Origin of the sequence: Sabulibacter ruber (assembly GCF_017355955.1) — a bacterium.
GTDB classification, from domain to species: domain Bacteria; phylum Bacteroidota; class Bacteroidia; order Cytophagales; family Hymenobacteraceae; genus Nibribacter; species Nibribacter ruber_A.
In genome coordinates this window covers 57,026-172,368 of sequence record NZ_JAFFID010000007.1, presented here as the reverse complement: position 1 = coordinate 172,368, position 115,343 = coordinate 57,026, and the positions used below count along the sequence as shown (strand labels likewise).

The window sequence follows — 115,343 nt, the reverse complement described above, 5'->3', positions numbered from 1 at the left end:
GTACTCGCCGCTCAGTTGGCGGGCTTCCTCGTCGTTGATGCTCAATACATCCACCATTCCAATGGTCTGGATCAAATCATCCAGCGCGATGTCCATCCAGAAGTTCATGGTGTCCATCACGATCAGTTTAGGACGGTTTTTCAGGCGCTCAATCACCTGGCGCTGTACCTGCGGAGCCAGGTTGCCCAGCATCAGGTATTTGCAGTCCTGGTAGCTCTCAGGGATAATCGGGTCGAAATCAGCCAGCACGTTCAGTTCCGTAGCCAGCGTCTCGCGGCTGTTCATGTCGTTGAAGTAGCGGCCCGACCAGAAGAACGATTTCTCGTTTTCTTTGATCTGCAGCCCGTCTGTGTTGATGCCTTTGCGCTGCATCATTTCAATATCTGACTTCAGGAAATCGCCTCCCACCACTGACACTAGGTTTACCGGCTGCACAAAGTTGGAAGCTGACAAGGCAATGAACGTTCCGGCTCCGCCGATGATTTTGTCCCGTTTCCCGAACGGAGTTTCCAGCGCATCAAATGCCACCGACCCGATTACTAATAGACTCATGTGTTTTCTTTTAGAGTTCCTTAGATTGAAGAAGGAGGCTGTGTTGCACCTCACCTCTGCACAAAATTAATAGTTCTGCGTTTTACAGGCCTTTTCAGAAAAACAGCCCGAAAACAAAAAAAGCCCCTGACGAATCAGGAGCTTTTTGGGGTGGCCGATGGGGTTCGAACCCACGACTTCCAGAATCACAATCTGGTGCTCTAACCAGCTGAACTACGGCCACCGTGTAATTGGATAGCAAAAGTAGCGGCTTTGGATATTCAACGCAAGTTTCTACCGCTAATTTTCTTTAAAAATTTATCGCAACAAGAATTCATCAAGTATATCTCTCAGTTGTACAGCAACTTCCCTGCTTATCTGAATATTCTGTTTTACACCTTCCGAACGGGTCTCGTCTCCTTCCTTGTAGGTCCTAAGCTGAACAAACAGATCACTAATCGTATAATCTCCGTTTGTGTACGATTGAGGAGCAATTGTAGCATCTACTCGTTCTAAGCTTCTTATAATTGCCATATGTGGTATAATTGATTATTTACCGGCTAAATAGCACCCGCTCCCCTTTCTTACTCTCATCAAACTGTCCGTTCTGGTAAGCCAAATGCCCGGAAACAATGGTGTGCGTCACTACGCCCGGCAGTGTTTCGCCTTCCAGCGGAGACCAACCGCACTTGTACAACACGCTCTCTCTGGTCACGGTGTGGCTTTGCTCAAGGTCTACCAACACCAGATCGGCCCAGTAGCCTTCTCTAATGAAGCCGCGCTTTTCTACCTGGAAGCAGATGGCCGGGGCGTGACTCATTTTCTCCACCACCCGCTCCAGAGAAATCTTGCCTTGTTTGTAGAAGGCCAGCATCACCTGCAGGGAGTGTTGCACCAACGGCAAGCCAGACGGTGCTCCTTTATAGGTGGCAGACTGCTTTTCTTCCCAGGTATGCGGCGCATGGTCGGTGGCGATGATGTCTAATTTATTATCCAGCAAACCCTGGAACAGCGCCTGCTTGTGGCGGGCTTCTTTAATGGCGGGATTGCATTTGATCTGCGCACCCAAGGTCTCGTACTGAGCAGCATCGAACCAAAGATGATGCACGCACACCTCGGCGGTGATGCGTTTCTGCTCCAACGGAATGTCATTACGGAACAAGGCGAGTTCTTCTTCCGTGGAAATGTGCAGGATGTGCAGGCGCGTGTTGTGCTTTTTGGCCAGCTCAATGGCCATGCTGGAAGATTTGTAGCAGGCCTCTACGCTCCTGATCACCGGGTGAGCGCTTACGGGAATGTTCTCTTCGCCGTACTGTTCTATAGCCCGTTGCATGTTGGCTCTGATGGTGGCCTCATCTTCGCAGTGCGTGGCAATAAGCATAGGCGATTTCCGGAAGATTTCTTCCAGCGTCTGTACATTGTCCACCAGCATATTACCGGTGCTGGAGCCCATGAACAGCTTAATGCCGCAAACCGTCCGCGGATCGGTCTTCAAGATCTCCTCCAGGTTGTCGTTGGTGCCGCCCATGAAGAAGGAGTAGTTGGCCAGTGATTTCTGCGCCGCCGTGTCATATTTCTCCTGCAACAGCTCCTGCGTGGTAGCATTGGGCACCGTGTTGGGCATCTCCATGAAGGTGGTCACGCCACCCGCCACAGCCGCACGTGGCTCAGAATACAGATCTGCTTTGTAGGTGAGGCCCGGGTCGCGGAAGTGGACCTGGTCGTCAATGACGCCGGGCAGCAGGTACTGGCCTTTTGCATCAATTACAGTGTCGGCAATTGCGTTGAGGTTTTGCCCGATGGTGTGGATGTATCCGTCTTTCACCAGCACATCGGCCGCTTGGATTTGCCCTTCGTTTACCAGTTGGGCGTTTTTGATCAGGATGCTGTTCATGCCGCTAAGATAAAGCCACGGGTCATAAGTCATGCGCTTTAAGCCTGTTTTTCTGAGAACAGGATAGAAACGCAGTTAGCATAGACACTCTCAGAACCTGGCGGACGCTACGAGGTCTTTTGAGCATGGCTGGCGCGAGCGTCCGGCTCGTGTCCGCACGCATTCCAGGTTCTACCTTGCCAAGCACTAGTAGAAATCAGCAAAAGAAGGCACGAGCCGGATGCTTGCTTCAGCGATGACCTTGTAGTGCCTGGAGGACCTGCGAGCGTCTTCCGCCCGTTTTCACAAAATCTGCCCAGAAACGTAATCTAAAAGAGAACCCGTACCTTTGCGCTGATGATAGACGAAGAAAACGAAAACCTGACACCTGAGCAGGACGAGCATATACCCGCCGAACCAACGGCAGAAAACGAGGCAGACGAGGCAGAAGAAGCTGAAGAAAGCACTTCTACCCTTACGTTTGAGGACTTCAAACTGAACCGTCAGCTCCTGAATGCCATTGCCGAGCTGGGCTACGAGAAACCTACGCCCGTGCAGCAGCAGACCATTCCGCTGGCCCTGGCCGGGCATGATGTAATGGGCATTGCGCAAACCGGTACCGGCAAAACGGCTGCCTATGTATTGCCGCTGCTCATGAAAGTGAAGTACGCCCAGGGCAAACACCCGCGGGCGCTGATCCTGGCGCCTACCCGTGAGCTGGTGCTGCAGATAGAAGAGAACATCCAGAAGTTCAGCGCTTACCTTGATCTGCGCACCGTGGGCATTTACGGCGGCGTGGGGCCAAAATCGCAGATTGAGCGCATACAGGCCGGTATTGATATTCTGGTAGCCACGCCGGGTCGGCTCATGGACATCTACCGCAAAGGCGAGTTGGTGTTGAAAGAGCTGAAGACGTTGGTGCTGGACGAGGCCGACAAGATGATGGACATGGGCTTTATGCCGCAGATTCGGCAGATTCTGGAGATTATACCCCGTAAACGGCAGAACCTGCTGTTCTCGGCTACCATGCACGAGCGGGTGCACACGTTGTCTGAGGAGTTCCTGGAGTTTCCCATGGTAGTGGAGGTTACCCCACAGGCCACGCCGGTAGAAACCGTGAGCCAGGTGCTGTACCAGGTGCCCAACCTGCGCACTAAGATCGCGTTGCTGGAGTACCTGTTCCAGGACAAAGAGACGTTTAACCGCGTCATGATCTTTACCCGCAGCAAAACCAACGCCGATAACGTGAGCTCTTTCCTGGACCGTAAAGGCGAAGGCGGCGTGCGCGTTGTGCACGGCAACAAGGGCCAGAACACCCGCATCAATGCCGTAGATGCCTTCAGAGAAGGTGAAGTGCGGTACCTAGTGGCCACTGATGTAGCCTCGCGCGGAATAGATATTGTAGACGTAAGCCACGTGATCAACTTTGACGTGCCCATCATTTACGAAGACTACGTGCACCGCATCGGGCGGACGGGACGAGCCGAGAAAACCGGCGCTTCCATCACCTTCGCCAATGAGGCCGAGATGCACCACATCCACCGCATTGAGAAGCTCATCAAAATGCAGATTCCGCAGGAGCCACTGCCCGCCGAAGTACACGTCTATGACACTCCTTTTGACGAGCAGCAAGCCATTGCCCGGGAACTAGACGATCAGAAACGGAGAGAAAACCCTGATTTCAAAGGCGCGTTCCACGAGAAAAAAGCCCGTCCGCCCAAGGAGAACATCGGCAAAGGCGCCAAGGTAAGAGACGCCAAAAAGGCCGGCTGGAAGAAGACCAAATCAGGCGGTGCCAGTAAACGCAAAAGCGGCAGAAGGTAATAGTTGGATTGTTGATTATTGGTTGTTGATTGCTTGATCTCCAACCTCGTTTTTTGCCTTATTTCTCGAAATTAGCCCAAAAACAAAAGAGCCGCATGTTAGATCATGCGGCTCTTTTGTTTTATCTGAAAAGCAATCAACAAGCAGTGATGACTACCGGTGCAGGAACTGCAAAAGCGGCAGATGGCTTAGTTTGAATAGGGTAAGCGTTACGGCAAATCCCCAGAAAACGGCGCTCCAGAGCATGTGCAGCATGATTCTGCTTTTAGAAACGCCTAACACGGTAGCCAGCACGGTGCCTACAATGGGCGTGAACAGCACCGGCGTGAGAAAGGCAATGCCAGACATCCCGAATCTTTGCCACACCGACACAATGCGCCGGTTCTTCTTGCTGAACACGGGCTTGTTCTTGGCCCGTTGCCGGGCTACGTACCGGTCATGCACCGCTGAGCCAATCAGTGAGAACAGGCAAACGCTGGTCATCATTCCGGCAATGGTCAAAGCTAACGTAGCCCAGAAGGATACTCCCATGGTAAAGCCCACTAATGGGCCGCCAAAGAACTTTACTGAGCTTAACAGATAAACAGAAATATATTTAAGAACTGCAGATACCATACAGTTTCACACGTATTTAGCAGCTATACAACATGACCAGATTTATACCAGACAGGCCTAAACTTGACCTAATATAGACCCGGCACTCTAAATATACAATATCAATAACGAGCTCCCGGCAAAATATTATTGCCTGAAAACAAGCACCTTATTGCACTTTTTCTACTTCTTAGAACCAAAGGCCAGATCGCCGGCATCGCCTAAACCAGGCACTATATACGCCTGCTCATTCAGCCGTTCATCCAGGGCTCCCACCCACAAATCGGCTTCCGGGATCTGCTCCTGCACATGGTTCACCCCCTCGGGGCTGGCAATCACGGCGGCAATGATGATTTTCTTTGGTTGCCCAAAGCGCAGCATGTCTTTATAGGTCAGCACCAGGGATTTACCAGTGGCCAGCATGGGGTCTACCAGAATCAGGATTTTATCCTCCAGGTGCGGGGTGGCCATGTAATCTAAATGCACAGACAGCTGGCGGGCCCCTTCTACCCTATAGGCCCCCACAAAAGCGCAGGTAGAGCGGTCAAAATAATTGAGAAAGCCCTGGTGGAAAGGCAAGCCTGCCCGCAACACGGTAGCCAGCACCGGAAACTCCGCCAACAGGGTTTGCTGCGTCTGGGCCAGCGGCGTCTGGATGGTCTGCTCCGCAAAGGGAAGCGTCTCAGAAATCTTGTACGCCATTACCTCGCCCAAACGCTCCAGGTTGCGGCGGAACCGAAGGCTGTCTTTCTGCACCGTCACGTCCCGTAACTCGGCAATGAAGTGGTTGGCTAACGAAGGCGTTTGGCTAAGGATATGAAGACGGTTGGAATCCATTTGGGGAGTAGGCTTTGAGATTTGATGCTTAAAGATACGTAGGGGACCGGCTGTGCGCCAAAACTGGCGTAAAAATTAGCCACGCCCGGCACCTGGCTCCCTTCAAAGTCAAAGGTCTTCCCGGAGCCGGCCTCCCGCTGAATCATGTGGTCTAACAGAAACGCCATGGCACTTACCTTTCGGCCCTCCGCGGAACTGGCGCCAAACAAAAATGTGGTCCTGCTGGCGGTACTGAGCAGAAACGCTGCGCACAACAAGGTGTTTTGCTGCCGTACTTCCCACACCTGCCCTGCTCCTGCCTGCCTTGCCTGGTGGTAAAGGTTCTCCAGGGTTTGGTAATTCCGTGGCTTCAGTTCGGGTAATTCCTGGCCTTTGGTGCTGCGGAACAAGTTGATCAATGGCTCAATGGACGTGGCAAGCCTCACCTCCAACTGCGTTTTAGCGGTCTTTTTCAGATTTCGCTTCAGATTGGTGGAATACTTCTGCTGAAGCTGGGGATACGCCGGCTCCAGAGACAATTCATAATTAGGCTTGTGTTGGTGCTGCCAGGGGCCAAGCAGAGGTCCATTGCCCGGCCAGGGCATCTGGTACTGCACCTGCCCGTACAGATTAGGGAGCAACGCCAGGTAGGCCTGCGGCGAGGTTTGTGTACTCAGCGGCGTTACCACCAGCCCTAATTGTTGCGTGAACAGCGGTTGGTACACCTTCTTCTGTCCCAAAAGTCTGCGCACTGGCAGCGGGAACAAGGAAACATAGTCCTCTCCCTGAACCTCCACCAGAGCATCCCAGTCACCGGCACAAACCACGTCCAAATACCAGGCATGCACATACACCAGGGGTTGGTGGGCTCGGGTCAAACAAGCTTCCCACCGCTCCAGATCAATCTCCTGATGGCGCAGCAACTTTATCATCTGAGAGGCAAGATACGGGTTTCAGGGAAGAATGAAGGCAGCGGCCCTGCTCAGTTCAGAGCAAGGAAACGTTTTAGGCCTGCTTTCAGGAAAGGAGACCTAAACCGCCCCTGCCGTTTACGCTAAGGCAACCCGCAAGCCACGGGAAGAGTACACGGTCAAAATTCTAGTATCTTCGGGTTCACAAAATCACTTATGAGAAAAATATACCGTCTGCTGTTGGGTCTTTTAGTTGTGGCGGGACCGGCAACGGCGCAGGATGCCACTGTGCCTCTTAACCAGGATGTGTACCGTGTTATTGACCGTTACCACATCAAATACAACCCCGAAAACCTGCATACTTCCTTTAAACCCTACGGCAGGGCCCGGGTGGCTTCTTTAGCCGAGGAAGCCCGCCAGGAAACCATCAATGGCTCCCGCACCGATGAGTACAACGTTAACTACCTGCTCAGCGACAACTGGAACTATACCCGCTACTCCCGCGAGAACGAAAGCCAGCGTTCCTTAGGCCCTTTCTTCCGCAACAAAACCGACTTTTACCATTACGAAAGCCCTGAGTTTACCTTGCGGGTGAATCCGGTCATAGGGCTGCAGGCCGGTAAAGACTCAGAAGAAGACGGTCTGCGCTACATTAACACCCGTGGCGTGCAGGTGGAAGGCTCCCTGGACGAAAAACTGGGTTTCTACACCTTCTTAGCCGATAACCAAGCCAAATTCCCCAGCTGGGTGAACAACCGCATTGCCCGCGATACCATTGTGCCGCACGAGGCGTACTTTAAACCGTTCAAGAACGGCGGTTATGATTTCTTCTCGGCCCGCGGCTATATCAACTACGCGGCTACCAAACACATCAGCGTGATGCTGGGGCATGACCGCCACTTCATTGGCAACGGATTTCGCTCTTTGATTCTCTCAGACTACTCGGCTCCCTATTTCTTCCTGAAACTGCAGACCCAGGTCTGGAAACTGCAATACACCAACCTGTACGCTGAGCTCAATGCCAACCATGAGTTCAGGGATCAACTATACCCAAAGAAGTACATGGCCATGCACCACCTCAGCGTCAACATCTTGCCAAACCTGAACGTGGGGGTGTTTGAGTCTACCATCTTCGGGCGCAGCAAAGGCCGCTTTGAGCTGCAGTACCTGAACCCGCTCATCTTCTACCGCGCCATTGAACAAGGCCTAGGATCCTCAGACAATGCTTTACTGGGAGCCGATTTCAAGTGGAACATCTTCAACCGGGTGCAGTTGTACGGCCAGTTCATGCTGGATGAATTCCTGCTGAGCGAAGTGCGGGCCGGTAATGGCTGGTGGGGAAACAAATTTGCTGTGCAGGGCGGCGCCAAGTACATTGATGCCTTTGGAGTACCCAACCTGGATCTGCAAGGTGAAATCAATGTGGTTCGTCCGTTCACGTACCAGCACGAGGCTCCTTACAACAACTACCAGCACTACCAGCAACCGTTGGCCCACCCACTGGGAGCCAACCTAGCCGAAGCCATTGCCATTGTGCGCTACCAACCCTTGCCTAAGTTCACGCTTACCGCCAAAGCCATTGCCACCCGCTACGGACAGGACCCCGAGCCACGGAACCCCAATAGCAACTTTGGCGGCAACGTCCTGAAACCTTACACTACCCGCGCCAGTAACTACGGCTATTCCATTGGCGACGGGGTTACCACAGACCAGTTGTATGGCGAGGTAAATCTATCTTACCAGATCCTTTACAACATGCACGTAGACCTCACCCAGATTGTGCGCCGCGCCAATGCTGAGATAGATGCCTTTGATCAAAACTCAGCCTTCACCGCCATTTCTTTCCGGTGGAACATTCCGCAACGCACGCATGAGTTTTAAAGGTCTTTTCCTGAATTCTCTATAAAACCACAGTGCCTCCTTCTCTACCAGAGGGAGGCGCTGCTGTTTTGAGCCTCTTTCTCAGAAACTAAGCAGAAAACAGGCAATCTCTACGGTATGCTGATTTAGAAAGCAAAGCCGTACCTTTGCGGCAATGAAAACTTATTTCCGCATTCTAAATTTTGCGAGGCCGTTTAGCCAGTACGTTCCTTTGTACGCCATAGCCACGCTGCTGGCTACCGTTTTTGGGGTGATGAACTTTGGCTTACTATCCCCTTTGCTGAAGGTGCTCTTCAGCCAGGACGAAACCCTGAAAGCCACTCCCACTGTACCTCCTCCCTTTCAACTGAACCTGAGCTGGGCCAGCGATTTCTTTTACTACCACGTAGGCCAGATCATTCAGGCCGAGGGGGCCATTGGCGCGCTGCGTTTCATCTGTATCATGCTCATCATCTCGGTGTTTCTGGCCAATGTATTCCGTTACATTGGTTTACGCATAGAGGGTGTAGTACGCGCCAGAGTAGTGAAAAACCTTAGAATGCAGGTTTTTGAGCGCCTTACCCAATTGCAACTGGGCTATTTCTCCAATCAGCGCAAAGGCAACATCATGTCTACGCTCACCAATGACGTGCAGGAAGTGGAAAACTCGGTGGTAAGCACCCTCAATGTGCTATTCAGAGAGCCTTTTCTCCTCATTGGCTACTTTGTAGTATTATTCTACATCTCGCCCAGGCTCACTTTTTTCAGTTTGATCGTTCTGCCGGTCTCGGGGTTGGTAATCTCTACCATCTCCAAAAAACTAAAGCGGCAGTCATCGCAGGGGCAAGATGCACTGGGCTCTATCCTGAGCATCATTGACGAAACCTTGACCGGTCTGCGCGTAGTCAAGGGCTTTAACGCACAACCGTACGTGTTAAATAAGTTTGGCCAAAGCAACAGCCTGTACGCGCGCATCATCACGTCTATGAACAACAAACGCAGCCTGGCCTCGCCATTCTCTGAGTTTATGGGGGTTTCTGTGGTGGCGGGTATTCTGTTCTACGGTGGTTCTTTGGTGCTGCGCGGCGAGTCTGACCTGGGCGGCGAAGATCTGATTGCGTTTCTGGCCTTGTTCTCGCAGGTTCTGGTGCCGGTGAAAGCCATCTCTAATGCGTTCAGCAACATTCAGCGCGGGCTGGTTTCGGGGGAGCGGGTGCTTACCTTGATTGATACCCAACCGCAGATCAGAGACAAAGCCGATGCGAAGACGTTACCAACCTTCACCCACCAGATTGAGTTCAAAAACGTAGGTTTCCGCTACGCCGATGACCCCATCCTGCAAAACATCAACCTGACTATTCCCAAAGGCAAGACCATCGCGCTGGTGGGCCCATCCGGTGGCGGAAAATCTACCCTGGCCGATCTGCTGCCGCGTTTCTATGACCCCACCGAAGGCTCCATCAGCATAGACGGGCAAGACCTGCGCGATTGCTCCCTGCACTCCATAAGAGAGCAGATGGGCATTGTAACGCAGGAATCCATTCTGTTCAATGACACCATCTTCAACAACATCGCCTTCAATAAAACCGATGCCACCGAGGCAGAGGTAATGGCCGCCGCCAAAATCGCGAACGCGCATGACTTCATCATGCAGAGCCCAGACGGCTACCAGACCGTAATTGGCGACAGAGGCAGCAAGCTCTCTGGGGGGCAGCGCCAACGCTTGAGCATTGCCCGGGCCATCCTCAAGAACCCACCTATTCTCATCATGGACGAGGCTACCTCTGCCCTGGATACTGAGTCTGAGAAACTGGTGCAGGAAGCCCTCACCAACCTCATGAAGAACCGTACCTCTTTGGTCATTGCCCACCGCCTGAGCACCATTCAGCACGCCGATGAAATCATTGTGCTGCAGAAAGGCCGCATTGCGGAGAGAGGCACCCACAGCGAGCTGGTACAGCACGGCGGCGTGTATTATAAACTCACCCAGATGCAGCACACCCAGCCAGTGTAAAAATCCTAACTTCCAATAACCGCCGTTTAGAGCCTGTATTAGCAAAAGCAGGCTCTAAACGGCGGTCTGCATTTTGGGGTGGCTCCGTATAAACACAGCTATTTCCACTCATTTGCGTACAGAAGAATATTAGGCATTCTTAATGTTTCTGAACCTGTACCGCTATGGAGACTTTGAAAAAAGCTGTCAATATCCTGGTGATGGTGTACCTGCTCATCACCTTTCTGTTTCTGCTGCGCATCCTGAGCGTCTCTAAGTTTGTAATGCTCTTTGACTTAGCCACCCACGCCGACTTCTACAACCGGTTGCTTTGGGCCGGGGCCGTTTTGCTGCTGGCAGAACTCTTGGTAGAAAACGCGTATATTGCCCTCCTGAAACGAGATCTGGACCGCGAGCGCCGGCAACACACCGATCTGAAAGCGAAACACACCGAGTGGAAAGCGCGGCATTATGACCAGCAGATAAAAGCCTCTGGTTCCCCGCTCATCCCAACGTCTGACCCGGCTTCGCCTACAATCTCGCAGACCAATCCTCGTTCAGGTTCAAGTGACCGCCAGGACCAGGCCCCTATTATTGTGCCCGCTCCTATTCCGCCCACCTTGGACCCAAACGAAAACCCCAATTTACCGCCGGCAGACCACCGGCCTTTATGAGAACATGAACACCTCACCCGCTGCCCTTATTCTGCAGGAACTGCAACAAGCCCAACAAGTCCTTTCTGATTTTCTGGCCCAGCCTGCCACCATTGCCTCTATTGAAGAAGCAGCGCAGCTGATGGCCAACAGCCTGAAAAACGGCGGCAAGATTCTTTCCTGCGGCAACGGAGGTTCCATGTGTGACGCCATGCACTTTGCCGAGGAACTCACCGGCCGCTACCGCGATGACCGTGCGCCCATGGCCGCCATTGCCATTGCAGACGCCAGCCACATGAGCTGCGTCTCCAATGATTACGGCTATGACCACGTGTTCTCCCGCTACGTGCAGGCCCTGGTACGGCCCGGCGATGTGTTGTTGGGCATCAGCACCAGCGGGAACTCGGCCAACGTGCTCAAAGCCGCCGAAGCCACCAAAGCCAACGGCGGTCTGGTAGTCACGCTCACCGGCAAAGACGGCGGCAAACTGGCTCCCCTGAGCGATGTGGAAATCAGGGTTCCGCACTTCGGCTACGCCGATCGTATTCAGGAAATCCACATCAAAGTCATCCACATCCTTATTCTGCTCCTGGAGAAGCACATGGCGTAAATCAATCTCTTTCAGAACTCAAGGGCCGCCGGAGAAGTACACAACCAGAAACAGAATCTCCATGCGGCCCTTTTTGCTTCCCTTCCTGCTTATCTGCTTTTGCTTCGCCTGCGAAAATCCAGGGCAGAAACCAGCATCTTCCCCCGACTCCAAAGAGCTCCCAACTGCGGCCCCGAAAACCTCCACCACTAATTCTGACTCCTTGGATACTGTTGCAAACGCTGCGTACCAAATCATTCCCGGCCAACGGATTGGGCAGATCAGCCTGGGAGACGCTCCGAAAAAAGTGCAGGCAATACTAGGCGCACCCGACGCCGGAGATGCCGCTATGGGCAAAGCGCTGGCCACGTGGTACAGTAAAGCAACCCATCCTGAGCGGCATGAAGTGAACGTGTACACCGTGCGGGAGAACACCGGCCTGCCAACCGAGACTGTGGGAGTGCAGCAAATACGTGTCACATCGCCTAGGTTCACGGTAACGGGCAGCCAACTTTCCTGCGGCAGTTCGCTCTCACAAATCAGAAAGCAATTTTATGGGCTCACGTATATCGCGCATTATCGGGCTAATGGGCACAATGTCTTTCTCTATGATGCCGTGGAGCAAGGCATTGCTTTTGAGATCAGGGGGCAGGACAGTACTTGCGTAGGAATTGCCATTCACCCTAAACACAGCCCCCTTGCCGCCAGGTATTTGCCAGTCCATCAAAACCTGGAGTACTTAAAGCAATAGCAAAAGTTTACAGCCGATTTGCTTGGCGCCTGTTTACGAGAAAACAGCCCTAAAACAGAAGCTAAAACAGAAGCTAAAACAGATTAGACGCACCTTCCGCTATTTGCCTGTAAGCAAGAGCCTTTCAGGTAACCGGAGGTTTTTATCTGCGGCAGGCTGATGAAGCCCTCAGTACCTGCATTATCAAAACAGATGTGGCAGAGGATTCTGCATGTAGCCCAACATCGGCCCTGATTCCTTTAAAACAGATCCTCTGCAACAAAAATTAAGGGTTTGAAAAAAGATGTTACTACCCATTGGAGCAAGCGTTCTGCTACTTTTGCGCTGTTTTCACAGAAAGAGCTCAGAAACGAGACCTGAAGCCAAGGAATTTATTTCGCCTGATTTCTGTTAGCCTCCTCAAGAAAATATAATATTGTATTAGAATCATCTATGCTTGTAAAAACCTATGGGAGCGCGGTACAGGGAGTAAACGCCTTTACCATCACCATTGAAGTAAATGTGTCGCCGGGCACCAAGTATTATCTGGTAGGTCTGCCAGACAATGCCATCAAAGAAAGTGAGCAACGGATTGAATCTGCGTTGAAACACCACGGTTACCGCATGCCGCGGCAGAAAGTAGTTATCAACATGGCTCCCGCCGATGTCCGCAAAGAAGGTTCGGCCTACGATTTGCCTATCGCCATCGGGATCCTGGCCGCCTCTGACCAACTGGTCACTGATCAACTGGACCGCTACCTGATCATGGGTGAGCTGGCGCTGGACGGGGAACTGAGGCCCATCAAAGGCGTGCTGCCCATTGCTATTCAGGCCCGCAAGGAAGGCTACAAAGGCTTTATCCTCCCCAAACAGAACGCCCAGGAAGCCGCCATTGTAAACAAGCTGGATGTGATTGGCGTCTCTAACCTGAAAGAAGCCATTGATTTCCTGAGCGGCGATATTCACGTTGATCCTCTGGAAATAGATACCCGCGATGTGTTCCAGGCATCGGTGCACCAATACTCCGCCGATTTTGCCGATGTGCAAGGCCAGGAGAACATCAAAAGAGCGCTGGAAATAGCTGCTGCCGGTGGCCATAACGTGATAATGATTGGTCCGCCCGGTGCCGGTAAGACCATGCTGGCCAAACGCTTGCCTTCCATTCTGCCGCCGCTCACCCTGCATGAAGCGCTGGAGACCACCAAAATCCATTCTGTAGCGGGAAAACTAGGCGTTCAGAGTTCTTTGCTGGCGCAGCGGCCTTTCAGGGCTCCGCACCATACCATTTCAGACGTGGCTCTGGTGGGCGGTGGCGGAAATCCGCAGCCCGGCGAGATCTCCCTGGCTCACAACGGTGTCCTGTTCCTGGATGAATTACCTGAGTTCAAACGCACGGTGCTGGAGGTAATGCGGCAGCCCCTGGAGGAGCGCAGAGTCACTATTTCCCGCGCAAGGCTCACCATAGATTTCCCGGCCAACTTTATGCTGGTGGCCAGCATGAACCCGTGCCCTTGCGGATTCTACAATGATCCCAACAAAGACTGCGTGTGCGGCCCCGGCGTGGTGCAGCGTTATCTGAACAAAGTAAGCGGTCCGCTCCTGGACCGTATTGACCTGCACGTGGAAGTAACGCCGGTTTCCTTTGACCAGATGACCGAAATCCGTAAAAGCGAGACCAGCGGCGATATCCGTGATCGGGTGGAGCGCGCGCGCCAATGGCAAGCCGACCGTTTCAAAGACTTCCCCGAGATCCATTCCAACGCCATGATGCCCTCCCAGATGGTGAAAGATATCTGCCGCATCAACGAGGCGGGCAGATTACTCCTAAAAGCCGCCATGGAGCGCTTAGGCCTCTCTGCCCGGGCGTATGACCGCATCTTAAAGGTAAGCCGTACCATTGCCGATCTGGCCGGCTCAGAAGACATCAAAATAGAGCACTTGGCCGAAGCCATCCAGTACCGCAGCCTGGACCGCGAAGGCTGGGCAGGCTAGCCACTCCAGACATCAAGGATTTTCATTTCTGTAACCTCCTCCTAAGCAGCTTCTTACCCATAGAGCCGAGCTTAGGGGGAGGTTTTTTTAACTTTTTCAACTTTAAGGATAGGGGTTCCTTAATATACCCCTGTCTAGTACATGAAGGTTGGTAAAACCGGCACTTCAAGGTTCCTGATCATAGCTCTATAGAATGGTTGGCTGGGCTGAAAGCAGGAAAGGAAATGATTATCAACTATACTCTTTACCGCTATGTTCACTAAAGTCAAATCAATTTTATCTAATCAGATCAAGGGTCTTCTACTCACTTTTTGGTATAGACCGGCACCTATATTCTTACTAACTAGCACCAATGCAAATCAATAATTTAAAAACAATTCAACCCAAAAAATCCAACTTCATGAAAAAACTAGTTTTTCTTTTTGCCGCACTATTCGTCACCTATTTTGCCCAAGCTCAGGAAGGCATCAAATTAGGTATAAAGGCTGGAGGTAACTTCTCTAACTTTTCGGGCAAAGACGTAGGTGATGAATCTGAATACGTTTTCGGATTCCATGCTGGTGCCTTTGTGGACTATGGAATTTCGGATATGGTTTCAATCAGACCCGAGCTTCTGTACACCTTGAAAGGAGCTAAAGGAGAAATAGATGAAGATGACTTAAACTACACAGAGAAAATAAGACTGCATTATCTTGAGCTTCCTTTATTGGTTAGAATCAACACAGGTGCAAGCGGATTGTTCTTTGAAGCTGGCCCAACGGTATCTTATTTGTTAACAGCAAAGGACAATGTTGAAGGAGAAATTGATGGAGAAGATGTCGATGAGAGCACAACGGTAACTGATGCATTTAAGAAACTAGATATTGGCTATGCAGCTGGCCTGGGTTACCAATTAGGTAATGGTTTAGGATTAGGCTTACGGTATGTAGGTGGATTAAGTAAAATTGCTGAACCAGATGATGACGAAGAAAGTCCTAAGGTCAACAATTCAGTTTTCCAGCTTTCTCTAAGCTACACTTTTGGTGGAAGATAATCCACACCAACACATTCACATTCATTATGAAAAGGGCTCCTATGGGAGCCCTTTTTAGTTTCTGAACAGGCGATGACGTAGATGACATCATCTTAGGTAAAGATCCGGGTTCAAATTTCTGTTTTTATCTGGGGCTTTTCAGACTATTACATTACAGATGTAACGGTTGGCTAGCCAGCTCCTTAATAATTAACTACGTTAGTTAATCTTCTTATAACTAAGTACCAGCAATTTACATTACCAAGCTCTGCTCCAGCTATATCAACCCACATTAGAGATAAAGGGAAATTAAAAAAAATTCATTAACTAGCAGCACTTTTATACTTATTTACAACCCCTTATCAATTCTTATGAAAAGAATATTACTATTTGTAGCAGTTTTATTTACTACCTACGCTGCCCAAGCGCAAGATGGCATTAAACTGGGTCTCAAAGCTGGTGCTAACCTGAGCAATGTCTCTGGAGAAGATGCTGATGGCTCAAAGAATAAATTCGGTTTCCATGTAGGAGCCTTTGCCGACTTTGGTATTTCCGAAATGGTTTCCATTCGACCTGAAGTTTTATTTTCTACTAAAGGAGCAAAAGCCGAAGAAGACGGTATGGAAGGCCAGTTAAACCTTGGCTATATTGATGTTCCGGTTTTAGCCCGCATCAATGCAGACAAGTTATTCTTTGAATTTGGACCTACCGTTTCGTTTTTGGTTAAATCTGAAGTAGAATCAGAAGGCATTTCTGTAGATATCAAGGATTATACTAATAAAGTTGATTTCGGCTATGCAGCTGGGCTAGGCTACCAATTAACTGAAGCGTTAGGATTAGGCTTGAGATACAATGGAGGTATAAGCAAAATTTACAAGGACGATTCTGAAGATGTAGAGATGGGCACGATCAGAAACTCTGTTTTCCAGCTTTCTCTAAGCTATACTTTTGGCGGAAGATAATCTACCAATACACTCATTCTGAAAAGGGCTCCCAAAGGAGCCCTTTTTTATGCTTACAAGTGAAGCCTTGGTCACTTAAAAGCTTGAAATAAGATGCTTAGCATGCTTTTTTGTTCTGGCAACCTTGACCATGAAGGTTGTTTTCTGACAAAGCCTAATTATTTGAAAGCCAAACGCAAACCATCTAAAATTTAATTTTTTTTATTTCATTCATTTTACCACTACGGGTTTAAACTTAAGATACAGTAGAAAAACACCCAACATTTTCTTTCATACGCGTATACAGGAGGGTTTTAGACGAAGTGGTCTTAAAATAATTTATTACCCTCACTTATTTACAACTATGAAAAAGATTGTATTATTTGTAGCAGCAGTGCTTTCATTCAGTTTTGCACAGGCACAAAATGGTCCTAGAATTGGTATCAGAGCCGGTGCAGTTTACTCCAACATTTCCGGAGACTTGGACAACGAGGACATCTACCAGAACAAGTTCGGCTTTGTGGGTGGTATTACCTCTAACTTTGACCTGACCGGCGATGGCTTCCTTTCTTTACAACCAGAACTTCTTTACTCTCAACGGGGCTATCAGTACCGCGATGACGAATATAGAGTAGGCAATGAAACGTTCAGAAGCGAAGGAAATGTGAATTTCAATTACCTTGACTTACCCGTGCTGCTAAGAATCAATGCAGGAGGTTTTGTAGTTGAAGGCGGTCCTCAGGCATCTTACCTGTTAGGCATCAAAGACAAGAGCGAAACGTTTCTGGGAGATGACCGCACCACCACGTCCAGAACAATAGAAAAAGACGATCTCTCTGAACTGGAAATAGGCTATGTAGCTGGGGTAGGCTACCAGGCACAGAATGGCATTAGCCTTAACCTGCGGTACAACGGCAGCATTAACGCGCTCGCAAAAGAAGACAATGATGAGCTGACAAATGCCCGTCACTCTGCCTTCCAATTAACAGTGGGCTACTTGTTTGGCGGCAGATAAGAAAGCAAGCTTTAAAGTAAATTCACTTAAAAGAGGAGTTGGCGCTTTGTCGGCTCCTCTTTTTTTATCCTTCATTTTCAACTATTTACCCGTAAAACGCTTCTTTCTAAAGACCAGTTGAGGGCCAAAAGCAAAATTTAGGCACAGTGTTTGCAAAATCACCTACAAACAACAGAACTAACCTAAAAATTCAAGATCATGAAAAAACTTTTCATTTTGGCCTTTGCAGTGATCGCTTCATATGCAGCTCAAGCACAATCAACTTTCGGGATTAAAGGTGGTTTAAACTACTCAAACCTTTCCGGAGACTTAAAAGACGAAGAACGCTTCAACAACAAAGTTGGCTTTAACGCCGGGGTTTACTTCAATGCTCCTGTTATTGGTGATTTCTTCTCCATACAGCCAGAAGTGCTGTACTCAAACAAAGGGTACAAGTTTGATGACAAAGTAGAAACCACTTTACTGGGCGAAGAATATCGTTATGAAGGTTCAGCTAACTTCAACTACATTGATGTGCCGGTGCTGGCCCGCATAAAAGCCGGAGGATTGTTCTTTGAGGCCGGTCCGCAGGTATCTTATCTGTTAAGCGTGAATGACAAAACCAAAACCTTCCGCAACGGCGAAGAAGTAGACCGCAACGTAAGCGAGAAAAGTAAATCTGGTTACTCAGACTTTGAAGTTGGCTACGCTGCCGGTCTTGGTTTTGCCACCGCCAACGGCTTTAGCTTAGGGCTTCGTTACAACGGTGCCTTCACTGACCTAACCGATGACACCCCAGCCCGTGGCGATTTCAAAGATGCCCGTCACTCCCTGTTTCAGTTGCAACTGGGCTTCCCGCTGAGCAGATAAGCTGACACGCGGCGGAACCCGTAACCAAGTAAAACAGAAAGCCCCGCTATTATGGCGGGGCTTTCTGTTTTTAAGCTCTTTTCTAAAAAGTAGCCCTGAAATAACTAAGCTTGTTGCTGATGCAAGGCAGCAAAATGCTTGTAAAACAACGGAATGGTTTCAATGCCTTTCAGGAAGTTGAACACGCCAAAATGCTCATTAGGCGAGTGGATGGCATCTGAGTCCAGCCCGAGGCCCATGAGCACGGTGTCAATACCCAACTCAGATTTGAACATGGCCACAATAGGAATGCTTCCTCCGCTGCGCACCGGCACCGGCTTCTTGCCAAAGGTATCTTCCATGGCTTTGGCGGCCGCCTGGTACCCCGCCGAGGTAGTGGGCATTACCACTGGTTCGCCGCCGTGGTGCGGTTTCACCACCACTTTCACGCTGGGCGGCGCAATAGACTCAAAGTGTTTCTGGAACAACTCACTGATTTCTTCTGAGCTTTGGTGCGGCACCAAACGCATAGAGATCTTCGCGAAGGCCTTGGACGGAATCACCGTCTTGGCTCCCTCGCCGGTATAGCCGCCCCAAATGCCGTTTACATCCAGGGTAGGTCTGATGGAGTTGCGTTCCATGGTGCTGTAACCCGCCTCGCCGTGCACGTCAGATAAGTCCAGGGCTTGCTTATAGGCATCCAGGCTGAAGGGAGCGCGGGCCATCTCGGCACGTTCTTCCTGGCTCAGTTCCTCTACCTTATCATAGAACCCGGGAATGGTGATGTGGTTGTTCTCATCGTGCAAAGAAGCGATCATCTTACACAGGATGTTGATAGGGTTAGCCACCGCACCACCGTACAACCCGGAGTGCAGATCGCGGTTAGGTCCGGTTACTTCTACCTCGTGGTAGCTGAGCCCGCGCAAGCCGGTCGTCACCGATGGTACATCGTTGGCCAGCATGCCGGTATCAGAGATCACAATGATATCGGCTTTCAGGCGCTCCTTGTTTTCCTTCACAAAGGTTGCCAGGTTCACAGAGCCTACTTCTTCTTCGCCCTCAATCATGAATTTCACGTTGCAGGGCAAGGCCTGCTGCTGCATCATGATCTCAAACGCCTTCACGTGCATGTAGGTCTGGCCTTTGTCATCGCAGGCGCCACGGGCGTAGATTTTCTCGTCTTTGATCACGGGCTCAAACGGAGGGGAATTCCAAAGTTCATACGGATCAGCGGGCTGCACATCATAGTGGCCGTACACCAGCACCGTAGGCAAAGCCGGATCTACAATCTTCTCGGCGTACACAATGGGGTTGCCCGCCGTCTGAAACAACTGGGCGTTCTCTGCTCCGGCTTCGGCCAATCTTTCGCGCAGGTATTCGGCGGCGCGCTCCACGTCTCCTTTGAAAGAAGGATCTGCACTCACAGACGGAATCCGCAGCAACTCCAGCAACTCCTGCAGGAACCGATCTTTATTTTCTTCTATATAGGTTTTCATAGCATTGTTTGTGATGGGTGAAATTAAAACAAAAAGCGCCATTCTCCTTGAAGAATGACGCTTTGCAAAGGAATTCGCTCCCAAAAGGAATGGTTTGCTACTTCGGTTAAGCCTTTTTCAGGTTACTTCTCTGAGTTTTTCACCTGTTTTCCTGAAATCAGACTGGAAACAGATTTCAGTGTCTGTCGCTTATAAGCAGGTTACCGGCGCCGGAAGAACCCGATGTTGGCTTTGCTCTCCACGCCTTGCAGCAATCGGTTGATGTTCTTTTTATGGGTGAGCACCACCATGACCGCAATGAACACGCCAAAGATGAGCAAAAGCGTATCATCTGTTTTGAACATAGGCAACAGCAAAAACAGCGGAAACGCAATAGCGGCCAGCATTGAACTTAAAGAAACGTAACTGGTGAACATGAGCACGGTAATGAACACGCCCAGACACAACAACGCCACGGGTAAATGAACGGCCAGCACCATGCCCATGAGCGTAGCCACCCCTTTGCCTCCTTTAAAGCCTACGTACACCGGAAAAATATGCCCAATTACGGCCACCACGCCCAGAATCAGTTTGAACATAATCAGCTGGTCTTCGTCTATGGCCCCCCACAGCACCAGCAGATTGGCCAGCGAGGTAGCGGCCCAGCCTTTGAAAATATCTACCGCCATGACAATGGAGCCCGGTTTCTTGCCTAGTACCCTGAAGGTATTGGTGGCCCCCGCATTACCGCTGCCATGCTGCCGCACGTCTATGCCATAAAACCGTTTACCCACCCATACCGCGGTGGGAATGGCTCCAATCAAATAAGCCAACAGAATAATTCCGCCAATAATGACTACCTCCATGCGCGTGCCTTGTTATGTAGAGGATGCTCTCTTTTGTGCTGCGAGAACACCCTGCCCTTCTATAGATATATTTGGTCAAATATAGGAAAAACCCATCACCCAAGAACCAGCGTGTGTGTCTGCCAGAAAAGCAACATCCCGTTTCCAAGCTAATTCCTGAGTTTTAGCCTGAAAACGGGATGTTACCCCCAAGGGTTAGAGTTTAGACAAATGGAGAATTAGTTGCCTACCGGATCAATGTCTGGCGGGGCTTCACCGCTTTTCTTTTTCTTGTCTTTTTTCTTTTTATCGGTTGGCTCCTCAGTTACCGGGGTTTCAAAACCAGAAGGAACCGCGTCTGTCACCTCGGCCTTTTTCTTGTCCTTTTTCTTTTTGTCGTTTTTGTCTCCCAGTTCTTCTTCGCCGTAAACCGGCACATCAAACCCGGCAGGCACCGCATCGGTCACCGTCTCAGACTTTTTCTTCTTTTTGCCTTTTTTATCAGACTCGGCGTCTTCCGGGGCAGTGTCAAAGGTGTTGTATACGGGTTGCGGCGCTGCTTTCAGCGGCTCTTTGCCCAGGTACGTTTTCCGGAAGTAATTCACGAACTCCATCTTATCAATGTCCTCGATAGGATAGAACGAGTACTCGCCGGCAATCCCTTTTCCTCTGGACTTGGAAGCCACCGCGGCATTGAAGTTAGGATCTGATGAAGTTACCCCTAAAGCTCCCTCGTAGAAGTTGAAGTAGTACCATACATACGGGTTCACCTCCAAGTACATAGAAACCACATCGCCGGCGGCACCTTGCTTAATCTCCATGTGCCCGTTGATTTTGGCGTTCACATCGGTTTTGCCAATACCAGCCAACCCGATAGGGCCAACGCTGTACCAGGCATTCTGCTTAGGCGACCACTTCAGTTGCACCTGGCTCAGCACCAGGCTGTGAATCAATTTAGGCGAGATCTTGGAGAACGGCACGTAGCCTTTGGCGGTCATGGCGGTGAAATCTGCCACGCCTTTGTCGCCAATGAAGGCTGCCAGTTGGTACGGCAGGTGCGGGCTGCTGAGGTTCACTCCTTCGGGCAGGCCTGCCACATCTTTGGCTACTTTCAGCCCCATGCTCTCAATGGCCTTTTCAGGAACGTCAAAATCAAAAGCCATGAAGGTATCCAGTTCATACAAGCTGCTGTCTGTACGGCCGGTACCACTTCCTACAGTCTGTAGCCTGAACTCCTTGATAGGCTTGATCAGCTTGAACTCTCCTTCATAGGTGGCTTGTTTGGTGGCATCATTGTACTGCAGCACATTGCCGGTGTAAGAGTTGCCGTAAGCACGACCTTCACTGCCTATCTTGTACTGCTTGGTTTCCTTGTCAAAAGACAGCAGACCTTCTACCTCAAACACATCCAGATCATCGTCAAACTGCTTTTTAGACACAAACGTGTTGTAAAGCTTGCCCGAGCTGGTGTTCACGTGAATACCCGTTTTCAGCGGTGTACCGTCTGGCAGTGTTGGTTTATTGATTTCCAGGCGCACATTCTCGGGGTCCACATCGTTCCGGACATACGGGAACCAGTCGGCGCTCTCACTTCCGCTGAAGAGCAGCTTGGCGTGGCCGTCAAAGTTGAAGGTCTTTTTGTTAGAGGCCAGGGCTACATTACCGTGGTAGCGCACTTTAGGAATGATAAAGAGCGTGTCTTTCTCCTTTACCGTACCCTCTGCCAGGAAGAACGGCACGGCAGGCTTCTCCTCCTTCTTGTCTGACTCAGGTCTCTGCCACGCAAATTTGTCAAACTTGATGTTGTAAGAATCACCGCTGGAGTTCTTGAAAGCATAGACCGCATTACCCGTAATCCCGAAGCGGTTGTCTATGTGCACCTCACCTCTGGACATCTGGTGGAACTTCTGCACAGAGTCCATTGCCAGGCTAGCTCTGCGCAGGGTTCTCAGTTCGGCATCTTTCAGGAGCTGCACCCGGTTACTGTCCGGGATGATGTAGCTATCCCCGATTGGAATGTACGGCACCCCTGAAGCCACCAACGAGTAGTTGCTGAAGTCATACGTAGCACTTTTGGCTCTGAAGCTCAGAGAATCATCGCCAGACTTCATGGAGTAGAAGTAAGCGTGGTCCTCGCCGTCGTTGCCGGTGGTAAGCGTCAGTTTCTTGGCTTTGAAATCCCATTTACCCGCGCCCAGAGAAGATTTGTACTGCGCAAACGGGAACACCGTAGTGGCATTTCCTTTCCGTTCTGCATTGTACACGGCATATCCTTCATCCATGTGGAAGTCCAGGAAAACGTCATGCGTGGAAAGGGCTGGTTTCTTCTTGTCTGCCGAGGCTACTTCCATTGAGGCATTGTTCCCGTGGATAAGGCCTTTCTTGAATACAAACAAAGGAGACCTGATGGCTACCTCAGGGTTCTCTGCTACCCCGCTACCGAAGAGTGAAGACGGAGTAAAGCCTAACATTCCCTTGTAGGTAAACCGGTCATTGAACATGCTCATCAGCTCTCTGTTTACCGTGTGGATCTGCAGGGTGTCTTTGTACGGCTTCCAGTTCATTTTAAAGGATTTGAACGTTCCGCTGGGGTAAGATCCCTGGGCCACGGTTCCCTCTCTGAAGTTTCCTTTCACCCCGGCGTTGGTAATAGCAGAATCCAGGAAGAACACGAAGCCAGGCGAGTGCATGGTGGCAGTCTGGTAGCTCAACACCCCTTTCCCTCTAAGTCCTTTGGTGTCCATAGTGAGGGTATCGGTGAACTTCCCTTTGCCGCCGTACACACTAAAGCCGCCTTTTGGTACCGGGTACTTGAACCCAAGCGCCCCATCGGGCTGAATGGCCAGTTTGGTTTCAAACGGTGGGAAGATGCCCCCCGAGTTGAACGTTCCCTTAAACCCGATCACGTTCCCCTTAGAACTGGCCATGCTGTCTACCTTGAACGGCGGGATGAAGAAGTACACGCTGGTGTCATACACTCCGCCCAAAATCTCGGGCTTATTGAAATACACCGTAGCCCCGGAAACCGCATCCAGAGAAGGATAGCCCGGGTATTTCTTGCGGCCCGATTTATTGTCTGGGCGGTTAAGATACAGTTTGGCTTGGCCCTTGCCTCCGCGGTTTACCAGGGTAAAGGGCGTTTCTTTCTCCTTGCCATCTTTCCCTTTGGTTTTGGTGGTCAGAACGGTGGAGTCAATCTTGGCCAGGTCAATAAAGAAGCCATCGTAGTCAAACAGGAATTCCTTACCCTTGAACGTGAAATTGGAAGACTTCACTTTTCCGTTGAACAAGATGTTCCGGTTCTTCTGAATGCGCACAATCTGGCTGTCTGGCTCTGCAATCACCGAGGAGTCTGAGTGGAACGCAAATTTCTCCACTCCCCGCAGCACCAACTCCCCAGAAGCAAGGTTTAAGGTAGCGTTGCGCCCCGCCGGAGACAAGGAGTTCAGGTGAATGTAGTCATAGTCTTTCTTGTCTCGGGATGCCGCGGCGTAGTGGAATGCTTTTTCCCGCAGGCGCACGTACCCAGTCTTAGGGTCATAATCCAGGAAGCTGTTTTGGGCCAGTGTGGTAAGGGCCGGATGCAGCATCTCCTTTTTGATCTTGGTGTCTTCCACCATCTCGTTCAGGTAGAAAGAATGGGTGCCTCTCTTCTGGCTGTAGCCCACCACGGTGTACAGTGGGTGGAAATTAGAGATGGTCTTGATCTGCTGAAAACGCGTTTGGGTAAAGTATTCCTTGGAGCTTACCTCTACCGGAACCTCATTTTTAGCCGTAAGAATGGCGAAATCTATTGCTGGGTTTTTCAAATCCCACACCGCCATATCAGTGGTTAATTCTACCTGGTTGTAAGAATGGTAGTAAGGCGTTTGTTTGTAAAGGCCATCTGGGTTGATAAGCACCAACCGCTTCTGCTCTCTGTTATACTTGAACTTCACTCCAGGGTGCGTTACCGAGTCCTGACCCTGGAAGATAGCGATGCCGGCTTCTGGGGCAGTCAACAAACTGTCACCGATGGTGTAGTTGCGGGAAGTGGCTCTGAATTTACGTTCTCCGTTATCAGAAACCCAGATAGTGGAAGGACTGCCATCCAGGGCCGCACTCATAAGCGTACCACCCGCCAGGGAAAGACCTCCCAGGTATTGGATATCGGCCCCGAAGCGTTTGATCTTGGCATTGTTGGTATGAGAGATAAACTTAGGGAACCCGTTGTCTCCATTGGCCTTAGGTTTGGTGAGTTTGTACTCCAGGTTACCACGGATGCTGTTCTCCAACACCGCCGGATACGTAAGCGTCACGTCCTCGGCCTTGAACGTAGGCTTAGCTACTTCAAAAGAAAGACCTTTGAACTCAGCGGTAGCGTCACTGCCCAAGCGGTTCCAGACCAGCTTTCCGCCCTGACCTACATACAGGCCGTTGGCTAAGGAGATGGCACCGTTGGCTTCTTTGATGGTGACGGAGTCATACGCGGAGGAGAAAAGCAGATCTGTTTTCTGCAGCACTACCACCGGGCCAGCCAGCACAGGCAACGGGCTTGCCACGTATTCTGGCTGCAAAGGCGCCGCAGGTTCTTCTTTTACCGGAGCCGGAGTCTCTTTTTTGGTTGCAGTACTGGTCTTTTTGCCCGTAGAAGTTTTAGACTTGGCAGCCGTTGCTTTAGGCTTGGTTACTTTCTTAGGGGTTTCCCAGGCAGCCCAAGGGTCTTCCTCTACCTGCTTCACTTCTTTTTTGGGAGCAGGAGCGGGTTTCTTTGGTGCCGCGGCCGGTGCAGTAGCTTTAGCAGCCGGGGCCGGGGCGGCCGGAGCAGGCTCGTTATCCCAGCCCGAATCTACAGCGGGTGCCGGGGTGCCCTCGCGGTACTCAAACGCGAACACACCGTTGATGGCCTGCAAGCGGTTGGTAGGGCCTTTGTACAGCGCCTTGGTGGAAAGGAACTGGTGCGTGTTGGCCAGGAACTTCTCAAAAACCTTTACATCCTGCTTCTGTAGCGTCTGGTCTACCACGTTCAGGAACTGGTCCAGGTTGGCGCCGGTGTACTGGTGGGCGTTCACACTGGTAGCCACAGAACCCAGGAAATTCTCAAAGTGCGGCCTTGATTTGAACTTCTTCTTCAGCATCTGCTGGGCCAGGTCCATGACTTTGGCTTGCTGCTTGGGGCTCACCTTGCCGCTGTTCCAGGCAGTTTCTATGCCGGTAGCCACCTGAATGGCCGCTTCGTTCTTGGTGCCGGCCATCATGGCCTTCACATCCGCAAGAAACTGTTGCGGATCATCGGCAGAAAGCTTATAGGTCTGTCCGTAGCCAGCCAGACCGGTCAGAAAAAGAATCAGGAAAAGATAAAAGTGCTTCATAAAAAGAAGGTATACTGCCTGTTTATTAGCCGTTTTTCCGGAAAATAGCCGAAACCCAGTTGTTCTTGGTTCTGGAGGATTCAAACGTGAGGCCCAGTTCCTGCGCACGCTCCTGCAGAATGGGAAGGTCTTCGGTATAGAAACCGCTCAACACCAATGGACCGCCCGGCACCAGCAACTGCACGTAAACCGGCATGTCTTCCAGCAATACGTTGCGGTTAATGTTGGCCAGTATCAGGTCAAAAGGAGCTTCGCCGTTCAGGACAGAGGCATCGCCCAGGCGCACCTCTAGCGTTTTGCAATTGTTACGTTCAGCGTTCTCGCGGGCGTTTTCTACGGTCCAGTCTTCAATGTCTACGCCCAGTACCTGAGTTGCGTCCAGCTGCTCGGCCATAATAGCTAGGATGCCGGTGCCGCAGCCCATGTCCAAAACGCGCTTACCAACGTGATCCAGGGTCAATTGGTTTTCGATCATGAGGGTGGTGGTCTCGTGGTGCCCCGTACCGAACGACATTTTAGGCGTGATCACAATGTCATAGTCCACGCCCTCGGGCTTAGGGTGAAAATCGGCACGCACGGATACTTTCCCGGCGATCAGCAGCGGTTCAAAGTTCTTCTCCCATTCCTCGTTCCAGTTCTGCTTGGCAATACTTTGCGTCTGGTACGGGAACTCGCCGGCAAAACGGTACCGCTCCAGCACTTCCTGCAGGTCTTCTTCAGAAAAGCGCTCTTCTTCAATGTAGGCCTGAAAACCGTTCTCGGTATCCTGAAAGGTATCAAACCCCAGTTCCCCCAATTCTGCGATTAGGATTTCTGAATACTCCGGCGAGGCGGTAACCGTAACTTCAATAAAACTCATAGGTGTTCTTCTAAAATTTCTGCCATTTGGCAGAGGATGCGGTAAATATTGGAACGAAAATAAGAGGAAAATCTTGCGTTTTAGACTTATTTCTAGAAAACAAGGTTAAAACTCCCGAATGAAGTTACGCCTTAGATTTGGCTCTGGCAAAGAGTAGAGAGGGCTATAACGCATTTCGGGCCTGTTTTCTGCAAAACAGGCCCGAAACATAGAATTAGAACTATATAAATACTTCCGTTGACTTCAGCGCGATTTCACGTGGAAACGGTTAGAAAGATTTGATGATGTCTGTGAAATCTCTTGATTTAAGCGAAGCCCCGCCAATAAGACCGCCGTCTACGTCTGGCTGCGCGAACAGCTCTTTGGCATTGCCCGGGTTGGCGCTGCCGCCGTACAGGATGGTTTTGTTGTAAGCCGCCTCTGCATCAAAAATGCGCGACAGTTCTTCTCTGATGCTGGCGTGCATCTCCTGCGCCTGCTGGCTGCTGGCGGTACGGCCCGTGCCAATGGCCCAGATAGGCTCATAGGCAATCACAATCTGATCAAACTCTTCGTTGCTCAGGTGCGCTACTGTTTCACGCAGCTGTTGGTTCACGTATTGGAAGTGGTCTTCGGCCTCGCGTACCTCCAACGGCTCGCCGCAGCAGAAGATCGGCTTGATGCCTTCTTTCAGGGCAGCTCTCATTTTTTTCAGGAGCAGATCAGCATCTTCATGGTGGTACTGCCGACGCTCTGAGTGGCCTACCAGCACGTACTCCACACCTACTGATTTCAACATAGCCGCTGATACCTCGCCGGTGTAGGCGCCGCTCTCATGCGCACTCACGTCCTGCGCTGCCAAATGCATGCGTGGGTTGCCCTGGATTAACTTACTGATGGACTGCAAGAAGGGGAAAGGCGGCGTCACAATTACCTCTACGTTGTCATTGGTGACCTCGTCTTTCACCATGTTATCAATCTCGCTTACCAGCGCTTGGGCATCCTGGTAGGTTTTGTTCATTTTCCAGTTACCGGCAACAATGTTTTTTCTCATAGCCATGAATAGATATTTAAGGAAGGTGACGGTCTCTCAGGCCGTCACGTTTTAAGATTATTTTTCAGGAAACAGGGCAAAAACAGCCTCCCCTGCCGCCGCTAAGTTAAGAATTTGTGGTTGATCTACGCGCCGACCTCTGGATTTGTGCTACACGTGCAGGCTTTCTTTGAGAGCCGCCGGCAGAAAGATACTTTTCTCCACGGCGTTCATGATCCGGAAGTCTTCCCAGAAAGAGGTCTCTTCGTTCAGAAACTTCAGGATGAGCGGGGCAGGCAGTTTGCTGAACAGGTCATGAAACACCTGCCGCGGCTCCTGTTTCTTCTCCAGCAACACCCGCAGGAAAATACTGTCATACAGGCCAAACTTATTGAACCCGGCTCCCTGGCCCGCCAGCGGTTCTTTGCCTTGCACCAGATTGCGGGCAATAGCAGAGCACTGCCGCTGAATAAAGCTGAAGGTATAGCCGGTAGAAGCCTTGGTGGCTCCCCCTGCCGTCCCGATGTTGATAACCCGTTCGCTCAGCTTCTTAGGAAAAGGCGCATCGGTCATGGGAATGATCCCGGATTCCTCGTGCGTAATCTGATACTCGGTAAGGTGCAGGAAGTCCCGGAGGTAGGCTTTTAATTCCTGATCATACGCTTCCTGGGGCAACTCCGTCTCCGAGAAACCGGTGTATTCCACCAGCGCTTCGTGTGCGTTGGTGGGCAGCACGTACATAAAGCGGCAATCATGATGCTGCTCCACCCGGAAATCCATCAAGGTAGGCTCCGAAGGGTTGAAGACGAGTTGGGGAGTTTTGATGAAAATACCCTTGAAATGCTGCACCATGTAATGCTTCTTAGGCAGTTTCTTGATTTGGAAGAACGCACTGTTGAAGACGTACTGCGCCTGGTACACACCTTGTTTGCCGTGCACCACGCCGTTTGGCTCTACCCGCACAATGTCTTCCTGCCTGAACTCCACGTTGGGATGCTTTTTTAACAACCCAAGGCAGTGCTGGTAAAAGGCGAGACTGTCTAGCATTTTATATTGGTACGGCCTTATGTCCAGCAGCTTGGAAAACGTGGGCGAATGGAAATACAAAGCAGACCACTTGCTTTTGAGGCAGCTCTCAAACGGACTATCTTCGGTTTGCCAGAAGCACCAGGTGCGGTCATTGCTTTGTTTGGCATCGCGGTCCAGCAGTAGAATACGCTTGTTTCGCAGGGGCTCCTGCTCCAGCAGATAGCACAGCAGGCTCAAACCCGCCGCTCCGGCCCCGGCAATGATGTAGTCATAGGTGCGTGGGTTATCCGGCATAGAAGAGCTCTACAAGGTTCAGCAGCAAGAAAAAAACGAATTGTATCAGCAGGAAATAAGGCGCCAGTCGGTTCTGCGAGTTTCTGAGCAGCGGGATGAGCACCAGCGCAAACAAGAAACTGAAGACGTACCAGCTTATGTAATTCTGCAGGGGAGCGGCCTGCGCTTCCCAGTACCAAAAATCGAATTTCTCGCAGACTTGCTCAATCAGAAAATCGATGCTCACAGGCATGGCAGCTGCCACCGCTGCTTTTACCAGAAAAGGCTTTTGCCAGGTGTTCACCACCGTAGCCGCCGCAAAACACAGCGCGGCCCAGTTCATGCCAATAAGCCAAGGCACTCCCATGAACTTCGGACCGAACGCATCGCCGTAGAAATAAGCTCCAAACACGTTCCCCGTGGCTACGCCGATGACCTCGGCGGTAAACCCTACCAGGAACACGCCTATCACCCCAGCCACCATCTTCCACGTTAGTCCCTGGTGGTTCCAGAACAACAGCGCAGTGGCTAAAATCAGGTTGAGCGGGGTATTGCTTAGAAACCAATCCCGGTACGGCGTGTAGAACCCAATGAGTCCGCACCCGTGGAACAGGCACAGCACCCCCACCGACAGGAAAAGCTTGTTAACAGGCAAAGGCACAGAAAGGTCTTTCATTCCCAAAATTGATTTCCAACTAGGCGTACGCGCGAGATGGCAATATAGTGAACCGGTTTGAGAAAGATTTGTTCACAGCGTTTGCGATGCTCAACGCAACCGCGGCTCTCTGGAAAATCTGCGTTCAAAACCCAACTTGGTAAAACAAAAAGACCTGTGAGGTTTTGAAAACCTCACAGGTCTAAAAAGTAACTTCCGTATTCGGTCTGTTTTTATAGAAATAGGGCCAAAACGAAATTATCTTCTTTGGCTGCTCTGATGAGTCTGAATCGCTCTGCAGGAAGGATTTGATTGTCCTCCTAAAGATTACCTATTTCTCCACCACTGTCTTCAGCAACTCAGAGGCAAACATGCTGGCGGGCGAAATCACCTGTTCCTCATACGGAATCTTATTGCCGTACCGCTCACGCATTTTGGCTTGCACCGGTTTTGCGCTCAGGTCAAAGTCTTTCAGTTTCTCCAGCTTACCTACTTCTAACCCTGTGGCTCGCTGGTACACTTTCCAGATGAGTTCTGAACAGTAGATTTTGTCATCTGACCATTCAAAGGTGAGGTCATAGTCTTTGCCGGTGAACTCCTCACCTACTGCTTTCATTTTGGCCAGCGCCGAGGATGTCAACACTTGATCTGCGTTTTTCAGGCGCTTTACTACAAAATGACCGCCTTCACCCCGGTCAATCCACTTGGCTAGTGGCGTACTGGAAACCGGCTGTACCGCCTCAAAGACAAAGTACTGCCCCTTGTCTTCATAAATAATGCCACAGTGGCTGTACTTAGATTTAGTAGCCAGTTGAATGGCCTGGCTTTGGGCGGATCTGGAAGTATGAAAAATCAGGTCTCCGTTCTGGAAGGTCTTTTGCGCGGCAAGTTGCTGCACCTGTTCCTGGGTTTGCGGTAAGCCAGATTTACTATTCCATTTTTTGATACCCAACCCAGCAGATACAATAAGAATAAGCCCTAACAGCAGGAGAAGAAACTTAGATTTCAGCATAGCCTAAGGTAAAGAAATACTGTGCCAAAACAATGCCCTGGCTCAACAGTGAACCACGCAATAGTGCCTCTCATGAATGAATCTGCGGTAAAACAAAAAGCCCTGTGAGGTTTTGAAAACCTCACAGGGCTAAAGAATATGTTTCCGTATTCGGTCTGATTTTCTAAAAATAGCCCCTAAACGGGTTTACGCCTCTAACTTAGGCTTCAGGTACTTGGCGGTGTGGTTGTCTTCCAGTTTCACCATGTCTTCCGGGGTGCCTTCAAACAGCAGGTGACCGCCGTTGGTACCGCCTTCAGGACCCAGGTCAATGATCCAGTCGGCGCATTTCACGATGTCCATGTTGTGTTCAATCACCAGCACGGTATTGCCGTTTTCCACCAGGGCATTCAGGGCTTTCAAAAGCTTGCTGATGTCGTGGAAGTGCAGACCGGTGCTGGGCTCGTCAAAAATGAACAGGATGTTGTCGTTGTGCGGCGTGGCGCCTTTGGTCAGGAACGATGCCAGTTTCACGCGCTGCGCCTCGCCACCAGACAAAGTGTTGCTGCTCTGCCCTAACCGGATGTAGCCCAAGCCCACATCCTGTAGCGGCTTCAATTTTTCCAGGATCTTAGGCTGGTCTTTGAAGAAAAGGAGGCTATCGTCAATGGTCATGTCCAGCACCTCAGAGATGTTCTTCTCATGGTACTGAATGTCCAGGATGTCTTGCTTGAACTTCTGTCCGCCGCAACCTTCACAGGTCAGGTAGATATCGGCCATGAACTGCATCTCAATCTTCACCTGCCCTTCGCCCTGGCACACCTCGCACCGACCACCTTCAATGTTGAAGGAAAAGTGCGACGGCTTAAACCCACGCGCTTTGGCCAACGGCTGATCGGCGTAGAGCGAGCGGATGGCGTCATAGGCTTTCACGTAGGTCACCGGGTTAGAGCGCGATGATTTCCCGATGGGGTTCTGGTCCACAAACTCCACGTGCGCTACTTTGTTGATATCACCGGTGAGTTTATCAAATTTACCCGTGGCATCGGCGTGGCCGCCCAAGGCTTTGATAAGCGATGGAGCCAGAATCTTCTTGATGAGGGTTGATTTACCGGAGCCGCTCACGCCCGTGACCACCGTCATGACGTTGAGCGGGAATTTCACGCTTACGTTCTTGAGGTTGTTTTCGCGCGCGCCATGCACTTCCACGCAGTTGCGCCACGGCCGGCGGGTAGCCGGAACCGACACTTCCATGCGGCCGCTCAGGTAACGCCCGGTGTAGGTATCGCTCTTGAGCAATTCCTGGAACGTACCCTGGAACTGGAGATTTCCGCCGCCAGAACCAGCCTCCGGACCGATGTCCAGGACCTGATCGGCGACTTCCATCATGCCTTCCTCGTGCTCCACCACAATCACGGTGTTACCCATCTGCTGCAGTGAGCGCAACACGCCAATGAGCTGATCCGCGTCTTTGGGGTGCAGCCCGATGCTGGGTTCGTCCAGAATGTACATGGAACCCACCAGCGCACTCCCCAACGAGGTAGCCAGGTTAATGCGTTGGCTCTCGCCCCCGGAAAGCGTGTTAGATAGTCTGTTAAGGGTCAGATAGCCTAAGCCCACGCGCACCAGATAACTCAGGCGGTTGGTGATCTCGGTTACCAGACGCTCGGCCACGGCCATGTCATGCTCGCTCAGGCTCAGGTTCTGGAAGAACTCCAGCGCCTTGGTCACGGGCATGAGTACCAGATCGGTGATGCTTTTGCCGTCTACTTTCACGTAGCTGGCGTCTTTGCGCAACCTGCTGCCTTTGCAGTCGGGGCAGGTGGTGCGGCCGCGGTAACGGCTTAGCAGCACGCGGTACTGAATCTTATGCGTCTGCGCCTGTACGTGCTTGAAGAAATCGTTAAGACCACCGAAGTACTTGTTACCGGTCCAGAGCAGTTCCTGCTGTTCCTCGGTGAGTTCATTGTACGGACGGTGGATAGGAAAATCGAAGCGCACGCCATTCTTGAGCAAGGGCTGCAGCCATTCGTTCTGTTTCTCGGTGCGCCAGGGGGCCACGGCTCCCTCGTACACGGTAAGGCTTTTGTCTGGGATGACCAGGTCAGGATCTATGCCCAACACGCTGCCCCAGCCTTCGCAGGTCTGGCAAGCGCCGTACGGGTTGTTGAAGCTGAAGAAGTTCACGCTGGGCTCTTCAAACACCATTCCGTCCAGCTCAAAGCGGTTGGAGAACACGCGTTTCTCGTCGCCAATCTGTACGTGGCATTCGTCGTGGCCCTCGTAGAAAGCGGTCTGCACCGAGTCTGAGAGACGCATCTGCAGGTTTTCGGCTTCCTCGTCTTTCCGGACCACGGCGCGGTCAATCAGCACGAACACTTCGCCCTTGGGCTCTGGTTTACCTTCGGCGATGAGCTCTTCAATGAAGAAGGGTTCGCCGTTCAGGATCACGCGGGAATAGCCTTTCTGCAAGAGCAGATCCAGTTCTTTGCTGAGCTTGCGGTCTTTGCTCTGCTGCAGCGGAGCCAGGATCATGAGGCGGGTACCGTCTTCCAGGCCCATCAAGAAGTCCACCACGCTGGTGACGGTGTCTTTCTTCACTTCCTGCCCCGAAACCGGCGAAATGGTTTTCCCGATGCGGGCATAAAGCAGCTTGAGGTAGTCGTAAATCTCGGTACTGGTGCCCACGGTGGAGCGGTTGTTCCGGATGCTCACCTTCTGCTCAATGGCAATGGCCGGGCTGATGCCGCGGATGTAGTCTACATCGGGTTTGTCCATGCGGCCCAGGAACTGACGGGCGTAGGAGCTCAAGCTCTCCACGTACATGCGCTGCCCCTCGGCATACAAAGTGTCAAACGCCAGGGAAGATTTGCCCGAGCCGGAAAGCCCGGTGACTACGATGAACTGATTGCGCGGCAGGGCCACGCTCAGGTTCTTCAGGTTATGGACGCGGGCCCGTTTGATGATGATGTGCTCGCGGGCGTCCAGCGCGTCTAGTTCGGTATCTTGAATGAGATCTTCTGTCATAAGGAATTATAGCCTCTCTAGAACATAAACCGCGGCAGAATAATTCTGTTACACAGCCACAAAACGGCGGGAGGCTAAACCGCAAAGGTAGGCATACGCAACGGCATTTAGAAGGAAGCGCCTGAGGTTCTGTTTTATGGCTAGTTTTAGGAAAGTAGGACCTAAACGCCGGTAAAAACTTGCGCTAATTTGCCGGAGTTTGTAACTTTCTCTTCTTAGGTCTCGGAAGAGAGTACTCTGTTTTAATGTTTCACTTACAAACCACAACCGTTATGGGAAAAGGAGATAAAAAGAGTAGAAAAGGCAAAATCAGCAAAGGCTCTTTTGGCAACAGCCGCCCAAAGAAAGTCCAGAACAAGGCCGCCAAGGCAGCAAAGCTTGCGCCGGCCAAAGCCTCGGCTTAGTCACTTCGGTGAAACGGAGAGCCCCGCCAGAAATTGTTTTGGCGGGGCTCTCCGTTTTTAGCCTGTTTCCGGGGAAATAGCTTTGAAACAGAAGGTTACCATAAGTGATGTGGATAGTCGTATAGACGCTCGTAGGAGCTGCGCACACTACGAGGTCTTTTAAACCGGCGACAAACGTAAGTTTCACACTTTCACCTTTTACTTCCATCTTTCTCCCATTACCGCTATCTTTGCCAACAGAACCTCTTCCCCCTGTTGTGAAAGTCAGAGTTATCTTTTTTGCGGTATACCTTTTCCTGGGCTCTCTGCTGCCCAACTCTGATCTGCACGAACTGTCCAAAATCTCTGATCTGCTGCAGCATTACCAGACCCACGTAGCCCTGAACGGACAGCTGAGTTTCCGTGAGTTTCTGGACATGCACTACCAGGGCTCAGAAAACACCCCCTCTGAAAAACACGACCGGCTCCCGCTCAAACAGATGGGCAACTCGGCGTACGATTATTTTGTAGCCATGCCGCTGCTGCAGCCTTCTTTCCAGGTGCAGGAAGCGCAGGAGCCACAGCAATTCACTTCTCATCCCCAATCCCGGGTTCCCGAGGCCTTTACCGGCAGCATCTGGCAACCTCCGCAGGTGGCGTAACACTTCTCCTTTTCTGGCATTTGGCTGATTTCCATTCCTGAACATCAGCCCTTCTTTTCATTCAACTCAGCAGCATCTGATGGTGCAATAACCACGCGTAACACTTTCGCTGTTGCCGTTTGCCCACAAGATGCTTCCAGCATGACAAAAGGAGAAAAGTAGTTCTGTTCTAAAGCCGTTTCTCAGAAAACAGCCTGAAAACAGAAAAGCGCCCGCTCAAAAGACCTCGTAGCGTCCGGAGGACCTGCGAGCGTCTGTGCCAACAACCCATCCAACCTCAACCTCCTTCTCCCAGAAACCGCTGCGCTGCCACAAGCCGGAAGGTTCTCTCATCCTGCTGCTATCCGCCTAAACCGGCGATTGCAGCTTCATCACAACGCAAGAACATGTTACAGAAGATTATAGAGTTTTCCATCAAGAACAAGCTGGTGATTGGCTTGCTCACGGTGGCGCTGGTGGCGTGGGGCGTGTACAACGTGCAGCGCCTGCCCATTGATGCCGTGCCAGACATTACCAACAACCAGGTGCAGGTCATCACGGTGTCGCCGTCGTTGGGCGCGCAGGAGGTGGAGCGGCTCATCTCGTTCCCCGTGGAGCAGTCAGTGGCCAGCGTGCCGGGCGTGACCGAAATCAGGTCGTTCTCCCGTTTCGGGCTGTCGTTGGTGACGGTGGTCTTTGACGAGGACCGCGACATTTACTGGGCCCGCCAGCAAATCACCGAGAAACTGAAAGAAGCCGAGGAGCAGATTCCCGAAGGCATGGGTTCACCCACGCTGGCGCCAATTTCCAGCGGTTTGGGCGAGATTTACCAGTATGAACTTCGGCCAGCGGCCGGATATGAAAGCAAGTATAACGCCACCGAACTGCGTACCATTCAGGACTGGATTGTGCGGCGGCAGCTGTTGGGCACGCCCGGCGTGGCCGAGGTCAGCAGTTTCGGGGGTAAGCTAAAGCAGTACGAGGTGGCTATCAACCCTGAGAAGCTCCGCAGTTTCAACCTCACCATCACCCATATTTTCAACGCGCTGGAGAAAAACAACGCCAACGCGGGCGGCGCTTACATTGAGAAAGACCCCAACGCCTACTTCATCCGCACCGAAGGGCTAGTGAAAAGTCCCGAGGACATTGGCCGTATTGTGGTCACCAACACCGCAGGCGGTGCGCCGGTCTTGATCAGGGACGTAGCTGAGGTGCGAGAAGGTTCGGCCATCAGGTACGGGGCCATGGTAAACGAGCAGGGTGAAGTGGCGGGCGGCATTGTGATGATGCTCAAAGGCGAAAACTCGTCCCAGGTGATTCAGCGGGTGAAGGACAAGGTAGCCGAAATCAGGAAAACGTTGCCCCAAGGCGTGGTCTTGGAGCCGTTCCTGGACCGCACCAAACTGGTAAACCGCGCCATCAGCACGGTAGAGAAAAACCTCGCCGAGGGCGCCTTGATTGTGGTGTTCGTGCTGGTGCTGCTGTTGGGCAACTTGCGGGCGGGGCTGTTGGTGGCCTCGGTGATTCCGCTGGCCATGTTATTTGCTATTTCGCTCATGAACGTGTTCGGCGTATCGGGTAACCTCATGAGTTTGGGCGCGCTGGATTTCGGACTCATAGTAGACGGGGCTGTGATCATTGTGGAAAGCGTCATCCATAACATCCAGACCAGCGAGTATTCGCAGCAGGGCGTGTTCAGGCTCTCGCGCAAACAGATGGACGAGGAAGTGCAGGGCTCGGCGAGCAAAATGATGGGCTTCGCCTCGTTTGGGCAGATCATCATTTTGATTGTGTACCTGCCCATTCTGGCGCTGGTGGGCATTGAGGGCAAGATGTTCAAACCCATGGCCCAGACGGTTTCCTTCGCTATTCTGGGGGCTTTCCTGCTGTCGCTCACCTACGTACCCATGATGTCGTCGCTGGTGTTGAGCCGCAAAACCCAGCACAAAGAAAATATCTCAGACAAGATCATGAACGCCATCAACCGGGCGTACCAGCCGCTGCTCAACTTCGCGTTGCGGGCTAAAACCCTGGTGCTGGGCATCGCGTTGGGGCTGTTCACGCTCAGTTTGGTGCTGTTCACGCAGATGGGCGGCGAGTTTATCCCGTCGCTAGACGAAGGCGATTTCGCCATTGAAACCCGCGTGCTTACCGGCAGTTCCCTCAACGAGACCATCAAAGTGGTGCAGAAAGCCTCTGAGGTCCTGAAAAAGACCTTCCCCGAGGTAGAGAAAGTGGTAACCAAAATAGGCTCTGCCGAAGTACCCACTGAGCCCAACCCCGTGGAACTGGGCGACATGATTGTGGTCCTGAAGGAACGATCTGAGTGGACTAGCGCTAGCTCACGCGTGGAACTCGCCAACAAAATGTCTGACGTCCTGCACCAGAACCTGCCGCAGGCGTCCTTCGGGGTGCAGCAGCCCATCCAAATGCGCTTCAACGAGCTTATGACCGGCGCCCGGCAAGACGTGGTTCTCAAAATCTACGGAGAAGACGTGGACCAACTGGCCCGCGCCGCCCAGAAAATAGGCAAGCTCATCCAACCCATAGAAGGCGCGCAGGACCTGTACATTGAGGAAATGAGCGGACTGCCGCAGGTGGTGGTGGAATACGACCGTGAGAGCATGGCCCGCTACGGCCTCACCATTGAAGACGTGAACCGCACCGTCACCGCCGGGTTCGCGGGCGAGATTGCCGGTCAGGTATACGAAGGCGAAAAGCGTTTTGACCTGGTGGTGCGCCTGAACCAGCAGAACCGACGCGATATTTCTGACGTGCAGCGCCTTTACGTGAGCAACACCAACGGCCTGCAGATTCCGCTGGAACACATCGCCAAGGTGGAGATGAAGAAAGGCCCCAACCAGATCCAGCGCGACGGCACCCGCCGGCGCATCACCATCGGGTTCAACGTGCGTAACCGCGATGTGCAGAGCATTGTCACCGAGATCCAACAGAAAATTGAAGGCAAGATCAAGCTGCCGCCGGGCTACACCATCACGTACGGTGGTGAGTTCCAGAACCTGATCGAAGCCAAGAAACGCCTCTCGGTGGCCGTGCCGCTGGCTTTGGCGCTCATCTTCGTGCTACTATTTTTCGCCTTTAAATCCATCAAGCAGTCCATCCTCATCTTTACGGCCATTCCGCTTTCGGCCATTGGGGGCATCTTTGCCTTGCTCCTGCGCGACATGCCGTTCAGTATCTCGGCGGGCGTTGGCTTCATTGCCTTGTTTGGCGTGGCGGTTCTCAACGGCATCGTGATGATTGGGTACTTCAACCAACTCAAAGCCGGCGGCATGACCAACCTGGAGCAGATCATCCGGGAAGGTACGGCGGCGCGTCTGCGCCCCATCGTGATGACCGCCACGGTTGCCTCGCTCGGGTTCCTGCCCATGGCCTTGTCTTCCTCGGCGGGCGCCGAAGTCCAGAAACCGCTGGCCACGGTGGTGATCGGCGGATTGCTTTCGGCCACGCTGCTCACGCTGGTGGTGCTGCCCATTATCTACTATTTCTCTGAGAAAGGCCTTGGCGGACTGAAAAACACGGGTAAAGGCCTGAAGAAGCGGAAGCAAGAAGTCGCCGTAGGCTTGGTGTTGTTCTGCCTGGCTTTGCCAAAGGTGTCTCAGGCACAAACGCCGCAAATCCTGTCTTTGGCCCAGGTTTTGGAATTAGCGCAACAGAACAACCGGCAACTACGCAGCGCGGCGCTGGAAGTGGAAATGCGCGGAGCCCTGCAGAAAACGGCATTGGATATTCCTAAAACCGAGCTTTCCTACAGCCAGGGCGAAATCAACAGCCCCGTGACCGATGACCGTATTGGCGTGAGCCAGACCATTCCATTCCCCACCACGTGGAACGCGCAGGGCAAATTGCTGCAGGAGCAGAAGAACCTGAGCCAACAGCAACTGAATTTGCAGCAGCACGAGTTAGCTTACCAAGTGAAACAGGCATATGCGCGCCTGGCCTTTCTGCACGCCACGGCCCAGCTGCTGCAGCGGCAAGACAGCATCTTCCAGGTGTTGGAACGGGCGGCCGAGGTGCGGTTCAGAACCGGCGAGACCGGTCTGCTGGAGAAAACCACCGCCACCACCCAACGCTTGGAACTCACCGACCGGATACGCCAGAACCAAACCGCTTTGTCTGTTGCTCAGGCGCAGCTGAACGCCTTGATCCAGGCTCCAGAGCCGCTGGTGATCACCCCTGAACCTCTGCGGGCAGACAGCACAAGCATCGGCGCAGCCGCTTCTGAAAACCATCCGCTGCTTTCTGTGTACCAGCAGCAGATCACCGTGGCCTACCGCGAACAACAGGCGGAGAAAAGCAAATTGGCCCCGGATATTACCCTGGGCTACTTCAACCAGTCCTTGATCGGCACCTATGACATCAACGGCCGCGTTGAAACCGCAGTAGACCGGGGCCGGCGGTTTCAAGGCGTGGAAGCGGGATTAGCAGTGCCGCTGTGGCAGGGACCGCAACGGGCGCGGGTGAAAGCTGCCGCGCTGGGCAAACAAGCCGCCGAGGCCACGCTGCAGAACCAACAGCACCTGCTGCAAAACGAGTGGCAGGCTGCCCAGGCCACCCATCAGCAGCTGCGCCAGAGCCTACAGTTCTACCAGCGGCAAGTGCTGGGGAACGCCCGCCTGACCCTCACCCAAGCTGATAAAGCCTACCGCAGCGGCGAGGCCAGCTACCTGAGTTACCTGCAAGCTGCCGACCAGCAACTGCGCACCCAACAGAACTACCTTCAGCTCCTGCTGGACTTTCAATTAAACGTCTTTCAACTCCAATACTTAGGAGGCAATTAACCATGAGAACATCATTTTTCACATATAGCCTGGCCGGGCTTCTGCTGTTTTCAGCCTGTTCTGAGAAAAACACCCCCGAAACGCCTACTCCCGAAGCCGCGGCTGCGCCAGTAGAAACCTCTGAGCTCATAACCCTCACCCAGCAGCAGATGCAGAACGCGGGCGTGGAACTCGGCTCGCCCACTCAACAGAAATTAGGCAATACGCTGCAGCTCTCCGGTGAGATTGACGTGCCGCCCACCAGCCTGATCAGCGTCTCGGTGCCGTACGGCGGATTTGTAAAATCCATGAACCTGCTGCCGGGCCAGCACATTAACAAAGGCCAGGTACTGGCCACCCTCCAGCACCCCGACTACGTGCAACTGCAGCAGGATTATCTGGATACCCGCGCCCGCCTGCAACTGGCCAACTTGGAGTATCAGCGCCAGCAGGAACTCACTCAGGAGAAAGTAAGCGCCCTCAAGAACCTGCAGCAGGTGAAGACCGAGCGCGAAGTACTGCAGAACAGCCTGGCCGCCCTGCGCGAGAAACTGCTCATGATCAACATCAACCCGGCGCGCCTGCAGAACGGCAAAATCAGCCGCACCATCAACATCACCTCGCCCATCAACGGCTTCGTGAAAAACACGCTGGTGAACGTGGGCAAAATGGTGAACGCCTCTGATGTGCTGTTTGAATTGGTGAACACCGATGACCTGCACCTTAAGCTCAACGCCTTCGAGAAAGACGTGCCGTACCTGAGCCCCGGCCAGCGCCTCACCTACACCCTGCCCAACGACCCCGCACCCCGCACCGCCGAGATCATCCTGGTGGGCCACAGCGTGGAAGGCGACAAAACCGTTCCCATCCACGCCCACCTGGACCACCACGACGAGCACAAACTCCTGCCCGGCATGTACGTGACCGCCACCGTCCAAACCACCGACCGCACCGTTACCGCCCTCCCGGAAAGCGCCGTGGTACAGTTCGATGGCACGCCCTACGTCTACGCCAGCCCCGGCAACCGCCAGTTCAAACGCGTGGAAGTAAAAACCGGCCTCAAAGGAAACGGCTACGTGGAAGTGCAACTCCCTGTGGAACTTCAAGCCTCCAGCAGCATCGCCGTGAAAGGCGCGCACAACCTGCTGGCCATGCAGGAGAACAAGGAGGAAGAGTAGTTGGCATAGACGCTCGCAGGAGCTGCGCACAGTACGAGGTCAAACGATAGTCCTGAGTCTTGAGTGCTGAGTCCTGAGTAGGGATGTGTTTTTAGGGTTAAATTTGGGAAAAAGAAGCCTTAACGTAAAACCTGTGAGGTATTCAAAACCTCACAGGTTTAGTCACCCACCACGCAGCAGACGCCTGCTCTAAAGACCTCGTAGTGTGCGCAGCTCCTACGAGTGTCTCCGCCAGCTGCTTCTATCACCGCAGATTCATCGTCTGCTGAGTAAACAGAACACTTCCGCATTCCCATTCCATAAAAAAGCCTCTTTGTTTCGGCCTGTTTTTCAGAAAACAGACCAGAAACAAAGAGGCTTTAATTTTAAAGTCTACTACAAACTCAGCTTCCGCAGCTTATCCGCTTTCCAGGCGGTGAAGGCCACAATCAACATGGTCATGGTGCCGCCGAACACCACCGAGGGCACTACGCCCAGTAACTTCGCGGCAAGGCCGGATTCAAAGGACCCGATCTCGTTGCTGGAGCCCACAAAGATGTTGTTCACGCTAGAGACGCGGCCTTTCATGTGCTCTGGCGTGAGCGTATGAATCAAGGTAGAACGGATGATCACTGAGACGCTGTCCAGCACGCCGCTCATCAACAGCAGGGCAAAGGAGAGCCAGAACACGTTGGACAAGCCGAAACCTATGATGCACGCCCCAAATCCGGCCACCGCCCACAACATCTTTTTACCGGCGTTGTTGGTAATCGGCCGGTAGGCCATGAACACCGCCATGGTCACGGAGCCAATAGCCGGAGCTGACCGGAGCAAGCCCAGCCCTTGCGGACCAATCTTCAGGATATCAGAGGCAAACACCGGTAACAGCGCCACGGCTCCGCCAAACAGCACCGCAAACATGTCCAGGGCCAGTGCACTCAGGATAATCTGGTTCCCGAACACGAATTTGAGTCCTGTCTGCAGACTTTCCTTGATCTTCAGCTTCGGTCCTTCGCTCACCGGCAAGGGGCGTCCGGCGATCAAGCCGTAAAGAATCAAGGCGCATAAGACCAAGGTTGCATCCAAACCAAAAGCCGCAGACACGCCTCCGAAGGCATAGACCAACCCGCCAATGGCAGGACCGGCTACCGAAGCGGCTTGCCACGTGGAACTGCTCCAGGTGATGGCGTTGGCGTAGAACTTACGGTCTGGTAGCAGTTGGGGCATGAACGAGAACACGGCCGGCCCCATGAAGCCTCGGGCCAAGCCGCTCAGGAAAATCACTGAATAGATGGGAACGGTACCAAACTGGTGCAGGATTTTCCCGATGTCCAGGGTGTACAGCAGCAGGGCCACTGAGCAAAAAAGCAGCACGCTCAGCACGGTGATGATGATGCGTTTCCGGGGGATAATATCGGCTACGTGGCCGGCGTACAGCGCCACCGTGATAGACGGAATAGCCTCTACCAAGCCTATCAGACCTAAGGAGAAAGGGTCTTTGGTGATGTCATAAATCTGCCAACCCACCACTACGGCCTGTATTTGCATGGCCAGCGTGATGCAGAAACGGGCAGAGATAAAAAGCCGGAACTCGGGAATACGGAGAACGGCGTAAGGATCATGCCGTTCCTCAGGGATTGGGGAAGATGTTGCCACAGGTTATGAATCAAAGAAAGCAAAGGTATTGTATTCTTCTGGGAAAAGCAGTTTATACGAAAAAGGAACGAACCAACTGCGTCTATATAGTTGTTGGCTATATATCGGCTCAGGGATAAACTTTTTCCAGAAGTTTGCCTGTGCGTGCGTTTAACTTTTGTAAGTTTACCTTCTAAATACCTTCATATGTCTCCTATATTTTTAGATGCCATTGCTCTTACCTACCGTCCGGACCTGGATGTGTTGTTTTTGCGTTGGCCACAACCTGTTTACGCCTTTACCCCGCGGGAGGTGTACCAGCAGGTTCTGGAGTTGGCCCAGGAGACAAACGCACGCTATTGGTTGTTTGACGTCCGGAGCCGTGGCCCGCTTTCCCAGGAAGATATTGCCTGGTTGCGAGAGTCTTATTTCCCTACGCTGCATGGCCAGTTAGGGCATATCACCCATGTGGCGTATTTGCTTACTCCGGCCCATTCAAAAGACCCTGAGACCAAAGAGTCTGCCATGCAAATGAGAGCCTTGCCGTGGTATGGTAAGGGAGCAGATTTTGAAGGGTTCACTTCTGAGCCAGACGCGTTGCTTTGGCTTAAATCCTGCCAGTTGGCGGAGGTAGAAAGGTAATTCCCTCTCTTGTTTAGATAAACGCCCCGGCCCGACAGCGATCCTGTCGGGCCGGGGCGTTTATGGGTATTTCCTGTTTCAGGCTTGTTTTCCTAAAATCGGGCTTAAAAGAAGGTCCTGAGAGTTTTGGCTGAAAGCAGCTCACACTTCATAATCATGCAAGGGCTTCTTCTGGAAACTATAGAACAGGTAAAACAAAGCCGGCAGGATGAGAACGCTTCCCAGCACCAGCGCCCAACCCAAAGCATTGATGGTAGAAGCCGGAGCCTGCGCCTCAAAAAGCGACAGGTGATCTCCGCCCCGTAGCAGCAGGAAATTAGGGAAATGCGCGTACCCAATGGCCACCAGAATCATGGTTACCTGAAACCCAGCCAGGAACCGCAGCACTTTGCTTTGCCCTCGGCCCAGCAGTACCCACAGCAACAGCAACGAAAGCGTGGCCGCCACAATAGCCGTAAAGCTAACCGCATTCCCGAAAAGCCAATTCACCAGCGGCACTCCTTCTACCTGTGCTGAGACAAACACCAGGGCACCGCAGATAACGGCCACCAGGTTCAAGATCTTGGCTTTCTCAATGAACCGGCGGCGGTCCTGCTCTTCCTCGGCTTCGCCGATGAGGTAAATGGCTGCCAGAAACCCGCACAAGGCTACTGTGAAGAAACCCACCGCCACCGAGAACCAATGTAGCCAGCTGAACACATAGGCATCCAGGAAATTATCGGCCTGCACATCAATATGCCCCGAGACCACGCTTCCGGCAATGATACCTAGGAACAGCGGCGTCAGGAAGCTGGAGTACACAAAAATATTGTTGTACACCACCTGCATCTCGTCTACCACCGCATCATAATGCCGGAACACAAACGCCGTACCGCGGGCAATGATGCCAATCAAGAGCAGCAGCAACGGAATATGCAGGTACACCGACATGGTAGCGTAAATGCGCGGGAAACCCACAAACAGAATCACTATGGCAATGATGAGCCACATGTGATTGGCCTCCCAGATGGGCCCGATGGCGTGGTACATGGTGGTGCGGGTTCGCCTGATGTTCCGGCGGTGGGTGAACAGTTCAATGATACCGGCTCCAAAATCGGCCCCACCCAGCAGGAAGTACAGCAGAATGCCCAGGCACAGAAAAGTAATGACAACGTACAGCATGGCTTCTGATTTAATGGGTAGCGTGGGCTGGCTCGGGAGCCGGAGTTACATCATACAGCGTGGGCACCGCCTTAATCTGCCGATACAGCAAATACGCCACTACTAAACTTAAAGAGACATAGATGGCCGCAAACAGGTAAAAGGAATAGGCAATGCCGGGCATAGGCGTTACGGCGTCTTTGGTGCGCATGATGCCGTTCAGAATCCAAGGTTGGCGACCTACTTCGGTCACCGTCCAGCCGGCTTCAATGGCAATGAACCCCAGCGGAATGGCCATCACAAACAAACGCAGCAGCCATGTGCTGTAGAGCCAGTTTTTCTTTTTCCAGAGGGCCAGCAAATACAGAAAGGACACCAGCATCAGGAACATGCCCAACCCCACCATGATCTGGAAAGCGATGTGCGTCACCAGCACCGGCGGATGATTCTCTTCCGGAATTTGGTCCAGCCCGGTTACTTCCTGCTCAAAATTGCCGTGGGCCAGGAAACTCAGCATGCCGGGTATTTTGATGGCGTAATTGACCTCTTTTTTGTCTTCGTCGGGCAAACCACCCAGCACCAGGGGCGCGGCTTTCTCGGTGTGGAAATGCGCTTCCATGGCCGCCAGTTTAGCAGGTTGCCGCTGGGCCACGTCCTTAGCCGAGATATCGCCGGAAATGGGTTGCAGAATAGCGGCTACGGCCCCGAAAATGGCCGCAATCTTAAAGGCTTTGGCATGAAACACCACGTTTTTCTTGCGCAGAATCATGAGTGCGTGCAAACCGGCCACCGCAAAACCAGTAGCAGCAAAGGCAGCCAGCGTCATGTGCAAGGCTTGGGAAAACCAGGCATCGTTGAACATGGCTTTGATGGGATCGATGTTCAGGTACTGGCCGTTCACGTAGTCAAAGCCGGCCGGACTGTTCATCCAGGCGTTGGCTGAGACCACCAGAATACCCGAGGCCAGTCCGCTCAGCCCCACCACCACGCCGGTGAACCAATGAAACCACGGATTAAACCGGCCCCAGCCGTACAGGAAGAAACCCAGCGCAATGGCCTCAATAAAGAAAGCCGTTCCCTCTAAAGAGAAAGGCATCCCGAAGATGGGTCCGGCATGTTCCATGAATTTGGGCCACAGCAAACCTAATTCAAAGGAAAGCATGGTGCCCGACACGGCTCCGGTGGCAAAGAAAATGGCAACTCCTTTGCTCCAGGCTTTGGTAAGCCGCTTATAAACATCCTGGTGAGAAGTGAGGTAACGGTAGTGCGACACGGCCATGAAAAACGGCATGACCATGCCAATACAGGCGTAAATGATGTGAAAACCCAGCGACAGCGCCATCTGTGACCGGGCGGCAAACAGGTCATCCATAGCTAAAAGGATAAGTGGATACTCCGTCTAAATCGGAGGAAAGGTAAGACAGGATTGAATAGGAGAACAGGAAAAAAACAGATTTCTTCCGGGGCCTTCTCTCTCGCTTTCTTAACCCCTCAGTATGAAAACACCCCCTCTCACCCTTCTGTTCATTCTACCGCCAGAACCCTCCACTTTATTTTCTTTCAGGCTGTTTCTGCAAAAACAGGCTTAAAATGACGAAGGTCATTTCAAACCAAGGCACCTTTCCCTAACCTTGCATTGTTGAAAAGCGAGAGCCGCCAACGCTCTCACCCACCGCTATGAACGAAGCACCTAAACCCGATATCACTACCGAGGAAGACATCAAAGCCTTGGTAGATACCTTTTACGATCACGTAAACCGAGACGAGTTGCTGAGCCCGGTGTTCAATGAATTTGCCCAGGTAGACTGGGAACACCACCTGCCCAAGATGTATGCCTTCTGGAGCACCGTGCTGTTTGGGTCAGTGGCGTACAAAGGCCAGCCGTTTCCCAAACACCTGGCTATGCCCATTGACCGACCCCATTTTACCCGGTGGATTGCGCTCTTCACGCAAACGGTAGACGAGTTATTCACTGGCTCCATGGCCGAACAAGCCAAACAGAAAGCCACCAGTATTGCTAATATCTTCCAGATGAAGATGGGGTTGTGGGCAGTACCATTGGTGAAGCCCTGACCTGTATTAGGCTTGTTTTCCTGAAAACGCCCGGGAATCAGCCTTTAAATAGCTAGTCTGTATATTTTGAGAGCCTGAACCCATACAAAGCAGAAGCGGATGCCTGATCAGGCATCCGCTTCTGCTTTGTAGAAATAGAATATATAGCTAGATGGTAGTTGCCTGGGTAGTACCGGAAGCTAGACGTACCATTCGGGAAGAGAAAAGAAAAAGAAGTGGGCAGTTTTGCATTCCAACAACACCCATCAGATCACGCTGCCGCACTCCTTTGGTCCGTAATAATCCAATTACCAGACTTTGCCCAACCTCATTACTGAGGACTTATCTTCATCTGGCTTGCCTTCTCGGCTTTGAGCATGGCCAGCATCTGCTTGGCTGGCACATACATATCTCTTTTATGCTGAATAAGGCTACGTTTCTTCATGAACTTTCGGCACCCTATTCCGCCTATGATCACCCCTAAGGGAATCAAAGCTGCTGCTATCCACATAGAAACAGCCGTATTGAAAAACTGGTGCAGGGAAATTCCTGCTATAATCAGCGAGAGCGAAGTTCTCAGATAAGCCAGAAACGTGCGCTCATTCGCGAAGGAAGTACGTTCAATTGCCAGAGTATCCTTGATCTCAGTGTTGGCTTTCTCCTTCACTTTCAGATCCTGCTTCACTTCCTTCCTAAACTCAGGCGTCATGTAAATTTCATATTCCATACACTGGATTATACGACCTCATTTCAGCAGAAGATGCACCATATTTTATACTATTCAAAGAACATCTCTGCATCTTTCAAGTAAGGACAAAATCAAAATCTTAACCCATGGACGTATATGCCATCTTCTAGATAGTATTTGCCGTATATAGCCTACACAAAGAAGTATGATTATGAAAAGAACCGCACTCTATGCCGTTTTGCTTTTGGTTGCCTTGTTAAACTTACCCGAGGCTGCTTTTGCCCAGCAAACCGGAGACTCACTTGTTACCAAAGCCAACATCAAAGACAACACCATCTTCTGGCAGCAGGGCAAACTGGTGCAGCACAAAGCCGGCAAGCTGTATGAACTGCAGGAACCTATCCAGTACAGCAACGGCACTGTTGTTTCTCCCACCGGACAGGTACGCCTCCCAGACGGTAAGAACTATATGCTCAAACAAAAGAATGCGGTAAGCCCGCAGGGGCGCGTAGTATTGGTAGCCGATGACATCTTCACCCATGACACTATAATAGAGCATGAAAAACAAGTGGTAGGAGACACCGAGACCCGCATTGTGGTGGTAGATGGCCAGATGGTATCGGCGGGTAACAACAAGCAAAAATTCACCTATAGCCTTGCCCAGGAGAAAAAGATACAGTTACTGGAGCAGATGGTGAAACTGCTGGAACAGCGCACCGCTCTTTTGGAAGCCAACCTTACCCCGGCAGAACGCAGAAGCATTGAAGCCTACTATGATGGGCTGAACAAACAATTAACAGTAGTGAACCAACAACTGCAGGCTCTGCCAACTTCTGTTAAATAACCAAACCGCTCTGTTCCTTTGAATCCTCCGCTACCCCCGGCTACAGCCGCCTTGAGAATAAAGCGTCCTTGGGGCCGGCTCCGCGATGCCCTGCTTATTTGCTGCGGCATTGGCTCCGCCTGCCTTGGCCTGAAAGGATTCCTTATCCCCAACCATTTTATTGACGGTGGGGTAACGGGGCTTTCCATGCTCATTTCCAAGAGTGTTGGCGTTCCACTTTCATTGCTTATCTTATTTCTTAACGCACCTTTTCTGATTGCGGGCTACAAGCTGGTGGCCCGCAATTTTGCCCTTAAAAGCCTGATGGCGGTTTTAGGGCTGGCGGTGCTTTTATTCACCATTGAGTTCCCCACCATCACCGATGACAAACTGCTGACGGCGGTCTTTGGCGGGTTCTTTCTGGGAGCAGGAATTGGGCTTTCCATCAGGGGTGGCTGCGTATTGGATGGCACCGAGATTCTGGCCCTGCTGGTGAGCAAGCGCACCAGCCTCACCATCGGGGACGTGATTCTGGTCATCAACCTTGCCTTGTTCCTGGTGGCGGCTTTCCTGCTGGGGTTTGAACCGGCCATGTACTCGGTGCTTACCTATCTGACCGCTTCCAAAACCATTGACTTCATCATCCACGGCATTGAGGAATACACCGGGGTTACCATTGTATCGGTACACAACGTCACCATCCGGCAGGCTATCTTAACCCAATTGGGCCGGGCGGTCACTATTTACAAAGGGCAGCGCGGCTTTTCCGGCGATGAAGTGGATATCCTGTACTGCGTGGTTACCCGTCTGGAGGTACAGCGCCTGAAAACCCTCATTTCTGAACTGGACCCGTCTGCGTTTCTGATCATGCACAGCATCAATGACACCTCAGGGGGCATGATCAAGAAACGGCCTTTGTCTCATTAACAACTCTTAAACCAGGGCCAAGGCACTCACAATGAAACCTCTGGCAAAATCACACGGGCTTTAACCGGTCCAATTTCCTTTCTGCTTTAGCAAAGCCTGCACCACAATTGGAAAATATCCTCGCCTTAAGCTCTGGAGACAGCCAAGGCCATTTATTTTTGCCTCGTTTTTCAATAACCCCTGGGTTTCTTCTCTTTAGGTTTTTGCCGAGCCAGACAACAGCCTTAGAAGCCCGTTTGGAGCGATTTTTGAGGATTTTGCTTTTTCTGTGCCTAACCTGTTTAAAGGCCGGTTTTCAGAAATCTGAAGGAAATCTGAAAAAAAATATTTTTAGATTTTTTTCACCCATTGCATTTAGCTGTCTTATTATCTATATTTGATATACTCATATAAACATATCTATTAAACCGAAACCTCACAATATGGCATAAACCTCTACGTTACCTTATTTGTAGATTTAGATGAATACAGTACAGCTCAACGATTCGGCGTTGGTAACGTCGTATATCGCTGGTAACGAGAGCGCGTTTGAGGAATTGGTAAGCCGCCACAAGAGCAAGGTTTATACCACTATTCTGCTTATTGTAAAAGACACCTACACAGCGGAGGACCTGCTACAGGAAACCTTTGTGAAGGCGATCCATACCATGAAAAGCGGCCGTTACAACGAAGAAGGAAAATTTTCATCCTGGATCTGCCGTATCGCCCATAACTTGGCTATTGATTATTTTCGCCGGGAGAAACGGAGCCCAATGATTACATTGGAAGACGGCAGCAATGTGTTTAACACGCTGAGCTTTTCAGAGGAATCAGTGGAATCCATCCGGATCAAAGAGGAAACCCATGCCCGCCTGCGGGAACTGATTCAGCAGTTACCAGCTGCGCAGAAAGAGGTGCTGATCATGCGCCACTACGCTGACATGAGTTTCCAGGAGATCGCAGAGGCTACCGGTGTAAGCATTAACACGGCTTTGGGCAGAATGAGATACGCATTAATCAATTTGCGGAAAAAAATGTCCAATGATAAAACAGCCTATGATCAAAACCTTTACTCAACATGATCTAGTACAGTACATTTATAACGAACTGCCTAAAAAGCAACGCGAGGCCCTGGAAGAAGCCCTTATGGTGGACCAGGATTTAGCCGAAAGCTGTGCTGATCTGCTCCTCACCCAGCTAAGCTTGGAGGAAGCGCTCATCCAACCAAGCGAGCGGGTCACCGACGCTATCATTAGTTATTCCAAAAACGTGAGTTTGCATCCGTAAAGGACAAGATTTACCAAAAAGAAAACGCTGACTATTAATAAAAAAGTCAGCGTTTTCTTTTTTATTCAGTTTTCCTAATAGATTAATCCTTATTCACTATTTAAGGCCGAGATTTACCTAGGATTAGAAGGACTCTTTTTTAGGAAGGCTAACTTTCAATAATCACTTCTTGTAAATCTTTTTTTTAATCTTGAACAGTAGAGACAATAGGTGCAATAAGTGCAATTAGAAGAGATGCAAGAGCAATCCAAAACGAGTACTTAGCAATTCTCAAGGACTTCTTCCCTAACTCTTCTGATACTTCTATTGCTTTGCTTTGAAGTTGAGAATTCTCCTCGTGGCGCATCTGCTCTTTATCCTTGAAGTTATTTTTGATGAAATCAAGGAGTTCTTCCGAGGGCAAAATTGATTTATGTACAATGCTATGTAAATAGTCATTCTCCTCGCCAAATGTCAAATCCACCTTATTTAGAAATTGGTCCGGCACTATAAATCCACTCTCTCCTTTAATTTCTCGGTTTTCGGTTAGCTCTTCAGTTGAAAGACTATAGTTGAAAGCAGACCTTGTCTCAATACTGAAAAGTGGCAATGAGTATAAAGAGATCAGATGATTACTTTCTAAATACTTGAGAAGAAATATAAGAACAGAAGTGTGGTGATAGAAACTGATTACTTTTTCTTCATACTCCCTTCCAATGTATTTCCCTGCAACTGCTTCAAAATAGATCACTTTTGATTTTCTATCGAATTCAACATTGGCATTATAAACCCTTGCTAATTCATTAAAAAAATTCCAAACCCCAAAATTCTCTACCGCGGATACAGGATTGTTTAGCTCTTCGTTTATTCTATATATTTCTAAAATCTTGGTTAAAAAGCTTTCTTCTGCTTTGCTGAAACCTCTCATTCAATTTTAGATATAGTTATGATCTTTTTAAAGATAGATATTTTAAGATATTAAGTGCACAAACAAGAGAAAGAGTATAACACATATCTAAGCTAGCGAAAGGAGGGTTTATAGCTCGAATACTGCATCAAGGTATACCTCAACCCAATCCACTTAAGCACATTTTACCTAAGTTTGCTTTTTCAATCGCACCTTACTTTTATGCGCAAACCAGAGCGTTACCGCCACTTAATTTCCTACTTCACCCAACACTTCCCCGAGGCCGAAACCGAACTTGATTACCGCAACCCGTATGAACTGTTGGTAGCCGTAGTCCTGAGCGCCCAGTGCACCGACAAACGGGTGAACATGGTCACGCCGGCGCTGTTTGAAGCTTATCCTTCCGCCGAGGCATTGGCAACCGCCACTTCTGAGGATATTTTCCCTTACATCAAGAGTATTTCCTACCCCAACAACAAAGCCAAGCACCTGGCAGGCATGGGCAAGATGCTGGTGGAAAGGTTCGGGGGTGAAGTACCTTCTTCTATTGAGGAACTGCAGCAACTGCCGGGCGTAGGCCGTAAAACTGCCAACGTAATTGCCTCGGTAATCTTTAACATGCCGGCCATGGCCGTGGATACGCATGTGTTCCGGGTATCTAAGCGGTTAGGACTAGTGAGCGCTAAAGCCAAGACACCGTTGGAAGTGGAAAAGGAGCTTCTGAAGCACATTCCGGTAGATCTGGTACCCAAAGCGCACCACTGGCTCATTCTGCACGGTCGTTACATCTGCCTGGCCCGCACCCCACAATGCGAACGCTGCCCTCTCACCCACTTCTGCGCCTATTTTGAGAAAAACTGGCCAAACAAGCCAGACGATCCGCAGAATAAGTTGGGGTAAAAAGCTGTTTTGAGGCTGTTTCAATAAAAACCCCGCCTAAACAGTTTTCTGGAAAAGAGAAGCCTTCAAGTAGCAGGTAAGTATATCAGCTTCTAACTTGAAGTAGATTCAACTTGACTTATTCTATCTTAATTAAATATATAAAATGTTATATATGATATAGCAGGGCAACCGTTGTTCAGGAGTAAGCATTTATAAAACTTTAAGCCTGTTATCAGACACCTTTCTCCCCCCTGCTACCCATGAAAAGAATACTCCTGCTTTTCCTCTGCCTTCCTGCATTAAATGTTCTTGCCCAACCAGCTCTTACAGAAAACCAGAAACTAGAAAGCCTCTCCAAGATATGGGGGTTTCTGAAGTACTATCACCCGGAAGTAGCCAAGGGAAAACGTGATTGGGACGCAGAACTGATGGCTAAGATTCCTCAGGTAAAGAAAGCCCGAAACCAGCAGGAATTAAGTAAGCTATATGATTCTTGGGTAGCATCCCTAGGCAAAGTAAAACGCTGCGGCAGCTGTGACAACAATATTCCGGATAGTCTCATGCGGAATATCTCTTTTGGCTGGCTACAAGACGCCTCCACCTTCACTCCAGAGTTTTCCCAAAAGTTAGAATACATCAGGCAGAACCGTAACCAAGGCAGAAATTATTATGTGCAGCGCCGTTATAAGCTTTTCAAAACCCAAGCTTATTTCCCCAATGAGAAACTGTATGAGAAGTTACCCGAACTTCCTACGGAGGAATTCAGGCTACTAAGCCTCTTCCGGTATTGGAACATTATCAATTACTTCTTCCCGTACAAATATGCCATAGGCGAAAGCTGGGACAATGTGCTCACTGATATGCTACCCAAGTTCAGGAATGCCGCTACCCCGCTTGAATACCACATGGCTCTGCTGGAATTGAGCAACCGCATTAATGATGGGCATAACTTCTTTTATACCAAATACCGGTATGAGTACTTTGGTTCCTATCATGTGCCCTTTCAATTCAAGATAGTAGAAGGGAAAGCTTTGGTCACCGGCTTCTACCATAGAAATTTTGCCGCTAATGATGGAATCCAATTAGGAGATGTTATTACCAGGGTAAACGGCAAAACCATTGAGGAGGCATTAAAGCCAAACCTGAAATACATCTCTGGCTCCAACTACTCCTACAAACTTAGCCGGGTACAGAATGAGTTGTTCAATGGACACACCTCAACACTAACGGTGACTTTCGAGAAAGATGGTGTAGAGCAAACCAGGGAAATCAGGAGGTATTATTTTGCACGGTTTGGGTACAAACCAGATTCAGCATCGGTCAAAGGAAAGCCCTGGCGTATGCTCAACTCAGAAGTTGGCTACATACACATGGGAGACCTGGTAGCCAAAGACGTGAATACCGCCATGAAAGACGTTTGGAACGCTAAAGGCATCATTCTTGACTTGCGCCATTACCCAAAACCAATCAGTCATGCAGTAGCAGCTCACTTGAAAGCCGAGCGTTCCCATTATGCCCTCATGACCTATCCAGACCTTACCTATCCTGGCGTGTTCAGGCCCAACTACCCCTGGAAAGCAGGCAATAAAAACAAGAAAGACTATTATAAGGGAAAAGTAGTTCTGCTAGTGAACGAAGGCACCATGAGCGCCGGGGAATTTGCGACAATGGCTCAGCAAACGGCTCCCAATGTCACTACCATAGGCAGCCAAACCGCCGGAGCCGATGGCAACATTGTGTACATTCCTCTTCCCGGTGGTTTAAAAGCGAGCATGTCTGGCTTGGGAGTGTATTACCCAGACGGCCGCGAAACCCAACGCATTGGCATAGTTCCAGACATAGAGGTTAAACCCAGTATTCAGGGCGTAAGGGAAGGCAAGGACGAAGTACTAGACGCCGCCATCCAGTTCATTACCGCTGGTAAGTAGGCCAATGAGGAAAAGGCAGCCGTTGAATTTGATTTTCTGGCTCCTCAAAGAAGGGTAAAAGCAGTTTCGCCTGTCTCTTCTTATGTACTTTGGGTGCAATGCCATCAGACACATGAGAACAAAGGTGAAAACAACTTCTGCCAAATGGAAGATACTGCTTCTGCTGCTGCCTTTCCTTTCTGTTCCGTTTGTTATCCGGGCCCAGGAACCCACAACCTCAGCCCTGTACAAGGAGATTAAACATCAAGACAGTCTCTTGTTCAACGTGGGGTTCAATACGTGTAACCTACCCCAGTTTGAGCACATCGTCAGCAATGACTTTGAGTTTTACCATGACAAAGGAGGTATTACCTCGTCTAAGGCAGAGTTCATCTTAAGCTTCAAAAACGGCTTGTGCAAATCGCCGTCAACTTATCAGTCGCGGCGGGAACTGGTTTCGGGGAGCATGGAGGTTTTCCCGCTTTACAAAGGCAATGTACTGTACGGAGCAATTCAGACCGGAAGGCATCGGTTTTACGAGAAATCAGCCGGAAAAGCGGAAACCTACGCCAGCATCGCCCGCTTCACCCATGTGTGGCAATTGGAAAACGGTGCCTGGAAGTTCCTGCGCGGCTTGAGCTATGATCACTTAGCGTCCAATACACCCAACATGGGCGCACCGGCCTTCACCAGTGATGCCGAGGCAGAACAATGGCTGAAGGAAAACAAATTTCCGGCTGCCGCCATTGGCATTATCAAAGAAGGAAAACTGCAGCAGATTAAGGTTTTCGGGGAACTGAAAAACGGAACTCCCGCGCCATACAACACTATTTTCAACGTGGCTTCTTTGGCAAAACCCGTCACCGCCATGGTTACTTTGAAGCTGGTGAATGCCGGCAAGTGGAACTTAGACGAGCCACTCTACAAATACTGGACAGACCCCGACATTGCCAACGACCCCAGAAGCAAAAAACTCACTACCCGGCACGTACTCACCCACCAGACTGGCTTTCCTAACTGGCGCTGGATGAACGAATCCAAGAAGCTGGCTTTCCAGTTTGACCCGGGCACCAAGTACCAATACTCAGGAGAAGGCATGGAGTATCTCAGACGAGCGCTGGAAAAGAAATTCCACCGCACGTTAGACCAACTGGCCGATTCCCTCATCTTCAAACCGCTGGCCATGAAAGACACCCGGTTCTTTTGGGACAAGAAGGTAGATGAATCACGGTTCGCGCGGTGGCACGATGCCAAAGGCGGGGTGTACGAGACCTACAAAAACACCACCGCTAACGCCGCCGATGACCTGCTCACTACTATTGAAGATTACAGCAAGTTTATGATCTCTATCATGAACGGCGCAGGGCTCTCTAACCAGAACTTCAATGAAATGGTCTCTCACCAGTTAAAGACCAAAGACGATATCTACTTTGGCTTGGGCTTGGAAGTGTTTGATCTGGGGAACGGAGAATACGCCTTGTCACACGGAGGATCAGACAAAGGCACCTCTGCCATCTTTTTTATCCTGCCTAAAACCAAAGATGGGTTGGTCATTTTCACCAACGTGGATGATGGCTACCGATCCTACGACAGGTTGATTAAAACCTACCTGGGCAAATCTGGCCAGAAACTGGTGGACATCGCGATGAAGTAATTTCAAGCCGTTTGATGAGAAGCGTTTTCAGCTTGTTTTTCCAGAATCAGGCTGAAAACGCCGGCGGCAAGAATTAGCGCAAGGCAATCCGATGAAAAGTGGAAAGGCCTATCGTTTGTTTTGGGCTACTTTTTCAAAAATCTGTTCTAAAACGGGCACCATCTGCAGGCGGTCAAACTGCGTACGAGCTATCTGGGCAGCATTAACGCGCATGGCTGCCATCTCAGTTGATTGAGGTAAACGATGCGCCAATGAATCGGCTAGGGCCTGGGAATCTCCGGCGGGAACGTACCAACCACATTGCTGCGTCTCCACCAGTCTTTTCGTCCAACCCGGATTGGTGACCACCACTGGTGTACCCACGGCCAGACTGTCAAACAGTTTACCCGGCGAGTTCGCCTCCAGCACCGGCAAATCAATAAAAGACACGACTGAGACATCGGCTATGGAAAACAGCCGGAAGATTTCGTGGCGGGGTAAAGGAGGCAGCAATTTTATATTGGTCTGCTGTTTTGCGGCTGTTTCCAGCAAAGGAGCGTCAAAACCCTGGCCGGTGAACACAAAGCAAACATCGGAACGGTCTTGTAGCAGCGTTGAGGCTTGCACCAGCATGGGAATGTCATTGGCGCGGCCATAGGTACCAGCATACAGTACAACCTTCCTCCCCTGCAGACCTAGTTCCACCCGCAGCTTCTCCTTTTCCGCATCAGAAACAGACTGGGACGGGATTTCGGTGCCGTTGACCAGCGTGGTGACCTTCCCCGGGGCAATCCCTTTCTCCAGAATGTAGCGCTCCATGTCAGAAGAAAGCGGGATGATGTGCGCCGCTTGCCGGTACAAAGAAGCCTCTAGCTTGTACAACTGTTTCTGGGCTACTTTAGACGGAACCGCACCCATCTGGATGGGAAACGACGGCCAGAGATCCTGCACCTCAAACACCCAAGGTACTTTTCTCAGACTCGCCACTTTGCCTGCCGCCCAGGCGGTGGTAAGCGGTGTGGAAACGCCCCAGATCACATCGGGTTTGGGCATGCGCAGGCCTTTCACAAACGCATGCGTGGCAAACGCCCCGAAGGCCTGCAAACGCTGCACCACGCCCATCTTGTTGAAGTACGGCACTTTTAAAGAAACCAGTTCTACTCCCGGCGGGACCCAGTCATACTGTTGCGTCAGGCGCTTGCTCTCCCAGGCGTTAGAAGTAACAAGGGTAATCTGGTGCCGCTGCGCCAGTTCCGCCATAAAGGTGTAGTGCCGGCACGTAGCGGGGCAGTCTGGGTTATGGTGGTACTGGTGGAAGAGCGCGATGTGCATGGCACCGGAAAGTCAAGGTGAACGTATTGGGGCTCTTTCAAACAAAACAACCCCAATACGTGAATAGCTATTTTTTCTGAGGTTTGTACTTAGATCGCTCCAAGATCTTGCGGGCATTCTTTTCATCCATCAACTGCTGCAACGTCACCTCGGGGTTGTTTTCCATGTACTTGTTCACAATCTGCCAGCCTACCCAGGTGGCAATACGGCCCGGGCAACGCTCACTAATCTCAGGTACGTTCGGCCGCTCACCAATATATTTCCGGATAACGAATTGGCTGGTCTCGTACAATAAGCCCTTCTCTAACAGGTGCGCCCAAATTTTGCCTTCGTTGTATTTAACATCGGCTAATTCCTGACCGGTGTACCAGATGATCAAAGAATCTGGGGTGCAGGGCATCATCTGTTTGGTGAAATAGTAAGACTTGCCGTAGTCAATCATCTCGTCCAGCATCTCCTGGTTCACAAAATCGGTTTTGTTAAACTTGTTGGAGACCAGCAGCATCACAGACGGGGCAAGGTTTTCTTTCTCGTAACGTTCCAGAATATACTGCGGCGCCTGCGGGCGGAAAGAAGCTTTTCTCCCGATGAAGAAATCCAGACCCATTACAATTAGGCTATCGCTCACCAGCAGATCGCGGCTCAGGCCCGAGATGAACGTCTGCACCTTAGGAATATGGAAAGCCGGATAATAATGTTTCACGTGCTTGAGGGCATTCTCCAGGTCTTGCTCAACGCCGCTCATGTCTTTAAACGTCTCGTCGCTCTGGCGCACCAGTTTGTGGATGCTGGTATCAGAAGCCAAACGGAGAAGGTTCTGCGCCATCAGTTCCTCAGAGGGGTAACGGTCGCGCAGCAGGAACTTGTCTCTAAGGAGCGGCTCCTGGTTCAGGAAGACCTGCATCTCTGGCACAGTTTTTATCTTGAAAAAGCGTTGTTCCAGCCGATCAACTTTTATGTCTACCGGAATTTTGGCTATCTCCTCCGGGATTTCGCACGTTTCATTTTTCTTACAACCAAAAAACAGCACTACAGTAAACAGCAGCAACAAATAGCCTCGCATTCTTTCTTCCTTTTTATCTTTAAGCAAATTTAGTGTATCCAACCTTAATACCCTCTTACCCCATGAAGATGATTCGCTTTACCTCCCTGGCTATGGTCTTGGCCGCTCTCCTGTTTTTCTCGCAGAAAGCCTCTGCCCAAGTAGAAATTGGGGTAAAAGTAGCTCCTTCCTTCTCCTTTGCCCGTGTCATTGCCAAAGAACAATATAACCTCAAAAACAAAGGCAGTAACCTGAACTTTGGGGCCGGTATCATTGCCGACTATTTTTTCGGGGCCAATTACGCGCTTAGCTCTGGCCTGCTCTACACTACCAAGGGTTCTACCATCAGCTATGACTACATGACCGATGACGCCATGGGCACCCGCCAAACCGGTGAAAACGACCTTAGCCTGCAGTATCTGGAGATTCCGGTTACCCTGAAACTCTTCACCAACGAGATCTCCAAAGGGACCCGCCTTTACTTCCAGGCCGGTCCTTCTCTGAACACCATGCTGGCCGCCAAGGTAGATGACCGCAAAGTGCAGGCCAACGGCGATAAATTCACCGAAGACTTCAACCTGTTTGAGATTAGCCTGTTGCTGGGCGCCGGAGCTGAGTGGGATCTGGGCCAGAGCACTAAGATTTTTGCCGGTCTCTCCTATAACCGTGGCCTCACAGATTTTGACGAGCTGTATCAGAAACGTTTCAATGACACAAAAATTGAGTTGAAGAACAACTCTGTGTCAATTGACCTGGGCATTAAGTTCTAGTTTGTTTCAGGGCCGGTTTCTGGAAAACAGCCGCAAAACATAATTCATTGAAAAAGAAAAGCCCCCGTTTCACAACGGGGGCTTTTTGTTATATACTGGCGGTAGAAACTATTCTTCTGTCTCTACGGCGCGGTCTTGTAACCCATTTACTTCTGCATAAGCTGATCTCAGCTCAATCTCGTCGCCGTGTTCGTCCATCACCCTGAACTCCGTAAGGGCCAGGGAAGTGTCTTTCATCACGTTCACCCACTTGAAGTGTTTCAGGAACCATTTCCGCTGACGGGAAAGGATGCCTTTGGTGTAATACGCGTGCAAGAACGGATGCACGTACAGCGTAATGTTTTTCTGATTCTGGCGGGTCAACAGATCTTCTATGGTTTGATCTATATCGTCTGTCACCAGAATGCTGGCGGATATCTTGCCACTGCCTCCGCAGGTAGGGCATACCTCGCCGGTTACAATATTCTGCTCAGGCCTTACGCGCTGGCGGGTGATTTGCATCAGTCCGAATTTAGAGATAGGCAGCACCGTGTACTTGGAACGGTCTTTCTTCATCTCCTCCTTCACAACCTCAAATACCTTTTGCCGATTCTCGGCCGACTTCATGTCTATGAAGTCTACTACAATGATTCCTCCCAGGTCCCGGAGGCGCAACTGACGCGCTACCTCTTTTGCCGCAGTAAGATTCACATTCAAAGCGGTGGCTTCCTGGTCCGTCTCGGAGTTGGATTTGTTTCCGCTGTTTACATCTATCACGTGCAGGGCCTCGGTGTGTTCAATCACCAGGTAGCCACCACCCGGAATGCTCACTGTCTTCCCAAACAGGGATTTCAGCTGCTTTTCAATGTTGTATTGTTCAAAGGTCTTTACCTTGCCCGTGTAATGCTTCAGAATCTTCAGCTTATCAGGGGCAATGGTCTCAATGTAAGTTTTGATTTCTTCGTGCAGCTTGGGGTCATCTACCACAATGCTGTCAAAACTTTCATTCAGAATATCTCTCAACATGGAGGAGGAGCGTCCTAGCTCCCCAATGATTTTGTCACGTTCCTTAGCGGTACGCAACGTAGCAATGCCTTCTTCCCAGGTAGCCAGCATGGTGCGAAGATCCTTGTCTAACTCAGCCACCTCGCGGCCTTCGGCCACGGTGCGGATGATTACCCCAAAGTTCTCCGGTTTAATGGAGGTGATGAGGCGTTTTAGACGCGTACGCTCTTCCTTGCTCACAATCTTCTTTGACACGCTTACCGTGTTAGAGAAGGGCACGAGTACCAGGTAGCGGCCCGCCAGTGAAATCTCGCAAGAGAGCCTTGGCCCCTTGGTTGAAATTGGCTCTTTCACAATCTGAACCAAGATCTGCTGTCCTTTTTTAAGGACATCGGCCATTTTGCCCAGCTTGTCTATTTCGGGCTCAAACTTCAAAGGGGCAAGCTTGGCAGGAGTATTCTTCTGGGTCTGCACCATTTTCACGTATTTGTTGAGCGTTTTCACGTTCTCTCCCAAATCGTGGTAGTGCAGGAAAGCGTCTTTGGTGTACCCAATGTCAATGAACGCGGCGTTCAGACCCGGCATTACCTTTTTCACGGTTCCCAGGAAGATGTCTCCCACTGAATAGTTGGTATCATTCCGGTCGAAGTGATACTCTACTAATCGCTTATCCTGAAGAAGGGCTATTCGTTCTCCATCTTGAGTAGAATTAATAATTAATTCGTTACTCAATGTTTTAGATGCTTAGGTGGAAGAATATACCAAAGCCCAGCATTACCTTAAACGGCAATGTGGGCTCTCAGAATCAAAGGCCAGGCCTTATTTTTTCTTATGTCTATTCTTACGCAGACGCTTCTTTCTTTTGTGAGTAGCGATCTTATGTCTTTTTCTTTTTTTACCGCAAGGCATAGTGTTGATTTTTTATTAGTGAAAATTATTTTAACTCTCTTATTGGGCGCTGTTGAGGCGCTGCAAGTAGCTGTCTACAGAAGCTTGAACCTCTGGGTCTTTGCTGATCTGCTTTACTTTCAGAAAAGCTTTCTGGGCTTCTGGCTTTTTACCTGTCTCGGCTAACGCAACCCCCATGTAAAAAGTGCCCTCTACATGGTTAGGGTTTACGGCCAACAACTCCTGGAACCGGTCTACCGCCTTATCATACTGATTAGACTGGATAGACAGCACGCCCAGGTTGAACAACGCTTTCTCGTTTTTAGGGTCTGCGGCAATCACTTCCCGCAGCAGGGTAATACCCCGCATAGGTGTACTGCTGGAAATGAAGGTCATGGCCAAATTGGTTTTCGCATCCAAATTGGTTGGGTTGTTCTTCAAAACCTGCTCATACAAGCCCTGGGCTTTGTTGCCTAGCTCCTGAGAACGCTCTTGGGTAGCTGCAAACGTAAAGGCCTCAAAATACTGGTCAGCGGCTTTCTGCAAGCTCTTCTCACCAGGTCTTACCTGCGCTACTTGTTCATAGTAATAACCAGCGCTGTCATGCTTCGCGATTGCCGCATACTTCTGCGCCAATTCATCGGCCAGCTTTCCTTTGGTTTGTGGGTTGCTCTCCCGGGTGAATTTAGAGCGCAGTTCGGCAATCTCTTTCAACTGGGCAGGGCTAGCCTCCACGTGCGCATCTGCAGGAGCTGCCTCTCCAGCGTGGTCTTCATGGCCCTCATGGTTAGGATCATGCGAAGACTGGTCGCGGTTGGCAGTGGCTCCGTTAGAGGCAAACTCGCCTTTACTGTCTTTGTTTATGATCACTTTGGGTAACAAAGCCATCAAAACAGCCAGCACCACAGCAGAAAGAACAAGCGCTATCCGACCTTTTGACATAATAGAATTGTTAACCTAAATGATTAGTAAGCAAAAAGTTAAAGGTGCAAAGGTACAAAAAACTAAGAAACTACGGTTTCTTTGATTTTCTTGCTGTTCTTGATTTTGGCAACGAAAGTCTTAGACGGCTTGAAAGACGGGATGTAGTGCTCGTCAATGATGATAGACGTATTTTTTGAAATATTACGGGCTACCTTCTTAGCGCGCTTCTTGTTCACAAAGCTCCCAAAGCCACGCACGTAAATGTTATTGCCTTCGGCCATGGAGTCTTTCACCACTTTGAAAAATGCTTCAACGGTAGCCGCAACATCAGATTTCTCAATCCCTGTCTTATCCGCAATTTCTGATATAACTTCTGCTTTAGTCACTTGTTTAACTTGTTTAAGTAATTGAGTAAAGATGAATATGTTTGTACAAACGTTGTGCCGTATTGCTACGACACCCCTGAAATCGGGGCACAAAGGTAGTCGGCCTTTTCGGAAAGTAAAACAATTTATGCAAAAAATCTGTTCGCTCTAGCACCGCGTAAGAACAGCAAACCAACACGTTAAAGCCTTTTCATGGCCAGCACCTCTTCTTTTTTTAGTAATACCCTTATTGATTGGTACCACCGGCACCGCCGCCCATTACCGTGGCGGGAAACCACAGACCCGTACGCCATCTGGCTTTCTGAGGTCATTCTGCAGCAAACGCGGGTACGGCAGGGGCTCCCTTATTATCTCAGGTTCATAGAGCGATTCCCAACGGTGCAAGACCTGGCAAAAGCCCCGGAAGATGAGGTACTTAGGCTCTGGCAGGGCCTAGGCTACTATTCCCGTGCCAGAAATCTCCACCATACCGCCAAGCAGGTTGTCTCTGAGTTTGGCGGCCGTTTTCCAGATACTTATACGAAATTACTGCAGTTGAAGGGAGTAGGAACGTATACCGCGGCGGCTATTGCTTCTTTTGCGTACCGTGAACCCGTAGCCGTGCTAGACGGTAACGTATACAGGGTATTGGCTCGTGTATTTGGCCGCCACGAAAATATAGCGGCCCCTGCCAGCAAGAAGGTCTTTGAGGAGATTGCTAACGCACAAATCTCCCTTGAAGAGCCAGATACCTACAACCAGGCCATTATGGAGTTTGGGGCCATCCAGTGCACCCCGGTAGCACCAGACTGCCTTTTCTGCCCCTTGCAACAAGAGTGTTTTGCGTTCCAGCACGGCTTGGTGAACGTGCTACCGGTAAAAGAAAAAGCAAAGAGTAGCCGCCAGCGTTATTTTCACTACCTGGTGCTGCAGCATGAAGGCAAACTATACCTCAAAAAGCGTCCCGGCAACGATATCTGGCAAAGCCTTTACGACTTCTACACAATAGAGACCGACACCTTACACCCCGCGCCAGAACTGTTTCATAAGCAGGCCTCTGAAGCATTGGGCATTCCAAAGATTCCGTTTTCCAGCACCGGCAAGGTGTACAAGCACGTACTGAGCCATCAGAAAATTTCGGCCCAATTTTACCTTATTTCTCTTCCTTTTCGTTTAAGGGAGGAAACGGAAGAAACTATAGGTATAAAGCTATATACTATTGAAGAGATAGAAGCGCTCCCCAAACCTATTTTAATCCATTCCTTTTTAAATGAGCACTTTTTTTAGTATATTTATAAGCTAAATCAATTTTGAACCCCTTGATTATAATCTATGGCGAGCATCAATAAAGTTATCTTAATTGGCAATTTGGGCAAAGACCCAGAGGTGCGTCACTTAGAGGGCGGCGTTGCTGTGGCTCGCTTTCCCTTGGCCACCTCAGAAACGTTCAAAGACAAGAACGGAGACCGCCAGGAGCGCACGGAGTGGCACAACATTGTGGTATGGCGTGGTTTGGCCGAAGTTGCCGAAAAATACGTCAGAAAAGGCCAGTCTGTCTACATTGAGGGCAGAATCAGGACGAACAGCTATCAGGACAAAGACGGCATTCAGCGGTACAGCACTGAGATTGTGGCCGATAACATGACCATGCTGGGTCGTCCAGAAGGCGGTAACTCCCAGAATGGGGGCAACTACGGCAACGAGCCCTCTGCTGCCAGCGTAAATACCACAAACGGAAATACAGGTCAAAGCAAGGGAGGCAATACCCGCTCGGCGACCTATGAAGAAGAGCCAGACGATCTGCCCTTCTAACCTATTGTTGAACCAAACTCTTTGTTTTGGAAAGTATACCGTCATTAGGGGAGCCCTCCAGTTGGGGCTCTCTCTTAAACATCACCCTTTCAACTTCTCCCGGGATGGGTTGGGTTCTCCCGTCTGTCCTTTTCTTGCTCTTTCTAGGTAGTAATCTGGCCATAACGGCTGCCCTTGCCGCTTTTCAGCAGTTTCTTAGCACCCAACCAACTACAGGGCAATCTACTGACTTACACACGCCATCTTTGTTGAACCAACCCGAGAAAGTGGTGTTGGCCGGGGTTTTCCTTTCCTCAACGCTTCATTTGCTGCTTGGCATCTGCGGTTTCTGGCTCTTGACAAACCTTCTTGCCACTTCAGCGGCCAACAATTGGCTGTTGACGGGCGCTTGCGTGTTAGGAGCAGCGGTCCTGCTATTGGTTTTCAGGCTGATTTTCTCAAGTTGGGGCAAAAACCGGCAAGCAGCCTCTGCCAAACCGGTGTTTGCTTCTGTGCTTAAGACAGTGTCGGTGCTTGGGGCCCCGTTTGTAGCCATCATTCTGCCGTTGCAGCACTTAGTTGGTCGTACCAAAGTGGCGTTTGGCACCCCCTCCCCTACCGAGGAACTAACGCATTCCCTGGACCAAACCCCCACAGAGCCTATCACTCCGCAGGAGAAAGGTTTGCTGAAAGCCATTGTCAACTTCAGTTCCATTACTGTAAGGCAGATTATGCGCGCCCGGGTAGACACCATCGCCTTTAACCGGCGCATGCCTTTTCCCGCGCTACTCAAGCAGATTCACCAGTGGGGTTATTCGCGGGTACCGGTGTACACCGATGGCCTGGACAAGATTGACGGGATTCTGTACGTGAAGGACCTTCTTCCTTACCTGAACGCCCCCGCCGACTTTGTTTGGCAAAACCTGATCAGAACCCCTTACTTTGTACCGGAAACCAAAAAGATAGACGACCTGTTGCAGGAGTTCCAGGAACGCCGGGTACACATGGCCATTGTGGTGAACGAATACGGCGACACCACCGGCCTGCTTACCCTGGAGGACGTGATAGAGGAAATTGTGGGCGAGATCCACGATGAACTGGATGACGAAGAAGACCGCTACTATACGCAATTAGACGAACACACGTTCCTGTTTGAAGGCCGCACCTCCCTGCATGATTTCTGCAAGGTGATAGACCCTCCGGCAGAATTGCTGAAAGATGTACGCGGCGAGGTAGAATCTGTGGCAGGTCTGATGCTGCGCCTGTTCTCCCGCATTCCGCATACCGGCGAAGAAATTCAGTTAGGGCCTTACCTCTTCCGGATTGAATCTGCCGATAGTAAAAAGATAAAGAAAGTACGGGTGCACGAAGCGGTGCACCATTCTCAGGATGAAAAAGAATAACCTTATCTATTTTCTCACCGCCCTGTGCGGAGTTTTGTTTCTAGGTAGCTGCGCAGAAGAATATACTCCCAAGCCCAAAGGCTATAACCGGATAGATTTACCAGAGGCGAAATACACGCTTCTGCAGGAGGCACACCCGTATGTGTTTGAGCACTCAGTTTACTCCAAAATCCTGAAAGACTCTTCGCGCATTGCTGAGCCGCACTGGATAGACATCTACTATCCGCAGTTCAAGGCTAACATCCAGCTTACCTACAAAGACTTCAACCAGGACCCCAAGAAGTTTAACGAACTGGTGGAAGACGCCCGTAAGCTTACCTCCCGGCACCAGATCAAGGCCTACGCCATTGAGGAAAGCCAGATCAAAACCCCAACCGGTATCACCGCCAGCGTGTTTGAATTGCAGGGCGAGGTTCCCAGCCAGTTTCAATTCTACCTGACAGACAGCACCAAGCACTTCTTCAGAGGGGCTCTTTACTTCAGAACCGCTACCGCCAATGACTCTTTGGCTCCGGTAATTGAATACCTGAAGAAGGACGTGGTGCACCTGCTGAACACTCTGCACTGGACAGATCAGGTGAAATAACTTCAATTCACAGAATCCTGGTATGCTGAATCAGGCTTGTGATTCGCGGCTTCAACAAGCCGACCTGTATTTTGCTTGTTTTTCAAATATTCACCTCAATCCAGACGGGGGCATGATCACTGGATTTCTCCCAGCCTCTCACCTCTCGGTCTACTCCAGCAGCGACTAGCTGGTTGGCTAGCTGGGGACTGAGCAGTAAATGGTCTATCCGGAGGCCAGCGTTTCGGCCATAAGCGTTCCGGAAGTAGTCCCAGAAGGTGTAAATGGTTTCAGTAGGATGGAGATGCCGCAGCGCATCGGTCCAGCCTTGAGCAATCAGGCCCTCAAAGGCCGCCCGGGTTTCGGGCCGGAACAGCGCGTCTTCCACCCATCGTTCAGGTTTGTAGGCATCCAAGCCTGTGGGGATGACGTTGTAATCGCCGGCCAACACTACCGGTTTGTCAGCGGCAAGAAGCTCGGCCGCTCGGGTTTTAAACCGTTCAAACCACCGCAGTTTGTAATCAAACTTAGGTCCGGGAGCCGGATTTCCGTTGGGCAGATACAGGCATCCCACCATCACGCCGTTCACCATGGCCTCCAGGTAACGGCTTTGCTCATCCTCAGGATCACCCGCCAACCCCCTGCCCACTTCCTCAGGTTTCTGGCCTTTTGCCAAGATAGCCACGCCGTTCCAACTCTTTTGCCCTTGCCAGATGGCTTGGTAGCCAGCTTCCAGCAGCGCCTGTTCCGGAAACTTTTCCTGCGGCGTTTTCAATTCCTGAAGACACACCACCTCCGGGGCAGTCTCCTCCAGCCAGCGCAACAAGACAGGCAGTCGGGCATGGATTCCGTTTACATTGTAGGTAGCTATTTTCATGGTATCAGCAGGGTAAGATACGAGGTACTTCTGAAAACTTCCAGTATCATACGGCTGCCGCTTCCAAGAGGCTATGCCAAAAGTTTCGCCCGAATCCCAGGGCTTGTTACTTGAAAATAAGATTTCCAATTAAAATTGACGGACTGGGCAGGAAAGTAAAACTCTAACTCAACCTTTATAGCCCTAACTGCCTATTTCTAAAGCAGGCAGACTAAGGACATTAGCCACACCAGGGAAACCAAAAGCTACCGGTTTTAAGGTCTAAACCGTGGCCTCATGGCTAAACCATACCCCTTTTCTGCAGTGCCTTTTTGCGTAAATAATTGGCACTCGTTTAGAGGCTGATTTTCAGAAAAGAGGCTAAAAACAGGACCAGCAGGCGCTTTCCAGCAGGTGTTGAAAAATCAGCTTGTTCTTGGCAAACCGGTTTACCATATTAGCCTCCCTCCCATCTTTTGCGTAATTTCGCAGAACGGCTTCGCTTCGGTTTCAGGGCTAATTTCCTGAAACCGGGCTTAAAACGGAAGCTGCTTCTCAGGTTAGTGTCATCAGGCTTTTTCCATACCAAAATAGAGTTCTTAAAGGGCGTAGGGCCTCAGCGCGCCAGTCTGTTGCAGACGGAGCTGAGCATTTTCACCTACGGCGACCTTATCCAGCATTATCCGTTCCGGTACATGGACCGTACCCAGTTCCACGCCATCGCGGAGCTGAACGAAGACATGCAGTACGTCCAGATAAAAGGTCGTATTCTGGAGAAGAACCTGCTGGGCGAAGGGCGTAAACAACGGTTATCGGCTATTATCCGAGACGCCTCCGGCGAGATGGAACTGGTGTGGTTCAAAGGCGTGAAATTCATGACCACGCAGTTGAAAGTGAACCATGAGTACATCGCCTTCGGAAAGCCTACGCTGTTCAACGGGCGCTTCAACATGGCGCACCCAGAACTGGAAGAAGCCACCGAGGTGAAGCAGGAACAGAGTTTTTTGCAGCCAGTCTACAACACCACCGAGAAACTCAAGAACCACCGCGTAGACAGCAAAGCCATCAGCCGCATGATGGCCGATCTGCTCAAGCAGGCTCCTACGCACCTGCCAGAAACGCTCACCCCTGAACTGGTGGACCAGTATCGGATGGTGTCCAAGCGGGAAGCCATGCTGCAAATACACTTCCCCAAGAATTGGGACACGCTGCAGGCCGCCCGCTTCCGGCTTAAGTTTGAGGAACTGTTCTACACCCAGCTTAAACTGCTGCGCACCCGTACCAAGCGGAAAGCAGAATTAGCCGGCCAGATTTTTAGCAAAACGCCTACGTTAACCGAGTTTTACAAAAATCACCTTCCTTTTGACCTCACCAACGCCCAGAAACGGGTAGTGCGCGAGATTTACCAGGATGTTAACAGCGGCAAGCAGATGAACCGTCTGTTACAGGGCGATGTGGGCAGTGGCAAGACCATAGTGGCTTTTGTGACCATGCTCCTGGCTACTGATAATGGTGCCCAGGCCTGCATCATGGCTCCCACCGAAATCCTCGCCGACCAGCACTACCAGGGCCTGAAACAGCACGCCGACAAACTAGGCATTGTCTTGGGCAAGCTCACTGGCTCTACCAAGAAAGCCGACCGCCGCGTGCTACACGAGCAACTGCGCAGCGGCGAGATGCAGATGATTGTGGGCACCCATGCCCTGTTGGAAGACGAGGTGCAGTTCCAGAACCTGGGGCTTTGCATTGTAGACGAGCAGCACCGGTTTGGCGTGGCTCAGCGCTCCAAGCTCTGGCAGAAGAACCCGCGGGTGATTCCGCATGTGCTGGTGATGACCGCCACGCCCATTCCCCGCACCTTGGCGATGACCCTGTACGGCGACCTGGAGGTTTCTGTAATTGATGAACTGCCCGCTGGCCGCAAGGAAATCATCACGGTGCATCGCTATGACAGCAACCGCCTGCGCGTATTTGGGTTCATTAGGGAGCAGCTGAAACTAGGCCGCCAAGCCTACATTGTATACCCGCTCATTGAAGAATCTGAAGGTTTGGAATACAAAGACCTGATGGACGGCTACGAGAGTGTGACCCGTGCCTTCCCGGAGTACCGCGTGAGTATGGTACACGGCAAAATGAAGCCGCAGGACAAAGATTTTGAGATGCAGCGTTTCCTTAAGCACGAGACGCACATCATGGTGGCTACCACCGTGATTGAGGTAGGTGTGAACGTGCCCAACGCCAGCGTGATGGTGATTGAGAATGCCGAGCGGTTCGGGTTGGCGCAGTTACACCAGCTAAGGGGACGCGTAGGCCGGGGAGCTGACCAAAGCTATTGCATCCTGATGACCGGCTACAAATTGAGCAAAGAAGGCAAAACCCGCATTGAGACTATGGTGCGCACCAACAACGGTTTTGAGATTGCCGACATTGACTTGAAACTGCGTGGCCCAGGCGATTTGATGGGAACCCAGCAAAGTGGTGTTCTGGACCTGTTGATTGCTGACCTGGCCAAAGATGCCAAGATCCTGAAAGAAAGCCGGGCAGCGGCCTTGGAGATAATAGAAAAAGATCCTGACTTAAGCCTTCCGGAGCATGCCAACCTGTTGCGGCACATCCGGTCGCTGAGCGCCAACACCGTAAACTGGAGCCGCATCAGCTAGACCAAAGTCTGGATCTTTTAAAAAGTAAAGGAAAAATTAATTCAGAGAGTAAGTAAAAGTTTCTTCCGTATTTTCTTGCTTATTAACTGGTTTAACTACGCTGTTTGTCTGCTGGGTGAAAGGGAATGTTTCCTGAAAGTTAACTGAGTAAGCATTTCCCGTTGTAAGATCTTCTTTTTTACCGATTTCGCTGGAGGCCTCTTCTTTTAAAAATTTCCCTACTAGAATCATCCCAACCAAAACAAACATCTTAAACGTAAACTTCATAATTCTAAAAAAAATTAAATGTTCTTCATGTACTACAAAACAAAATACGTGTCTAAAATCGCTTTTGTAGTTACTAGTAAGAGATCTTTCTGTTAAATAATCATTAACTAATAACAACAAACTGCAATTTCACCGTCTTACCTACCACTTCTTATCATTTTTTTGATAAGCCAAGGTGATTACGGGCCGATTCTGCCTAAGTTCAGCTTCTCGCAGGAAATAGTTATCCACAGGCATGAAGCAAAAATCTCTATATTTTAATGTTAAATAATAATTAATTAATCTTTAGGCTGTGCATTTCACAAGCGGCTGCAAAGATAGAGACTAATTTCACAATTCCAGTAATTTTTTAAGTATATTATTCTTTTTCAAAGATATTGGAGAGTGCCATTTATATATTTCATGGCTTGGCAAACGTTGAGCGGTATATTTGCACTAAACCGTAAAGTAAGTTTTATGCGTACCATCTCCCTTGTTACTTTTCTTCTACTACTAACCTCTTTCTTTTTTGAAACGAGCCAAGTGCTGGCCCAGAAAATCAGATCTTCTGCGTTCACCTATGTACCAGAAGAAGCCGGCGACCAATACAACCAACGGATTCCTAAGAAGGCTTTCGCCATCAGCCCCACAGATTTTGTGATCCTTAGCCGTAAGGCAGACAACACTTACGCCGTAGAACGGTATGGCGCCGATCTGAAAGCGTCTTGGTCTACCCCGGTGAAAATGGTTGGCCAGGAAACGGTAGAAGCGTTCTCTCATAACAAGGAAACTGTTTTGCTCATCACCCACCGGGTATCAGTGGAGCAGGGCAGCCAGGCACTTTACGGGAAACTGTTTGATGTAAAAACCGGCAAGGAGATTAAACAAGCCAAATTGCTAGAGGCACCCAGCAAGAGCAGACGGTTGGCAGTAGCCACCTCAGCGGATGGCTCCAAGTTGGTCGCCTATCACTCCATTACCAAAGACGAGGAACTGCGCTCCATCCAGGCAGCAGTATATGATGCCTCCCTTACCAAGATCAAAGACCGGTTGTATGATCTGGCCAGCGCAGGCAACCAGGTGAGCGCCCAGGTACAGATAGACAACCACGGAAACCAGTTCGTGAGCATCCTTACCAACAACTCCATGCGCCTGAGCGTGCGCCGCTACAACAACCGTGACAACGAGATCAAAGTGATGGAAGTGATGCTGGGCGGAGTATTTGACGGCACCAAGGTGTACGTGATGGATACTTATTTCAAACTTCACCAGGACAGCAGCCTTTATGCCGCCGTGTTAACCGCCGAGGAAAAGAAAGGAGAGTACCATAGCCTGAAAATGGTACGGTTTGATTACGCCGCCGGCAACATGCGCTTTGCGGATGAGTTCAAATTCACGCCCGAGTTTACCCAGAAGATAACCCAGGCCACCGGAGCCAAGCGCCTGGAAGACATCTATCTTTCTGATATCCTGATCAGCAACGAAGGCCAGACGCTGGTTATCACCGAGAAGAAATATACCGATGGTGGCGAGAACAGCGATTACCACGCCAAGGAACTGCTGCTGTTTGCCTATGACGAATACCTGCACCCAACCTGGAACTCGGTTATCCTGAAAAATCAGGTAGCTCCTGCCGCCGAGGGCTTTGCCGGAATTTCATACAGTGCGCACCTGGTAGGCAATCGTCTGCAACTGCTCACCCTGGAAACCATCAAAGGCAAAACCGATCTTTACACCCGCTCCATTCACCTGTTAACAGGTGCTTCGGAAGCGCCCAAAGCTGTTGGCTTGAACGTGGCCAATGACAAACAGGTAGCTTTTGTAAAAGACTTTACCACCTGGCTGGATGAGCGCACCATCACTGCAGTGAACAGACCGTCCAAAGCATCGGCGGGTCTGCGCCTGAGCCGAATCACTTTCAAAAACTAAGTTGCGTTTAGGGGCTGTTTTTGTAAAAACAGCCCCTAAACGCAACCTCTACCCTCCCAAGACGATCTTTGGCTCCGCTAAATGCAAGACATTGATTTTCCTCTGAACTTCACATTTGAGAAATTCACCTTCGCTAACCGGCTACAGATAACAGATGTTAATGGACGAGCCGTCTACTTTGTGAAGCAAATTCATTATGATGTTTTTTCTGAATCAAGCTTCCTGAACACCGATCCTTTTATTGATGAAGTAAAAATCTTCGGGAATTCGTCAGCATCTGAGGTCCTCTACATCATAAAAGCCGTCTCCTGGAAAGATTCCACCGCCTCTTTTGGATTTCTGGATAAAGACGGGCAAGTTTTGGGATATGTAGCCCGCTCCTCGTGGGTTCCAGAGTTGGCTGCACATTACCATATCTTTAATGAGCGCCTCCAAAAGGTGTTCACGGTCAGAGAGGGGGCGGGCTTGGTTAGATTCAGTGACACCCTCTTTAGTAAAATACCTTTCCTGGGACTATTTGCGGGTTATGTTTTCAACCCTTCTTACCACGTCATGCGGCAGGATAACAAACAGGTAGCTTTACTTCAAAAGGAGAAATCCTTCTTATCCCGCAAATTCTCCGTTTCTACAGGAAACACACTCAATCACCGTGAAAAGGCACAAATTCTGCTGAGTTTGCTACTGATTACAATTCAAGAACGGCAAAGGGGATAGAACCTTCCTGAAACAGAACGGCCCGCTTTACAAGCGGGCCGTTCTGTTTCAGGAAGGTTCTTAAATTATACCTGCACATACCCTTTACTGAGGCACCGTAAAGCTAACACTCGCCCTGGCGGGGTATTGTTCCAAACCCTGGTTAGCTACCCGCGCCTGAATTGAGAACGCACTTCCACGGGCAATATCGGCGGGTACCTGGTAATTAAATAGGAGCGAATCTGTGCGGGTGACTTTGCTGTACGCAGGCTGGTAAGGCGTCTCCCCTATCTTGGTCTCCTGCGTGCCCATGATCATGTAAAACTGAACATCCTTGATCTGCCCCTCAGACCAATACCGCAAGTCCAGCGTCAGGTTAGTCCCGGGCGGCACGGCCGTAGAAGCCGGGGTAACCAGCCGGAACGTGGCAATTTTGGGCACATACCCTAAGTCTTCTTTGATGATATCTTCCAAGTCTTCGGTAGGGTCTTCGTCACAGGCGCTGAAACCAAAAGCAAAGGCCAGCAAAAACAAAACGATAAGGTTGGATATGCTTTTCATTTTAAGGCTGTTTTTATTGAAATAACCACAAAGTACTGGTTTGGGTAACGCCGGTAGGCAGGCACGTATTCACACCCGGTTCTTCATCGGCTAGGTTAGACCGCTGCACCCATGGGTTGCCTGGCAACTGGTTAATCACCGGCTTCTCTAGGCCTATATATACATTTGGATCATATTGATAGCGGCGCATGTCGGTCCAGGTCTCTATTTGCAGGAACAGGGCCAGGTACTTTTGCAGCAAGATATCCGCCAAGGTCAACGTAGCGGGACTCAGGGCCACTGCCGGATGATTGTTTAAGTAAGTGCCAATATCCGTCACAGGCACCCCCACCTTGGCCATGCTGGCCTCTATGCCTCTGCGGTAAGCCGCATACGCTTCGTCCCGATTGGTATTGAACAGCGCTTCGGCCAGGATAAACTGGGTTTCAGCGTAGGTGATGAACAGGATGGGAGCCACAGCCCGGGTATGCCAGGAAGTGGGAGTCAGGTTCACGTTCACCGTGGGTTGGTCTCCTACCAATCTACCCGGGGTAAGTCCCACATAGGTGGTGTTGGTACCGGTACGGGTCATGTAGATGGGCAAACGCGGGTCTACCGCCCCCTGGAATCTACCGCCCCGGCCACTGAGCAAATCTACCACGTACGAACTAGGCTGCATGGGTTTGTTGGTGGCATTGCCTAAAAAGCCAAACCAGGGGTTGGGGTTCTGCTCCTCGTGCATCAACTGCAGATCATCGGCATTGGAAGTGAACGACAGGGTGGCTTCCTGGGCGGCGGTGGCCAAGGCTGCAGGATTTTTTTCACTCAAATGCAAGAAGTACCGGGCCCGGATGGCATGGACTGCCTTCGTCCACTTGGTTAAATCGCCACCGTAAATCAAATCGTTTTGCACCGTCCGCAGGGTAGGCGAGGAAGGCAAGGGTTGAGCCAGGTCAGCCAAAGCGCCGTCCAGCAACGCAAGGATGTGCACCTGGTACAAATCCTCCATTTTGTCATAGCAAGGATAAAGATTATCAGTGCCCTGGTTGGCCTGGGAGTAAGGCGCATCCCCAAAAATGTCAGCCACCGTCATCAGGTTCAGTGCCAATAGCGTTTTAGCGATGCCTGAATAATTGTAAGCGCCCACCGTCTGCGCCCGGTTGATGATATCCTGAAGCGTAGGAAAAGCATCTGAATAGAATGGTTGCCATAATTGGTCAAAACCATAGGGCGTAAACTGCCCGATGGCTTGCCCCGTGAGGTACTGCGGGTATTGCGCACCGTACTGGGCTGCTCCGTATAGGGTATTGGCCGTGAAACGCTCCGCCGAGGGAAGTAACGTGGGCAGGGTGGCTTCCTCGGGGCTTACTCTGGAAGGGTCAGAGTTTACGTCCAGCAGATCTCCGCAGGAACCCAGCAGCAACACGCCTAAGACTATCACATTATTGATGATCTTTCTCATAAGATTAAAACGTAGCGTTAAGACCAAAATAAACACTTCTGGTAGCCGGGATATTGGTACCCACGTACCCGAACACATTACTACCCGGCCCGTAGGCACTCTGCTCAGGGTCAAAACCTATGAAAGGCGACATCATCCAGAGGTTATTGCCGGTAACCGAAGCGGTCAGGTTAGAGAAGGGTGTTTTAGCCAATAGGGTCTTGGGTAAAGAATAGCTCAGGCTCACGTTTTGCAGGCGCACGACACTGGCATCCTGAAAGCCGTTAAACTCCTTGGCCAGTCGGTACCGGAATGCCTGGCTATAGAAGGTAGGCACGTCAATGACTACCGGCGTGGTATTCTCTACCCAAACCGGAGCCTCGGTGGTACCCGTGTTGGTAACGCCATCAAAAATCACCAGGCGATTCCGGAGGTTGGTTTCGGCCCCGGTGGGCGATTCACCACCCGCAGACCCGTAGCGCATGCGGCGGTTAATGTCAAAAGCATCGCCACCTTTCCGGAAATTGATCAGGAAACTGAAGTTGAAGTTCTTAAAACTGAAGCTGTTGTTCCAGCCTCCTTCAAAGTCTGGGAAAGCATTTCCAATATGGGTGTCCTGGGCCAGTGGAGTGCCTTTCCAGTTGTTGTTCACATCTGGGTATCCGTTGATAATAATCAAACGCCCATGGGCAGGATCATCAGGATCGTTTACCCGGCTAAGCTCCCAACCGTACCAGTCACCGGGACGGCCTCCGGTCTGGATGCGCTGTTTCACCCACGGCGACTCCGGTTGGAAGGTGATCACATCTACGCCCTCGGGCATACTTACTACTTTGCCGCGCAAGCGAGTAAAGTTGAAGATGCTGTTCCAACTGAAGTTTCCTGCTTTGATTACATCGGCATCCACTACCAACTCTACAACCCGGTTCTGGATTTCGCCGGCATTGGTCACATAGGTGTTGTACCCCGTTGCCCGGCTGGTAGGGATGGGCACAATCTGGTCCACCGAGTTCTGGATGGCATAGTTGGCATCTACCCGCAGGCGGTTGCCCAGGAAGGCCAGTTCTACGCCCAGTTCAATGCCTTTGGTGCGCTCTGGCCTTAAACTCTCAGACCCAATGGTCAAGCTTTGCCTGATGCCCGCCACTCCCAGGAACGGGGGCAGCGTACTGTAGTAGGTTCCCAGCAAGTAAGGCGCAGCGTCTTTCCCCACCTCGGCATAAGAAGCCCTTATCTTTCCGTAGTTGAAGAACCTGTTCTGGGAAAGCCCTAAGGTCTCGCTGAAAATATACGCCACACTCACCGACGGATAGAAAAAGGACCGGTTAGCTACGGGCAAGGTAGAAGACCAGTCATTGCGGCCAGTCACGTTCAGGAACACGGTTTCTTTGTAATTCAGTTTGGCGTCTCCAAACACCCCAATAATGTTGCGCTCCGTTGGGAAAGAGCGCACCGTGTACTGCCCCAGGTTGTTCACGCTGTTGAAATCAGGCAAAATGAAGTTGGTACCAGAGCCTATTACATCGGTGGTATTAATGGCGGTAACCTGATTGCCTAAAGAAACCGTCAGGCCGAAATTCTCGCTGAGTTGGCGTTCACCGGTAAGCAGCAGGTTGCTGTTGATTTCCTGGTACGTGAGGGTCTGCTCAGAGATACTGCCCCGGCTGGTGGCGGCAATCAACACGGTGGGCCGCGTAATGATGCGCCGGTTGTTGCTGTAATGGTCAATGCCGGCCCGGTAATCCAGAGAAAGCCAATCGGTGAATTTATAGTTAAGGCCTACGTTCCCGATGATCCGGTTCAGGTCTTCCTCTTGGTAGGCATTCTCCGCAAAGAAAAACGGATTATCCAGCTGAGTGGAATACCGGTTCTGGGTACCATCTGGGTTGAGGTAGTTGAGCATGTCCACATCAGGCGCATAGCGAGACGCGTACGAAATCACCCCAGACCCGCCTACCCCGCTCCTTGGGTTGGTCCCCTGCGAGTTGATGAAATTGGCCGAAGCATCTATCCGTACGCGGTCAGAGGCTTTGAGTGCCCCGGTGACCTTGGCGGTTGTTCTCTCAAACTCAGAGTTAGGCACCACACCGGTCTGATCCAGACGGCCCAAAGACGCATAGAAAGTAGCCTGCTCCGTTCCCCCTGAAACCGAGAAATTGTTCTGGAACTGGTGCCCGGTCCTGAACACCTGGTCCCACTGGTCATACACGCGTTCTCCCGGCGGAATGGGCGGACCATCGGCCCGGTAATCGGTGGGGTTGTAGATACCGTTGAAGCCCCGGCCATACCGTTCCTGCATGGGAGGCGTGCGGTACACATCGTCCACGCTGAAAGAAGTCCGGAAGTTAAACGTAGTTTTGCCCGCCTGCCCAGATTTGGTGGTGATGATCACGGCCCCATTAGAAGCCCGGAGGCCATACAATGCCGAGGCCGCTGGCCCCTTCAGCACCGAGATGGACGCGATATCATCTGGGTTGATATCCGCAAAGCGGTTGGTGTTGGTAAAGATGTCACCCGCCCGCCCCCCGGTCAGGTCTGTCTGGTCCCCGGCCCGGCCACCCGTCAGGTTCGTCTGGTTACTGATCGGGATACCGTCTACCACAAACAAGGGCTGGTTATTGGCATTAGGATTAAGGGAGTTGACGCCCCGGATCACAATGGTGGAACCCGCTCCCGGAGCGCCGCCGGCACTCTGGATGCTTACCCCGGCCACCCTTCCGCGCAAGGCATTGATGGCATTGGGCTGGTTGGTTTCCTGAATCAACCGGCTGTCTACTTCTTGCACGGCATAACTCAGGGCTCTCCGCTCCTGCTCCACTCCAAAGGCGGTGACCACCACTTCATCCAGCGCGCGGGCATCTTCCCTTAAACTTACATTGAGGGTTTGCTGATTGCCTACCGTTACTTCTCTGGTAATGTAGCCTATGAAAGAGAAAACCAGCACCGCATTAGGGCCGGTAACCGAGATGGCGAAGCTTCCATCGGTACCGGTGGAAACCCCGTTGGTAGGATTGCCTTTTTCCAAAACAGTCACTCCCGCAAGTCCTTCGGTTGTGTTCCCCGAGGTAACCAGCCCGGTGACTCTGATCTGGCCATAAGAGTGGAGACCTCCCATGACCAAGAACATGAATAAAATGCATAGAAGTTTTATCATAGTAATCAGCTTAAGGTGAGGAAATTACAGAAAGGAATCATGCCTAAGGTATACATTGCATACCTGAAAAGGAACAGTTTTTCCTAAAATATTAAAATAAACTATGGACAATATGCCTCATCCTTAGCCTGATAAATCAGCTACTTCTCAAACCCTTACAACTGCGAACATCTACAGATTAGAGAGGTTAAAACAACTCCCTATTACTGGAATGCCCCGCGTCACTTCCTGCTTTGAGGTCTAGTTCTCACGTCACTATTTCTATGCTGATTTGCCAAAAACGGGCTAAAAACAACAGCCGCTGCAAAAAGCAATTTGAAGAAGAGAAGGGTATGGTCTAGAGACTTGCGGAAACCGGCCGGGTACGGCCAATTTGTAGAAACCTGAGTGCATAACTTAGAACCCCTCCGTAAACCCAACCACTCAAAAGAGAGGGTTACTTCAAATTTGTATGCAAGCCCAACCCATCAACTTGCACCAACTTAAAAGTAGAACAAATGGTATAGAAACAGAAAGCCCCGCCTATTGGCGGGGCTTTCTGTTTTATGAGTGTTTTAGCCTAAACAGGCCTGAAACGAAGAATTAATACACGTACTCGTTGGCTTTGATCATCTCAGCGGCAACACGACGGCGGGCTTCTTTGGTGTTGAATGGTTCCAGTTTGGTGAAGCGTTTCAGACCAATCAGCAACAGTTTCTGCTCGTCACCGGGCTCGCTCATGGCGGCGATGGCCTCTTTCCCGGCTTTATTGATACGGTCGGCGGCATCGTTGATGACCACTCGCATCATGTCTAGCTGACGGGAAGTGGCTTCTTCGCCGTTGCGGCTCACCAGTTTCTCCACGCGCAGTAAGGTAGACTCGGCAATGTAAGCTTGGATGGCCATATCCGCGATGTACATCAAGACTTCCTGCTCTTTGTCCAGGGTCATCATGAACTTCTGCACGGCAGTACCGGCGGTTAAAAGCACGGCTTTCTTGAACTTACCAACGGCTTTCTTCTCATAGGCGAACAGGGTTGTGTCTTCATCCCCGAAATCAGGAATCTCCATCAATTCCTGCTGCACGGCGGCGGCAGGTCCCATCAGATCCATCTCGCCTTTCAGGGCTTTCTTCAAGACCATGTCCACGATAAGCATGCGGTTGATCTCGTTGGTGCCTTCAAAGATGCGGTTGATGCGGGCATCGCGGTACGCGCGGTCCATGGGGTAATCGGCGGAGAAGCCGTAGCCACCGTAGATCTGCACGCCTTCGTCTACCACGTAATCTAAGACCTCAGAGCTGTCTACTTTCAGGATGGCGGCCTCTACGGCGAACTCACGGGCGGCTTCCAGCACGGCTTCGTTGTAGCTTTTACCGGCGGCCAGCAGTTCCTGCTCTTTGTTGTGGATGTCATGCCCGGCGCGGTACAGCGCAGATTCCACCGCGAAGATGCGGATGGCCTGCTCGGCCAGTTTATGGCGGATAGCCCCGAACTTAGAGATCGGAATCTTGAATTGGATGCGCTCGTTGGCATATTTCACCGATAAATCGGCCACGCTCTTACAGGCACCCAGACAAGCCGCAGCCAGTTTAATCCGGCCAATATTCAGGATGTTGAACGCGATCAAATGTCCTTTGCCTATCTCGCCCAAAACGTTCTCTTTCGGAACTTTGCAGTCGGTGAAGAACACCTGGCGGGTAGAAGAGCCTTTGATGCCCATCTTATGTTCCTCGTTGCCCAGGCTCAGGCCCTCGGTGCCTTTCTCCACAATGAAGCCGGTGAACTTGTCGCCGTCAACCTGCGCGAACACAATGAACACATCGGCGAAGCCGGCGTTGGTGATCCACATTTTCTGACCGTTCAGGATGTAGTTTTCGCCCTCCACGTCCAATATGGCTTTGGTTTTGGCGGCCAGCGCATCGGACCCGGAGCCCGGCTCAGTTAAGCAGTAAGATGAGGTCCACTCGCCGGTAGCCAATTTAGGGATGTATTTGGCCTTCTGCTCCTCGGTCCCGAAGTACAGGATAGGCAGCGTTCCAATCCCCGTGTGCGCCGCGAAGGCTACCGGGAACGAGTGCCCCGGCCCCACGGATTCGGTCACCAGCAAAGACGAGTTGAAGTCCATGTTCAGCCCGCCGTACTGCTCTGGAATGGCGATGCCGAATAAGCCCAGTTCCCCGGCCTTTTTCATGAGGCCTTCCAACAGGCCTTCCTCATGGTTGTCCATGCGCTCCACCAAAGGCTGCACCTCGGTGTCCACAAACTGCCGGGCCGTCTCGGCCATCATGCGCTGCTCCTCAGAGAAATCTTCGGGAATGAAGACATCCTGGGCGTTGGTTTCTTTGATGATAAACTCACCGCCTTTTAGTGTTCTGCTTACAGTTTCCATATTCGTATCACGTATCGTGTATCAAGTACTTATTTATCAATCTTAGTTCAGCTTCCTGATTTCAAATCATTACCCCAAAGTTTCTCCCCACCCTGTCATCCTGAAAGGATCTTGTGGGCGAACTGCAATCAGCTGGCAATGTATAAGTAGCTCATTTGGGGGTTCACTGATTTTATCAATGCCTCCTTTGCTTCCCGGGTCAACAGCTTTATCTCTTTCTCCCGATCTATGGCCTGCTCCACTCTTGTATAACGCTCAAAGTATAACAACTTAAGCAGTAGTACTTTCCAGCGAATGTCTCTGGCCTCCCCCGGTTTTCTTTGTGCTGCTGCAAGCGTACCTCCAAGTCATTGGTAACTCCTGTGTAAAGCACAGTCTTGCCAGGGTTACAGATGATGTAGACAAAATAGTTGTGCTGTTTCATAGCTTCTGCTTGACGGGTTCGCCCACAAGATCCTTTCAGGATGACAGGGTGGGGAAGCCGAAAACAATCTATTCAACCTATGAAACAAGAGCGCCCTCTGTTTAAGGTTCGTTTTCAAAAAACTAGCTTAAAAGCGCCTTCTACTTTAGCAACTCATAGATACCAGCCACGCCCTGGCCACCACCTACGCAGGCGGTTACCATGCCGTATTTCTTGTTCTGCCGACGCAGATCACTGAAAAGCTGCACACTGAGCTTGGCCCCGGTACAGCCCAGTGGGTGACCAAGGGCGATGGCGCCGCCGTTGGGGTTCAGTTTGTCTGGGTCAATGCCCAGTTCCCGCATCACGGCTACCGACTGAGATGCGAACGCTTCGTTCATCTCTATCACGTCAATGTCCTGCAGGTTCATGCCCGCGTTTTTCAGGGCGCGCGGAATAGCTTTCACCGGCCCCATACCCATGATGCGCGGGTCTACACCTTCGGCAGCGTAAGACACCAGGCGGGCAATGGGCTCAATGTTGAGTTCTTTGACCATGCGCTCACTCATCACGATCACGAAGGCGGCGCCGTCTGAGGTTTGGGAAGAGTTACCAGCGGTTACCGATCCATTGGCGGCAAATACCGGACGTAGTTTGGCCAGTTTTTCCATGGACGTATCGGCGCGGGGGCCTTCATCGGTGTCTACCACGTAGGAGCGGGTTTTCTTTTTGCCGTTCTCATCCAGGTAAGTTTCCTCCACATTGATGGGCACAATCTGGTCTTTGAACCGGCCTTCCTGAATGGCCCTGATGGCCTTTTGGTGCGAGGCATAGGCAAAGGCGTCCTGGTCTTCCCGGCTGATTTTGAAGTCCTTGGCCACGGCCTCGGCGGTTAAGCCCATGCTCAGGTAATACTCTGGGTGCTCTTTAGCAATCTTGTAATTGGGCACGGTTTTCCAACCGGTTACCGGCACCATGCTCATAGACTCCGCGCCTCCGGCGATGATGCAATCGGCCATGCCAGACTGAATCTTGAAGGTGGCCGTAGCAATGGTTTCAATCCCCGAGCCGCAGTAGCGGTTCATGATAGCGCCCGGCACATTGATAGGCAAAGACAAGAGAGAAATCATACGGCCCATCTGCAGGCCTTGCTCGGCCTCGGGCACCGCGTTTCCAACCAATAGGTCATCCACGCGGGCAGGATCCAGTTGCGGCACTGCCGCCAATAAATGCTTGATCACATCGGCTGCGAGATCATCGGGCCGGGTGAACCGGAATACACCGCGCGGGGCTTTCCCTACGGCAGTTCTAAATCCGGCAACTATATAAGCAGTTTGCATTTTCTTTTCTGTTTTTGAGGTGTTTTTATAAAAACAAACGAAAAACGAGTTTCATTCTATTGTCTCTCTAGCCGATGCTCGTAGCCTACTTTCCTTTATGACACCACGCCTCCTATTTTGTCATCCTGAAAGGATCTTGGTGGCGAACGGTAGATTAGTCTACTATCTTCAGAAAAAGCTTCTTCGGGTTAATCGACTTAATCAAAGTTTCTTTTTCTTCTCGGCTCATCAGCTTTACTTCCTTTTCTCTTTCAATGGCGTGCTGCACATGGGTGTGTCGCTCATAGTACAGCAACTTGTAGCAGTAATACCTTCCAGCAAAGGTCTCTGGCTTTCCTCTGTTTTCTTTGTGCTGTTGCAGGCGTACTTTCAACTCATTGGTGACTCCTGTATAAAGAACAGTTTTGCCGGGATTACTGATGATGTAGACAAAGTAGTTATGTTGTTTCATAGCTTCTGCTTGTCTAGTTCACCCACAAGTTCCTTTCAGGATGACAGAGGGAGAAGAGGCGGTTCCTCTTCGTTAATTCCTTAAAGGCTTACCGGTGGTCAGAATGCTCTTGATTCGCTCCAGGGTCTTGCGCTCACCGCAGAGACTCAGGAAGGCTTCGCGCTCCAGGTCCAGCAGGTATTGCTCAGAGACTTCTGATGGCATAGACAGGTCACCGCCGCACATCACGTAAGCCAGTTTCTCGGAGATTTTGCGGTCATGGTCTGAGATGAAACCAGCGGCCTGCATGGCGTAGGCACCTGTCACGAACATCCCCAGACCGCCGCGGCCCTGCACCTTGATGTTGGTTTTAGGCGTGGGTTTGGTGTAACCGGCTTCGGCAAAGAGAATGGCCTCGGCTTTGGCTTCGGCTATAAGGCGGTTGCTGTTCAGGGTGATGCCATCGCCGTGGCGCATAAAGCCTAAGTCATAGGCCTCGGCGGCAGAGGTAGAGACTTTAGCGGTACCAATGGTCATGAACACGTTGCGCAGGGCGTTGTATTCGGTGTCGCCTTCTTCATAGGCAGCCGAGGTGCGCAAGGTCATCTCCTTGGTTCCGCCACCGCCCGGGATCAAGCCCACGCCAAATTCCACCAGTCCAATGTAAGACTCAGCGGCTGCCTGTACTCTATCGGCGTGGAGGCAAAGCTCGCAGCCACCGCCTAGCGTTAATCCGTGCGGTGCGGCAACAACAGGTACTGCCGAATAACGCATGCGCATCATGGTATTCTGGAACTGCCGGATCATGAGGTTCAGTTCATCATACTCCTGATCCAGAGCGTACATAAAGACCAAACCCAGGTTAGCGCCGGCGGAGAAGTTAGCGGCCTCGTTGCCTACCACCACGCCCCGGAAGTTCTGCTCCGCCAGGTCAATGCCTTTGTTCAGGCCTTGGATAATCTCGCTCCCGATGGCGTTCATCTTAGAGTGGAACTCCACGTTGAGGATACCGTCTCCCAGGTCAATGATGGAGCAACCAGCGTTTTTCCAAACTACGTTGGTACCGCGCAGCACATCCAGAAGCACAAACTTCTCGGTGCCCGGCACCTGCTTGTAGTCTTTGCCCGTGATGTCATAGTACTGGCGCTGGCCGTTCTGGCTGCGGTAGAAAGTCTCATGACCCGCTTCCAGCATTTCATACACCCATGGGGCAGGCTTATAACCAGCGGCCTCCATGGCACTTACTGTCTCGCGCACGCCAAAAGCATCCCAGGTTTCAAACGGACCCAACTCCCAGCCGAAACCGGCGCGCATGGCATCGTCAATGCGGTAGAGCTCATCTGAAATCTCCGGGATGCGGTTGGTCACGTACTGGAACAAACCGTAGGAGGTCTCCCGGAAGAACTCACCGGCTTTGTCCTGGGCCTGGCTGAAGGCTTTAAGGCGCTTGCGGAGGTCTTCAATGGGTTTGAGCATCTCCATGCTCTGGAACCGCACCTTCTGCTTAGGCCCGTATTCTAGGGTTTTCAGGTCCAGCGTGAGAATTTCGGTGGCACCTTCGGGGGTTTTGGTTTTCTTGTAGAAGCCTTGGCGGGTTTTATCGCCCAGCCAGTTACGCTCCAGCATCTGCTGAATGTAGCCCGGCAGTTGGAACAGGTCACGAGCTTCATCGTTCTCGCCACTCTGGTACAAGCCTTGCGCTACTTTGGCCAAGGTATCCAGGCCCACCACATCCGAAGTCCTGAACGTAGCGGATTTGGGGCGACCTACTACGGGGCCAGTCAGACGGTCTACTTCGTCTACGTTCAGGCCCAGTTTCTCCATCACGTGCAGCACCTGCATAATGCCGTAGATACCCACGCGGTTAGCGATGAATGCCGGCGTGTCTTTGGCCAGTACGGTGGTTTTACCCAGGTACAGGTCTCCGTACTGCAGCAGGAATTGGGTGATATGGGGATCTGTGTACGGCGTTGGAATAATCTCCAGCAGCTTAAGGTAGCGCGGCGGGTTGAAGAAGTGCGTACCGCAGAAGTGCTTCTGGAAATCCTCGGAACGACCTTCGGCCATCAAATGGATGGGAATACCCGAGGTGTTGGAGGTAATTAAGGTACCGGGCTTGCGGAACTGCTCTACCCGCTCAAAGATGGACTGCTTGATTTTGAGGTTCTCCACCACTACCTCAATAGTCCAGTCACAGGAAGCAATGTCTTTCAGGTCATCATCAAAGTTACCGGTCTGGATGAGGCGGGCATCTAACCGGTTGTACAAGGGGGCGGGGTTAGAGGCGATGGCGGTTTGCAGGGCCGTGTTCACAATGCGGTTGCGCACCAGCTTGTTTTCCAGCGTGAGGCCTTTGGCTTCTTCCTCCGGCAGAAGTTCGCGTGGTACCATGTCCAGCAGCAGCACCTGCACGCCAATGTTAGCGAAGTGGCAGGCAATGCGCGAGCCCATCACGCCCGAGCCAAGTACCGCCACTTTCTTGATGATTCTCTTCATAGTTACTCGTTGGTTTTTATCACGATGTGCATTTCAAGACACACAATTTTTACTTTTTAGTTAAGCGCGTTGCAAGGCTACTTTCTGTGAAACACCCCAGAAACGGCAGCTCTTCACCCGCTTAGAAAATCTGTTTGTTCTCTATCAGGTGATTGATCTGACCCACCACCTGAAAGAACACCTGCAGTTGGCTTTCTGGAATGACCTCGCGCACCTTCTGGTTAAACCGCCGCACCGTAAGCCGGCTGATCTCCCGCTTTTCCAGGCCCAGCTCCGTGAGCAGAATGCGCACTGAGCGTTTGTCCTGCTCATCGGCCACCTTGTAGATCAGGCCTTTTTCTTCCATGCCCTTCAGAATGCGGGTCAGGCTTCTGGCCTCCAGCCCCAGCAAGGGAGCAATCTTGGTGGCCGGCGTTCCTTTCTCGGGGTCAATATTCAGCAACACAAACCCAATGGAAGTGGTAATGTCATTCTTCACCGCCTGGGTGTTATACATGCGCGCGATGGCGTGCCAACACACTTTGATGTTATAGTCAACCGTCTCGTTTGCTTTCATGTGGTCTGTTTGTCTCTTACCAAATTTAAAAATAAATGTTATGCTTGCATACCATTTATAAAGATTTTTTTCCCATGCCAAGGTGATATGTGTTTTACTCTACTTTACGGAAAGCAGGCCAGACACGACATTCTCTAAAAGTCATTCAACCTTAATGCACAGCAGGCAAATAAGGAGGTGCTTAAGTTTGATAAGGTTTCACAGCAGAGAAAGGCCGGTTATTAATCATTCCCTAGATCCAAATTGTATTGAAGGCCAAACCTCAGAATAAATGCCGCTATCCCAACTTTGTCTATGCGTCCGCCTACCATACCTTCTTCTAAAGTATGGACATTTTGCACGTAGACATTTCTTTCCTTTTCAACAATGGGAACAGAGATACCGGCCTGGCCGTTAATTTTGAATCGACCCATTACTATGCTTAGATTCCCTACAGGTTCAGCATTGATACTCCAGAGATCTTTATATAATAATCTGGTATCAGTTGAGGCTGCATAATCTTGGAATTGGAATTTGTCATAGGCATTATAGGTCATTCTAATCCCACCCCCTAATTCTAATCTCTTGGTTCGCTTATTAAGATTGACCTGACCGTTAAAACTCCAGTAACTGGCATCTGTTTTGGTACCTGGGTCTTCATAACTAAGACTAACAGAATAATGTAAGTTATCAACGCTGTGCCGGGCAGCACCCCCATAGACCTCCACCACCCATCTTTCTGATTCTGGATTAATTAGATAACCAACCCCACCGGCAATAGCATAATCATTATGATCAACTTTATAGCGTCCGCCAAGCAAGGAAGTATGACTAGAGGTCCAGGGATTTCGTGTTCCTGAAATATATACCGCTAAGTGGTTCGTAATGGCATAAGAAGTCACAAGCCCTACTCCTCCACCTACCCCGGCAGACAGGTGCAGTTGATTACCTTGGCTATGAACGGGCATTACCAAAGGCTCTGGAACAAAAAATGCCTTTTGCGCCTGCACCAAGCTTGGGGAAAGCAAGCCTATTCCTACGGCAAAACGTTTGTAAATTTTATTTCTCACATCAATATTTAATATTGGATAGTTTGTTTCTGTTTTAGCCCCGTTTTTAGGAAAACAGCCGCTAAACGAGTTTTGCTTTAAAACAGAAGAAGAGACGTAACATTACGTCTCTTCTTCTTGGGTTCACCTGCCTTAGGCCGTGCGGTACAGACTGTCAATCAAATCACGGTTGTTATTGGTGATGATCTTGCGTTTGATGCTGAGTTTGGGCGTCATCTCGCCGGTTTCCACGCTCCATGGCTTAGACAGCAGCACAAACTTCTTGATCTTCTCGTACTGCGCCAGGTGCTCGTTGGCCTTGTCAATCTCCTTCTGGAACTTGTCCAGCACCTCCGGCTTTTTGATCATCTCCTCGTTTGTGGTGTAGGCGATGTTGTGGATTCTGCACCACTCCCGCAGGCCTTCATAGGCCGGCACTATGAGCGCCGCTGGGAATTTCTCGCCCTCGCCCACTACCATCACCTGCTCAATGACCAGAGATTCCTTTAGTTTATTTTCAATGAGCTGCGGCGCGATGTACTTCCCGCCCGAGGTCTTGAACATCTCTTTCTTGCGGTCGGTGATTTTGAGGTATTTGCCTTCCACCAGTTCCCCAATGTCGCCGGTATGGAACCAGCCATCAGGGTCAATCACCTCGGCGGTGAGGTCAGGGCGTTTGTAATAGCCCACCATCACGCTCTTGCTGCGGGTCAGAATCTCACCATCCTCGGCAATTCTGATCTCCACGTTGTCAATAGCCGGGCCCACGGTGCCAATCACGTTGTTCTCGGGTTCGTAGCGGTTCACGGCAATTACCGGCGAAGTCTCGGTGAGGCCGTAGCCTTCCATTACCCGGATATCGGCGGCCCAGAACACGCGGGCCAGGCGCGGTTGCAAGGCTGCCCCACCAGACACAATCACCTTCACGTTGCCGCCCAAGGCCTCTTTCCATTTAGAGAAGATGAGCTTGCGGGCCAGTTTCAGCTGGAAGTCATACCAGCCCCCCGGCGAGGTACGCGTGTCGTATTTCTGGCCCAAACCCAAAGCCCAGAAGAACAGGCCTTTCTTTACGCCGGTAAGCTCGCCGCCTTTGGCCACAATCTTGTCATAGACTTTCTCCAGCAGACGTGGCACGGTCACGAAGATGTGCGGGCCTACTTCCCTGAGATTATCGCCTACTTTATCAATACTCTCGGCAAAGTAGATAGACACGCCCACCGACATGTAAATGCAGGACACCATGCGCTCATAGATATGGCACAGCGGCAAGAAGCTCAAGGCACGGTGCGTCTGGTTCACGGGCACGTACGGCATGGCCGAGGTGAAATTGCTCACCAGGTTGTTGTGCGAAAGCATTACCCCTTTGGGAGCGCCGGTGGTACCAGACGTATAGATGATGGAAAGCAAATCTGAAGGCTGCACGGCGGCTTTGTAAGGCTCCAGCTCGGCCGGATTCTGCCCTTCGCCCAGTTTCAGTAACTCGGTCCAGTGCTTAGCCCCGGGCACCCGGTCAAAGGTGTAGATCTCCTGCACGCCCGGCACATCGCTGGCGGCTTCCTTCACTTTGTTGTATAGGTCTTCGGTAGAAACCAGGATGAGTTTGGTTTCTGAGTCTTTCAGAATGTAGCGGTAATCTTCCACCGTAATGGTAGGATACATGGGCACGCTCACGGCTCCGGTCTGCTGGATACCGTAATCTGCGAATACCCACTCCGGGCGGTTCATGGAAATCAGGGCTACTTTGTCGTCTTTCCTGATCCCCGACCGGATCAACGCAAGGCTCAACGTGTTTACCGTCTCAATCACTTGCTGCGTACTGTATTTCACCCATTCTCCATTGATTTTTGCCGCCAGACAATCTGGTTGCGGAAACTGCTGTAACTGATTGGTTAGCAGATCAAAAACCCGGGTTACTTTCATAGATTTAGCGTTTCTTAGTTCTTTGTTCGGTTAAGATAAGGCAAATAAGAATTAAAAAAAATAAAACGGCTTTCCTCCTACTTCACCAAATTATCAAAATTGCTTCGGCCACATGGCCGATAATTACCTAAATTTGATTTTTGCCTGACACACTTCATGAATCTTTCCATCTTTTTTGAACCTCTTCCAGAAGATCCTTTCGGTTATCCAGAAAACCCCAAATCAGTAGGAAGTTACCTGGCACCTTTCGTGCACTCGTTCCCGGACTGGCGCTCTGCCGAGGTGGTTCTCATTGGTTTACCAGAATACCGCGGCTCCACCAACACCACCGATGTCACCTACCAGGGCCCCAACCGGATACGGCAGGAACTATACCGGCTCATGAAGGGAACCGGTGCCTGGCTCTTGATGGATTTGGGCAACCTGCTGCCCGGTATTCATTTGGAAGATACCTACCTGCGCCTGAAAGAAGTGATAGAGACATTGGTAGACGCGGGCAAATTTCCTATTCTGCTGGGCGGTTCCCATGATCTCACGTACGGTCAGTTCTTAGGGTACGAGCACCTGGGGAAAACAGTTAATCTGGTCATGGTAGACAGCCAACTGGACATGGTTGATGATGAGCGGGCCACCCCGGAGCAAAGCCACCTGCACCGCATTCTGTTGCATGAGCCCACCTATCTGTTTGGGTTCAGCAACCTGGGCCACCAGACCTATTTAACCGAATCTTCTACGCTGGCCGCCCTGGAGAAACTACACTTTGAGTTGTTCCGCGTAGGGCAGGTGAGGCAGCAGATGCAGGAAATGGAACCCGTGATCAGACAGGCTGATTTGATGAGCTTTGATGTCTCGGCTATCCGGCACCAGGATGCACCCGGTCAGCAATACGCCAATCCGTTTGGCCTCACCGGCGAGGAAGCCTGTCAGCTTTGCTGGTACGCCGGCCAGAACAACCAACTCAGTTCCCTGGGCTTCTACGGCTACCGTCCCGAGTTTGACCACCGCAGCCTCACCGCCACCACGCTGGCCACCATGGTCTGGTACAGCATTGAGGGTTACTACCAACGGCTCCCTTCCCTGGACTTCCAGAGCAACCAGTTCCTGAAATTCTCGGTGGGCTTCCATGACAACCCCAACAAGATGGCTTTCTACAAAAACCGCCACACTGAGAAATGGTGGATGGAAATAGAAGACCTCTCCGGCCAGCGCCCACCCTTTGTAGTTCCTTGCAGCTATCAGGACTACCTCACCGCCGCCGACGGCGAGGTACCGCACCGCTGGATTCTGATGCAGGCGAGGTTTTAATGTGCTAATTTGTTAATGTGCTGATGTGCTAAGGTGAGCAATGGTTTGATGAGGTAAGGTGCTGATGTGCCAATCAGCGGGAATGTACTGATGGAATAACCTTCCCCACTTTGTCATCCTGAAAGGATCTTGTGGGCAAGCTTGACAAACAGAAGCTATGCAACCTTAAAGCTGAATGAATAAAGATTATGTTTTAAAGTTGAGCGGAGAGTCTAATTCCCTCATTTGAGCCTTTCAGCAACTGCCAACTGAATTACCGTTCGCCCACAAGATCCTTTCAGGATGACAAAAGGTGTTATGGTTTGAAAGAAAGTCGTTTCAGACCTAGTTTTCAGAAAACAGGCCGAAAAAAACAATCAGCACATCAGCACATTAACTCATTAGCACATTACCCCCATGCAAGAATACACCCGCGCCCAGTTGGCCCTCAGGAATGGACAAGACAGAGACGAAATCTGGGTGGCCTACAAAGGCGAGATCTATGATGTGACCAAGTCTCGGCTGTGGCGCAAGGGGCAGCATTACGAGCATTGGGCCGGGCAGGACTTGACCGAGGAACTGAAAGACGCGCCCCACACTGAGTTTGTCTTTGATAAGTTTTCTGTGGTAGGAATCTTAAAAAAATAGCTTTTGTTTGGGCAGTTTTTCAGAGATTTGGCCCCAATTCTTCACTACTTCTATGATTCTGATTGCTGACAGCGGCTCTACCAAAACAGCCTGGCGTCTGATTGACTCCGAGGGTGTAACCGGCCAGGCCCATACCCCGGGGATCAACCCCTATTACCAGAACACGGATGAAATTGCCCACATGCTGCGGGAGGAGCTTCTTCCCCAACTCAATGGCGAGACCCCGCAGGAGGTGTATTTCTACGGCGCCGGCTGCAGCGCCAAAGACAAGCAGGCAGTAGTGGCGGCGGCCATTAGAGAGCATTTCCCCAAAGCCCAGATCAACGTGCACCATGACCTGGAGGCAGCTGCCCGGGCCTTGTGCGGCCACCAGGAAGGCATTGCCTGTATCTTGGGTACCGGTTCCAATTCCTGTCTGTACGATGGCGAGAAGATCATCCAGAACGTGCCCAACCTGGGCTTCATCTTAGGCGACGAGGGCAGCGGCGGCTACATGGGCAAGCGCCTGGTGCAAGCCTTCCTGAACCAGGAACTTCCGCAGGACATCCACCAAGCGTTCATGGACCGTTACAACACCAACCGCGACGAGATTGTGGACCACGTGTACCGCAAACCTTACCCCAACCGGTACATGGCTGCCTACGCCAGGTTCCTCTCAGATCATCGCGCACACCCGTACATCCACCAGCTGATTTCGCAGTGTTTTGCCGATTTCTTTGAGAAAACAGTGGTGAAGTACCCAGACTACCAGCAGAAGACAACCCACTTTGTGGGGTCCATAGCGTTTTATTTCGGAGACATCCTCCGCACCGTAGCCCAACAGTACGGCATCACCGTAGGAAACATATTAGAGAGTCCAATTGCAGGCCTGAGCCTGTACCACCAACAGAAAATTACCGTATGAGCACCACCGAAACCCCCTCGCATTACAACCATCTGGAACAGATGAGCGTGCATGAGCTTCTCACCAACATCAACAAAGAAGACAAAACCGTGCCGTTGGCCGTGGAAAAAGCCATTCCGCAGTTGGAGAAACTAGTGGAGGCCACCGTGGCCAAGATGAAAGAAGGCGGCCGGTTGTTTTACATTGGCGCGGGTACCAGTGGCCGCTTAGGCGTGGTAGACGCCTCTGAGTGCCCTCCCACCTACGGCGTACCGTTTGACATGGTCATCGGGATCATGGCCGGCGGCGATACCGCCATCCGGAAAGCCGTGGAGTTTGCCGAGGACGATGACCAGCAGGCCATTAGAGATCTGAATGCCTTTGGCGTGAACGAGAAAGACGTGGTGGTGGGCATCGCGGCCTCGGGCCGTACACCTTACGTGATTGGCGGCCTGGAAGCCTGCAATGATCGGGGCATCACCACCGGGTGCATTGTCTGCAACGCCAACAGCAAAGTAGCGGCAGTGGCCAAGTTCCCGGTTGAGGTAGTGACCGGACCAGAGTTTGTGACCGGCAGCACCCGCATGAAAGCTGGCACCGCCCAGAAACTGGCTCTGAACATGCTCACCACTTCTACCATGATCCGGTTGGGCCGCGTGAAAGGCAACAAGATGGTAGACATGCAGCTGACTAACCACAAACTGGTAGACCGCGGCACCCGCATGATCATGGACGAACTGAACATCTCTGAGGAGAAAGCCAAGGAGTTGCTGGATCTGCACGGCAGCGTACGCGCCGCTATTTCTGCCCAAGGCGAACACTAAGATTTCTGATTTAGGCCTGTTTTCTTTAAAAGAGGCCAGAAACACCGCAAGAAGATTCGTCGCAGCCCGGCGAATCTTTTTTTATGCCGATGGTCATCCTTCAGAACTGTTTCTCCGTTATGCAATTCTGCAGCAAGTTTTACAGCCATGCACACCATTGAACCCTTTTACAACTGGATAGAAGCCTACTCGGCCTCAGAAGACGAACGCTCGCCGCTGTACGGTGCAGAGAACAGTGAGTCTGAATATACCCACACCATTTACGGCTACTACATTCACCCGCAGTGGGACGACATAGATTCTGAGACGCTTTTCATCAAGATTCTGTACGCCGATTACAACGAAGGCTACGGCATCATAGAGATGATTGGTGAGTGGAACGATACGCTCAACAATGACATCATGACCCTTAAGCGCAACATCCTGGATCTGATGATGGGCGAGGGCATCAACCACTTTATCTTGATTGGCGAGAACGTGTTCAACTTTCACGGCTCAGATGATGCGTACTACGAGGAGTGGTTTGAAGAAGTGGAAGACGGCTGGATTGCCGCCATCGGCTTCCAGGAATTTGTGGTGCGCGAGATGCAGCAGTTCCACCTGGATTACTACATCAACTTTGGCGGCGACCTGGACAAGATTCCGTGGCGCACGCTTACTCCGCCCCGGCTGTACCACCTGGTAGACAGCCTTATCCAAAGAAGGTTGGGGCCATAAAACAAAGAAGCGGGTGCCTTTGCAAGCACCCGCTTCTTTGTTTCAGGTAAGGAAGATTATTCTCTTACTTCATCTGCGGCATCTTCAGCGGCGTTCTCTACCTTCTGCGCACCTTCCTCAAGTTTGTCTCCGGCCTTTTCGGCACCGCGCTCAATCTTTTCGCCTGCCTCTTCTGCTTCATCCTCAATCTCATTTCCGGCTTCTTCCGCAGAATCTTCCACTTCTTCGGCACGGTTCTCGGCCCGGTCCTCGGTGGTTGAGTTACAGGAGGCGAAGGTCATAAGGCCAGCGGCCATAAACGTTAGCAACAATGTCTTTTTCATAGTTTTATTCTGTACGGCTTACTGAAGTCAAGCTTTGTGAAAGCTGGCTTTCTTACTTATTGAGAACCTTCCTGGTTTTGGGTTTGGGCATCTCCCTGGGTAGAATCATCGTCTTTGGGATCTGCTTTGTCCACGCTATCTCTTACAGCTCTGGCTTGTCTTGCCAGCGTGGAATCACCAGCCATTTCAGCATGCAGTTCCACTTTCTCGGCCTGGTCTTCCATACGGTTCTCTGTTTTTGAATCACAGGCAGAGAAGCTCACAAAGCCAGCCAGTGAAGCAAACAGAAACAATGTCTTTTTCATAGTTTTATTTTGTATGATCGGGTAATGCTCTATTCAGTTCAACTTCCCCAAACGCCTGCAGGTGAGAGGAGAAGTATTGTCTTTGGCTTTTTGTACGAGTGTATGGAAGATTGGATATATTTTAGGCTCAAGATATAAAAACAATCCAATCACATTCTTTTAAACGCACAAGGCGCGGGTTGTTCTTGAACATTCTCAAGACCAACCCGCGCCTTTTCAGCAATTTGGGTGACCGGTTCTTACGGTTACTGGATAGAATCTGTAGAAACAGAATCAGACAAAACTCCGGCGGTGTCTATGGGGGCTGCGGTGGTTTCGGCTATATCTGTGGCATTGGTGGCATCTTCTAGCGTAGCGGGGGAAGCGGTTTCCTGGGTTTCCTTTGAGTCACATGCAGAAAAAGCCAGCAAACCTGCCACTGCTACAAAAGATAAAACAGTCCTCATAAACGTTAATAATTAAGGGTTTGGTAAGATAAAAAGTCGCGGTAAAAGAAGTAAGCAGTAAAACTGCCTACTTCTTTCTGAATACTAAATTAATGGGCACACCCTCAAATCCAAAGTTCTCCCGCAAGCGGTTCTCCAGGTAGCGGGTGTATGATTCTTTGATGTATTGCGGCAAATTGCAGAAAAACGCAAATGTAGGCGTGTGCGTGGGCAACTGCGTTACGTATTTGATTTTTACAAATTTGCCCTTGATAGATGGCGGCGGATACCGCTCAATCTCCTTCAGCATGGTGTCATTCAGCCTGGAGGTTGGGATCTTCATGCTGCGGTTCTCATGCACCTGAATGGCGGTTTCAATGGCCTTGTGCACCCGCTGCTTGTTCAGCACCGAGATAAAGATGATAGGCGGGTACGAGATGGGCGCAATACGTTCCCGTATCTGGTTTTCCATGTCACGCATGGTGTTAGTTTCCTTCTCTACCAGATCCCACTTGTTCACCAGAATCACCAGGCCTTTGCGGTTCTTATCTGCTAAGCCAATGATGTTCATGTCCTGGGCCTCCAGACCGCGGGTGGCATCCAGCATCACAATCACTACGTCGCTTTCTTCCAGCGCCCGGATAGAACGCAACACCGAGTAGAACTCAATGTCTTCGTGCACTTTGCTTTTCTTCCGCAATCCGGCGGTGTCTACAATGATGAACTCCTTGCCGTACGCGTTGTAGTGCGAGTGGATGGAGTCACGGGTGGTACCGGCAATATCGGTCACGATGTTGCGGTCTTCGCCCAAAAGCAGGTTCACGAACGATGATTTCCCTACGTTTGGTCTACCCACTACGGCAATGCGCGGAATACCGGCTTCTGGGTTCTCCACCCCTTCCTCGGGGAAGTGCGCCACTACGGCATCCAGCAATTCACCGGTACCCGAGCCGTTCTGGCTGGAAATAGGGAAGATCTCGTTCTCAAAACCTAAGGCATAGAACTCACCAGACAAATGCCCCCGCGAATGCGTATCGGCTTTGTTGGCTACTATGTACACGGGCTTATCGGTACGGCGCAGCACGTTGGCGAACTCCTCATCCAAGCCGGTGAGGCCCGTCTCTACGTCTACCATGAACAGGATCACATCGGCCTCTTTGATAGCCAGTTCTACCTGCTTCCGGATTTCTTCTTCAAAAATGTCATCTGACCCGTGCACGTATCCGCCGGTGTCAATCACAGTAAAATATTTGCCTGTCCACTCGCCGTGGCCATAATGGCGGTCGCGGGTAACGCCACTCACGTTGTCCATGATGGCTTTGCGCTCGCCTACTAAACGGTTGAACAGGGTTGATTTGCCCACGTTGGGGCGTCCTACAATGGCGATGGTATTTTGTGCCATATCTAATTGAATGTGCGTTTTGAGGCTCCTTTTAGGGAATCGCTCCCAAAACGCGGGTTAAACCTGCGGTATCGCCTCCTTGGCGCCGCGTAGGGTACTGTTGGTATCACGTATTTAGTAGCAAGTATCAGGACTTAATTTTTGTCATGCTACGTGCTACGTGTATCTTGATACTAAATGCTGTTATAGCCGAAGCGGTCCAACAGGCGTTTGTCGGCGCGCCAGTTTTCGTTCACGCGCACGTAAAGGTCCAGGAACACTTTCTTCTGGAAGAACTCCTCCAGGTCAATGCGGGCCTGGGTGCCTACCTTCTTCAGGGCCTCGCCTTTGTTACCGATCACGATGCCCTTCTGGCTTTTGCGCTCCACGCTGATCTCGGCACGCATCCTGATGATCTGGTCGTCTTCCTTGAATTCCTCAATCACTACCTCGCAGCTGTAAGGAATCTCTTTTTTGTAGTTGAGGAAGATTTTCTCCCGGATCATCTCGGCCGCAAAGAAACGCTCTGGCTTATCGGTTAGTTCATCTTTGGGATAATACGCCGGGTGCTCAGGCATCAGGTCCAGGATTTTCTGGAACACGCCCGGGATGCCCTGGTTGTGCAGCGCCGAGATGGGCAGGTATTCCTGCGCAGGCAGCTGCTCTCTCCAGTAGGCTACTTTGGCTTCCACGTCTTCCTGGGTGGCCTGGTCAATCTTGTTGATGAGCAGCAGAATGGGGGCTTTGGCTTTGCGCAGCCGCTCTACCACTTCGCTCTCGTCGTGCTTCTCGTAAATATCGGTCACGAACAAAATCACGTCGGCATCTTCCAACGAGGAATGCACAAAGCGCATCATGGACTCATGCAGCTCGTACTGGGGCTGAATGATGCCGGGCGTATCTGAGTAGACAATCTGGAAATCGTCGCCGTTCAGGATGCCCATGATGCGGTGACGGGTGGTCTGCGCTTTGGAGGTGATAATGGAGAGTTTCTCGCCCACCATCACGTTCATCAACGTGGACTTGCCTACGTTAGGCTTCCCGATGATGCTGACAAACCCTGCTTTGTGCGGCTTCTCTGCCATTTTTCTTCCTGTTTTTGTAAATAGTTTGCAAAGGTACGGCTTTTTAATGAGTTCTCCCCCAGGAGCTAAAAGTCTGTCCTTTAGTTACGAAGCAAACCGCCTTACGTTTTAGGGCTGATTTTTGGGAAACATCTCAGAAAGACATCAATGGTTCCGCCGGCGTGAGTCTCCCGCTCGTGTCCGCACGCATTGCAGAGGATATTCGGTCCAAACACTCTTGTCATCTTGGAAAGATCTTGTAGGCGAACTAGTAAAGTATTAGAGAACCACCACTACCGTTTGCGCACAAAATCCTTTCAGGATGACAATGGAGTGGTTTGGAATGCGTTCGGACACGAGCCGGAGACTCGCGCCAGCGGAGGGACATGAGCAGAGGGCTTGCCAACAGGTACTTGCGGTTCAATTTTAAGACGAGTAACCAAGAACTTGAAACATTTGCCCCCAATTCGCACTTAGTAGGTTTAAGTCTGTTTTGGTGAAAGCAGGCTTGAAACGGAAGCAGCCTTCTCTATACCTCATTGTTATTATCTATAGGAAAATGATGGATATCATTTATTTGGCCCGTGCCAACTGCTTCGCAAATCTGTATCTTTGTAATTCAATAGAAAGCGTATGAAAAGTGGTGCCACTGGCAAAACAGGAGTATTATTAGTGAACCTCGGCACGCCGGACTCTCCCAGCGTGCCGCACGTGCGCAAATACCTGCGCGAATTTTTATTAGACAAACGGGTGCTGGACATTGCGGCCCCTTCCAGATATATGTTGGTGAACGGGGTCATTGCCCCTTTCAGAGCGCCTAAATCAGCGAAAGTATACGCTCAGCTCTGGACCGAGCGCGGTTCTCCCCTGCTCTTCCACGGCTTGGATCTACAGCGGCTGGTGCAGGAGAAACTGGGCAAAGACTACCACGTGGCGTTTGGCATGCGCTACCAGAGCCCCAGCATTGAGAATGCCCTGAGAGAGCTGCAGGAAAAAGTAGTGGACCGCATTGTGGTATTGCCGCTGTTCCCGCAGTATGCCTCGGCCAGTACCGGCTCTGTGCAGGAGAAGGTAATGGAGATTGTCAGCAAGTGGGAAGTGATTCCAGATATTAAGTTCATCAGTACGTTCTGCAATCACCCCGGCTTTATAGGCACTTTTGCCGAGATCGCCCGCGCCCACATGGCCAAGCGCGACTATGACCATTTCGTGTTCAGCTACCATGGTTTGCCGGAGCGTCAGATTCTGAAGGCCAGCACCAAAGGCTACTGCCAACTGGGCGTTTGCTGCAACACGTACCACAGCCGTAACCGCTACTGCTACCGGGCTCAGTGTTTTGAGACCTCGCGCCAATTGGCCAAAGCCCTGAACATCCCCGAGGACAAGTACACAGTTTCTTTCCAATCTCGTTTAGGAAAAGATCCTTGGCTGCAACCTTACACCGATTATATCCTGAAAGACCTGGCAGCCGCCGGTGTGAAAAGCGTATTGGCCTTCAGCCCAGCCTTTGTGGCCGATTGCCTAGAAACCACCATTGAAGTGGGCAAAGAGTTCAAGGAAGAGTTTGAGGCCGCCGGTGGCGAGCACTGGCAACTGGTAGAGAGCCTGAACACGCACCCGAGCTGGATCAATGCCGTTACGCAGATGATAGAGGAAGCCTAGAGCAGGATTCTCTGAGCAGGATTTTCTGGATTAATTTGATTTTCTGGATTGAATTAGCTGGGTAAAAAAATAAGAAGGCGTTTTGGGACTGTTTTTACATAAACATCCCAAAACGCCTTCTTATTTTAGCTGGCACGAGACTTCTGCTTCTAGCCAAAGGCCCTTCACCGGCTTAATTCTGAAAATTATTTTAATCCAGAAAATCCTGCTTTTAGATGCGCTTGAAGTCTACCCACTTCTCGGTGATTACGGGGGAGTGGTTCAGGATTTGGTCAAGTAGTGCAGGGCCTTCGTCAGCGATGATCAGGTTGTTGCGCTGCTCGGCTTTCAGGAAACCTTCAGTGACGGCCTGGTCCAGCATCTGCAGGAACGGATTGAAGTAGCCGTTCACGTTGAACAAGGCCGCTGGCTTCTGGATGATTTTGAGTTGGTTCCAGGTCACAATCTCGCAGAACTCATCAAACGTCCCGAAACCGCCGGGCATGGCCACGAACGCATCAGACTCAGCGGCCATCAAAGCTTTCCGCTCGTGCATGGTCTGCACCACGTGTAACTTGGTTAGTCCGGCGTGCGCCACTTCCATGTCTACCAGGCTCTGCGGAATCACGCCCACCACCTCACCGCCACCGGCCAGCACCGCATCGGCAATGACGCCCATCAGACCCACTTTGCCGCCGCCGTACACCAGCCGGATGCCCTTCTGGGCGAACAAGGTTCCTAAGGCCTGGGCGGCTTCACGGTAAACAGGATTATGGCCGCTGCTGGCCCCGCAAAAGATGGCGATGCTTTTCATGGTATATCGGGTAAATGGGTTAAGGCACAAAAGTACGAAAGTGCAGGAACAGCCTTTGTTCTTCGGCTTGTGTTTTGAAGGTTCTTTTCTGAAAACAGCCTGAAAATGGCTCTACATATCCTTGCAAGGATAGGTAGCGTCGTTACACCGTAACGACGTGTTTCCACGCAGCAACGCAGGTGCTCACCTGTCCAGCTCATCACCTTGCAACACTAGCCTACGCAATGATTTAGGGTTGATGGAAGAGAGGGATTCCTGTTTCATAGAACCACGTCGTTACGATGTAACGACGCTACATTTTTGATCTAATTTCCAGAAACTAAGCCCTAAACAGAAACGGGAGCCACTTACGCGGCTCCCGTTTTATTCACAGAAAGAGAAGAGACATTTGCACATCTCCTCGCTCCAAAATCATCCAATTAGTACGCTCTGGCGAAGTACACGCGGCGCTTGGAAGGTTGGCCGGTCACCATATCTACGCCGTCTTCCTCCGGTGAATCTAGCGCAATACAGCGGATGGTAGCTTTGGTTTCTTCTTTGATGCGTTCTTCGGTCTCGGGCGTGCCGTCCCAGTGGGCCAGGACAAAGCCCGGTTTCTCGTCCAATACGCGCTTGAACTCCTCGTAAGAATCCACTTTGGTGGTGTTCGCTTCGCGGAAGGCCAGGGCTTTCTGGAAGATGTTTTCCTGGATTTCGTCCAGCAAGGCAGGCACGTAATTCACCAGGTCATCAAACTGCTGAGAGCTTTTCTCTTTGGTGTCGCGGCGGGCTACCTCGGCGGTGCCGTTCTCCAGGTCCCGACCACCGATGGCGATGCGCACCGGCACGCCTTTCAGCTCCCACTCGGCAAATTTAAAACCTGGGCGCTCGGTGTCGCGGTCATCGTATTTCACGGAAATGCCTTTGGCTTCCAGTTGCTTTTTCAGGGCCAGAACCTTCTCAGAGATCTGCGCCAGCTGCTCCTCGCCTTTGTAGATAGGCACAATCACTACCTGGATTGGGGCCAGTTTTGGAGGCAGCACCAGACCTTCATCATCGGAGTGGGCCATAACCAGGGCTCCCATCAGGCGGGTACTCACGCCCCAGGAGGTTCCCCACACGTGCTCCAGTCCGCCTTCTTTGGTGGCGAATTTCACGTCAAACGCCTGCGCGAAGTTCTGGCCCAGGAAGTGCGAGGTACCAGCCTGCAGCGCTTTTCCGTCTTGCATCAGGCCTTCAATACAGTAGGTCTCAATGGCCCCGGCAAAACGTTCATTGGGCGTTTTTTTACCGCGTACTACCGGCAGGGCCAGGAAGTTCTCGGCAAAGTCGGCGTAGACGTGCAGCATTTGCTCGGTCTCGGCAATGGCTTCTTTCTCGGTGGCGTGCGCGGTGTGGCCTTCCTGCCACAAAAATTCCGCAGTACGCAGGAACAGGCGGGTACGCATTTCCCAGCGCACTACGTTAGCCCACTGGTTAATGAGCAACGGCAGATCGCGGTAGCTCTGTATCCAGTTTTTGTACGTATTCCAGATGATCGCCTCAGACGTAGGGCGTACAATCAGTTCTTCTTCCAGGCGGGCATTAGGGTCAACGCGCAGTTTGCCTTTCTTGTCTGGATCGGTTTGCAGGCGGTAGTGGGTAACCACGGCACATTCCTTGGCAAAACCCTCGGCGTTCTGCTCTTCGGCCTCAAACAAACTCTTGGGCACAAATAGGGGGAAATACGCGTTGGAATGTCCTGTTGCTTTGAACATATCATCCAATATGCGCTGCATCTTTTCCCAAATAGCGTACCCGTAAGGCTTGATCACCATACACCCGCGCACGGCCGAGTTTTCGGCCAGACCGGCCCGCTTCACTAACTCATTATACCAGAGAGAATAATCCTCACTTCGTTTAGGCAACCCTTTGCTCATTTTTTGTATCTTTGATAAAGAAGAAATATATAGCGAAACTTGAATAAAACGGCATAGATTTTGCTTATTTTCTTGAGCGATTCCATACCTTTTCGGCTCAAAAATACGTTAATATATCTGAATAGAAACGTTGGCGAACCGGATACTCGTGTTATTGGGTTTCGTGAATTGATCTAGCATCCATAACCAACTACTATACTCCCATGAAATATATTACCAATAAGCTGCTTATACTGCCGCTGCTGGGTTTCCTGGCTGCAGGGTGTAGCACATCTTCTAACTTGCAGACCAGCGAGACAGACGATGTGTACTTCTCTTCCTCAGACAAAGTCACCTACGTAGATCCGGTGGAGGAGCAGACCACCGAAGACGTTGCCTCCCCCGATGCTGGCGATGATGCCTCCCGCGACATTTCTGAGCGCGTGAGCGATCCTGAGACCTACGCGCAAAACACCCGCCGGAACAACACGCCGTACCAGTATTCTTACTATGACGCACCGTTCGGGAATCCGTTCTACGCGTATGCCTCGCCTTTTTACTCTCCGGGCCGCTACTACTCAAGAGCCGTGATGATGGACCCATGGTTAGACCCTTGGTATGATCCGTTCTACGGCCCTAGCATGGCTAGCCTGGCTATGTATGATCCGTTCTGGCCCAGACCAGGTTTGTCTATTGGTATCGGTCTTGGCTTTGGGCGTTACTATAACCCATGGGGCTACGGTTACGGCTATGGCTACAATCCTTACTACAACCCGTACCGTTACGGCTACTATGACAACTACTACGGTGGCGGTGGTCGTGTGATTGCCAACCGGGTGGCCTATGGTCGTCGTGATGACAGAAGCTCTAACACGGCGGGTCGTAATCCAAATATCTCCCGTGACGGACGTGCCAGCGTTGCCGCTCCTGCTTCCAGCAGATCTGCCAATGCAGTGGTAGGCGGTACAGAAGGCAGAACCCGTTCTTCCAGAGCCGCCGCCAGCCAGGCGCAGACAACCACAGACGGAACCGAGCAACCGCGTCGTCGCAGACAGATTGCGTATCCTCAGCCGGGCAGCCAGTCTACCGAGGGAATCAGCGTTCCTGACCAAAGCAGAAACTCCACCAGCACCGGCCGTTCTGAGAGCACTCAGCCAACCAGAAGATCCCGGTCCATTGATTACACTCCTGCCCCTAGCAGATCTTCTGAAACCCGCACCCGTTCCTATGAACCTGCTCCAAGCCGGTCTTCATACGAGCCTAGCCGTTCCTATGAGCCAAGCCGTTCTTCTGGCGGTGGAAGCAGCAGCGGAGGTAGTTCAGGTGGTGGCCGCAGAGGCAGAAACTAACCCCCTCTTTTTTCAACACACTACATGAAACGATATAGCTTTCTTTTGGCCTGCCTGGCGTTGCTAGGCAGTGCCGGAAAGAGCTTTGCCCAAAATGAGGTAGATGCTCTTCGTTATTCCCGCACTGAGTTTGGCGGAACCGCCCGCACCATGGGTATTGGTGGCGCCAACGTGGCCCTTGGTGGCGAAGCCGGTAACCTTTCCAGCAACCCAGCCGGTCTAGGTTTGTTCAGACGTTCTGAAATCACGGTTTCCGCGGGAATTAACTTCAATGAAGTAACCAGTACGGTGTATGGCTCTGAGGCCATGAACAACCGCAATAACCTGAACATCCCTAACCTTTCCGCCGTGTTTGCCACCCGCAAAGCAGATGACGAGGAAGGTGACTGGCGGTCCAGCTCTTTCGGGGTTGGTTTTACCCGGCTCAACAACTTCAACCAGCGTACTTTCTATCGGGCCACTGGCCCGTTGGAAAACATGAAGTTTGGCGAGTATGCCGCCCAAAGAGCCAATGCGTTTGGCCTCACGCCAAACTCTCTTCAGGAACTGGCTTACGAGACTTATCTGATTGATCAGGAAGACGACGGATATTACATCTCTCCCAATCTGGTAGCCACAAACCCTTTTGAGGAGAACATTCAGTCTGATGGGGCTCAGAACCAATGGGACTTTGCCTATGGGGCCAGCTTCCGCGATAAGTTGTTTCTGGGTGCCTCTGTTGGTTTGACCACTTTACGCTTTAAACAGACCAGAATCTACCGGGAAGAAAACCCGGCTACCGATATCACCGACTTAACGCTTAGAGATGAGCTTACCACAGAAGGTACCGGCCTTAGCCTGAGAGTAGGTGCTATCTATAGACCCAATGATGCCTTACGGCTAGGGTTCTCCGTGCAGACCCCAACCTGGTACACCCTGACCGACCAGTTCAACACCAGCTTGGCGGTGAACTTCAACCAGGCGCCAGATGACAATGCATCTCTGAACCAGTTCTTCGCGGCAGACCCGGGTGAGTATGAGTACAACATCACTACTCCGTTCAGAGCTACCGGGGGCGCAGCAGTATTCTTAGGCAAAAACGGTTTCATCACCGCCGATGTAGAGTACGTTGACTATACCAGCGCTCGTCTGGATTCTGATGATTCTTTCCAGAACGAAAACCAGGCCATCAAGAACCTGTATGACAAAACCCTGAACTACCGCTTAGGTGCCGAGGCCCGCTTTGATGTGTTCAGAGTGAGAGCTGGTTACGCTCTGTACGGTGATCCTTTCAAAAACAGCGACGTAAACCAGGCCAAGACTTTTGTGACCGGAGGTGTGGGAATCAGACAAAATAACTTCTTCGTTGATGCCGCTTTGGTGTACAGCAAATACAACAGCGTGTACACCCCTTATGTGAATACTGAGTTTGATGACGAAAACTCTGAGTTCTACAACGTCACCACCCCAACTGTGGTGAACAAGCACAAAAACACTAACTTTGTGGCTACGGTAGGCTGGAACTTCTAGTCTCTGTTTCGGGGCTACTTTCCTTGAAAGAGCTCTAAAACAAAAAGAGAAGGCCTCTCTTAAATGCAGGAGAGGCCTTCTCTTTTTTATCCCTTTCAGGCAAGAACCGAATTTACGGCATCAAAGCTTCACAAACTTATACCTCAGCACTTCTTTTCCTAGTCTAACCTCTAAGACATACATGCCAGGTACCAGGCTAGTCACGTCTAGGGTTTTCTCCAGAACCGTCAGGTTTTTCTCGGCCTCTAAGCGCATCACCTCTACTCCCAACTGACTTCTAACCGCAAACTGTACCTGACCCGTGGCATTAGAGGAGAAGGTTAAGAAAAGCTCCTCGGGAACAGGATTAGGTTGAACCTTGAGCTCTGAAGCAGCCAACAGGATGCTGTGCTTTAGATTCTCACTTATTGATATGCAGCCATTAGTAACCGTTTGCACCTTATAGAAGCCCGAGTTCTTCGCCACTAGTTTCTGCACTCTTGAATTCTGCATGGGTTCATTATTGAAAAACCACTGGTAACTGTCTGCCTGCGGAGCCGCTAAGGTGTCCCCGTTTACAACAAAATCTATCTTTTTAGGCTGTATTCTTACCTCCACTGCCATAACTGGTCCTTCGCACCCATTAATGGTTTGGGTAGCATAGAGTGTGGCACTACTTGTCACCGATGGGGTAAATTGATTGCCGGCAGCAATCTTCTGTTGTCTGGCAGCATCTGAATACCAGGTTATGTTGGCCCCTGTCGCCACCAAAGGCATCAAGGCATCGCCCTCACACTGCAATGGCACCTCCGCAATCACTGGGGAAGAGGGCAATTGGTACCTGAAGATTTTCACCTGGCTGCTGGAGATCTTTTTACATAAAGTGATGGTCCACTCCAGGACCGTCTCACCATACCCAATGGCCTGAACGGCAGAGTTAGGATTTCCAGGGTCTGCAATAAAGGCCTGGCCGCTAACTACTCTCCATTTACCAACTCCTTTGGCAGGTATGTTTCCCTGCAAGACAGCCTGACTAGTTTCACATAGGCTAATGTCGCTTCCGGCTCTGGAAATAGTGGGTTCCTCTATTCCGCAATCAGTCACCGCAACCGCCACGGGTGAAACAAGCACTGTATCTCCTATGATGTTGGTGACTTCATTGGTAGCGATAGGGCTGTTAAAATCAAAATAGTTATGGGCGGTGTTTTTGATCACGGTTCCTTTGGAATTGCCGGGATTCTGCGCAATAGAGAACTTCACAAACCCATGGCTGCCCGGCTCATTTGTTTTATGGTCTGGCAGGTTGATGTTTTTAAAGGTGAACGTCACTACGGGTTTGCCCTTGCCTGTTACCGTATAGGTAAAAGGATGCGAGGCCGAGCCCACCCGCAATGAAGCGATATCCAGATGCTCGCTAATGGTGTCTTTCACTACCACATTATACGCCACATCTGTACCAGTATTCTGAAAACGGATTAAATACTCCAACTCATCTTCGGCTTTGATGTAGTGGCGTGAAGAAATTCCTTTGGGGCTCACCTGTTTGTCATTGGGATCAAAACTATCCAGAATCTCTAAGCAGGAAATATCCACCTCGGCATCGGCATCATCCTGGTAGAAATCATCAATGGGCAAGGGCATCGCCATGGATGGATGATTGGCCGGGATGTTAGTTGGCTGCAAACTTATAGTTGGCCGGCTTTGGCCGGGATGGTGTGGCACCTGGTCTGCCTCTAACCGGTAAGTGACTACCTGGGCCGGAATCTCCAGGGTAGTAGAGGCTCCTTTCCTGAGCTTTACCTTTCCTTCCTTCACCAAAGCAGCGTTCGCGTACACCCGATATCCTGTGCTATCAGCCATATCACCAACCCCTTCATTGAAAATGGTAAATTCTGCCGTCTGCTGCTGATTGGTGAAGTTGGCCGCAAGTGATACGCTCGCCTGATTCCACTCCTGGCTCTGGGGAGTACAGGAGTTACGAGGAGTGATAAACGCTTTCACGCACTGGCTCAACCCCCTGATGGTTTCATCTCCGCAAATGGTAGAATCTGCAATGGTAAAACTTTTGCGCTCACCTGGCTTCAGGGTGCCTACTTCAAAAATCAGCGCAGAATCTTGCCGGGCTACCCAAGGCAAACTACTGCTGATGGGCACTACATATTTTGGGTAAATGACTTTGATCTTGACGTTATGGGCCGCTGCGGTGCCCTCATTGGTGTAAGTAACGGTGGTATTGCTTCGGAAGCAGCGTCGGCGGCGGTCAGCGGCTATATCAATTGTGATTTGAGAACACTCTAGTACCTCTGTGCCAAAGTTTAAGTTCTTGACTTCACTCAGGTTTTCAGAAGTAGTAACTGTTAACGCAGGACTACACACCTGCCTAATTGCTGTTTTTGAAGTTTGGCTAAACAAAGGTGATATCCGGTACTTTCCGGGTTCTAACCGAATTGAGTACTCCCCTAAACTGTTAGTAATCCCATAAAAATCACCGGGTACCGCTTTTACCAATACGTTTGCAAAGCCTTGTTCATTCTTGTCAAGCCTACAGTTCCCATTTTTATCATTGAACACTCTACCACTTACTCTTGTGGCCTGGGCACTACTGCTATCAATGAGATGGGTGATGAAGATGTCATCCAAGCCAGCCCCCTGCAGCAATCTGTTTTCAACCAATAGCCTGTCTTTGAACGTACCCGCAAATACTAGTTCTTTCTGGCTGGGATTGAAGGCTATTTCGGGCTGTTCTCCAAAGTAATTTACCAGCCAGGCCTTTTCCCCGAGAAGGCTTATTTTGCTTAGAAATATGTCTTGGACAAGGTTGGTAGGAGCCGTACCAAATATAGTGTCTTTTTCAGTGATAATGCCTCCCGCAAAAACACCCGACAGGTAGAGAGCATTATTGCCATACACCAATTCAGTAGGCTGTATAAAGCTGTTAAACTCCCCTTTCTTAACACCTGCTATTTTGGTTGCCCAAGTGGCTTTCCCAGTGGGGTCAAACTTTAACAAAATGCAGTTACCCGCATTAGAACCTTCAATCCGAACGTCATCTACCTGGACTGCATTTACCCGAATATCAGAGGTGGCACTGATAGCAAGGTAGATGTTATTGGTATTGTCAAGTACTAATCCCCCGTTATCCATGGTATAAAAGATAAAGGGAAGTGCCTTTGCCCACACCACCTTTCCTGATGCGTCTTGTTTGGAAATAAATTGGGTGGTTAAAAATGGATTAGACGCATCTTCCGGTTTAGCTCCCTCCATTGTAAATTCATTCAAAGTGGCCCTGCCAAGAAATGCCCCTCCGGTGACTACGTTTCCTTCACTATCTAGCTTTACATCCAGGTACTGTAAATTGTAGTTAGGCGAGCTTTTAAACCAAACAACTTCTCCTTCTGACGTAAACTTTCCAAGAAAGTCTCTCTCTGATGTTTTTGCCGGCACATTCAATGGCAGGGGTATTCCCATGAAATTATCGCCAAAGAAGGAGCCAACTACATAGATGTTACCTTCTTTGTCAATAGCTAAGCTTTTGCCTCTCCCTCCTGTAAACCCATTGCCGTTGAATTCCTTTTGCCATTTCACATTCCCTTTGCTGTCAAGTTTAAGAAGGGAAAAACTGAAAACCTGTGCGTCTGCTCCTTGCCCAACAACAACTACGTTGCCCTCTGCATCAACTGCCAGGTCTGTGTACCTATGATCAAGACTGCTGTTCCCATCGTCTTTAACCCATACTGCTTTTTTGTCTTTCCCGTATTTTGCAATAAAGCCTCCTTTTTTCCGCTGTGCGATACCATCAAAAGCTGCACCATTACTTCCTCCAATATGCCCGACAACATATGTCCAGCCGTTTGCATCTACCACAACTTTTGCAGGGTAGTCATAGCTTTCTGAACCTATGGATTTCACCGAGGAAACTATCTGCGCCTGCGCAGGGCTAATTAAGCAGCACAAAATAAATACAAACGCCTGCAGTAAGAGGTGCTTCATATAAAGGATTAAATATTGTATTGAAGTAAACTATAGTACAAGATTAATGTAAATCTAACAAGAGTTGACAATTTTCTGTACCCCTAAATACAAAAGCCCAGCCGTTTGATTCGGCTGGGCTTTTGTATTTAATTATTTAAAGAACTTTAGATATGAATAGCTCTGTTCTCAGTAGCGGCTAAACAGGCTTCTTTCATAGCCTCTGTATACGTTGGGTGCGCGTGGCTCATGCGGGCGATATCTTCTGCAGAAGCCCGGAACTCCATAGCAACTACCGCCTCCGCGATCATGTCTGCGGCACGTGGCCCGATCATGTGCACGCCCAGGATTTCATCTGTCTGCGCATCTGCCAGTACTTTCACGAAGCCATCGGTGTCCATAGACGCTTTGGCGCGGCCCGAGGCTTTGAATGGGAACGAACCTGCTCTGTATGCAACACCTTGCGCCTTCAACTGCTCCTCAGTGAAGCCTACACCCGCCACTTCTGGCCAGGTGTATACCACACCCGGAATCAGGTTGTAGTTGATGTGCGGCTTCTGGCCCGCCATGATCTCAGCGACCAGTACCCCTTCTTCTTCGGCTTTGTGTGCCAGCATAGCACCGCGTATCACGTCACCAATGGCGTAGATGCCCGGCACGCTGGTTTGCAGATGGTCATCTACGGCAATCATGCCGCGCTCGCCCAATTGTACCCCGGCATTCTCCAGACCCAAGCTTTCGGTATAAGGCTTACGGCCAACTGATACTAAGCAGTAGTCCCCCTCAAATGTGACGGTTTGACCTTTAGGAGACTCAGCGGTTACTACTACACCTTCGCCTTGCACTTCGGCCCCGGTCACTTTGTGCCCGAAGAAGAACTCAAAGCCTAAGGTCTTTTTCAGCACACGCTGCAATTCTTTTCCAAGAGAACGGTCCATGGTGGGAATGATGGCATCGGTATACTCCACTACAGACACCTTCGCGCCTAAGCGGGCGTACACAGAACCTAACTCCAGCCCAATCACCCCACCGCCAATTACGATCAGGTGTTTTGGTACTTCTTTCAAGGTCAAGGCCTCAGTAGAAGTGATAATGCGGTTCTTGTCTACGGGCAGGAATGGCAGGTTGATAGGCTTAGAACCCGTCGCGATGATGGTTTTCTCCGTCTCAATCTGCTGCTCGGCACCGTCTTGCCCGGTGATTTTGATGGTGTTTTTGTTCACGAAAGAGCCAAGGCCGTTGTACACGTCTACCTTGTTCTTTTTCATGAGGTACGCAATGCCGTCATTGTTAGACTTGATCACGTCACCTTTGCGGGCAATCATCTGCTCCAGGTTCACTTTGAGGTTATCCAATTCAATGCCGTGCGTCTTGAAGGTATGCGCGGCATTGTGGAAGTGCTCAGATGAATCCAATAAAGCTTTAGACGGAATACAGCCTACGTTCAGGCAGGTACCGCCCAGTACTGAATATTTCTCAATAATGGCTGTTTTCAGGCCCAACTGCGCACAGCGGATAGCGGCCACGTAGCCTCCCGGTCCTGAACCGATTACCGTTACATCGTATTTCATGATTCTTCTTTTTATGTGAAGAAAAGGCTCCGTACCCACTTACAGGAAGCAGCACAGAGCCTTTTCGTTTTTAACTTATTTTCTAGGAAACACGCCTAAAACACGAGTTAGACTCCGAGTAATAAACGCATTGGATCTTCCAGCAACTCTTTCACGCGTACCAGGAAGCTCACTGACTCACGACCGTCAATGATGCGGTGATCGTAAGACAAGGCCAGGTACATCATCGGGCGGATTTCCACTTGGTTGTTGATAGCCACCGGACGGTTCACGATGTTGTGCATCCCCAGGATAGCCGATTGCGGCGCGTTGATGATGGGCGTTGACATCATAGACCCAAACACCCCACCGTTGGTGATGGTGAACGTGCCACCGGTCATCTCATCAATGCCCAGTTTGTTCTCACGGGCACGCTTGGCCAGACGAACAACCTCTTTCTCGATACCATCCAGGCTCAGGCCTTCGGCGTTGCGAATCACCGGCACCACCAGACCTTTAGGCGCAGAAACGGCAATGGAAACGTCGCAGAAATCGTTGTACACGATCTCGCCCCCGTCAATCTGGGCGTTTACCGCTGGCCACTCTTGCAGAGCTACGGTACAAGCCTTCACGAAGAACGACATGAAACCTAAGCCTACTTCGTGCTTCTCTTTGAACTTGTCTTTGTATTTGGCCCGGATGTCCATGATCGGTTTCATGTCTACCTCGTTGAAGGTAGTCAACATGGCCGTTTCATTTTTCACCGCTACCAGACGGCGGGCAACTGTCTTGCGCAAGCTGCTCATTTTCTCGCGGCGGCTGTTGCGTGAACCCGCAGCGGCCGGAGCCGGAGCCGCAGATTCTTTGGCAGCAGGTGCGGCAGGAGCGGCAGCAGGCTGAGGCGCCGGACGAGCCTGGGCGTTCTGGGCATCTTCTTTGGTAATGCGACCATCACGGCCTGTACCAGCTACGGCAGCAGCATCAAGTCCTTTCTCAGCCAGGATTTTACCAGCCGCCGGAGATGGCGTACCGCTGGCATAGGTAGTAGCCCCTGAAGTTGCAGCAGTGGCAGCTTGAGCAGGCTGGGCCGATGGAGCAGTAGTTTGCGGAGCCGGAGAAGTAACCACGCCAGAACCAGCACCTACTTCAATGCGGCAGATGGTAGCGCCAATCTCTACGGTGTCACCTTCCTGGGCAACAATGCGCAGTACACCGGCAGCCTCGGCAGGCAATTCAAACGTAGCTTTGTCAGACTCCAGTTCACACAGCACTTCGTCCATGGCCACCTGGTCTCCGTCAGACTTCAGCCACTTAGAGATCGTTACCTCAGTGATAGACTCGCCCACCGTTGGGATTTTCACCTCCAGGGTCTGGCCAGTACCGCCACCCGTGGTAGCCTGGTTCTGCGTGCCGTGGCTAGGAGTATGCTCCGCGGCAATAGTGCTCTGCGGATCTGTCACACTTTTATTTTCAGTAAGGGTGTGTTGCGTAGAAACAGTGGTTGGCTGAGGAGCAGAAGCACCTTGGCCAGCACCGTCAATGGTACAGATTACCTCTCCAATTGGAATGGTATCACCTTCCTGGGCTTTGATTCTAAGAATACCAGCGGCTTCAGCGGGCAATTCAAAGGTAGCTTTATCTGACTCCAGCTCGCAGATCACCTCATCCATGGCAACCTGATCGCCGTCTTGTTTCAACCATTTCGCGATGGTCACTTCCGTGATGGATTCCCCAACCACTGGTACTTTTACTTCTAAGCTCATATCTTCTTTTTGGCTTAAGATGATCACTTAAGTGTTTTGGTCCTGTTTTCTGGAAAACAGGACCAAAACAACTCTTTATCTTTAATTAGATGCTGAATGCTTTTTCAACCACCGCGCGCTGCTCTTTCTGGTGGATTTTGTTGTAACCGGTAGCCGGAGATGAGCTTGGCTTACGGGATACCACATCATCAATGTTTTTGCGCATTACGCTCAGGATGTAGGTCCAGGCACCCATGTTATAAGGCTCTTCCTGTACCCAGATGATTTGTGCCTCTGGATATTTCTCCAGCTCACGCACCAACTGTACTTCTGGGAACGGATGCAGCTGCTCCAGACGGATGATGGCTACATCTTTGCGGTTGGTTTTCTGCTGCTCTTCCAGCAGGTCATAGTATACTTTACCAGTACACAACAACACTTTGGTTACGGCTTTCGCATCTGCGTACGCATCGCCAATCACCTCCTGGAAAGATCCCTGGGCGAAGTCTTCAATTGGCGACATCACGTTCTGGTGACGCAGCATAGACTTTGGCGACATGTGGATACATGGCTTGCGGTACGGTGTAGCCAACTGACGGCGCAGCATATGGAAGAAGTTAGCCGGGGTGGTGCACTGGGTCACGTACATGTTGTATTCAGCGGCCAACTGCAGGAAGCGCTCCGGACGGGCATTGGAGTGCTCTGGTCCCTGGCCTTCGTAGCCGTGCGGCAACAACATCACCAGACCATTCATGCGCTGCCACTTAGATTCAGTAGACGAGATGAACTGGTCAATCATCACCTGTGAACCGTTGGCAAAGTCACCGAACTGCGCTTCCCAGATCACTAGGGCGTTCGGGTTAGCCATGGCATAACCGAACTCAAAGCCCAACACGCCATACTCAGAAAGCAGGGAGTTGTAGATCTGCAACTGCTGCTGGTTTTCCTGGATGTGGTTCAGGTTGGTGTAAGCCGCGTTGGTATTTGCATCACGCAACACCGCGTGGCGATGCGAGAAAGTACCACGGCGCACATCCTGTCCGCTCATGCGCACAATCTTGTTTTCCAACAGAATGGAACCGTACGCCAGCAATTCAGCTGAGGCCCAGTTCAACGCACGGTTGTTGAAGAACATATCCTGGCGCTCTTTGATGAGCTTCTCAATCTGCTTCAGCGGCTTGAAGTTCTCTGGCAATGAAGCCAAGGCTTTTCCTACTTTCTCAATAGCCTCTACCGGAATACCGGTTTCTGGCGACTGGTGGAAATCCTCTGGCTTAGAACGGCGCAGTTCCTGCCACTCTTTCTCCAGAACCTGGTAATTGTAAGGCAGTGGCTCTTGTTTTACCATGTCCAGACGCTCTTGTAGCATCTGACGGAACTGCTGATCCATCTCATCGGCTAACTTAGCGTCTACCTCACCGCGGCTCACCAATGATTTGTTGTAAATCTCGCGTGGGTTAGGGTGCTTAGAGATGAGGTTGTACAACTGAGGCTGAGTGAACTTAGGCTCATCTGCCTCGTTGTGGCCATGGCGGCGATAGCACACCATGTCAATGAAGATATCATTGTGGAACCGCTGACGGTACTCAGTAGCCAGGCGTACGGCAAACACTACTGCTTCCGGATCATCACCGTTCACGTGCAGCACCGGCGCGTCAATGATCTTCGCTAAATCAGTGCTGTAGATAGAAGAACGGGCGTCTTCAAAGTCAGTTGTGAAGCCTACCTGGTTGTTGATCACGAAGTGGATAGTACCACCGGTGCTGTAACCTTCCAGTTTGGCCATCTGGGTAACCTCGTAGCCAATACCCTGACCTGCTACCGCGGCATCACCGTGGATGAGAATAGGCAGGATCTTATTGGTGTCACGGCCATACATGGAATCCAGTTTGGCGCGCACAAAACCTTCTACCACCGGGTTCACCGCCTCTAAGTGCGATGGGTTTGGAGCCAGTTTCAGGTTGATTTTGTGTCCATATGGTGTGTCAATCTCGCTGGAGAAGCCCATGTGGTATTTTACGTCACCATCGCCCATGGTCAGGTCTGGCACGGCAGTTCCCTCAAATTCAGAGAAGATCTGCTCATAGGTTTTCCCCATGATGTTGGCCAGCACGTTCAAACGACCGCGGTGCGCCATCCCAATCACTACTTCCTGAACGCCAAGCTCAGCACCTTTGTCAATGATGGCATCCAAAGCTGGAATAGTAGTTTCGCCACCTTCCAGAGAGAAGCGTTTCTGCCCCAAAAATTTGGTGTGCAGGAAGTTCTCAAACACTACTGCCTCGTTCAGTTTAGACAGAATGCGTTTTTTATATTCAACGGAAGGATTAAAGCTTACTGATTCGCTTTCTGCTTTCTGCTTGAACCACTCCAGCACCTCTGGGTCGCGGATGTACATGTACTCAAACCCGATGGTGCCTTCGTACACCTTCTTAAGGGTGGCTACAATGTCGCGCAGAGTGGCTGTGCCTAAACCAAGCTCAGAGCCGCTCTGGAATTTAGTGTCCAGATCAGCCTCAGAAAGCCCGAAGTCTTTCAGGTCTAAAAGCGCTTTACGGTCTTTGCGTGGACGCACCGGGTTGGTGTTGGAACGCAGGTGACCGCGTGAGCGGTAGGCGTAAATAAGGTTTCTAACCTGGATTTCTTTTTCTACCTCGCCGGCAGAAGCACCGGGGGTAGCGCCAGGGGTTGTGGCTGGCTTTGCAGCTGTAGTTGCTTCGCCGTTTTCGCTGGGGTAGTTCTGGGAGAAATCAAACCCCTCAAAGAATTTCTGCCAACCAAAATCCACCGAGCCTGGATCTTGCTGATACTGCTTGTACAGTTCATCAATATATGCTCCGTGTGCGTTGGCTATATATGAGTATTTATCCATAAAAATTGATAGTACTTTCCTAAATCGCGGCAAATTATAAAATCATCCTCATACTACATAACCTAAAATTCGCATAAGCAAATATGCTTTCTCCATTAACAAATTGTTACTGGTTTTCAGGGCACATCTGCTTTGGTACGATAATTTCATCTATGAGGTACGTGAAAAATTCTGATTTTGGCGAAATTATAGATTATTAGATTAGAGCCAAATCTTTCTTATAAACTCCGCATTTAAAGCTTTATTTTGTTTGCTTTCTTTCCAATATTCAATTTTTATAACGCGTAAGTACCTGATAAAGGAGTTTTCAACAAAAGAATCTAATTGAGTTTCTTGCCTCCTTCTCAGGAAATTCTCCTGAACCGGTTTTTGCCGTATTTGCTGTAAACACCCCAAAAACAATAGTCAGGACTGCAGAGAACAGAGCTTTAAAAGCATAGTCAGAATTTAGTTAATGTAGTGGGCTGCCCAAGGCTGAATTTCTCCAATACAGAACATCTTTTCCTAGCCAAGCAGAGTACAAAGAAGAAAAACAGCTACCTGGTATGGCTAAAATCAAGGTTTACTCAGACTATGTTTGCCCTTACTGCTTTTTAGCAGAAGAAGAAGTGCTCAAAGCCGAAAGAATTCTGGGCAAGGAAGTAGAAGTAGAATGGATGCCCTTTGAGCTTAGGCCTGCCCCTACCCCAACGTTGCGCCCGGAAGAAGATTACCTGCAGACTACCTGGGCAAACTCAGTATATCCCATGGCAGAGGAACTGGGCGTGCAAATACAACTCCCAACCGTTTCCCCGCAGCCGTACACGCATCTGGCGTTTGAGGGGTACCAGTTTGCGAAAGAGCAGGGCAAAGGACACGCCTATAATCACCGTATGTTTACCGCCTTCTTTCAGGAAAGTCAGGACATTGGAGACATAGAAGTACTGACAAAATTAGCCGCAGAGATAGGGTTAGACGCAGAGGCGTTCAGAGAAGCGTTGACATCGCGCCGGTACAAAGCGGCCCATGAAGCAGCGCTCAGATACGCCACCGAAGAAGTGAGGGTAACCGCCGTGCCTACCATGGTCATTGGCGATCATGCCATCAGGGGCATGTTGCGGGCTCAGGACCTGGTAAGAGTTTTGCAAAGTCTTGCCTAGCTCAGCGGCAACCGCTGTTTTAAGGCAGTTTATCTAAAACCAGGTCAAAAACAGCCTTACCTGATTCTGAAGCGCACAAAGGAAGGCACGTCAGAGGCGGAACTGGCCAACTGGGCATCGGTGATGGGGCCGGGCTGTATTTTTGTGCCATCTGTTTCATCTACGACCACGGTCTTTTTGCGCCAGCCGTCTACGTTTGATTTGTCAATCACTAAATCGGTTCCGGTACCACCGTAGACATACACATACGAGCCTTTGTTGACGCTTCCTTTCACATCAAAGATATCGTCTCCGTTGAGGCCGTATAGGTTGAGCCGCTCGGTTTCGGTAGCAAAGAACGTGCGGCTGTAGACCTTGGCCCCGTTCACGTTTCCGGTTCCTAACCGGTAGACTTCTACCACCGTTCGCCCCTGGGAAAGACGCTGCACCACAAACCGCTCGGGTTCATCAGAGCCTACCACTGCCACTTCCTTAGCCAGGATCTGGTAATATTCTTCGGCTACCTGCACCAACTGCTGCCGTCTGCTTCTCAACTTCTGAAAGGTTTCTTCTCCCACCAGTTGGTACACCGGCGGCGGCAAACGCCTGGCGGCCACCCGCAAGACAGAGTCAGACAGTTTTACCTGCATCTCGCGGGCCAGTCTCCTGAAATCAATCAACGTTACTTCAGAAAGGGCTCTGGCATCCAGGAAGGCGGCGTTGATGGTGAGGCCGTAGACATCTTTGAAGTTGGCGTGGAAAGATTCAAACTTACGGGCGGCAAACTTGCGGGTAGCCAGCCAGGGAATCAGGCCATCATCATACAAACAAAGGGCTTGGTCGCGGTCTTTGGGAACGGGTTTGTACCAGACTTCTTTCCCCTGCGGATATACGGCCCAGTCCCATTGCCCCTCATGCCGGTCCCAATCACTGACCAACATATCCAGAAGACGGGCCCGGGCGAATGCCCATTGGTCTATGCGGTGCCGGCTGGATTTGAACCGACGCACAAGCATCTCTTCTGTGTCTACCAGATCTGTGGCCGGCCCAAACTCTTTGGTGAGCGATGCCTTGGAAGTGAACTTCTCCTCCATGAGGAAAAGCTTATTCCCGAAAATGCCGGAGTATTGCCTGAAGTCTTTGTCTGAGGGCAGCACGTACACCAGCTCGGGGTTGGGGTGAAAGATACCGGCAGCTTGCGCCAATGGTTCCACCACCAGGGCCGCGTACGGATTAGTGGCAGAAACCTGATCCCGCACAAAAGAGCCCACAAAGGTCTTGCGCCAGAAAGCAGGAAGCACACTTACCGGGTCTTTGTCCAGTGAACGCAACGCAAACAGGCGGCCCTGGGCATCTGTGAGGGTAAGGCTGGTGGTTTGCATACCGCCGCCAAGTTTTTCAATAGAGAGCCCGCCCCTTGCCTCGCCCATATGGAACACCTTGGCTTTTACCGGCACCGCCCAGATCTTGCGGTAGTGTTCTCCCAGAAAGAACTCACCAGCTTTACTTATCTGGTAGTGAGGGCCGGCACTGGCCAGCACGCTGTCCTGGGGGTTCTTCAGCAGGCTGGGGCCATTTACATAAGAAGGAATGGACTTGTCCTGGTCAGAGCCGTTTCGGGTAAAAAAGAAGCTCACCAGTCCGTACAGGAACAGTACTCCCAGCAGTGCCAGTAAAATCCTTCTCTTCATGTAAGCGTAGTCTGTAGAGTTCAGCTTTACCTCAAAAAGACGCCAAAGGTTAGCCGGTCTGGCATAACCAGGCACTTCTCTTTACGGAAAACCGCAGGAAAAACTCTACCTTTAAGCCATGTGAGCATGA

At 50.9% G+C, this 115,343-nt stretch carries 90 protein-coding genes and 1 tRNA gene (1 of these 91 cut by a window edge); 41 read left to right on the top strand and 50 right to left on the bottom strand.

All coding sequences use genetic code 11. The annotated features are described in order from the left end of the window. The 3 genes from JT719_RS23865 to JT719_RS23855 form a co-directional block, all read right to left on the bottom strand. A protein-coding gene (locus tag JT719_RS23865) for a PfkB family carbohydrate kinase (protein WP_207436279.1) crosses the window boundary here: on the bottom strand, nucleotides 1-552 show its 5' portion. 372 nt of this gene lie to the left of the window's left edge; only the first 552 of its 924 coding nucleotides appear in the window; it begins with the start codon at nucleotides 550-552; its stop codon lies off the left edge, out of view. Nucleotides 553-698: 146 nt separating this feature from the next. Further along, a tRNA-His gene (locus JT719_RS23860) sits at nucleotides 699-775 on the bottom strand. Between the two features lie 309 nt (nucleotides 776-1,084). Beyond that, complete coding sequence (locus JT719_RS23855; protein WP_207436300.1) at nucleotides 1,085-2,425, bottom strand: dihydroorotase; 1,341 nt, start codon at nucleotides 2,423-2,425, stop codon at nucleotides 1,085-1,087. Between the two features lie 336 nt (nucleotides 2,426-2,761). Here JT719_RS23855 and JT719_RS23850 point away from each other — a divergent pair, with 336 nt between their 5' ends. Then, on the top strand, nucleotides 2,762-4,228 hold the full coding sequence (locus JT719_RS23850; RefSeq protein WP_207436278.1) for a DEAD/DEAH box helicase: 1,467 nt from the start codon (nucleotides 2,762-2,764) through the stop codon (nucleotides 4,226-4,228). Nucleotides 4,229-4,381: 153 nt separating this feature from the next. Here the strand turns inward: JT719_RS23850 and JT719_RS23845 are convergent, their stop codons facing one another. The 3 genes from JT719_RS23845 to JT719_RS23835 all read right to left on the bottom strand — a co-directional run bounded on the left by JT719_RS23845 (nucleotide 4,382) and on the right by JT719_RS23835 (nucleotide 6,570). Then, nucleotides 4,382-4,759: a hypothetical protein gene (locus JT719_RS23845; RefSeq protein WP_242693447.1), complete on the bottom strand. Its 378-nt coding sequence runs from the start codon at nucleotides 4,757-4,759 to the stop codon at nucleotides 4,382-4,384. Between the two features lie 246 nt (nucleotides 4,760-5,005). Beyond that, complete coding sequence (gene upp, locus JT719_RS23840; protein WP_207436277.1) at nucleotides 5,006-5,659, bottom strand: uracil phosphoribosyltransferase; 654 nt, start codon at nucleotides 5,657-5,659, stop codon at nucleotides 5,006-5,008. Continuing rightward, nucleotides 5,614-6,570: a GNAT family N-acetyltransferase gene (locus JT719_RS23835; protein ID WP_207436276.1), complete on the bottom strand. Its 957-nt coding sequence runs from the start codon at nucleotides 6,568-6,570 to the stop codon at nucleotides 5,614-5,616. Before JT719_RS23835 ends, upp begins: the two co-directional genes overlap by 46 nt. A gap of 195 nt (nucleotides 6,571-6,765) precedes the next feature. On the opposite strand from JT719_RS23835, the gene JT719_RS23830 reads away from it, so the two are divergent. The 10 genes from JT719_RS23830 to JT719_RS23785 all read left to right on the top strand — a co-directional run bounded on the left by JT719_RS23830 (nucleotide 6,766) and on the right by JT719_RS23785 (nucleotide 18,183). Then, nucleotides 6,766-8,430, top strand: coding sequence for a hypothetical protein (locus tag JT719_RS23830; protein ID WP_207436275.1), 1,665 nt, complete (start codon nucleotides 6,766-6,768; stop codon nucleotides 8,428-8,430). Between the two features lie 154 nt (nucleotides 8,431-8,584). Continuing rightward, on the top strand, nucleotides 8,585-10,423 hold the full coding sequence (locus JT719_RS23825; protein WP_207436274.1) for an ABC transporter ATP-binding protein: 1,839 nt from the start codon (nucleotides 8,585-8,587) through the stop codon (nucleotides 10,421-10,423). Between the two features lie 164 nt (nucleotides 10,424-10,587). Next, on the top strand, nucleotides 10,588-11,076 hold the full coding sequence (locus JT719_RS23820; protein ID WP_207436273.1) for a hypothetical protein: 489 nt from the start codon (nucleotides 10,588-10,590) through the stop codon (nucleotides 11,074-11,076). 4 nt (nucleotides 11,077-11,080) lie between these two features. Then, on the top strand, nucleotides 11,081-11,665 hold the full coding sequence (gene lpcA / locus JT719_RS23815; protein WP_207436272.1) for a D-sedoheptulose 7-phosphate isomerase: 585 nt from the start codon (nucleotides 11,081-11,083) through the stop codon (nucleotides 11,663-11,665). 61 nt (nucleotides 11,666-11,726) lie between these two features. Further along, nucleotides 11,727-12,395: a hypothetical protein gene (locus JT719_RS23810; RefSeq protein WP_207436271.1), complete on the top strand. Its 669-nt coding sequence runs from the start codon at nucleotides 11,727-11,729 to the stop codon at nucleotides 12,393-12,395. 432 nt (nucleotides 12,396-12,827) lie between these two features. Then, nucleotides 12,828-14,366, top strand: coding sequence for a YifB family Mg chelatase-like AAA ATPase (locus JT719_RS23805; RefSeq protein WP_207436270.1), 1,539 nt, complete (start codon nucleotides 12,828-12,830; stop codon nucleotides 14,364-14,366). A gap of 400 nt (nucleotides 14,367-14,766) precedes the next feature. After that, complete coding sequence (locus tag JT719_RS23800; protein WP_207436269.1) at nucleotides 14,767-15,399, top strand: porin family protein; 633 nt, start codon at nucleotides 14,767-14,769, stop codon at nucleotides 15,397-15,399. Between the two features lie 350 nt (nucleotides 15,400-15,749). Continuing rightward, the gene (locus JT719_RS23795; RefSeq protein WP_207436268.1) at nucleotides 15,750-16,340 is read left to right on the top strand and encodes a porin family protein; all 591 of its coding nucleotides are present in this window, start codon (nucleotides 15,750-15,752) and stop codon (nucleotides 16,338-16,340) included. Nucleotides 16,341-16,683: 343 nt separating this feature from the next. Then, nucleotides 16,684-17,334 (top strand): porin family protein, encoded by a 651-nt coding sequence (locus tag JT719_RS23790; protein WP_207436267.1) that lies wholly within the window; start codon nucleotides 16,684-16,686, stop codon nucleotides 17,332-17,334. A 198-nt stretch (nucleotides 17,335-17,532) separates the two neighbouring features. Then, complete coding sequence (locus JT719_RS23785) at nucleotides 17,533-18,183, top strand: porin family protein (protein ID WP_242693446.1); 651 nt, start codon at nucleotides 17,533-17,535, stop codon at nucleotides 18,181-18,183. Nucleotides 18,184-18,287: 104 nt separating this feature from the next. On the opposite strand, the gene JT719_RS23780 is transcribed toward JT719_RS23785, so the two are convergent. From JT719_RS23780 to uvrA, 9 genes are all read right to left on the bottom strand, one after another. Further along, nucleotides 18,288-19,658, bottom strand: a complete 1,371-nt coding sequence (locus JT719_RS23780) for a dipeptidase (RefSeq protein ID WP_207436266.1) — start codon at nucleotides 19,656-19,658, stop codon at nucleotides 18,288-18,290. 200 nt (nucleotides 19,659-19,858) lie between these two features. Beyond that, on the bottom strand, nucleotides 19,859-20,503 hold the full coding sequence (plsY, locus tag JT719_RS23775; RefSeq protein ID WP_207436265.1) for a glycerol-3-phosphate 1-O-acyltransferase PlsY: 645 nt from the start codon (nucleotides 20,501-20,503) through the stop codon (nucleotides 19,859-19,861). A 218-nt stretch (nucleotides 20,504-20,721) separates the two neighbouring features. Then, nucleotides 20,722-25,833, bottom strand: a complete 5,112-nt coding sequence (locus JT719_RS23770; protein ID WP_207436264.1) for a hypothetical protein — start codon at nucleotides 25,831-25,833, stop codon at nucleotides 20,722-20,724. Between the two features lie 25 nt (nucleotides 25,834-25,858). Next, complete coding sequence (gene prmA, locus JT719_RS23765; protein WP_207436263.1) at nucleotides 25,859-26,692, bottom strand: 50S ribosomal protein L11 methyltransferase; 834 nt, start codon at nucleotides 26,690-26,692, stop codon at nucleotides 25,859-25,861. Nucleotides 26,693-26,960: 268 nt separating this feature from the next. Next, the gene (tpiA, locus tag JT719_RS23760; protein WP_207436262.1) at nucleotides 26,961-27,725 is read right to left on the bottom strand and encodes a triose-phosphate isomerase; all 765 of its coding nucleotides are present in this window, start codon (nucleotides 27,723-27,725) and stop codon (nucleotides 26,961-26,963) included. Between the two features lie 150 nt (nucleotides 27,726-27,875). Beyond that, the gene (locus JT719_RS23755; RefSeq protein WP_207436261.1) at nucleotides 27,876-29,027 is read right to left on the bottom strand and encodes a lycopene cyclase family protein; all 1,152 of its coding nucleotides are present in this window, start codon (nucleotides 29,025-29,027) and stop codon (nucleotides 27,876-27,878) included. Next, a complete protein-coding gene (locus JT719_RS23750) occupies nucleotides 29,017-29,682 on the bottom strand; it encodes a carotenoid biosynthesis protein (protein WP_207436260.1) in 666 nt (221 codons plus the stop codon). The genes JT719_RS23755 and JT719_RS23750 overlap by 11 nt, the downstream gene beginning before the upstream one ends. 310 nt (nucleotides 29,683-29,992) lie before the next feature. Further along, entirely contained in the window at nucleotides 29,993-30,673 is a 681-nt protein-coding gene (locus JT719_RS23745; RefSeq protein WP_207436259.1) for a YiiX family permuted papain-like enzyme, read from the bottom strand. A 186-nt stretch (nucleotides 30,674-30,859) separates the two neighbouring features. Then, the gene (uvrA, locus tag JT719_RS23740; protein WP_207436258.1) at nucleotides 30,860-33,679 is read right to left on the bottom strand and encodes an excinuclease ABC subunit UvrA; all 2,820 of its coding nucleotides are present in this window, start codon (nucleotides 33,677-33,679) and stop codon (nucleotides 30,860-30,862) included. 272 nt (nucleotides 33,680-33,951) lie between these two features. On the opposite strand from uvrA, the gene JT719_RS23735 reads away from it, so the two are divergent. The 4 genes from JT719_RS23735 to JT719_RS23720 all read left to right on the top strand — a co-directional run bounded on the left by JT719_RS23735 (nucleotide 33,952) and on the right by JT719_RS23720 (nucleotide 40,662). Next, nucleotides 33,952-34,083 (top strand): 30S ribosomal protein THX, encoded by a 132-nt coding sequence (locus tag JT719_RS23735; RefSeq protein WP_207436257.1) that lies wholly within the window; start codon nucleotides 33,952-33,954, stop codon nucleotides 34,081-34,083. A gap of 257 nt (nucleotides 34,084-34,340) precedes the next feature. Continuing rightward, nucleotides 34,341-34,724, top strand: a complete 384-nt coding sequence (locus JT719_RS23730; protein WP_207436256.1) for a hypothetical protein — start codon at nucleotides 34,341-34,343, stop codon at nucleotides 34,722-34,724. 386 nt (nucleotides 34,725-35,110) lie between these two features. Further along, complete coding sequence (locus JT719_RS23725) at nucleotides 35,111-39,505, top strand: CusA/CzcA family heavy metal efflux RND transporter (RefSeq protein WP_207436255.1); 4,395 nt, start codon at nucleotides 35,111-35,113, stop codon at nucleotides 39,503-39,505. A gap of 2 nt (nucleotides 39,506-39,507) precedes the next feature. After that, a complete protein-coding gene (locus tag JT719_RS23720; protein WP_207436254.1) occupies nucleotides 39,508-40,662 on the top strand; it encodes an efflux RND transporter periplasmic adaptor subunit in 1,155 nt (384 codons plus the stop codon). Between the two features lie 375 nt (nucleotides 40,663-41,037). Here the strand turns inward: JT719_RS23720 and JT719_RS23715 are convergent, their stop codons facing one another. Then, nucleotides 41,038-42,297, bottom strand: a complete 1,260-nt coding sequence (locus JT719_RS23715; RefSeq protein ID WP_341350795.1) for an MFS transporter — start codon at nucleotides 42,295-42,297, stop codon at nucleotides 41,038-41,040. A gap of 186 nt (nucleotides 42,298-42,483) precedes the next feature. Between JT719_RS23715 and JT719_RS23710 the strand changes: the two genes are divergently transcribed. Further along, nucleotides 42,484-42,918 (top strand): hypothetical protein, encoded by a 435-nt coding sequence (locus JT719_RS23710; protein ID WP_207436253.1) that lies wholly within the window; start codon nucleotides 42,484-42,486, stop codon nucleotides 42,916-42,918. A gap of 141 nt (nucleotides 42,919-43,059) precedes the next feature. Here the strand turns inward: JT719_RS23710 and JT719_RS23705 are convergent, their stop codons facing one another. Continuing rightward, nucleotides 43,060-44,079, bottom strand: coding sequence for a cytochrome d ubiquinol oxidase subunit II (locus JT719_RS23705; RefSeq protein ID WP_207436252.1), 1,020 nt, complete (start codon nucleotides 44,077-44,079; stop codon nucleotides 43,060-43,062). Nucleotides 44,080-44,089: 10 nt separating this feature from the next. After that, complete coding sequence (locus JT719_RS23700; protein WP_207436251.1) at nucleotides 44,090-45,430, bottom strand: cytochrome ubiquinol oxidase subunit I; 1,341 nt, start codon at nucleotides 45,428-45,430, stop codon at nucleotides 44,090-44,092. Nucleotides 45,431-45,735: 305 nt separating this feature from the next. Here JT719_RS23700 and JT719_RS23695 point away from each other — a divergent pair, with 305 nt between their 5' ends. Next, nucleotides 45,736-46,131 carry a group III truncated hemoglobin gene (locus JT719_RS23695; RefSeq protein WP_207436250.1) on the top strand — a complete coding sequence of 132 codons (396 nt, stop codon included), beginning with the start codon at nucleotides 45,736-45,738 and terminating at the stop codon, nucleotides 46,129-46,131. A gap of 310 nt (nucleotides 46,132-46,441) precedes the next feature. Here JT719_RS23695 and JT719_RS23690 read toward each other — a convergent pair whose 3' ends face one another. Continuing rightward, the gene (locus JT719_RS23690; protein WP_207436249.1) at nucleotides 46,442-46,837 is read right to left on the bottom strand and encodes a DUF202 domain-containing protein; all 396 of its coding nucleotides are present in this window, start codon (nucleotides 46,835-46,837) and stop codon (nucleotides 46,442-46,444) included. A gap of 172 nt (nucleotides 46,838-47,009) precedes the next feature. Between JT719_RS23690 and JT719_RS23685 the strand changes: the two genes are divergently transcribed. The 4 genes from JT719_RS23685 to JT719_RS23670 all read left to right on the top strand — a co-directional run bounded on the left by JT719_RS23685 (nucleotide 47,010) and on the right by JT719_RS23670 (nucleotide 49,814). Then, complete coding sequence (locus tag JT719_RS23685) at nucleotides 47,010-47,642, top strand: DUF6799 domain-containing protein (RefSeq protein WP_207436248.1); 633 nt, start codon at nucleotides 47,010-47,012, stop codon at nucleotides 47,640-47,642. 18 nt (nucleotides 47,643-47,660) lie between these two features. Further along, a complete protein-coding gene (locus JT719_RS23680; protein WP_242693445.1) occupies nucleotides 47,661-48,548 on the top strand; it encodes a YitT family protein in 888 nt (295 codons plus the stop codon). A 461-nt stretch (nucleotides 48,549-49,009) separates the two neighbouring features. Continuing rightward, nucleotides 49,010-49,609: an RNA polymerase sigma factor gene (locus JT719_RS23675; protein ID WP_207436247.1), complete on the top strand. Its 600-nt coding sequence runs from the start codon at nucleotides 49,010-49,012 to the stop codon at nucleotides 49,607-49,609. Next, nucleotides 49,584-49,814 carry a hypothetical protein gene (locus JT719_RS23670; protein ID WP_207436246.1) on the top strand — a complete coding sequence of 77 codons (231 nt, stop codon included), beginning with the start codon at nucleotides 49,584-49,586 and terminating at the stop codon, nucleotides 49,812-49,814. The genes JT719_RS23675 and JT719_RS23670 overlap by 26 nt, the downstream gene beginning before the upstream one ends. A gap of 184 nt (nucleotides 49,815-49,998) precedes the next feature. On the opposite strand, the gene JT719_RS23665 is transcribed toward JT719_RS23670, so the two are convergent. Next, complete coding sequence (locus JT719_RS23665) at nucleotides 49,999-50,721, bottom strand: hypothetical protein (protein WP_207436245.1); 723 nt, start codon at nucleotides 50,719-50,721, stop codon at nucleotides 49,999-50,001. Nucleotides 50,722-50,922: 201 nt separating this feature from the next. Here JT719_RS23665 and nth point away from each other — a divergent pair, with 201 nt between their 5' ends. The 3 genes from nth (at nucleotide 50,923) to JT719_RS23650 (ending at nucleotide 55,143) form a co-directional block, all read left to right on the top strand. Beyond that, nucleotides 50,923-51,600 carry an endonuclease III gene (gene nth, locus JT719_RS23660; RefSeq protein ID WP_207436244.1) on the top strand — a complete coding sequence of 226 codons (678 nt, stop codon included), beginning with the start codon at nucleotides 50,923-50,925 and terminating at the stop codon, nucleotides 51,598-51,600. A 242-nt stretch (nucleotides 51,601-51,842) separates the two neighbouring features. Then, nucleotides 51,843-53,510, top strand: coding sequence for a S41 family peptidase (locus JT719_RS23655; RefSeq protein WP_207436243.1), 1,668 nt, complete (start codon nucleotides 51,843-51,845; stop codon nucleotides 53,508-53,510). A gap of 112 nt (nucleotides 53,511-53,622) precedes the next feature. Beyond that, complete coding sequence (locus tag JT719_RS23650; protein WP_207436242.1) at nucleotides 53,623-55,143, top strand: serine hydrolase domain-containing protein; 1,521 nt, start codon at nucleotides 53,623-53,625, stop codon at nucleotides 55,141-55,143. 108 nt (nucleotides 55,144-55,251) lie between these two features. Here the strand turns inward: JT719_RS23650 and JT719_RS23645 are convergent, their stop codons facing one another. Together JT719_RS23645 and gldB are read right to left on the bottom strand one after the other, a co-directional pair. Beyond that, complete coding sequence (locus JT719_RS23645; RefSeq protein ID WP_207436241.1) at nucleotides 55,252-56,454, bottom strand: glycosyltransferase family 4 protein; 1,203 nt, start codon at nucleotides 56,452-56,454, stop codon at nucleotides 55,252-55,254. Nucleotides 56,455-56,521: 67 nt separating this feature from the next. Further along, entirely contained in the window at nucleotides 56,522-57,517 is a 996-nt protein-coding gene (gene gldB / locus JT719_RS23640) for a gliding motility lipoprotein GldB (RefSeq protein ID WP_242693444.1), read from the bottom strand. 68 nt (nucleotides 57,518-57,585) lie between these two features. Between gldB and JT719_RS23635 the strand changes: the two genes are divergently transcribed. Further along, the gene (locus JT719_RS23635; protein WP_207436240.1) at nucleotides 57,586-58,266 is read left to right on the top strand and encodes a porin family protein; all 681 of its coding nucleotides are present in this window, start codon (nucleotides 57,586-57,588) and stop codon (nucleotides 58,264-58,266) included. A 108-nt stretch (nucleotides 58,267-58,374) separates the two neighbouring features. On the opposite strand, the gene JT719_RS23630 is transcribed toward JT719_RS23635, so the two are convergent. The 3 genes from JT719_RS23630 to JT719_RS23620 form a co-directional block, all read right to left on the bottom strand. Then, entirely contained in the window at nucleotides 58,375-59,982 is a 1,608-nt protein-coding gene (locus JT719_RS23630; protein ID WP_207436239.1) for an Rne/Rng family ribonuclease, read from the bottom strand. Between the two features lie 216 nt (nucleotides 59,983-60,198). Beyond that, a complete protein-coding gene (locus JT719_RS23625) occupies nucleotides 60,199-61,080 on the bottom strand; it encodes a tetratricopeptide repeat protein (RefSeq protein ID WP_242693443.1) in 882 nt (293 codons plus the stop codon). Nucleotides 61,081-61,142: 62 nt separating this feature from the next. Further along, a complete protein-coding gene (locus JT719_RS23620; RefSeq protein ID WP_207436238.1) occupies nucleotides 61,143-61,448 on the bottom strand; it encodes an HU family DNA-binding protein in 306 nt (101 codons plus the stop codon). Between the two features lie 192 nt (nucleotides 61,449-61,640). On the opposite strand from JT719_RS23620, the gene mutY reads away from it, so the two are divergent. The 4 genes from mutY (at nucleotide 61,641) to gldD (ending at nucleotide 65,207) form a co-directional block, all read left to right on the top strand. Then, on the top strand, nucleotides 61,641-62,714 hold the full coding sequence (gene mutY / locus JT719_RS23615; RefSeq protein ID WP_207436237.1) for an A/G-specific adenine glycosylase: 1,074 nt from the start codon (nucleotides 61,641-61,643) through the stop codon (nucleotides 62,712-62,714). Between the two features lie 45 nt (nucleotides 62,715-62,759). After that, nucleotides 62,760-63,239, top strand: coding sequence for a single-stranded DNA-binding protein (locus JT719_RS23610; protein WP_207436236.1), 480 nt, complete (start codon nucleotides 62,760-62,762; stop codon nucleotides 63,237-63,239). A gap of 245 nt (nucleotides 63,240-63,484) precedes the next feature. Continuing rightward, entirely contained in the window at nucleotides 63,485-64,621 is a 1,137-nt protein-coding gene (locus JT719_RS23605) for a transporter associated domain-containing protein (RefSeq protein WP_242693442.1), read from the top strand. After that, a complete protein-coding gene (gene gldD / locus JT719_RS23600; RefSeq protein WP_207436234.1) occupies nucleotides 64,608-65,207 on the top strand; it encodes a gliding motility lipoprotein GldD in 600 nt (199 codons plus the stop codon). Before JT719_RS23605 ends, gldD begins: the two co-directional genes overlap by 14 nt. An 82-nt stretch (nucleotides 65,208-65,289) precedes the next feature. Here gldD and xth read toward each other — a convergent pair whose 3' ends face one another. After that, complete coding sequence (gene xth, locus JT719_RS23595) at nucleotides 65,290-66,063, bottom strand: exodeoxyribonuclease III (RefSeq protein ID WP_207436233.1); 774 nt, start codon at nucleotides 66,061-66,063, stop codon at nucleotides 65,290-65,292. 542 nt (nucleotides 66,064-66,605) lie between these two features. Here xth and recG point away from each other — a divergent pair. Continuing rightward, nucleotides 66,606-68,702 (top strand): ATP-dependent DNA helicase RecG, encoded by a 2,097-nt coding sequence (gene recG, locus JT719_RS23590; RefSeq protein WP_207436232.1) that lies wholly within the window; start codon nucleotides 66,606-66,608, stop codon nucleotides 68,700-68,702. Between the two features lie 36 nt (nucleotides 68,703-68,738). On the opposite strand, the gene JT719_RS23585 is transcribed toward recG, so the two are convergent. Then, nucleotides 68,739-68,969 carry a hypothetical protein gene (locus JT719_RS23585; RefSeq protein ID WP_207436231.1) on the bottom strand — a complete coding sequence of 77 codons (231 nt, stop codon included), beginning with the start codon at nucleotides 68,967-68,969 and terminating at the stop codon, nucleotides 68,739-68,741. A 456-nt stretch (nucleotides 68,970-69,425) separates the two neighbouring features. On the opposite strand from JT719_RS23585, the gene JT719_RS23580 reads away from it, so the two are divergent. Next, a complete protein-coding gene (locus JT719_RS23580; protein ID WP_207436230.1) occupies nucleotides 69,426-70,877 on the top strand; it encodes a hypothetical protein in 1,452 nt (483 codons plus the stop codon). Nucleotides 70,878-70,958: 81 nt separating this feature from the next. After that, on the top strand, nucleotides 70,959-71,591 hold the full coding sequence (locus tag JT719_RS23575) for an LURP-one-related/scramblase family protein (protein ID WP_207436229.1): 633 nt from the start codon (nucleotides 70,959-70,961) through the stop codon (nucleotides 71,589-71,591). An 84-nt stretch (nucleotides 71,592-71,675) separates the two neighbouring features. Here the strand turns inward: JT719_RS23575 and JT719_RS23570 are convergent, their stop codons facing one another. The 11 genes from JT719_RS23570 to JT719_RS23520 all read right to left on the bottom strand — a co-directional run bounded on the left by JT719_RS23570 (nucleotide 71,676) and on the right by JT719_RS23520 (nucleotide 87,248). Further along, nucleotides 71,676-72,131, bottom strand: coding sequence for a hypothetical protein (locus JT719_RS23570; RefSeq protein ID WP_207436228.1), 456 nt, complete (start codon nucleotides 72,129-72,131; stop codon nucleotides 71,676-71,678). A 13-nt stretch (nucleotides 72,132-72,144) separates the two neighbouring features. Next, nucleotides 72,145-73,572 carry a SusD/RagB family nutrient-binding outer membrane lipoprotein gene (locus JT719_RS23565; protein ID WP_207436227.1) on the bottom strand — a complete coding sequence of 476 codons (1,428 nt, stop codon included), beginning with the start codon at nucleotides 73,570-73,572 and terminating at the stop codon, nucleotides 72,145-72,147. Between the two features lie 4 nt (nucleotides 73,573-73,576). Continuing rightward, complete coding sequence (locus JT719_RS23560; RefSeq protein WP_207436226.1) at nucleotides 73,577-76,705, bottom strand: SusC/RagA family TonB-linked outer membrane protein; 3,129 nt, start codon at nucleotides 76,703-76,705, stop codon at nucleotides 73,577-73,579. 582 nt (nucleotides 76,706-77,287) lie between these two features. Then, nucleotides 77,288-79,075, bottom strand: coding sequence for an acyl-CoA dehydrogenase family protein (locus JT719_RS23555; RefSeq protein WP_207436225.1), 1,788 nt, complete (start codon nucleotides 79,073-79,075; stop codon nucleotides 77,288-77,290). 226 nt (nucleotides 79,076-79,301) lie between these two features. Continuing rightward, complete coding sequence (locus JT719_RS23550) at nucleotides 79,302-79,499, bottom strand: GIY-YIG nuclease family protein (protein ID WP_341350794.1); 198 nt, start codon at nucleotides 79,497-79,499, stop codon at nucleotides 79,302-79,304. Between the two features lie 140 nt (nucleotides 79,500-79,639). After that, nucleotides 79,640-80,818, bottom strand: coding sequence for an acetyl-CoA C-acyltransferase (locus tag JT719_RS23545; RefSeq protein ID WP_207436224.1), 1,179 nt, complete (start codon nucleotides 80,816-80,818; stop codon nucleotides 79,640-79,642). Between the two features lie 154 nt (nucleotides 80,819-80,972). Continuing rightward, nucleotides 80,973-81,269, bottom strand: a complete 297-nt coding sequence (locus tag JT719_RS23540) for a GIY-YIG nuclease family protein (RefSeq protein ID WP_207436223.1) — start codon at nucleotides 81,267-81,269, stop codon at nucleotides 80,973-80,975. 72 nt (nucleotides 81,270-81,341) lie between these two features. Then, nucleotides 81,342-83,744, bottom strand: a complete 2,403-nt coding sequence (locus JT719_RS23535; protein ID WP_207436222.1) for a 3-hydroxyacyl-CoA dehydrogenase/enoyl-CoA hydratase family protein — start codon at nucleotides 83,742-83,744, stop codon at nucleotides 81,342-81,344. A gap of 121 nt (nucleotides 83,745-83,865) precedes the next feature. After that, on the bottom strand, nucleotides 83,866-84,300 hold the full coding sequence (locus tag JT719_RS23530) for a MarR family winged helix-turn-helix transcriptional regulator (protein WP_207436221.1): 435 nt from the start codon (nucleotides 84,298-84,300) through the stop codon (nucleotides 83,866-83,868). 221 nt (nucleotides 84,301-84,521) lie between these two features. Continuing rightward, nucleotides 84,522-85,349, bottom strand: a complete 828-nt coding sequence (locus JT719_RS23525; RefSeq protein ID WP_207436220.1) for a hypothetical protein — start codon at nucleotides 85,347-85,349, stop codon at nucleotides 84,522-84,524. 132 nt (nucleotides 85,350-85,481) lie between these two features. Next, nucleotides 85,482-87,248, bottom strand: coding sequence for an AMP-dependent synthetase/ligase (locus JT719_RS23520; RefSeq protein ID WP_207436219.1), 1,767 nt, complete (start codon nucleotides 87,246-87,248; stop codon nucleotides 85,482-85,484). 156 nt (nucleotides 87,249-87,404) lie between these two features. Between JT719_RS23520 and JT719_RS23515 the strand changes: the two genes are divergently transcribed. The 5 genes from JT719_RS23515 to JT719_RS23495 all read left to right on the top strand — a co-directional run bounded on the left by JT719_RS23515 (nucleotide 87,405) and on the right by JT719_RS23495 (nucleotide 91,604). Then, on the top strand, nucleotides 87,405-88,553 hold the full coding sequence (locus JT719_RS23515; RefSeq protein ID WP_207436218.1) for a formimidoylglutamase: 1,149 nt from the start codon (nucleotides 87,405-87,407) through the stop codon (nucleotides 88,551-88,553). Between the two features lie 396 nt (nucleotides 88,554-88,949). Beyond that, nucleotides 88,950-89,180: a cytochrome b5 domain-containing protein gene (locus JT719_RS23510; protein WP_207436217.1), complete on the top strand. Its 231-nt coding sequence runs from the start codon at nucleotides 88,950-88,952 to the stop codon at nucleotides 89,178-89,180. Between the two features lie 52 nt (nucleotides 89,181-89,232). Next, nucleotides 89,233-90,084 carry a BadF/BadG/BcrA/BcrD ATPase family protein gene (locus JT719_RS23505; RefSeq protein ID WP_207436216.1) on the top strand — a complete coding sequence of 284 codons (852 nt, stop codon included), beginning with the start codon at nucleotides 89,233-89,235 and terminating at the stop codon, nucleotides 90,082-90,084. Next, the gene (gene murQ / locus JT719_RS23500; protein WP_207436215.1) at nucleotides 90,081-90,887 is read left to right on the top strand and encodes an N-acetylmuramic acid 6-phosphate etherase; all 807 of its coding nucleotides are present in this window, start codon (nucleotides 90,081-90,083) and stop codon (nucleotides 90,885-90,887) included. Before JT719_RS23505 ends, murQ begins: the two co-directional genes overlap by 4 nt. A gap of 147 nt (nucleotides 90,888-91,034) precedes the next feature. Continuing rightward, nucleotides 91,035-91,604: a hypothetical protein gene (locus tag JT719_RS23495; RefSeq protein WP_207436214.1), complete on the top strand. Its 570-nt coding sequence runs from the start codon at nucleotides 91,035-91,037 to the stop codon at nucleotides 91,602-91,604. A gap of 56 nt (nucleotides 91,605-91,660) precedes the next feature. On the opposite strand, the gene JT719_RS23490 is transcribed toward JT719_RS23495, so the two are convergent. The 5 genes from JT719_RS23490 to era all read right to left on the bottom strand — a co-directional run bounded on the left by JT719_RS23490 (nucleotide 91,661) and on the right by era (nucleotide 95,123). Then, nucleotides 91,661-91,927 (bottom strand): hypothetical protein, encoded by a 267-nt coding sequence (locus tag JT719_RS23490; RefSeq protein WP_207436213.1) that lies wholly within the window; start codon nucleotides 91,925-91,927, stop codon nucleotides 91,661-91,663. A gap of 56 nt (nucleotides 91,928-91,983) precedes the next feature. Then, nucleotides 91,984-92,232, bottom strand: a complete 249-nt coding sequence (locus JT719_RS23485; RefSeq protein ID WP_207436212.1) for a hypothetical protein — start codon at nucleotides 92,230-92,232, stop codon at nucleotides 91,984-91,986. Between the two features lie 245 nt (nucleotides 92,233-92,477). Continuing rightward, the gene (locus tag JT719_RS23480; protein WP_207436211.1) at nucleotides 92,478-92,678 is read right to left on the bottom strand and encodes a hypothetical protein; all 201 of its coding nucleotides are present in this window, start codon (nucleotides 92,676-92,678) and stop codon (nucleotides 92,478-92,480) included. Between the two features lie 67 nt (nucleotides 92,679-92,745). Then, a complete protein-coding gene (der, locus tag JT719_RS23475) occupies nucleotides 92,746-94,059 on the bottom strand; it encodes a ribosome biogenesis GTPase Der (protein ID WP_207436210.1) in 1,314 nt (437 codons plus the stop codon). Between the two features lie 173 nt (nucleotides 94,060-94,232). After that, the gene (era, locus tag JT719_RS23470; protein WP_207436209.1) at nucleotides 94,233-95,123 is read right to left on the bottom strand and encodes a GTPase Era; all 891 of its coding nucleotides are present in this window, start codon (nucleotides 95,121-95,123) and stop codon (nucleotides 94,233-94,235) included. A 612-nt stretch (nucleotides 95,124-95,735) separates the two neighbouring features. Here era and hemH point away from each other — a divergent pair. After that, complete coding sequence (gene hemH, locus JT719_RS23465) at nucleotides 95,736-96,764, top strand: ferrochelatase (RefSeq protein WP_207436208.1); 1,029 nt, start codon at nucleotides 95,736-95,738, stop codon at nucleotides 96,762-96,764. 211 nt (nucleotides 96,765-96,975) lie between these two features. Here the strand turns inward: hemH and JT719_RS23460 are convergent, their stop codons facing one another. Next, entirely contained in the window at nucleotides 96,976-97,557 is a 582-nt protein-coding gene (locus JT719_RS23460; RefSeq protein WP_207436207.1) for an LOG family protein, read from the bottom strand. Between the two features lie 419 nt (nucleotides 97,558-97,976). After that, nucleotides 97,977-99,455 (bottom strand): proline--tRNA ligase, encoded by a 1,479-nt coding sequence (gene proS, locus JT719_RS23455; RefSeq protein WP_207436206.1) that lies wholly within the window; start codon nucleotides 99,453-99,455, stop codon nucleotides 97,977-97,979. A gap of 203 nt (nucleotides 99,456-99,658) precedes the next feature. Between proS and JT719_RS23450 the strand changes: the two genes are divergently transcribed. Both JT719_RS23450 and JT719_RS23445 read left to right on the top strand, forming a co-directional pair. After that, nucleotides 99,659-100,783, top strand: coding sequence for a hypothetical protein (locus tag JT719_RS23450; RefSeq protein ID WP_207436205.1), 1,125 nt, complete (start codon nucleotides 99,659-99,661; stop codon nucleotides 100,781-100,783). Between the two features lie 24 nt (nucleotides 100,784-100,807). Further along, complete coding sequence (locus JT719_RS23445; RefSeq protein ID WP_207436204.1) at nucleotides 100,808-102,292, top strand: OmpP1/FadL family transporter; 1,485 nt, start codon at nucleotides 100,808-100,810, stop codon at nucleotides 102,290-102,292. 120 nt (nucleotides 102,293-102,412) lie between these two features. On the opposite strand, the gene JT719_RS23440 is transcribed toward JT719_RS23445, so the two are convergent. The 4 genes from JT719_RS23440 to JT719_RS23425 form a co-directional block, all read right to left on the bottom strand. Further along, nucleotides 102,413-106,261 (bottom strand): DUF7619 domain-containing protein, encoded by a 3,849-nt coding sequence (locus JT719_RS23440; RefSeq protein WP_207436203.1) that lies wholly within the window; start codon nucleotides 106,259-106,261, stop codon nucleotides 102,413-102,415. 146 nt (nucleotides 106,262-106,407) lie between these two features. Further along, the gene (lpdA, locus tag JT719_RS23435; protein ID WP_207436202.1) at nucleotides 106,408-107,811 is read right to left on the bottom strand and encodes a dihydrolipoyl dehydrogenase; all 1,404 of its coding nucleotides are present in this window, start codon (nucleotides 107,809-107,811) and stop codon (nucleotides 106,408-106,410) included. Nucleotides 107,812-107,918: 107 nt separating this feature from the next. After that, nucleotides 107,919-109,553, bottom strand: coding sequence for a 2-oxoglutarate dehydrogenase complex dihydrolipoyllysine-residue succinyltransferase (gene odhB / locus JT719_RS23430; RefSeq protein ID WP_207436201.1), 1,635 nt, complete (start codon nucleotides 109,551-109,553; stop codon nucleotides 107,919-107,921). 85 nt (nucleotides 109,554-109,638) lie between these two features. Further along, nucleotides 109,639-112,404, bottom strand: a complete 2,766-nt coding sequence (locus tag JT719_RS23425) for a 2-oxoglutarate dehydrogenase E1 component (RefSeq protein WP_207436200.1) — start codon at nucleotides 112,402-112,404, stop codon at nucleotides 109,639-109,641. A gap of 545 nt (nucleotides 112,405-112,949) precedes the next feature. Between JT719_RS23425 and JT719_RS23420 the strand changes: the two genes are divergently transcribed. Continuing rightward, nucleotides 112,950-113,543, top strand: a complete 594-nt coding sequence (locus JT719_RS23420) for a DsbA family oxidoreductase (RefSeq protein WP_207436199.1) — start codon at nucleotides 112,950-112,952, stop codon at nucleotides 113,541-113,543. Nucleotides 113,544-113,599: 56 nt separating this feature from the next. Here JT719_RS23420 and JT719_RS23415 read toward each other — a convergent pair whose 3' ends face one another. Beyond that, entirely contained in the window at nucleotides 113,600-115,213 is a 1,614-nt protein-coding gene (locus tag JT719_RS23415; protein ID WP_207436198.1) for a hypothetical protein, read from the bottom strand. Between the last annotated feature and the right edge of the window lie 130 nt (nucleotides 115,214-115,343).

What these genes read in the sequence shown, in the direction of transcription:
- JT719_RS23610 (WP_207436236.1), top strand. Translation starts at nt 62,760, where the DNA reads ATGGCGAGCATCAATAAAGTTATCTTAATTGGCAATTTGGGCAAAGAC.
- JT719_RS23485 (WP_207436212.1), bottom strand. Translation starts at nt 92,232, where the DNA reads ATGAAAAAGACATTGTTTCTGTTTGCTTCACTGGCTGGCTTTGTGAGC.
- plsY (WP_207436265.1), bottom strand. Translation starts at nt 20,503, where the DNA reads ATGGAGGTAGTCATTATTGGCGGAATTATTCTGTTGGCTTATTTGATT.
- JT719_RS23745 (WP_207436259.1), bottom strand. Translation starts at nt 30,673, where the DNA reads ATGCTGAAATCTAAGTTTCTTCTCCTGCTGTTAGGGCTTATTCTTATT.
- JT719_RS23850 (WP_207436278.1), top strand. Translation starts at nt 2,762, where the DNA reads ATGATAGACGAAGAAAACGAAAACCTGACACCTGAGCAGGACGAGCAT.
- JT719_RS23575 (WP_207436229.1), top strand. Translation starts at nt 70,959, where the DNA reads ATGCAAGACATTGATTTTCCTCTGAACTTCACATTTGAGAAATTCACC.
- JT719_RS23820 (WP_207436273.1), top strand. Translation starts at nt 10,588, where the DNA reads ATGGAGACTTTGAAAAAAGCTGTCAATATCCTGGTGATGGTGTACCTG.
- JT719_RS23705 (WP_207436252.1), bottom strand. Translation starts at nt 44,079, where the DNA reads ATGCTGTACGTTGTCATTACTTTTCTGTGCCTGGGCATTCTGCTGTAC.
- JT719_RS23795 (WP_207436268.1), top strand. Translation starts at nt 15,750, where the DNA reads ATGAAAAGAATATTACTATTTGTAGCAGTTTTATTTACTACCTACGCT.
- JT719_RS23650 (WP_207436242.1), top strand. Translation starts at nt 53,623, where the DNA reads ATGAGAACAAAGGTGAAAACAACTTCTGCCAAATGGAAGATACTGCTT.
- JT719_RS23440 (WP_207436203.1), bottom strand. Translation starts at nt 106,261, where the DNA reads ATGAAGCACCTCTTACTGCAGGCGTTTGTATTTATTTTGTGCTGCTTA.
- era (WP_207436209.1), bottom strand. Translation starts at nt 95,123, where the DNA reads ATGGCAGAGAAGCCGCACAAAGCAGGGTTTGTCAGCATCATCGGGAAG.
- JT719_RS23800 (WP_207436269.1), top strand. Translation starts at nt 14,767, where the DNA reads ATGAAAAAACTAGTTTTTCTTTTTGCCGCACTATTCGTCACCTATTTT.
- der (WP_207436210.1), bottom strand. Translation starts at nt 94,059, where the DNA reads ATGGCACAAAATACCATCGCCATTGTAGGACGCCCCAACGTGGGCAAA.
- JT719_RS23665 (WP_207436245.1), bottom strand. Translation starts at nt 50,721, where the DNA reads ATGAGAGGTTTCAGCAAAGCAGAAGAAAGCTTTTTAACCAAGATTTTA.
- JT719_RS23540 (WP_207436223.1), bottom strand. Translation starts at nt 81,269, where the DNA reads ATGAAACAACATAACTACTTTGTCTACATCATCAGTAATCCCGGCAAA.
- JT719_RS23750 (WP_207436260.1), bottom strand. Translation starts at nt 29,682, where the DNA reads ATGAAAGACCTTTCTGTGCCTTTGCCTGTTAACAAGCTTTTCCTGTCG.
- JT719_RS23480 (WP_207436211.1), bottom strand. Translation starts at nt 92,678, where the DNA reads ATGAGGACTGTTTTATCTTTTGTAGCAGTGGCAGGTTTGCTGGCTTTT.
- prmA (WP_207436263.1), bottom strand. Translation starts at nt 26,692, where the DNA reads ATGAGTTTTATTGAAGTTACGGTTACCGCCTCGCCGGAGTATTCAGAA.
- JT719_RS23460 (WP_207436207.1), bottom strand. Translation starts at nt 97,557, where the DNA reads ATGAAAAGCATCGCCATCTTTTGCGGGGCCAGCAGCGGCCATAATCCT.
- upp (WP_207436277.1), bottom strand. Translation starts at nt 5,659, where the DNA reads ATGGATTCCAACCGTCTTCATATCCTTAGCCAAACGCCTTCGTTAGCC.
- JT719_RS23570 (WP_207436228.1), bottom strand. Translation starts at nt 72,131, where the DNA reads ATGAAAAGCATATCCAACCTTATCGTTTTGTTTTTGCTGGCCTTTGCT.
- JT719_RS23530 (WP_207436221.1), bottom strand. Translation starts at nt 84,300, where the DNA reads ATGAAAGCAAACGAGACGGTTGACTATAACATCAAAGTGTGTTGGCAC.
- JT719_RS23755 (WP_207436261.1), bottom strand. Translation starts at nt 29,027, where the DNA reads ATGCCGGATAACCCACGCACCTATGACTACATCATTGCCGGGGCCGGA.
- JT719_RS23670 (WP_207436246.1), top strand. Translation starts at nt 49,584, where the DNA reads ATGATCAAAACCTTTACTCAACATGATCTAGTACAGTACATTTATAAC.
- JT719_RS23790 (WP_207436267.1), top strand. Translation starts at nt 16,684, where the DNA reads ATGAAAAAGATTGTATTATTTGTAGCAGCAGTGCTTTCATTCAGTTTT.
- JT719_RS23415 (WP_207436198.1), bottom strand. Translation starts at nt 115,213, where the DNA reads ATGAAGAGAAGGATTTTACTGGCACTGCTGGGAGTACTGTTCCTGTAC.
- JT719_RS23855 (WP_207436300.1), bottom strand. Translation starts at nt 2,425, where the DNA reads ATGAACAGCATCCTGATCAAAAACGCCCAACTGGTAAACGAAGGGCAA.
- proS (WP_207436206.1), bottom strand. Translation starts at nt 99,455, where the DNA reads ATGAGCAAAGGGTTGCCTAAACGAAGTGAGGATTATTCTCTCTGGTAT.
- hemH (WP_207436208.1), top strand. Translation starts at nt 95,736, where the DNA reads ATGAAAAGTGGTGCCACTGGCAAAACAGGAGTATTATTAGTGAACCTC.
- JT719_RS23780 (WP_207436266.1), bottom strand. Translation starts at nt 19,658, where the DNA reads ATGAAAACCTATATAGAAGAAAATAAAGATCGGTTCCTGCAGGAGTTG.
- JT719_RS23445 (WP_207436204.1), top strand. Translation starts at nt 100,808, where the DNA reads ATGAAACGATATAGCTTTCTTTTGGCCTGCCTGGCGTTGCTAGGCAGT.
- JT719_RS23515 (WP_207436218.1), top strand. Translation starts at nt 87,405, where the DNA reads ATGAATCTTTCCATCTTTTTTGAACCTCTTCCAGAAGATCCTTTCGGT.
- JT719_RS23655 (WP_207436243.1), top strand. Translation starts at nt 51,843, where the DNA reads ATGAAAAGAATACTCCTGCTTTTCCTCTGCCTTCCTGCATTAAATGTT.
- JT719_RS23845 (WP_242693447.1), bottom strand. Translation starts at nt 4,759, where the DNA reads ATGGGAGTATCCTTCTGGGCTACGTTAGCTTTGACCATTGCCGGAATG.
- gldB (WP_242693444.1), bottom strand. Translation starts at nt 57,517, where the DNA reads ATGCGAGGCTATTTGTTGCTGCTGTTTACTGTAGTGCTGTTTTTTGGT.
- JT719_RS23580 (WP_207436230.1), top strand. Translation starts at nt 69,426, where the DNA reads ATGCGTACCATCTCCCTTGTTACTTTTCTTCTACTACTAACCTCTTTC.
- lpcA (WP_207436272.1), top strand. Translation starts at nt 11,081, where the DNA reads ATGAACACCTCACCCGCTGCCCTTATTCTGCAGGAACTGCAACAAGCC.
- JT719_RS23425 (WP_207436200.1), bottom strand. Translation starts at nt 112,404, where the DNA reads ATGGATAAATACTCATATATAGCCAACGCACACGGAGCATATATTGAT.
- JT719_RS23565 (WP_207436227.1), bottom strand. Translation starts at nt 73,572, where the DNA reads ATGAGAAAGATCATCAATAATGTGATAGTCTTAGGCGTGTTGCTGCTG.
- JT719_RS23785 (WP_242693446.1), top strand. Translation starts at nt 17,533, where the DNA reads ATGAAAAAACTTTTCATTTTGGCCTTTGCAGTGATCGCTTCATATGCA.
- JT719_RS23695 (WP_207436250.1), top strand. Translation starts at nt 45,736, where the DNA reads ATGAACGAAGCACCTAAACCCGATATCACTACCGAGGAAGACATCAAA.
- JT719_RS23770 (WP_207436264.1), bottom strand. Translation starts at nt 25,833, where the DNA reads ATGAAGCACTTTTATCTTTTCCTGATTCTTTTTCTGACCGGTCTGGCT.
- JT719_RS23725 (WP_207436255.1), top strand. Translation starts at nt 35,111, where the DNA reads ATGTTACAGAAGATTATAGAGTTTTCCATCAAGAACAAGCTGGTGATT.
- JT719_RS23550 (WP_341350794.1), bottom strand. Translation starts at nt 79,499, where the DNA reads ATGAAACAGCACAACTATTTTGTCTACATCATCTGTAACCCTGGCAAG.
- JT719_RS23505 (WP_207436216.1), top strand. Translation starts at nt 89,233, where the DNA reads ATGATTCTGATTGCTGACAGCGGCTCTACCAAAACAGCCTGGCGTCTG.
- JT719_RS23645 (WP_207436241.1), bottom strand. Translation starts at nt 56,454, where the DNA reads ATGCACATCGCGCTCTTCCACCAGTACCACCATAACCCAGACTGCCCC.
- JT719_RS23555 (WP_207436225.1), bottom strand. Translation starts at nt 79,075, where the DNA reads ATGGAAACTGTAAGCAGAACACTAAAAGGCGGTGAGTTTATCATCAAA.
- JT719_RS23535 (WP_207436222.1), bottom strand. Translation starts at nt 83,744, where the DNA reads ATGAAGAGAATCATCAAGAAAGTGGCGGTACTTGGCTCGGGCGTGATG.
- uvrA (WP_207436258.1), bottom strand. Translation starts at nt 33,679, where the DNA reads ATGACAGAAGATCTCATTCAAGATACCGAACTAGACGCGCTGGACGCC.
- JT719_RS23805 (WP_207436270.1), top strand. Translation starts at nt 12,828, where the DNA reads ATGCTTGTAAAAACCTATGGGAGCGCGGTACAGGGAGTAAACGCCTTT.
- odhB (WP_207436201.1), bottom strand. Translation starts at nt 109,553, where the DNA reads ATGAGCTTAGAAGTAAAAGTACCAGTGGTTGGGGAATCCATCACGGAA.
- JT719_RS23520 (WP_207436219.1), bottom strand. Translation starts at nt 87,248, where the DNA reads ATGAAAGTAACCCGGGTTTTTGATCTGCTAACCAATCAGTTACAGCAG.
- JT719_RS23735 (WP_207436257.1), top strand. Translation starts at nt 33,952, where the DNA reads ATGGGAAAAGGAGATAAAAAGAGTAGAAAAGGCAAAATCAGCAAAGGC.
- JT719_RS23835 (WP_207436276.1), bottom strand. Translation starts at nt 6,570, where the DNA reads ATGATAAAGTTGCTGCGCCATCAGGAGATTGATCTGGAGCGGTGGGAA.
- JT719_RS23710 (WP_207436253.1), top strand. Translation starts at nt 42,484, where the DNA reads ATGTCTCCTATATTTTTAGATGCCATTGCTCTTACCTACCGTCCGGAC.
- JT719_RS23625 (WP_242693443.1), bottom strand. Translation starts at nt 61,080, where the DNA reads ATGTCAAAAGGTCGGATAGCGCTTGTTCTTTCTGCTGTGGTGCTGGCT.
- tpiA (WP_207436262.1), bottom strand. Translation starts at nt 27,725, where the DNA reads ATGAGAAAAAACATTGTTGCCGGTAACTGGAAAATGAACAAAACCTAC.
- JT719_RS23810 (WP_207436271.1), top strand. Translation starts at nt 11,727, where the DNA reads ATGCGGCCCTTTTTGCTTCCCTTCCTGCTTATCTGCTTTTGCTTCGCC.
- JT719_RS23585 (WP_207436231.1), bottom strand. Translation starts at nt 68,969, where the DNA reads ATGAAGTTTACGTTTAAGATGTTTGTTTTGGTTGGGATGATTCTAGTA.
- xth (WP_207436233.1), bottom strand. Translation starts at nt 66,063, where the DNA reads ATGAAAATAGCTACCTACAATGTAAACGGAATCCATGCCCGACTGCCT.
- JT719_RS23450 (WP_207436205.1), top strand. Translation starts at nt 99,659, where the DNA reads ATGAAATATATTACCAATAAGCTGCTTATACTGCCGCTGCTGGGTTTC.
- JT719_RS23495 (WP_207436214.1), top strand. Translation starts at nt 91,035, where the DNA reads ATGCACACCATTGAACCCTTTTACAACTGGATAGAAGCCTACTCGGCC.
- JT719_RS23560 (WP_207436226.1), bottom strand. Translation starts at nt 76,705, where the DNA reads ATGATAAAACTTCTATGCATTTTATTCATGTTCTTGGTCATGGGAGGT.
- JT719_RS23510 (WP_207436217.1), top strand. Translation starts at nt 88,950, where the DNA reads ATGCAAGAATACACCCGCGCCCAGTTGGCCCTCAGGAATGGACAAGAC.
- murQ (WP_207436215.1), top strand. Translation starts at nt 90,081, where the DNA reads ATGAGCACCACCGAAACCCCCTCGCATTACAACCATCTGGAACAGATG.
- JT719_RS23830 (WP_207436275.1), top strand. Translation starts at nt 6,766, where the DNA reads ATGAGAAAAATATACCGTCTGCTGTTGGGTCTTTTAGTTGTGGCGGGA.
- gldD (WP_207436234.1), top strand. Translation starts at nt 64,608, where the DNA reads ATGAAAAAGAATAACCTTATCTATTTTCTCACCGCCCTGTGCGGAGTT.
- JT719_RS23545 (WP_207436224.1), bottom strand. Translation starts at nt 80,818, where the DNA reads ATGCAAACTGCTTATATAGTTGCCGGATTTAGAACTGCCGTAGGGAAA.
- JT719_RS23420 (WP_207436199.1), top strand. Translation starts at nt 112,950, where the DNA reads ATGGCTAAAATCAAGGTTTACTCAGACTATGTTTGCCCTTACTGCTTT.
- JT719_RS23685 (WP_207436248.1), top strand. Translation starts at nt 47,010, where the DNA reads ATGAAAAGAACCGCACTCTATGCCGTTTTGCTTTTGGTTGCCTTGTTA.
- JT719_RS23720 (WP_207436254.1), top strand. Translation starts at nt 39,508, where the DNA reads ATGAGAACATCATTTTTCACATATAGCCTGGCCGGGCTTCTGCTGTTT.
- JT719_RS23690 (WP_207436249.1), bottom strand. Translation starts at nt 46,837, where the DNA reads ATGGAATATGAAATTTACATGACGCCTGAGTTTAGGAAGGAAGTGAAG.
- JT719_RS23700 (WP_207436251.1), bottom strand. Translation starts at nt 45,430, where the DNA reads ATGGATGACCTGTTTGCCGCCCGGTCACAGATGGCGCTGTCGCTGGGT.
- JT719_RS23675 (WP_207436247.1), top strand. Translation starts at nt 49,010, where the DNA reads ATGAATACAGTACAGCTCAACGATTCGGCGTTGGTAACGTCGTATATC.
- lpdA (WP_207436202.1), bottom strand. Translation starts at nt 107,811, where the DNA reads ATGAAATACGATGTAACGGTAATCGGTTCAGGACCGGGAGGCTACGTG.
- mutY (WP_207436237.1), top strand. Translation starts at nt 61,641, where the DNA reads ATGGCCAGCACCTCTTCTTTTTTTAGTAATACCCTTATTGATTGGTAC.
- JT719_RS23490 (WP_207436213.1), bottom strand. Translation starts at nt 91,927, where the DNA reads ATGAAAAAGACATTGTTGCTAACGTTTATGGCCGCTGGCCTTATGACC.
- JT719_RS23635 (WP_207436240.1), top strand. Translation starts at nt 57,586, where the DNA reads ATGATTCGCTTTACCTCCCTGGCTATGGTCTTGGCCGCTCTCCTGTTT.
- JT719_RS23825 (WP_207436274.1), top strand. Translation starts at nt 8,585, where the DNA reads ATGAAAACTTATTTCCGCATTCTAAATTTTGCGAGGCCGTTTAGCCAG.
- nth (WP_207436244.1), top strand. Translation starts at nt 50,923, where the DNA reads ATGCGCAAACCAGAGCGTTACCGCCACTTAATTTCCTACTTCACCCAA.